The following is a 113348-nucleotide window of genomic DNA, read 5'->3' on the forward strand; positions in this document are numbered from 1 at the left end:
TACCTGTTCGTCCTCGTCTACGGATCGGCCTCGGACTGGGTGCAGAACATCCTGGCCACAGGCACCGCGCAACTCCGCAAAGACGGTCAGGAGGTCGCGCTCACCGCACCACGCGTCGTCGGAAGAGACGAAGCGTTCCAGTCGCTGCCCCCTGAGATTCCCCGCCCGCCGAAACTTCTCCGCATCACCGAGTTCCTCCGGATGGACCTCGCCGACTGACTACGCCCCTGATCATCGGAAATCCCGTGATGGTCTCGGATCAACTGTTAACCCACGTCCCGCCGCAACCAGGTGACTTCGGCGCCGACGCTGTCGGTCCCCTGCCGGTACGCCTCGAGGTCCTCGTCCCATGGCGCGCCCAGGGCTCGGTCGAGTTCGGTGGAGAGGTCGAAGGTTCCGTGGACGTCGAGTTCTTTGGCGGCCTGGAGTAAGGCTCGTAATCGCATTTCGCCCAGCATCACGTCGCCGTTGGCGCCGGTGGATCCGTGCCAGAGCCCCAGGGTGGGGACGAAGCTGTAGCGCTCGCCGTCGACGCCTTCGCTGGGGTCCTCGGTGACTTCGAAACGCAGCACAGGCCAGGTGCGCAATGATTGGGCTATCCGGGCCGCGGTACCGACAGGGCCGACCCAGTCGCTGCTGGCGCGGAGTTGCCCGTCGGCTGGTTGGGTGTTCCAGCGTAATTTCGCGGGGGACGACAGCGCGGTGGACAGCGCCCATTCCACGTGAGGGCACAACGCGGCGGGCGATGAGTGGATGTAAACCACACCCGCCGTCGCGTCAGCGAACTGACTCGATGCGCGCACTTACCAACACCTCCAGCCTCGACAAGGAACGTCTTCCCCAACGGCCCGTCGTGGTCTGGCGTGGCACGAGTGTACTGAAGTGTGCGGTGTTGCGCGTGTTACTTTACTGCGTGTTATGTGTCTCTGCGATAACGGAATCGCTGAATTTCGGCCACGCTGTTCTTGCCCAGTCACCGAAATTCTCGTCGCTCAGCGCGATTGTCGCCACCGCTATTTCCGGGTCGACCCAGAGGAACGTGCCGGTCTGGCCGAAGTGCCCGTAGGTGCGGGCGGAATTGGCCGAACCCGTCCAGTGCGGGGTTTTTCCGTCGCGGATTTCGAATCCCAATCCCCAGTCGTTGGGACGCTGGGAGCCGTATCCGGGCAGGACTCCGTCGCGGTCGGGGAATTGCACCGAGGTCGCGTCGTCCAAGGTTTGCCGAGATATCAATTGAGGTGTCAGCAACTCGGTGGCGAATAGCGTGAGGTCGGCGAGGGAGGCGCTGCCCGCGTGGCCGGCGGAACCGTCGAGGACCGCGGTGGCCATGCCGAGTGGCTCGAAAACCGCTTCGTGCAGATATCGCGGAAATTCGATACCGGTCTGCGCGGTGAGGAAATCGGCGAGCAGTTCGAAGCCCGCGCTCGAGTAGATGCGGCGGGCGCCGGGTTCGGCGAGAACTTCGGGAGTGGCGAACGCGACGCCGGAGGTGTGGGCGAGCAGATGCCGCACGGTCGAACCGGGCGGACCCGCCGGTTGGTCGAGTTCGACCGCGCCTTCCTCGAGCGCCACGAGCGTGGCATAGGCGACGAGCGGTTTGGTGACCGAGGCGAGCCGGAACACCCTCTCGGTATCGCCGACGGTCGACACACCGCTGGCGGTGACCACGGCGGCGGCGGCGTTCTTGACCGGCCAGTGCTGAACCTGCTGCAACGATCGCATATCGGCAGCGTACGAGACGCGGCTACGATCGAGGACACCATGAGTCCCGCACCATCGATCCACGGCGACGTGGCGGCCGGTTTCGGCCCCGTCGCCGACGCCTTCCGCCGCAACTTCACCCACCACGGCGAGATCGGCGCCGCCGTCGCCGTCTACTCCGGCGACCAGCCACTGGTCGACCTGTGGGCAGGTCATCGCGATCGCAAACGTGAGGTGGCGTGGGAGCGCGACACGATCGTGCCGGTGTTCTCCTCGTCGAAGGGGATGTCGGCGTTCACCCTGGCGACGGCGGTGTCGCGGGGGCTGCTCGACTACGAGGCGCCGGTGGTGAAGTACTGGCCGGAATTCGGCGCGCACGGCAAGGAACGGGTCACCGTGCGTCAGCTGATCGACCACCAGGCCGGGCTGTCCGGGCTGGACCGAATCGTGAAACTGCGGGAGCTGATCGATCGTGACGCCCTCGGCGAGCTGCTCGCCGCGCAGAAACCGGCGTGGGAGCCCGGCACCCGGCACGGTTATCACGCGCTGACGCTGGGTCTGTATCAGAGCGAATTGCTGCGACGGGTGGATCCGGCGGGCCGTAGTCTCGGCCGGTTCTTCGCCGAGGAGATCGCGGGCCCGGTCGGCGCCGATCTGTTCATCGGCCTGCCCGAGACCGAGCCCATGGAACGGGTGGCCCAGCTGTCGGCGACCAAGGGCTTGGACATCTGGCGCTACGAACGTCGCGATATCCCGCTGCGGATCGGCGGCGAGGTCTACGCCAAGCGTGGATATTCCTATGCGGCACTGACCAATCCGCGCCCCGGCGCCCCGGCGCGTGCCGCCCGGCGGGAGTTCCTCGAGATCGAGTGGCCCGGCATGAACGGTGTCGGCAATGCCCGTGCGCTGGCGCAGGTCTACGGCGCCGCGGCGGGCCGCACCGGCGCGCTGCCCATCGACGACGATGTTCTCGACTTGCTCGCCGCCGCCGACACCGCCGACGATGTGCCCGCCGATGATCTGGTCCTGCATACCAAGAGCCGCTACCACCTCGGTTTCCGCAAGTCGCGCGGCACTTTCCGCTTCGGCTCGGACAAACGCGCCTACGGCACCACCGGTTTGGGCGGCTCCTTCGGATTCGCCGACCCGGCAACCGGAGTGGGCTTCGGTTACAGCATGAACCGCCTCGGCATGGCGATTCTCGACGATGTGCGCAGCCGCAACCTGCGCGAGGTCGTCGTGCGGTGCGCCGACTGACCTGTTCTTCAGGGCACGAACGAAGATCACCAGGCTCCCACCGAAGTGTTTTCGGAGAAGCGTGGTGACCTCGATCGGTGCGCTCAGTGCGCGGTGACGCCGGTGAGTTCGTTCGGCGTGCCTGCCAGAGTGGCGGTGGCGGTGACGTTTCCGGCGGCCAGGTCGACGCGGTGCACCTGCTTGGCGGCCGGGTCGCTCACGTAGGCGATGCCGTCACGGACGAACAGGGCCGGGCGAGCGGCTTGCCAGTCGAGCGGCTCCTGCCAGCTGCCGAGCACGGGAATGGTGCGAACCACCTTGCCCGCCAACGGATCGATCACGTGGATCTTGCCGTCGGTGCCGAGTACCAGCGCCTCACCCTGCGGGCCGCGAGCCAGCGAGCGGAAGGTGTAGCTGGTGCCGAGGTCGACCAGGCGCAGTGTGCCGTCGGTGGTGTTCACCAACGAAACCTGCTGCGGACGTTCGAGTTCGGCGTCCTTGTCCTGCTTGTAGTCACCGAGCACGATCGGCGACGCCTCGCTGCCGGACATGTTGCCGATCCGGCCGTAGGGGGTCGGGCTGGTGACCTTGGTGATCTTGCCGTCGCGGTACACGACGGCGCCGGTCTGGCAGCCGATCACGACCGCTTCGCCCTGGGCAGCGGCCTCGCCGTGCACCCCTGGGCAGTCCTCGTTACGAGTGAGTTCCTTGCGGCCCTTGTCGAGCGCGACGACACCGACGCGCTTGTCCTCGGTGCCGAGAGTGAGCACCAGATTCCCGTTGCTCAACTCGATCGCGACGCCGTGGTGCGGCGCGGCAGCCTTGTAGACTTCTGTCGGCTTTCCGCTGTCGACCTGCGCGGTCTCGAGAATGGTGACCTCACCGGACCCGTCGGCGAACAGCACGGTCTTGCCCGCGTGCCGAACAACGTGGCCCGGTTTGGCGGCGGGGAACTGGGTTCCCGTGAACGCGCCGTCGTAGGCGTCGAAGACGCGGAAGCCGTCCTTGGTCGACACCATCAGATGGTCGTCATCCCCGGCCGGATTGAGCCGGTTGTATCCGTCGATCTTCACGTCGGCCCGCTGGGTCAGTGACGCGCCGTCGAGGACGTAGATCCCGCCGTCGTAGGTCAGGGCGATCGGTTCGGCTCCCGGCGTGTGCTGATGTTCGCGGCCGGAATCCTCTGTGCCACAACCGCTCAGCGCCACCACCGAGGCGAGAACCCCGGACATGGCCACCATCGTGGTGGTCCGTGACCTGTTCATGTAATGCTCCATCTCTTTGTGCGAATTAAGCTGTCGGCCCGGATAGACCACGGGCGATCGCCTCGGTGTTGACGCGGGCCATCTCCAGATAGGTGCCTGCGCCGTCACCGGGTGGGGTGAGCGACTCGGTGTGCAGGGCGATCACCTGTACCTGCAGACCGGTGTGTTCGGCGAGGACGCGCGAAAGCCGATCGGGCTGTGCGGAATCGGCGAAGATCGCCCGCACCCCGGCGGTCCTGATCGCGGTCGCGAGGTCGTCGAGATCGGAGGCGCTGGGTGAGGCGAGGGTGGTGCCGCTGGGGATCACCGCGCCGATCACCCGGAACCCGAATCGCTGTGCGAGATACCCGAAGACGTGATGGTCGGTGACCAACTGCCTGCGCTCTGCTGGGACAGCCGCGAACCGCTCGGTCATCCACCGGTCCAACTCGTCGATTTCGCCGAGGTAGCGCTGCGTATTCGCCTGCACCGCAGCGGTATCGACGCCGTCGACTCGGGCCAGCACCTCGGCGCTGATCGCCTCGACGGCCATGCGCACCCGGCGCGGATCGGTCCAGAAGTGTGGATCAGGTTGCCCCGCCGACTCATCGGAGGTGTACGCGATCGGATCCACCCGCTCCGCCACGGCCAGCGTGGGGACCCCGGCGGCCGCGGCGGCCCCCACATGCCGCGCCACGCCTTCCTCGAGCCCGAGCCCGTTGTGCACCACCAGCGCGGCTCGCTCGATCTCGGCCGCCTGACGAGCGGAAATGGCGAACGAATGCGGATCGGCCCCCGCCTGCATCAACACCGTCACCGGCACCGTGTCACCGACAACGGCCCGGGTCAGATCGCCGAGAATGTTCGTGGTCACCACGATCCCGGACCGCTCGCTCCCGCTGGTACACGCGCTCGCCAAGGGCACGAGAAGTGCTGCGGCAGCCAGCAACTGGATCAACTTGCGAAGCCGATCGGTCCGCGAGGTCCGGCGGTCATCGGGGAACAAGTGCTTCACAGGCCCGTCTCCACCATCAGCGAGGGCGCGATGTCCAGCGAGAACGCGCGCGCGACGCGGAGGTTGTCGTTGTAGGCGATCTCGTGGACGACGCGCGCCCGAGAATCGTTGATATAGGCCCGTTCCGAGTCGACGCAGATCACCGGATCGCCTTCGACGGGTCCTCCGAGCAGCGGAGTACGCGCTGTCTCCGTGCCGGTGACGGGGTCGATCCCGTGCAGCACGCCGTCGCGGGTGAGGACCAACAACGACGATCCCTCGCCCGCGGTGTTCACCGCGACCGGGTCGGCGATCGGAGTCCGCGTCCAGGTCTTCTTCCTGATGTCGAGCGTCCAGACGGCGTCGCGGCCCGCGATCGCGGTCAGGGTGGTGCTGCCGGGGCGATGGGTGAACGCGCTCGCCCGCTCCGACGTCGGCGCCGGATAGGGGATCTTCTCGGCGACGAATGCGTCCTCGCGCTGTGCCACCACGAGTGCTCCGTCGGCACAACCGAAGACGACTCCACGCCTGGTCACAGCCTGACCCTTCGGCTGCGGACACGGGGTGGACTGGACCTGCCCCGCCGCGCCGTCACGCCCGCGCACCTCGACCCGACCCGAGCTGTCGGCGACGACGATCCGCTCGGCATACGGCACCGCGATCCCGTCGACCTGGCGTTGTGCTCGGGCGACACCGCCGTCCAGCTCCGCACGGTCGAACAAGATCGTCGCACCGGAACCGAGCACAACCGACGCGACGGCGGCATCGCTGTACGCACCGACCACCTCGGAACCACCCACTCCGGGCGCCGCACTTCCGGGGCCTGTAGTCGCCGTATCGCCGGCGACCGCACCGACATCCTGGCTCGGCGCACGGTAGTAGTGCCGGTGGTCGCCGTGGTCGACGGTCCATGCCCCGCTGTCCACGACCTGTACCGACGCACCCGCGCTCAGATACGCGAAGCGCCCGTCACCGACCGCGCCGACGGTAGGGACCCGCTGACCACCACCGCTCGGCGACGACGAGGGACTCGCTGATGAACTCGGGTCCGGTTGCGCTCGAACACTTTCCGGGCCGATCGGCGTGACCTTCTCGGTCAGCAGATCGATCACCCGAACAGCTCCGGTCACATCGGCGACTACCACTCGTTTCTGGGCCTCGCTCATCTCCTCCGCACCGGCGACGAACCCGTGCGGCGCCGCCTCCTCGACGACCGGCACCTCCCCTGCCCCGCAGCCGACCAACGGCACGGCGGCGAGCGCGACCACTCCCACCCGACCGACCCGCTCCCGCAGCGCGGAGACGATCCCGGACAGGAAGAACGAGCCGACGGCCACGGCGGCGATGGTGGCCCCCGCCGCGGTTCCCGCATGCCACGAAATGACCAGTCCCCCCACCGTGGACAGCCCGCCGATCAGCGCGGCGACCGCCATGACCACCGGCACCCGGTTCGACCAGAACACTGCGGCGGCGGGCGGCGCGATCAGCAATCCGAAGACCAGCAGCGTCCCCACGACATGAAACGACGCCACGATCGCCACGGCTACCAACCCCACCAGCGCAGCGTGCGCCAGTTTCGGATGCAGTCCGAGGGTGTGCGCCTTGCGCGGATCGAAGGTCAGCGCCACGAACGCACGATGGCCGAGCACCGCCACCACCAGCGAGATGCCAAGGGCCGCAACGAGATACCACAGATCGACGGCTCGCACGGCCAGCACATCGCCGAACAGGAACCCGGTCAGATCCACCGCGAACGACTGTGACCGCGACACGATGATCACCCCGGCCGCGAGCATCCCGACGAACAACAGCCCGATCGCGGTATCCGGCGCGAAGCGCTTGCCACGGCTCAGCACCGACACACCGGCAGCCATGGCGGTGCAGCTGACCGCGGCACCGAGCATCAGGTTTCCCCCGAGCAACGCCGCCACCGCGACGCCGGGCAGCATCCCGTGCGCCATGGCGTCGCCGAGAAATGCCATGCCGCGCACCACCACCCAGGTCCCGGCGAGGGCGCACACGCACGAGACGAGCAACCCACCCCACAGCGCGCGTTGCACGAATGCCACCTCGAACGGGGCGAACAGCCAATCCATAGCGCGAGACGATATACTGAAAATGATTATCGTTTCAATTGAGGTGAGATGAACCACACAGATGACGCAGCGATCCGGATCGAGCACCTGACGGCCGGTTATGCCCGACGACCCGTGCTCCGCGAGGTGACCGCCACGATCCCGCGCGGGCAGGTGACCGCGATCGTGGGACCCAACGGCTCGGGAAAATCGACCCTGCTCGGCATCCTCGCCGGAACCGTGCAGGCGCAAGAAGGAGCGGTGTACCGGAGCACCACCCGGCGTCCCGCCTTCGTGGTGCAGCACACGTCGATTCCGCCGACCCTGCCGATCACCGTGCGGGAAGTGGTCGCGATGGGACGCTGGGCGCACCGCGGACCGTGGCGGCGACTGACTCGGGCAGATCGCGAGATCGCGCGAACCTGCCTGGAAAGGATGGAGCTCACCGACTTGGCGACTCGGCGGCTCGACACCCTGTCGGGTGGACAACGCCAACGCACCCTGCTCGCACAGGCGCTGGCGCAGGAGTCCGATCTACTGCTGCTCGACGAACCGGCGGCAGGCTTGGACGAGACCTCTCAGGCCGAGATCTCCCGCGCTCTGGCTCAGATCAGCGCGGCCGGTGTGACCGTTGTGCAAGCCACCCACGATCTGGACGAGGCTGGCAGGGCCGACCACTGCCTACTACTGCGCGACGGCCAATTGAAGGCCGCGGGTCACCCGAAGAAAGTGCTGGTCAGAGCCTAGAGTCGAGAGCATGACCGAGAAACCTGACTCCGTCGACGCCTATTTGGCGGCCCAGCCGTCGGCCGAACGCGCCGTCCTGCAGCAGATCCGCGACACGATCCATCGCGCGGTGCCGGACACGGGCGAGAAGATCAGCTACGCCATCCCGGCCGCCACCATCGACGGCCGGGTGTTCATCTTCTTCGCGGGCTGGAAGGCCCACGTGAGCGTGTACCCCGTCCCCGACGGGGACGAGGCGCTCGAGAAAGCCATCGAGCCCTACAACTCGGGTCGTGGCACCTTGAAATTCCCACTCGGCGAACCGATCCCGTACGACCTGATCGCTCAGGTGGCGGTTCGTCTCGCCGAGCAGGCGGGCGGGAGCTGACTACCAGTCGGCTTCGGTGTAGCGGATGATCCCGCGAATGTTCTTGCCGTCCAGCATGTCCTGGTAGCCCTGGTTGATCTCTTCGAGCGAGTAACTGCGCGTGACCATGTCGTCGAGATTGAGCTGGCCCGCCTTGTAGAGCGAGAGCAGTTGCGGCGCGTCCTGGCGGGCGTTGCCGCCGCCGAAGATGCAACCCTTCACCGTCTTCTGCAACATCGACAGCAGGAAGGTGTTCATCTTGACGTCGCCCGCGTCCATGCGGCCCATCGAGGTGACGACGAGGGTGCCCGCCTTGCCGGTGAGGATCAGACCCTCTTCGACGTAGTCGCCGTGCATCTCACCCATGGTGAGGATGACCTTCTCGGCCATCCGCCCCTCGGTGGCCTCGATCATCGGCATGATCGCGGCGGCCATGCTCTCGTAGGTGTGGGTGGCGCCGAACTTCTGCGCCTGTTCCAGCTTCCACGGATGCGGGTCGATGGCGATAACCTTCGAGGCACCGGAGAGCACAGCACCCTGCAGCGCACTCATGCCGACACCGCCGATGCCCGCGATCACCACGGTCTCACCCGGCTGCACCTGGGCCACATGGGTCGACGATCCGAACCCGGTCGGCACGCCGCAGCCCACGAGGCACGCGACCTCGAACGGGATGGTGGGATCGATCTTCACCACGGAGGTGTGGTGCACCGTCATGTACGGAGCGAACGTGCCGAGCAGGCACATCGGGATGACGTTCTCGCCACGCGCCTGGATGCGGTAGGTGCCATCCGAAATCGCCTGTCCCATCAGCAGTCCGGCGCCCAGGTCGCACAGCGCCATGTTCCCGGCGACACACGAGGGGCAGCGGCCACACGCGGGGATGAACGACAGGATGACGTGGTCACCCACGGCCAGATCGGCCGGACAGTTCGGGCCGAGCTTGGTGATCACACCCGCACCCTCGTGTCCGCCCATCACGGGGTAGGCCGGCATCGGCGTCGCGCCGGTGACGATGTGATGGTCGGAGTGGCACATGCCCGCCGTTTCCATCCGGATCTGTACTTCACCGGCGACGGGGTCGCCGACCTCGATCTCCTCGACCGACCATTGCTGATCGATGCCCCACAGGATCGCGCCCTTCGTCTTCATGCCGGTAGACCTCTCGCCAAGCTCGTGCCTCATTGTGACTGCACTCACCCTAGCCACAAATCACCGGTTTCTGAAACACGTTCTAGAAAATTTCCGAGAGTTTCTTATCCGCGCACGTCATGGACGTGGTGGACGAGGTCGTGCAAGAAGTACCGACCCAGCGAGGTGACCGTGAACAGCGATCCGTCGCTGCGCGCACCCCGCAGGTCGAGCCGATCCGACGGCACCGAGGCGAACGCGGCGGCCACCCGATCAGCGGCAACAGTCAATTCCCGCGCGACAACCGCGGGGTCCTGCTCGCCGTAACGGTCGGCGACGGCGGTCGCGTCCTGATCCCAGTTCTCGAATCGCGGCGTCTCGACGCCGTCGCCGCCGAGCATCAGCGCGAGCCTGGTGTCGAAGATCCGGCACACGTCGCGCACGTGGGCGCCGTACTCGAGAACGGACCAGGTCAGCTCGTCGGGACGCACCCGAGCGTCGTCGCGTTCGAGCGCCGAGCCGATCCGGGCGGCGCTGTCGAGGACGATCTCGGGAACGGCCGCGTACGCGGTGTGCTCGGCCTCGAATCCACATTCGGAGCACGCACGTTCGAGGACCCAGGTCCAGTTCTTGGTGTCGGGGACGATCATGAAAGTCAGCCTAGGGTGTCCGCTTCTTGCGCTCCATCGATATCGAGCCAACTATCGGTGAGATCCGGGCATCATTCGGCAAGCTGATTCGCTTGCTCGAAGAGTTCCAGCGTCACCGCGTGCAGGAAGTCGCCGACCGGCTTGGGCGCCTTGCCCGCGAACGCCCGCGCATAGGTGCCCTCGAGGACGATGCCCAGCTTGAAGCAGGCCAGCACGGTGTACCAGGGGACCGCGCCGAGGTCGCGGTCGGAGAACTTGCCGTAGTGCTCGACCATCTCCGCCGCGCTCGGCAGGCCGCCGACGGTGCCGAGGGTGCCCATCATGCCCGCGCCGACGGTGCCGGGTTCGGGTCGGGTCGCCAGCTGCCAGCCGAGGTCGAGCAGCGGGTCACCGATGGTCGACATCTCCCAGTCGACCATCGCCGCCACCTCGGGACTGTCGTAGTCGAACATCATGTTCGCCAGGTGGCAGTCGCCGTGCATGATGCCGGGCGTCCAGTCCGTCGGCCGGTGCCGTTCGAGCCAGTCACCGATCTGCTCCAGACCGGGGATCTGCGGGCCGGGGTAGCCCTGATTGGCGCTGTAGGAGTCGAGCTCGCGCAGCCAGCGCGGTACCTGCCGTTCGAGGAAACCCGCGGGGTGGCCGTAGTCCTCGAGACCGAGCGCCTGGTAGTCGAGCGAGCCGAGCCGGGCGATGGCCTCGACCGCGGACAGGCCCATCTGGCGCCGGATCTCGGGATCACCGGCGTGCAGGGCGGGCAGCTCGGTCTGCGGGTTGAAGCCGTGGATGGGTTCCATCAGGTAGAACACCGCGCCGATCACCGACTCGTCGTCGCAGGCGGCGATCACCCGTGGCGAACGCACCTCGGTCTCGGCGATCGCGCCGAGCAGCCGTGATTCCCGGCCGATGACCTCGTTGCTCTTGGCGCGCAGATGCTTGGGCCCGCGCCGCAGCACGTACTCGCGTCCGCCCCGGGTGAAGCGCAGCATCACGTTCTGCGTGCCGCCTCCGAGAGCGGTGACCGCCTCGAATTCCGTCCCGGGCAAGCCCTGTTCGTCCATCCACCGCCCGATCGCCGCGAAATCGGCGATCGCCGGGTCAACATCGACAGGTTGAGAAACAGCCATGGGGCACATTGTGCCCCGACAGCGGTGGGGACTGCGCGGGAATGCCCGCCCGCACGCCCGGCGTAATGTTTCTGCCACGATGCGCACGCTCTTGATCGACAACTACGACTCATTCACCTACAACCTCTATCAGCTGATCAGCGAGGTCAACGGGAGCGAGCCGACCGTCGTGCGCAACAACGAGGCCGAGGGCGCCCTGAACCTGGACCACTTCGACAATGTGGTGATCTCGCCCGGACCCGGCAGGCCGGACCGCGCTCGGGACATGGGCGTGTCGACCTCGCTCATCGCGCAGACCGAACTGCCGCTACTCGGCGTGTGCCTGGGCCATCAGGGGATCGTGCTCGGCGCGGGCGGGACGGTGGAGCGCGCGCCGCAGGCCAGGCACGGTTTTCTCGATCAGGTGACCCATGACGATCGAGATCTGTTCGCCGGTCTGCCGCAGGGCTTCACCGTGGTGCGCTATCACTCGCTCGCGGCGCGGAGCCCGCTGCCCGCGACCCTCGAGGTGACCGCCTCGACCAGCGACGGGGTGATCATGGGGGTGCGTCATCGCGAGCGGCCGCAGTGGGGTGTGCAGTTCCATCCCGAGTCGGTGTCGAGTGAATTCGGCGCCGCGCTGCTGCGCAACTTCGCCGACCTGACCAAAGCGCGCGCGCAGGTTTCCGCACCCGTCGTCGTCCGCGGGCCCTCGGTGGCAGTGCCCACTTCACCCGAACGCTCATTTCACATGCAGCACAAGGTGATCGAACGAGCGATCGACACCGAAGCGATCTTCCTGCGCCGCTGCGCCGAGGCCGTGAGCGCGTTCTGGCTCGACAGCGAACACGTCGAACCGGGACTCGACCGGTTCTCCTTCCTCGGTGACGCGAGCGGACCGCACGCCGAAACCGTCGGCTACCGGGTCGGTGACGGCTCCGTCACCGTGACGGACGTCGCGGGCACGCGCACCGTCGCGGGCACGGTCCTGGACTATCTCGACCGCGAACTCCGGGCTCGGCACTGCGAGACCCCGCCACTGCCGTTCGATTTCGCGGGCGGCTACGTCGGTTATCTCGGCTACGAGGTGAAAGCCGATTGCGGTGGGCACAGTGCGCACCGCTCCCCCACTCCTGATGCCCAGTGGATCTTCGCCGACCGGCTGATCGTCGTCGACCACGAGGCAGGACGAACCCACCTGCTCGCACTGAGCGAACCCGCCACCGAGCACCACGCGCAGCGGTGGCTGCGCGAGACTTCCGACGCCCTCGACGATCTCCCTACCTGGGTCAACCCCGCCGACCTGCGCGTGCCCGCCGATCCCGACGCCGTGCAGGCGCATCTGGTGCGTGGTCGCGACCGCTATCTGGCCGATATCGCGGTGTGTCAGGATCGGCTGCACGCGGGCGAGTCCTACGAGATCTGTCTCACCGACGCGGTCGCCGTCGCCGCGGCGCCCGATGACGGACTCGACTTCTACCGGCGACTACGCCGCTGCAATCCTGCCCCCTACGCCGCCTACCTGCGCTTCGACGGCCTCGATGTGGCCTGTTCCTCGCCGGAGCGGTTTCTCGAGATCGACCGGGACCGGGTTGTCGAGAGCAAGCCGATCAAAGGCACCGCCCCGCGCGGACGGACCGCCGACGAGGACGAGCGCCTGCGTCGCGCGCTGGCCGACGACCCGAAAACGCGCGCCGAGAATCTGATGATCGTCGACCTGCTGCGCAACGACCTCGGCCGCGTCTGTGAAGTCGGTTCGGTGCACGTCCCGAAGCTGATGGACACCGAGACCTATTCCACCCTGCATCAATTGGTGTCGACCGTGCGCGGGACGCTGCGCCCCGACGCCAGCGTGATCGACTGTCTGCGCGCCTGCTTCCCCGGCGGTTCGATGACCGGCGCGCCGAAGCTGCGGACCATGGAGATCCTGGACGAACTGGAAACCGAAGCGCGCGGCATCTATTCGGGGACCATCGGCTTCCTCGGCCTGAGCGGCACCGCCGACCTCAATATCGTCATCCGCACTGCCGTGCGCTACGACGACGAGTGGCGGATCGGCGCGGGCGGCGCGATCGTGCTGGATTCCGATCCCGAGGACGAGTACGCCGAGATGGTGCTCAAGGCGGCAGCGACGTTCCGGGCGTTGCCGCCCGGAACGTGAGTGTCACCGCCGACGGCGGCCGCGCTTGTCCGGCTCCGGTTCCGGTGCGGGTTCCTCGCCCCCACGCCCGGTGATCCGCCCGAGCAGGCCGACACCCGGCAGCTTGGCCACCGCGCCGAACACGTCCTCACCCAGCGAGATCATCGCCTCGAGCCGCGGCAACAACCGGTCGTAGGTGGCGAACACCGGATCGGCCAGCGCCAAGGTCCGATCGAGCCGATCGATGGTGCTGTTGAGCCGATCGACCGCGATCGACAGGTTCTCCACGAGATCCGGCAACTGCGCCGCCAGCTGCGCCGAAGCGGGCGGCAACCGAACCGCCGCGTCGAAGGCATACCCCGCCGTCTGCTGAGCGGCATCGATGGCCTGCCCCGCCGCGGTCTGCGCAGCCCCCACCGCCGCCTGAGCCGCCGACAACAATTCGGCCCCCGGCACCTTCCGCGCCTGCGCCGCCGGAGCAGCCTCCTGCGCGCGCCCCCGTTTCCTCGGGTTCGTCATGACACCACTGTGCCGCAAGGACGCCACAGACGCAGGAAGGCGCGCACCCCCGCACGGCCTCCTGCCACACCCGAGATCCGCCATAACCGCCCACCAGCCACACCGTGCACCTCAGGTCCGCCATGACCGCCCTCCCAACCCCGCACCCGCGACCCTTAGGGAGCGGCGGCCACGAAGTGGCCGGTCCGCGGCCGGGTCGCCGGTTAGACGTCGTTGCGTACGCGACGAAGGAGCAAGCAACGGCGTCTAACCGGCGGCCCCTTGGGGCCGCGGACACGCGCGCGCCTGCGCGCCAATAAACACAGCGTCAAACCGTCTGGGACTACCGAACCCCGAATCTTCGCCCGCCCCGATCCGGCCAGTGACTCGGACACCTCCAGCGCTCGAATAAACTCTGTCGGACCCTCATGACATCATGCGAGCACCATGGAACTACGCAAGGGTGCGCACGCGCCGGTCCCGACATCGCTTCTCGCCGTGGTCGTTTCATGGCGGTCGGTACATGCCGTAGACGCGCACGCCCTGCTGGTCACCGAATCGGGCCTGGTCCGTGGTGACCGGGATTTCGTCTTCTTCAACGCGCCCCGCCACGCCTCCCAGGCGGTCACCCTCGACCAGGAGCCCGCCCCCGGCACCGCGCGGCTGAGCATTTCGCTGCCCCGCACCGAGTCCGATGTGGCACGCATCGTCATCAGCGCGTCCCTCGACGACGCCACCTTCGACCAACTCCCCGACCTCACCTTGACCGTGCACGCCGCCGACGGCCCGATCGCCCAGTTCACCATCGACGGCATCGAGGACGTCCAGGCGATGATGTTCGGCGAGTTCTACCGCCGCGACGGCCAATGGCGCTTCCGTGCGATCGGCCAGGGTTGGGCAGGTGGATTGGCCGGGTTGGCCACCGAATTCGGGGTAACGGTGGACGAACCCACCGCCGGACGGGCCGTCACCGGATCGAGCACCCCCACGCGACCTACCCACGCCGCCATGGGCCAGTTCGAGGGCTCGCCCGACCAACGGCACCGAGCTGTGACGCCCGCTGCCGCCTATCCACTCGACGAAGTCCCGGCGCCGACCCACGCACCCGCCCTCACCCGCCGCGTCATCGACGTCCCGCCGCCACCACCGCCGGACCCGGAGCTCGCCGACTGGCACCCCGATCCGGAAACCCCCGATCAACTCCGCTGGTGGGACGGCGACGAGTGGACCTCCAGCGTCCACCCGCACATCCACGATCACCGCACCCGTTGCACCCGCTGTGGCAATCCTTTGCGGCGCAAGCTGTTCGGCGGTCACGGACCGTGCAAGAACTGTGCCGACGAAATCGAGGACTTCCTCACCCACTGGCGCAACAGAGCCAGGCGCGTGCTCGCGGGCCCCGGCACGATGTCGCAGGAGTGGACCGAGGTGTGGGCCGCCCTGCGCTTCCAGCGCATCGACGAGGAGCGCGGCCGAACACTACTGCGCGAGGCGGGCCTGACCCAGGTCGAGCGCATGGTCGCCTTCGCCTTCGCCGACGGTGAGGTTTTCGCCGACGAGCTGGATGCCTTCGAACACGTCGTCAGCGAGCTGGCGCTGTCGGGCGGCATCGTCGACGATCTGCGCCGCCGAATGCATCGCGGCCGCACCCTGTCCCGCTTGCGCGCCGGCGAGCTGCCCACCATCAACACCCCCGGCCTGCACCTCGACCCCGACGAGCGCGTTCACCTCGACCTGCCCGCCGTCCACATCCGCATGCTCGCCCGCGGTCCACGCAACACCGAGGGCCGACTCATCGGCAGCTCCAAGAAACTGCGCTTCGTCGGTCACGGCACCGGCATCGAATTGCCGTGGAACCGGGTGGTTTCAGTGCATCCCGAGCACGGCACCGTCGTGCTCGCGGCGACTTCCGCGCGGGGCGGCGCGACGTTCGGCGTCACCGACCCCGACTATGTGGCGGCAGCACTGGAGGGTGCGCTGCGCGTGTCGAAACGCCTGGTCCTGACGCCGGGACAGCTCGACAGCCGCAGTATTCCCCAGGATGTGAAAGCCCAGGTGTGGCAGCGCGACGGCGGCGCGTGCGTCGAATGCGGCGACGGCCACTACCTGGAGTTCGACCACATCATCCCGCTCAGTCGCGGTGGTGCGACGAGCGCGACGAATCTGCAGATCCTGTGCCGGGCCTGCAATCGCGCCAAGGGCGCGCGGATCTAGCTGAGGATCGCGTTCATGATGGTGCCGCCACTGGTGGCGACCACACCACCGATCATGGCGCCCGCGATCATCTTCGGCGACTCCATCGCGCTACCGTTCCACTTCTCCCAGGCGAACTTTCCACCGGCGACGGTGATGGCGAGCACGCCCGACAGGATCATGAACCAGGTCAGGTACTGAACCATTTTCATGATCTTGTCCGATAGCGGAGGCGCTTCCGGCGACGGATTGCCGATCTGCGCATACGTGGTGATGGTGTCGGCCATCGACGTCAGAATGATGCTCATAGCCTGCTCCCCTATCGCGTGACGCGAACTGCGTTCCAGCCCTGCCGTATTCGAACGTGGTCCAGGATACGGGCGCGAACCCCTTGCACACCAACAAAACCGATCGGTTCGGTACGGATGGGCGCCGACATCGCCGCACCTGACCGGATACCATCAATGCAGAGTTCATCGTCGTTCCGTTCCTCCGAGATACCGAGTGAGACCCCATGTTTCTGGCCGCCGTCACCGATACCTTGGCGCAGATCGGCAATCCGACACCCGAAGCACCACCATTGGCGAACAAGATCATGCAGATGGTCAGCTATCTGACCTGGTTCATCCTGTTGTCCGGCATCGTCGCCATCACTGTCGCGGGCGGAAAATTCGCCTGGGAGAAGTGGACCGGCGGTGCGATGCAGTCGCCGAAGATGGTCGCTGGCGCGATGATCGGCGGCGTCGTCGCCACCAGCGCGGGCACCATCATGAACGCGATGCTCTAACGTTCCTGCTCCGCTCGGCACGGCCCGGGATCAGCCCGGGCCGCCTCGACCGGTCAGGAACGAGTCGACCCGAGTCCTGTCGAGGATCGACAGAACTCGGGCCTGATGAGCTATCGAGTGTCGGCACACAGCATCTACCTCCTGTCGTCGCGCGGGTCGGTTCGGCTAGGTGTAGAGCCGGTCCACGAAGGCGTTCAGGTTTTCCACCACGCGCTGCGCCTTCTCCTCCGGCGTCAAGTCCTCGCGGTACCGACTGCCCATCGACGGCCGCTTCTTGTTGCGGGCATACAGCGAACAGGCCAGATCGGTGCACATGTAGCTGCCGACCGTGTTCCCCTTGCGCCCCGACTCGCCCGTCTTGCTCGCGGTCATCAGCGAAACGCCGCCACCGGAGTGCGTGGTGAGGCAGATCGTGCACATCTGCGTCTTGCCCGATCCGCCGGTCTCGTGCCGCAGCGCGACACTCACCAGCCCGTCCTCCCTCGGCACCGAGATATAACAGCGCCCCGCGTACGACGGGTCGGTCCAGCCGAGGAAATCGAGATCATCCCAGGGCCGTTCACCGAGGTCACGCGGCACATTCAAGCGCTTGGCGTCACCCTTCGAACAGTTGACGAACGACGACCTGATGTCGCGTTCGGTAATGGGTTCCATGCGTTGATCCTTTCAGTCTGCGAACAGCAAACGGTAGACACGCTAACGATCCCCACCTGCGGAGACAACCGGATTTCCGTCAGCCGGTGACGAGCATCGCAGCACCTACCTCGTTGCCGGTTCGAGTACCGGGTAGTCGGTGTAGCCGGTGGCGTCGCCGCCGTAGAAATGGACATCGTCGAACGGGTTGATCGGGGCGTCGACGCGCAGCCGAGCGACCAGATCCGGGTTGGCCAGGAACGACCGACCCAGTGAGATCAGGTCGGCGCCCGCCGCCAGGAGTTCGTCGGCCGCCGCCTTACCACCGTCGGCGGGTAGCGGAGCGCCCCAGCCGAGGGAGGGGTTGGCGATCAGAGGGCCGGTCCAGTCCTGACGGATGCGCTGGAAGACCGGCGACCGCGGATCGGCGAACACGACATGCAGGTAGGCGAGACCGCGAGCGTTCAGCTCCGCCACCAGCGCGGGATACAGTGCGGCCGTGTCACTTTCGACGATGTCGTTGGCGCCGACACCGGGCGCGATGCGCACACCCACCCGCTCGGCGCCGATCTCGGCGACCACCGCGTCGACCACCTCGAGGGTGAATCGGATGCGATGTGCGATCGGTCCGCCGTAGCCGTCGCCGCGCTGGTTGGTGTTGTCGGACAAGAACTGGTGCAGCAGCATCCCGTTGGCGCTGTGCACTTCGACCCCGTCGAACCCGGCCGCGATCGCGTTGCGGGCGGCGGTGGCGAAGTCGGCCACGGTGGAACCGATGTCCTCGACGGTCATCTCGCGCGGCACGACCGCGTCCCGCGAGCCCGCGGCGGTGTGGATCGTGCTCGACAGGCGAACCGGCGACGGCGCCAGCGGCACCGCGCCGCCGTTGTCCGGATGACCGACCCGGCCCCCGTGCTGCAGTTGCAGGAAGGTGCGGCCCGATGCGGCGTGCACCGCCGCTGCGACCTCGCGCCAGCCGGCGATCTGCGCGTCGGTGTAGATACCGGGGATCCCCGCGAAGGTCGTGCCGACGCGATTCGGGCTGGCGGCCCCGGCGATGATCAGCCCCGCGGTGGCGCGCTGGGCGTAGTAGGTGGCCATGAGTGCGGTCGGGCGGCCGTCCGCGTCGGCGCGGTTGCGCGACATCGGCGCCATCACCAGACGGTTCGGCAACGCGAGGGCGCCGAGGGTGGCCGGATCGAAAATGCTGGGCTGTGCTGCGGTGTTCGTCATGGCAGGTACCGTAAATCCTGACACCCATGTGAGATTCAAGTCCGAGCGGGAAAGACCAGGTGGCGCATGCGAATCGGAGAGCTCGCGAAGCGGACCGGGGTGAGCGAGCGGTCGCTGCACTACTACGAGGAGCAGGGCCTGCTGGTATCCGGTCGCACGCCGGGCGGGCATCGCGACTACCCGGACACGGCCGTCGACCGCGTCATCCACATTCAGGAGTTGTACGCGGCGGGCCTGTCGAGCAAGAAGATCGCGCTGATTCTGCCGTGCATGCGGGACGCGGACGGCCGGGCGAACGAACGCGCCACCCCGGAACTGGTCGAGGAGCTGCGCGTCGAACGCGACCGGATCGATCGCGCGATCGCCGACCTGCTGCGGTCGCGCGGCGTTCTCGACGAGGTGATCGACCGAGCAGCCGACGGGCTACCCGTCAGCTGATGATCCCCGCGGTCCGGGCGGCGCGCAGCCAGTCCGGGAATTCGCCGAGCAGCCGTCGGTAGAGCTCGGCGTCGTCGACCTGGTCGATATCGTCGAGGGCGAAGAAGCCCGCGTTGTCGACGATGCGGCCGTCGAGTTCGTCGAGGGTGCGCAGAACGCCGAAGTTGGCTTTGCCGAGGCCGATGAACTGCCAGAAGGCGGGCAGGTGGGCGGCCTCGCGCATCAGTGCGGCGATCTCGCGTTTCTTCGCGAAGCCGCCGTCGGTGAAGAACAGCACCAGGGTGGGCTCGGTCAGGGTTTCGATGATCGCGCGCATGATCGGAAGTTCGTCGTTGCGACCGCCCATGGCGTCGTAGTCGATGCCCTCGTGCGTGCCGGTGAGGTGGAGGTAGGTCTGTGCCCACCGCTCCCCGTCCGCGACGGTGATATCGGGCAGCTTCGCGTAGGTCAGTGCGTAGAGGTAGGCCTCGAGCGTGCCGTCGTCATCGAGTTGGGTGGCAACCGGAATCATCCGTTCGACGACCCGATGCACGGTGCCGCCGCGATACATCTTCTGCATGCTGCCGGTCTTGTCGATCACCAGCACCACCCGCGCTCTGGCGCCGAAAGCGCTCTTGTCGATCAGCACCTTCGCGACTTCACGCTTGCGCATGTCCAGCGTCTGCCGCTTGTCGAACGACAGCGCCGCCTCCCCCGGCACGGTCCGAACCTCGGGCGCCGCGACGACTTCCGGCTCGTCGTCGACGCTCACCCCGTGATCGGTGACCAGGTCGGCGAACCCGCCCGCATAGCCCTGCCCGACAGCGCGGACCTTCCATTGTTCGCCCCGGCGATACAGCTCGAGCGCGATCACCACCGACTCGCGATCGAGCCCGTCGATCACGTACTCGTGCAATACATTCCCCGCACGATCAGCGACCGATGCCACCGGCGACGCGGCAGTTCCGAACGTATCGCCCTGCGCCGCAACAGTGATCACCGCGCGAATCTGCGCGATCTCGCCCGGCACCGCGCCGAGTGAGATCTCGAGCCCCGCACCGTTGAGCCGAACACCCGGCGCCTGTGGCTGATTGAAGAAGACGAAGTCGGCATCCGAGCGAACTTTTCCCGCCTCGGTCACCAACAGCGCCGAGAGATCGGCCGCGACCCCGCCCCGAACCGACAGCACCACCTCGCCCGGCGCCAGTCCGGCGTTCTGCCCCTTCATCAGCGCAGCAGCCACTGTCGCTCCTCATCTCACACCGTGCTCGGCCGTATGGCCCACACCCTAGCGAAAACGCGCTAGATCCAACCCTTCTCACGAGCTTTGAGTGCTGCTTCGTAGCGATTGGACACGCCGAGCTTGGTCATCGCCGAGGACAGGTAGTTGCGGGTGGTGCCCGGGGAGAGATGCGCGCGTTTGGCGATGTCCTCCACGGACGCGCCGTCGGCGGCGAATTCGAGGACGTCGGCCTCACGGGCGGTGAGGACGGTGTCCCCCGCGCTGATGGCCTCGGCCGCGAGTTCGGGATCGACGTATCGACCACCGTTGTGCACCGACCGGATCACCTCGGCCAGCGTCGCCGCCGAGGTCGTCTTGGGCAGGAACCCGCGCACACCCGCGGAAAGGGCGCGCTTGAGATAGCCGGGCCTGCCGTGGCTGGTGACGATCAAAGTGCCTGCGCCAGGGGTGATCCGCAGCAATTCGACGGCGGTGTCGATGCCATCGATCCCGGGCATCTGCAGATCGATGACGGCGACCGCGGCGGGCTCACCTTCCTCGGCCCTGCGACGCCATGCCGCGACGAGTTCCGCACCGGAGCCGACGTGGGCGACGACCTCGAGATCGGGCTCGAGGCCGAGCATCGTCGCCATCGCGGCGCGGATGAGGGTTTCGTCGTCGGCGAGAAATACGGGAATCACTGATTCTCCCAATGGATTTCGAGGGTGAACTCGTCGCTGGATGTGGCGATGTCGAGGGTCGCGCCGACGGCGGCGAGTCGTTCGCCGAGGCCGCGCAGCCCGGACCGTTCACCGATCGCGCCCTGCGGACGATCGTTGCGCAGCGACATGCCCGACCCGCCGAGCGTGAGCGTCGCGGTCGTCGCCGCCGAGTGTTCGACGATATTGGTCGTGCCTTCACGGACCACCCAGGCCGCGACTTCGTGGAATGCCGCGGGCACCTTGGCCGCATCTCCCTCGACGACGAGTTCGCATCCCGCCGCCGACAGCAGTGACCGCGCCCCGGCCACCTCGCCACGCAGGTCGATATTGCGGTAGCCGCGCACCAGGGTGCGCATCTGTCCCATCGACTCGACCGCCAGCGTTCTGACCTCTTCCATCTCCGCGGTCGCCCGATCGCTGTCGCCCGCTCGCGACAGAGCTACCGCCAGTTCGCTTTTCACCGCGATGGCGGAGAAACCGCGGCCGACGACATCGTGCAGGTCCCGAGAGAAACGTAGCCGTTCCTCGGCGACCTGGAGTTGCGCCTCGACACCTTTGGTTCGCTCCAACTCGTCGATGATTCCCAGGCCCCACACCGTGAGCCGGGTCAACACGATCGCGCATATCCCGGTGATCAGAAGCGTCGCGACCCCCTGAAGGCCTGCGCGCAGCGGCGTTCCGAAGACCAGCAGCGGGGTGGCCACACTGAGACCGATCAGAATCCACCACTTGTGGCGCGTGAACGGGATGACGGAGAAGATCGCCATGACCACCGCGGACACGCCCACCATGCGCGCGCTGACGACAGTCGACTCGTCGCTCGTCACTCGGGCGACCACGCCACTGATCGCCCACAGCGCGGCCAGGACCGCGATGGCCATCGGCAACATCCGTGGTCGCGTCACCACACCGGGGACGGTGGCGAAATCGGGTTGCGCCTCCAGTGCGACAGCGGCCGCGATGCCACCGACGACGATCCCGAGCACCGACGGCACCGACTCGGCCTTGACCGCCAGCACCACGACCAGCACGGCGATCACCGCCTGGAACGAGGCCCGGCTGTAGAGCCGGAACTTGGCCGCCCCCGACAACTCGTGCCACCAGGCGGTCGCGCGCATCACCCGCGATCGTCCCAGCGGAAGCTCTTGCGGGTCAGCGCGAGCGCCAGCACGGTCCATAGCGCCAGTGTCGCAAACGGTCGGCCGGCTTCGGTGACGGTGTCCACGAAGCTCAGCGCGGCGTCGGATTCGGCGACCGCCGACACCTTGCCCGCCGCGCCGAGAGAGATGAGGTCGGAGACGGCGGCGAACGGGGTGAAGTCGGCCAGCTGTGCCAGCCGGTCGGGCAGCACACCACGGATGGAGGACATGCCGAGCATCGCGATGATCATCACCGGCAGCGAGGTGATCTGCGCCGCCTCCGCGTTCTTGGTGTACGCGCTGGTCGCCAGAGCGAGCAGCGAGAACAGCACCGTTCCGCTGACGAGCGCGACCACGATCGCCAGGGGGTTGACCGGCGCGGGTGTGCCGGTTCCGTAGACCACGGCGGTGACAACAGCCGTGCACGCGACCGTCATGATCGCACCGGGTATCGCCGGAGCGAGCTGGATCTGCCAGTCGGTGGCCTCACCGGTGCGCAACCGTTTCAGTACCCCTTCGCTGCGGCGAGTGGTCACCATCGACAGTACCGAGTAGTACTGGACGAACAGCAAGGCGAGCAGCGCGAGCAGTTCGAAGGTCACTGCCGCCATCGCCGCTGTCGGCTCGGCATCTTTGCGGGCGATGAAGAAGGTTGCCACCGGAATGCCGATCGGGAACACCGTCGCCATGTAGACGAGAGTCTTGTTGCGCCGGAACTGCAGCCACTCGGCCTTGGCGAGAGCGGTGAGCGGTCGGCGGCGGAATCCATTGGCGGGCAAGGTGGTAGTCATCGTGCTCCGATCAAGGTGGGAGTGGTGGACTCGGCGATATCGAGGAAGACCGATTCCAGCGACGCGGCCCGCGCTTCGAGCCCGGTCAACCGCACGCCTGCTTCGCGTGCCCAGCCGAGCAGCTCGAACAGGTGGCCCTGTAAATCGTTGGTGCTGATCGTGACTCGCGCGTGCGCGTCCACGCGGGCGCCGCGGAACTGCGGCACGGGCAGTCCCGGGTGGTCGAAGGCGATTCGCGCCGGGTGGTCGTCGACGAGGTCGCGCAGCGTGCCCCTGCGGGCGATCGCGCCCTTGTGCATGATCGCGATCTGATCGGCGAGTGCTTCGGCCTCGTCCAGATAGTGCGTGGTGAGAACCATCGTCACCCCCGACGCTTTGAGGTCGGCGAGCAATTGCCAGGTCCCACGCCGACTTTCCGGATCGAGGCCGGTGGTCGGTTCGTCCAGGAACAGCAAGCGCGGCTGCCCGAGCAGGGCGCACGCCAGATCGACGCGGCGTTGCTCACCACCCGACAGCGAGCCGACCCGCACGCCTGACCGATCGGTCAGGCCGACCTGCGCCAGCACCGCCTCGGCGGTAGTCGGATCGGTGCACGTCCCCCGCCACATCTCCAGCGTCTCGGCGACGGTCAGCTCGGCGGGCAGCCCACCGGACTGCAACATGATGCCGACTCTCGGGCGAACCTGGTCGCGGTGTCGGAGGGGGTCGAGGCCGAAGACTTCGACCTCGCCCGCCGAGGGGGCGACGAGCCCTTCCAGCATGTCCAGCGTCGAGGTCTTGCCCGCACCGTTCGTCCCGAGCAGCGCGAACACCTCCCCCTCGTGCACCTCGAGGTCGACACCCTTGACGGCTTCGAATGCGTCGTCGCCGCGACCGTACGTTCGGCGCAGCCCGCGTGCGGTGATGACGTCTGTGTTTCCCATGCCTTCTACGGTGGTCGACGCGGGGTGTCACCAGTAGTAAGCGCAGTCACCGATGTGCGATGGGATTCGCATGGGTCGGTCATGACATACGTCATCGGTCCCACCAGCGACCACCCCGTGCAGGGCTACTATTGAACGTAGTAGAACGAGATCGGAGGGGCCATGAGCGATCCGAACAATGCTGATCCCAGGCGTGAAACCAAGAGGTCACTGATGGCACGACTGGTGGAGTCGAGCTCTCAGTTCCTGAACAAGCGCGGGATCTTCCTGGGCCGCCGATCGACGAAACTCCATGTGGCCCTGTACCGCCGGACCAACGGCCGAGTGGGCGGCCACCTGCCCGCCTGGCCCGATGCCCGAATCCTGCTCCTCGACCACGTCGGCGCCAAGTCCGGCACCCACCGAACATCACCTTTGATGTACCACGCCGACGGCGACCTCATCGCCATCGCCGCATCCAAAGCCGGTCAGCCAACCCACCCGGCCTGGTTCCACAACCTGAAAGCCAACCCGGACACCACCATCCGAATCGGCGCCCGATCCCACCCCGTCCGAGCCCGCGTGGCAACCGACGAGGAACGAAACCTCTTGTGGCCGAAGTTCATCGAATTCTTCCCGAGCTACGAGTTCTACCAACGCCACGCAGGCAACCGCACGATCCCGATCGTCATCCTCAGGCTCGTTTGACCGACTGGAGTAGCTTCCAGGAGAAGGTCAACCAGTATTCCTCGAGCTCTCCGCCGGAACCGCCGATCTGAAACTTGTACTCCGTGAACGGCGGCCAGGAATCGCCTTCCTCCACCGGTGGCCCGAAGCGCTCGACGACCTCGTCGTAGACACACAGGTCCATGGACGAAGGTCCTCGATGCCGTTCAGCGTCGCGCGCGGAGAATCAGCCGATCGCACGAATCCGCCGTCAAACGCGAGAAGGACGTCTCGCGACGCGAGGTAGATGAAGACATAGTCCGGCCACAGGGGCAGCTCATACCCGAACCGCGTCATCGTGGCGGGCGCCGGGGGTGCGAAGCCTGTCGGCTCAGTGGTGAGAAATGGCGGTGGACCCAACAGTTCAGGAGCCAATTCGAACCACACCGACGGCTTGAATAGATCCCTACCCATTTCGAACGTCGAGGGAGCCCGCGAGCTTCTTGCCTCAGCGGCGGCGCAGGGATGGGCTGAGCAGAGATGGTGGGGTGTCGTGCTTTTCGTGGGGGGCGAGGTCGGTGCCGGGGGCAACTATTGCATCGATGGCGTCGAGGAGGTCGGGGGGCAATACGGTGTCGGCGGCGGCTAGTTGGGAGTGCAAGTGGTCCATGGTGCGTGGGCCGATGATGGCGCTGGTGACGGCCGGATGGGCGGTGACGAAACCTAGGGCGAGTTGGATCAGGGTCAGGCCCGCCTGGTCGGCCACCGTGGCGAGTTGTTCGACGGCGGTCATCTTGGCGCGGTTGGTCGGGGTGGTGGTGTCGTAGCGGTCTGGCATGAATGTCGAACGGCTGGTAGTTATTTCGCGGTCCGCGCGGATCGCGCCCGAGAGCCAACCCGATGCCAGTGGGCTCCAGGCGAGCACGCCGAGGCCGTATTCCTCGGTGACCGGTAGGACGTGAGTTTCGATGCCGCGCTGGAGGATCGAGTAGCTGGGCTGTTCGGCGACGTATCGGCTCAGGTGGCGCTCTGTGGCGGCCCACTGTGCCTGCACGATGCGGTAGGCGGGAAACGTCGAGGATCCGAAGTAGCGGATCTTGCCTGCGCGCTGCAGATCGGTCAGTGCCGCGAGAGTTTCTTCGTCGCTGGTTTCGGGGTCCCAGCGGTGGATTTGATAGAGGTCGACGTGGTCGACATCGAGTCGGCGCAGGCTGTTGTCGAGCGCGGTGGTCAACCAGCGGCGGGAACCGCCGCGATGGTTGCGCTCCTCGCCCATCGGCATGCTCGCCTTCGTGGCCAGCACGATGTCGTCGCGACGGCCTGCGATTGCCTTGCCGACCAGTTCCTCCGATTCGCCCTGGCCGTACATGTCGGCGGTATCGATGAGATTGATGCCGCCGTCGATGGCGACGTCGATCATGGCGGTGACCTCGTCCTGTGTGGACTTTCCCAGCTTGCCGAAGTTCATCGCGCCGAGCACGAGCGTGCTGACCTGAACGCCGGTACGGCCCAGAGTGCGGTATTGCATGGCGGTTCCTCCCAGATGAGCTTGGTTCGGCTCGCCGGTTCTGGCATCCTCGACCAAGCGGAACAATGTTCCGCTAATCAACATACGGAACGCTGTTCCGTTTGCCAAGAGGGAGGCTTCGCGACCGTGGTCGACAACCCGACCGAGGCGCCGCGCAAACGCGCGGACGCCCGGCGCAACCAGCAAGCGCTACTCGGCGCCGCCGCGGCCGCCTTCGTCGCCTCCGGCGTAGACGTCCCCGTTCGCGAGATCGCCTCCCGAGCCGGCGTCGGCGTCGGCACCATCTACCGCCACTTCCCCACCCGCGCCGACCTCATCGTCGCCGTCTACCGCCATCAAGTCGAAGCGTGCGCCGAAGCCGGCCCCGCCCTCCTTGCCGCCCACAGCTCCCCCCACGCCGCACTCGGCGAATGGATAACCCTCTTCGCCGACTTCCTCACCACCAAACACGGCCTGGCAGAAGCACTGCAATCCGACGCGGCCACCTTCGAAACCCTCCACACCTACTTCCTCGATCGCCTGGTCTCCACCTGCGATGCCTTACTCACCGCCGCCACCACCGCAGGTGAAATCCACCCCGACATCGACCCCTACGAGCTACTCCGCGCCGTCGGCAACCTCTGCATCGGCGGCAACACTCCCCGCTACAACCCGCGCCGAATGGTCGCCCTCCTCATCGCGGGACTGGGCGCGAAGTAGGCCCGAGATGCGAACCCCGGCACGGCAGCGCTCCAAAATCTAGCAACGCTAGACAGGCTAGCGAAGCGGGTGCTAACGTTGCTCCAGCTTCTAGCGTTGCTAGATTTTGGAAAGGGAACTCGAAATGCTCATTGTCACCGGCCAGATCATCGCCGTCGTCGCCGTTCTCGCGAATGCCGTTGTCTACGGCACCGATGTCTGTGGGGCCGTAATCATGCGGTCTGTCTACCGCAAGCTCGATGACGCGACCGTGACCGTCAGCGCGGGATGGGGTCACTACTACGGCGACAAGCGCATGCCGATCGTCGGGGCGGGCGGCGTGGTCGCCGCGGTGCTCACCCTGCTGATCGCACTGCTGGCCGGCCAGATCGGCGCCGCTGTCGCGGCAGGCATCACGGTGGCAGCACTGCTCACCTGGCTCGCCTTCTACGTCCGCATCGCCAAGCCGATCAATACCCAGCAGACCGCCGCCGCCCTGAGCGGCATCATTCCGGCCGATGCCCGTGCGCTGCAGGACAAGTGGGACAGCATTCTGAAGTACCGAGTCGCCCTGCAGTTCATCGCCCTTGCCGGCCTGTGCGCCGCGCTGATCCTGTTCTGATCCCAGAAGTCGCAGCGCCGACTAGACCATGTCTACGGCACCATGGGTTGTGGGTGAAAACTTGGTTGGACTGCACGATTGGAAGATCGGTGCCGGTGAGTACGCCCGGCATGAGGCACGGCGCGGACGCAGGCACGCCTACCCGGTTCTCACTGCGGCGCGTACCGCTCTGGTGGTAATCGACATGGTGCCCTTTCATGTCGGAGCCAATCCCTATTGCCGTGGGATCGTGCCCAACATCAACCGGATCGCAGATGCTTTGCGAGCGGTCGGCGGGACGGTTGCCTGGGTTGTGCCCAGCGTCGAGAAACCCACCGATGCCGCGATCGAGTTCTTCGGCCCACAAGTCGCCGAAAGCTATAGCAGCTCAGGAGGTTCCGGACCGCTGCCCGACCGCCTCTGGCCTGATATGACCGTCGGCGCGGGTGACCTGTTCGTCGAGAAATCCGCGTTCAGCGCGTTCTTTCCCGGCCGGTGTTCGTTGCCGGGACTGCTCGAGCAACGCGCGATCGACACGGTCTTGATCGCAGGCACCGTCACCAATGTGTGCAGCGAGTCCTCAGCCCGCGATGCCTCGACCCTCGGCTTCCGAACGATCATGGTCGCCGACGCCAATGCCGCACGGAATGACCACGAGCACAACGCAACCCTCCACACGATCTACCGCTCGTACGGTGACGTACGCCCGACGTCCGACGTACTCGAGATGCTCAACGCCTCTCCCCCGATTACGGAATCTCGCACGACCTCCAAATAGCCGCCGAAAGCCTCGAGGATGGCCGTTGCTGCCGTCGGAGATAGTGCGCCGCTCGGGGGTGGCACATAGCCGACAGATAGGGATAAACCGCAGTTCAGGGGGGAAGTGGGGCGGGTGGGGCTCGAACCCACGACCAGCGGATTATGAGACCAATCACCTTCAGCGCTGTGCTGACCTGGGAAGACACTGCTGGTGGCGGAGCATTTTCCCACAATCTGTTGGTGCTCGATCCCAGCAGGCGGCGTCCCAATAGCCGTTGTTCCGTACCGCGGACAGTCAATCACCGCCGCCGTGTACTTGCCTAGCAGCCAACCCCAGCAGCGCGCCTATAACGCAACGGCCCGGAGCTCGTGACAGATCCGATCGCGTTACCGTGCAAGATGGTGTCTTGTGACGATCTCAGATTCGGCTGGAGCTGGCGACAACTTGCTTGAGCACCTCCAGGAAAGCATGTTCGAGCTGGGTCGGCTGGTCGGTGACGACCTTTTAGCCTTCATGCTCGCGATGAGTCCGTCCGATCTGAGGACAGACCGGATCCTTGACGGGCCCAGAACCGAAGTGCTGGACAAGATCTGGACAAAGGCGGTGGAAAACACCGAGCAGATCGGCCCGGAATGGGGTCCGATCAGGTGGAAGACAGTTTCGGAGTCCGCACTGATCGAAGCTTTCTGCACCTACGACGAGTCCTTGAAGACCTCAGTCGCAACGAACTATCACCTCCACGCGGGAGGCCTCCGACCCGATGTCGGCGATGCAACGTCGCTGAAAAGCTGTCTTCAGACCATCGCAATCGACACATTCCCTGCCCGCCTTGTTGGCAGTGGTCGGACACTGTATTCATGGAGCGGCGCAGACCAGCACCCGTTGACGCAGGCGGTTAGGACACACTTGCGCGATGACACTGAACCGCTCCACCGACTGCTCATAGCAGCGTGGGCGGCGACTGACCCTGCCGATAGGCGAGGGCGTGACACCGTCAGCCACTCCGATCAGATGACAGTTGATTGGTCAACTGGCGGTGGTGGCAGCCTGTACCTGCACGACATCGGGAGCGGCATCATCTCCAGCGTCATCCTTGAGAACGACCTCGATGACCGCGTCCTTATCCAAGTTTCGGACGCCATCAATATCGGACTTGCCCAAGCTCGCCGACTCGCCGCTGGCGAATCCGTCGCGGTAAAGACCGCGATTGGGCTGGGCGGCTTTACGCTCGCCGACGACGTCCCGCCGATCGAAGTCGTTGGAGGCCTCCTCCGCCGACCGACAGTGCTGGACCGCCGATTAAACACCTTCGCAGCCAAGCCCGACATAGTCCTCGAAATTGAACTGCCAGTCCGGTACACCCGTGCCCGGTTGTCCCCGCCTGCCAGAAACAATACCGACATCCTCAGTCGGTTCATCGCGGACAATGAACAACGCAAGCCGTTCCTACCAGAGCTCATCGCTCATGGCGACGAAGTCAAGGAGAGGATCCGACGCATCCGATTCGCGATGATTCTCGCCTCCCCCGACCAGCAGGCCGTGCTCGAGCCTGTGTGGCGGTTCACCCAGCAGTTCAACCCGATCATCGGAAGAGGGTCTGGTACACATCAGCCAGATCCGGAACCTAACGTGGTCCATACGACTCCACCGCCGTGTGTTGACACCGCCACCGCTACGGAGATCGCAGCGTGGGTGGGGAAACTGGATCGTCTGCCAGACTCACTCAAGGTGGGTCGCCGACGATTGCTGCAGGCGGCGACTGAACGCTCGGACCCTTTCGACAAGTTCATCGACGCGGTCATCGTTTGGGAAACCATGTTCGGCGCGGACAGCGAAACATCGTTCCGAGTTACTGGAGCGATGGCGCTGCTACTCGAACCATCCGACATCGAAGCACGAAAGATGTTGCACCGAAAGCTTTCCGAGCTTTACGGCCATCGAAGCAAGCTTGTCCACGGTGCTGTCGGACATGAACTTGAGACCAAGGCGTTCAAGGCTGCAAACGTGCCTGCACACGCCAACGAGGCCATCCGATACGCGATCAACTGCTTCAAGAAGATCCTCGACGAACCGCAGTTGCTACCCCTCGATTCGGCCGCAAGGAGCAAGCGCATCCTGCTCGGATTCTGACGTCGCAGGTCGATGCGCCGACTACGACGGCTCCGAGGAACCACTGCATTGCCGGATACCGGGCGTTCTCGGTGACAGATGTCCTGACCAAGTGACAGATACGGTGGTCAGCCACAACAGGCAACCCATCACGACGCACGCGCGCTGACATGGATAATCGAACGTATGTGCGAATCGATTCGGCCCTACCTGCGCAACGGGTGTTGGACGGAACCGGCTCCCCGGTTCTGCCCGAATGGACATCGCCTCGGGGCAGGTCGATCCCTCGTCAGCGTGATGCCGTGCGTTCGGATGGTGTCTTGCGTGCAACGCGACGATCTACAGCCCGCCGATGCACTCCGACTGCGAGCACGCCGGTTAGCCGGGGCAAGGCGAGAGCAGTACAGGTCAATCCATATGCGTACCAGCATGTTCTGGCAAAGGGAGGTGCGGGAGTTGCGCCGCGAATTAGCAGCCGATTTCGCGATAAATTCGGACTGACCAGCGCCCGCCCGTCAGATAGTCGCTCACTGGTAGCCAAACAGGCGCTGCAATGTTGCGGAAGACGACCCGATGGTCACCGATACATCCAGGACCCTTTTGGGCGGCCTGCCCCCGCGGCGAGCGGAATGTCCTTCCGCGGCTTTGCCGCGATCTCGATCCGTAGCGATGGCTCTGGACTGTGTGATTTCTGTCCCTCTCGGTGTGGCCTGACGGCTGCTCGATCGCCACGGCGGCGGGTGTCAAGGGTGGCCGCAGGCCATCGGCTTGCCGACGCCGCAGGCGCCCTTGACGCTCGCTGTCGTTGCGATAGCCCTCGGATCAAGGCCAACACCGAGAGGGACAGAAACCACGGCCCCCGCGAAGGACCGCGCGACCTGCAGGTCGCGGTACCGGCTCCCGATCGCGGCGCGGCGGGGTGTTGCACGGAATTTGCCAATTTGCTGCTGTCCTGAGCAGCGAGGGCAGGTAGATCTGGCCGACTCTTCAGTTCACTTCTCGCGGGATTCGATGTCACCCGCTACACCTTGTCCGTCGGCTTCGGGGGGAGCTGTCACGTGGGTCGTCTGCGATTGGGCAGCCCACACTCGATTCTCCTGCGCAGTGATCGAGGCGATTCGTGCTGCGAGGATTCTGTGACGGCCTGCCGAGGTATACGGATCCGCCTCTGCCAGGTACAGCAAACCCTCCCGCTTGAGCTCCTCGGCAGTGGTCCGATATGTAAGCCAGTTGACTTGCCATTGGAAGAGTTGCTGCGCCCCCTCACCGAACACGACTGTTGCGGCGAGGATCGCTGTGACGGACGCCGGAGCCTCAAGAGCTGCCAGCACCGGCACCGCCGCGCCAACTGCGATTTGAGCCAGCTTAACCAGGAGATATAAGCGACGCGCGTACCTACTACGCTTCGCGTACCACTGCCTCTGATCCTCCAGTCGTTCCCACACGATGCTCGCAGGATCGGGGGTAGAGCTCGCTTCGATCTGTTCAGGCATGCGCTATGACATAGCACGACCTACCGACGAGCCGCGAGGGTTCGGCCGATTCATCGCAGAGCCCAGTTCCGACGGGCAACGGTCACCCTGGTCACCGGTACGCTCTTCCGGTGACCAAAGAGCAGAGGCTCGAACTCCTTCAGAAGCAAATCGACGCCGCGAGCAGTCATGACGAATTGGACCTGGGCGCGTGGCGCCTACAAGTCGAGGTCGCCATCCGTCTGGCAGTCGGCGATGCACATCCTCAATATCGCGAGCTACAAGAAGTAAAATTTACGCCTCGAGCATTCACAGTTGGAACAGAAGGACAATCAACTGCGGATGCCGCTGCACGTGAGAGCGGAATTCTCAAAGTACTTCACATACTGGAGGCGGTCCGAACCGAGGTGAAGCTGACAGGAGGAGTTCCGGAAAACTCGGGAACCACAAAAGACGTAGGCGGCAAGATATTTATTATTCATGGCCATCACAATGGGTTCAAACAAGAGGTGGCAAGATTCATTCAAAAAATTACGGGCAATGAGCCCGTTATTTTGAATGAGCAGGTCTCCAGCGGGCAGACCATTATTGAGAAATTTGAGAAGCATGCTTCTCAGGCTGCCTATGCAGTCGCTCTTGCCACAGCAGACGATGAAGGGAAAGCGAAAACCGAAACCGGGGATCATAAAACCCGAGCCAGACAAAACGTCATTTTTGAGCTGGGGTTCTTCGTTGGCTCGATTTCACGCAGCCGAGTAGCGCTTCTTTACGAAACTGGGGTGGAGCTTCCCTCCGACATTGCCGGAATAGTTACTATTAGGCTGGATGATTCCGGGGGTTGGCATGTCGCCTTAGCAAAAGAATTGAAGGAAGCTGGCATCGCAATATATCCAGACCGGATCATCTAAGCCTCAGCCATGGATTGACCAGTATAAGACAGATCTGACATGAAGAAAGCAGGGGCAAGTGGAACCACAGGAATCAGCACCAGCACCCACAGTCGTCGTGTACCAAAACTCCGATTTTGTGTCCGGAATGCTCCAAGAGCTCCACAAGACCGGGCTGCTGGAGAGCGCCGAATCCAGCACACACATGGCCAGCTCTGAAAATTCTTCAACCAGCGAAGGAAGAACTTCTCAAAACCAATTTTCGGCGCCGCCCGTCGATGGCGCGCTGCATATGAGAGGCCAATCAACGGCCGACGAAAAATCGCTGGCGGATCGAAAGAAATTCTTCTACTCGCAGAGTTTCTATCTCGACTCTGTGCGAAATGAATTACGGGACAGAGAGGCAATTCGGACACTCACGTCGCTCAGCGATGCTAAGTCATTGCGGGTGGGTGAGATTGTGGAATTCACGGCACCATTTCGAGCGAATGAAGTAAACGCAATTCTCGATATTGCAACCCCGCAGCTCACCTCGGCAGTTGTACGCTATATCGTAAGAAAAAGAGGACTTAAAGAGCTAAACGAACTTGGCGAGTATGCGACTCTAGAAGAACTCGGGCGACGGCGCAAGATCAGCGAGATCGAAGCGCACGACAGTTCCGAGTTCACAGAGGCCGTCACGACCGCCCTCCGCGCAGACTTCCGCGGAGAGCACACCAAGGAATTCTATGGTCTTTTGAAAGAACTCACCGTTGTGACGGTTTGCGAAGCTGAGCATTTCATTACCAAAGACCCCGATCGTATTTTGGACGGCACTTTTACTGTACTAGCAAAGGTGGTTTCAGAAGTAGCCGAAGATGTCCCCATTCTGGAGCGCAATAAGCTCCTCAATAGGATTGATGTCGACTACCTAGATCTCCTGTTCCAACAGCTTGCGGAATCAGGAAATCAGCTTGCCGAATCGAATAAAGGCCTCATCAGAGAAACTTCGGGCGACGCACCGCTGTTCGACACCGCATTTGCCGCAACCGTTGAGGGATCATCCGTCACAGTGCTGCCGATCGCAATTTATATCTAGAGCGCAGAATCAAGGGCCACTCGACCGGGCGTCGCGGCGTTACACCAGCCGATCAGCGCTGGCCTGCGTCCTTTTGGGCGGCCGCGGCGAGCGGATGTCCCTCCGCGGCTCTGCCACGATCTCGATCTGTAGCGACGCCCGGTCTGTGTGGTGTCCGTCCCCTTCAGATGTGCCTGATGGATACTCCATCGCCACGGGCGCGCGTCAGAGTTGCGCAGCCATTGGAGCAGCCGGCGCCGCAGGCGCCTTGACGCCCGTTGTCGTTGTGATGCCATCAAGCAGGCCACGCTGCGAGAGACAAACACCGCGCCCTCGCGAAGGACCCTCGCGGCTCGGCCGCGGTACCTGCTCCTGATCGCACCGCGAACCGGCCATACCAACCCGGCACGTGAACCGCGTCTCCACGCTTCTACCGGCACACGCGCTACGCACCCACACCAACTACAACAGCCGCGGCACTAGACCGCAGCCACACCAATCCGACTAGACCACCGTCACCGACTCCCAGCGCAACCCACTCGCTAACCCTCCGATGCCCACCCAACCCAACCACCTCTTTTCTCTCAACCACCACCTCACCCATCCCTACACACTCTTTTGATTTCTGATTGCTCCCCACCCCCACCCAGTTCGACATCTGATTGGACACGAAGTGGGTGATCAGATGTCGAACTGGGTGGGGGTGGGGAGTGAGCAGAAATCCCGCCCTTAAGCCCAGCTCACAGGATGGGTGAGGTGGTGGTTGACACGCGAAAAACCCGCACCCGTTTGTATGCTTGATTCGCTAGAAAGTCGCGCAGCATTCGCGCCACCGACCTCCACCAAGATCGACTTCCGATCAGCCGAAACCACGAGAAGCTCGCCCTTCCTCGGCATTCCAGCGTGAGTGCCGACGGCGGGCAGTTCAAGGGCGCTCCTTCGTCGCGTCGCCTACGGCGATGGCCTGCGGCCACCCTTGAGCAACCCACCGCCTGCACTCGTTTTGCCTTCGGAGGAAGGGCCAAGGGAACAGTTGGGGATACAGCCGACCGACCGAGCCGCGGCAGATAGATCCTTCGAGGCAAGCGAGCGAAGCTCGTGCGGCAGTACCTCCCAAGCCGACCGAGCTGGAACACGACGAAGCCCCCGACCCGATCACGGGCCAGGGGCTCCTGGTGGTGCTGTGTGCCGATCTATGCGGGCGCGGTGTAGCCGCCCAGGTCGTAGACGCGGCCGTTGCCGCCCTCGGCGGGGCCGACGAACAGCAAGCCGTCGATGCGGCCGCCGATCGCGACGCCGTTGGCGCGGGCTCGGCGCAGACCGGTCCGGATCGCGCGCTGGACGTCGCGGTCCATCGTGACCGCGCGCAAGCCGTCGTCCTGGTCGTCGTCGTGAGCGTCGGTCTCGATGATGAGCTGCGAATCGATCACCGGGTCGCCGGACTGTGCGACCGTCGGCCGACGGTTGACCCAGTACAGCGGCCGGCCCTGGCTGTTGTGGCGGTGGCGCCGGATGACGGCGATGATTTCGCCGCTGACTCCGTCGCCGGGCTTGACCTCGCGGCCGAACGGGTTGCGGGCGCTGCCGGTCATCAGCTCGGCGTTGATCTGGTCCAGGTCGGTCAGTGCGTTCGTCATGATTTCTGTCCTTCGGTTCGTGTGCTGTGCGGGTTGTGAAGCGGGAGGGAACGCGGGGCAGGCTGGTCGCCTGCCCCGCAGCGATCGGTCAGCGAACCAGGCTCAGTACCTCCCCGTTGTCGTCGTCGACCTCGGCGGTGGCGATGATCTGCGCAACGCGGGAATGCGACAGACCGACCGCGGCGCCGATGGTGCGTGTGGATTCACCGGCTGCGCGGCGGCGCAGGATCTCGGTGTCGCGGTCGATCACCGGCTCTGGTGCCAGCTCGGTGTCCGGTGCTGTGGCAACCGGTGTCGCCTTGCTGTCCAGTGCTGTCCGGTCGGTGTCCAGTGCTGTCCACTCCGCGTCTACCGGTGCCGGATCGCTGTCCAGTCGAGGCGGGCCGAAGAATGCGGCGGCCTTCGGGGGTTCTGGTGCGCGCGGGACCTCGATCAGCGCGGTCAGGCCGTGCGTGGCGGCCAGACCGGCCAGCGGAGCGGCACCGGCGACCCCGGCGGCGACGGCAGCGGGCAGCAACCGCCCGCCTGATTCCGCAGCGTGGAGGCCATTTCCGACCACGGAGACCAGCTCGGCGGCGAACAGCTGGGCCCAGAAGAACACCTTGGTCCCTGTCGGGATCGCGATGCCCTGTTGGGCGCGGCGCTGCAGCGAAACCAGCGCTACAGCCGACTGGACAATGGCCCCGTCGACGAAAATCGGGCCGACCCACGCTAGACGGGCGTCGATTCCGGCCATGACGGCCAGATCCGACAGTGCCGCGAAGGACCAGGCGAACGCGCCCAGCGCGATCACGACAGTCATCGCCAGCGCGGTGCCTTCGGCCCAGTCGATCCCGGCGGTAGACGGGCGTTTGACGGCGTGTACAGCAGTAGACGCGTTCATCGTTGGTGTCCTTCCTGATTCATCGACGCGGCCCATGGGCTCCACATCGGGGTGTGTACGAGCCGTTCCTGCTCCGAGTGCAGGGCGTGTCCGGCCAGTTGGTCCAGTGCGTTGTCCAGGTCGCTGGCAAGCTCGCGGTTACGGTCTTCCAGATCGGCGCATCGGTGTTCGGCTGCGCTCAGTAGCGCTTCCAGCTCTGCGACGCTGCGGCCCTGCGTGATCTCGGGCGGCTGCTCTGGACGGCGCGGCAACCGGATCACCTTCGCCAACGTCACCGCTGTGCCCGGTTCGGCGGTCGCGGTGGCGGGCATCGTCTGCTCGACGGCCGCGGCGCTCACCGGTCTGCCCCTGCCCGCTCGTCCTGGCGCTCCACCGCGGCGGCCAGCGCGTTGCCGTGGCTGGTGTAGCCCGCCAGGGCGCTGGTTCGCGCGGCGACACTGGCGCCGAAAGATGGCACCGGGTTGGCCGGTGTGTAGCGGACCTGGTCGTTGGTCAGTGCGACACCGCGCCATTGGCCCTCGAAGATCTGACGGGCCTGGTCATAGCTGCGGGCCTGGATCGGTGTCCGGTCTTCGTTGGCGTCGGCGGCCATGTCGTCGGGGGCCTGGCGCCAATTGCGCAGCGACTCTTTGAGTTCCCACCAGTTCTCGTGGTGCTCCGGATCAGTGGTCCATCGGCGGTCGATCTCGTCGCAGCGGTCCAGCAGTGGCCGCTGCTCGTCGAAATTTGCCAGCACCTGGGCGTCGTGGCGCATCTGCGCTCGCCACCCGAAGTCCGCGCGCATCACGGCCTCGGATTCGCTGGCACCGCGGTCGCGGTAGTGCTTGGGTGTCCACCGCCACCCCTCGATCCGGTCCCGCGTTGTCTGGGGCAGGGTCTCGTCGTCGCGGGCGGCCTCCATCCCGGGAGACAGCGACACCGGCCAACCATCAAGCGGCCAACCATCCCGATCGACGGCCGTCTGGTCGTGCTGCGCATCGGCGAGTGAGCGCTGCTCGGCACGGATCTCATCTGCCCGCTCGTAGTCGTCGATTCGGGTGACGTAGTGCGAGGTGAGCAGACCCGACCGGTCACGGCCGATGCCGTTGACGGCCAGGTCTCGGGCCTGGTCCCAGCTCCGTGCCTGCATGGAGCTGAGGGTGTCGCCCAGCTGGGCTCGTTTCGCGTCGGCGACGGCAGGGTCGTCCCGATAGTTGTAGTAGGCGTCCTGGAGGGTCGTCCACTCGTCGAGCCATCGGTCTTCGCCGTGGTTGACCCAGGTCTGCGACCACTCGGCCTCGTCGAGGCTGTCGGCGGGGTCGTAGTCGTCGGGGTCGCGGTGGTAGCCGACCGCGGCCCACTGGGTGAAGTCGTGGCGCATGAGTTGCTCGGTGTCGGATTCGGTGGTGAACTCGTCGGCCTGGTCGTGGCCGGTAGTGTCAGTCATTGGTTCGTGCCTTTCGGAAACGTCTGTCGAATGGGTGGGTTCGTGGCCGGGCCAGGCGCCGTGGCCGGTCATCTCTCGTGCTTGCATGTGCGATGACCACCGGGTGTCGCTCATGCCGGGCGGCCGCAATCCGCCCGGCATGAACACCTCGTGCGCCCGCTTCATCGCTTCCGGCGCCTGAATCCAGGCGTCGTGAATCTCGGTGAGCTCGCGCCACTGCGGCCCGACCGCCGGATCGGTGATCCACTGGGCCTCGATCGCATGGGCCTGCGGCAGCAAGCTCGCGTCCTCGTCGAAGCCGCGGTCGTAGTGGTCGATCGCGCGGGCGAAGTCGGCCCGCCACAACACCTCCGCCTCGTCGTCGATTCGGTCGGCGTAGCGATTGATGAACGGATCGTCCACGTCGCTGGCGACCTCGACCACCGTGGTGGTGCTCGCTGCTTCCGGCGCCAGCCACGGGCCGTAGCCGGTCATCGCGCGAGCCTGTAAGTGGCTGTGCCACAACTGATCTGACATCGCAGCGGGCTTTCGCCCGTTGGGCATCAAGTACTGGTCGGCCTTGCGCTGCATGTCCTCGGGCTCGTAGATCCAGGCCTCGCGGATCTCGGTCAGCTCGAACCACTGGCGTCGGACAGCCGGGTCGGCCTCCCACCGGTCCTGTAGCGTGCGCGCCTGGTCGCGCAGCTCAGCGGTACGACCGGGCTCGCTCACCTCGTTCGCCAACGAGTACAACGCCCACGCACGGTGAAAGTCGGCCCGCCACAACACCTCTGACTCATCCGGAACGCGCACCGCGTAGAAGCCGATCAGCGACTCTTCGAGGTCCTCGGTGTTCACCGCTGCGCCTCTTCGCGCTCGGCGGTACGCGCGACCGCGGCCATGACGGCGTTGCCCGGGGCGTGGTCGGCCAGTGCGCTGCGTCCGGCCGCATCGGCCTGGCGCTCTGCGCTGCCGTACCGCTCTTTCGCCGGCGTCATCGATGCCACCTTCTGCACTGCCTCGTCGCGCTCGCCACGGAACTTGTCCCGCTCGGCCACGACCTGGTCCCGCTCGGCGGTCAGCGCCGAAAGCTGCCTGGTCAACTCAGCGTTGCGGTCGGTCAGCTCACCGTTGTGCTCGATCGAGAGGCTGTGGCGATGCCGCAAGCTGTCGCGGTCGGCAGCCACCCGTGCCGCAGCCGTGCGGGCTTCCTGGGCCGCCTGGTGCTGCACGCCCACCTGCTCGTAGAGCGCCTGGTTCTGGACGCTCGCGGGTGATCCGCTCATCCGGTACAGGCTGGTGCTGCCGGGGTATTCCCAGTCGACCTCTGCATCGTCGATATCGAGCTCGACCCTCTCGCCAACACGCCACTCGGCACATTCGAACGTGCGGTCCGCGTATTGAAGTGCGCCCAGTTCATCGGTGCGCACGATGACGTTCTCCCTGCGCACTTCGCGGCCGGTGACCGGGTCGGTTCCGGCAATCGAGATCGCGGTGCGATGACCGGCTCGCGCCGTGCCCGACTCCATCGCGTTCTCGTGCTCACCGCGCCACCAGGAGACAGCCTGCGAAGCGAACATGTGGTCACCGTGAACCGACCGGACATTGCCGCCCGGATCTTGGCCGTACCGCGGGGCGACGTGCACGCTCATCGACTCGGTCGTGTCAGGTACCCGTGCCACTGCGGAGTCCGCGTGGACAAGCGCTGCGGTCTCGCTCGGGTGGTAACTCACCGACGACTCCCATCCGGCGTACACGGCGACCTCGTACTTGGAGTTCGCGATGACGTTGTGGCGTTCGTGGGCGACCTGCCGCAGCGGCAGACCAGCTGCTCTGACCTCGCGGGCAGCCGCACGCATCTCGCGGTCGAGACCGGCAGTCTTCACCGGATCGGTGGTGCCGACTCGACGCAACTCCAGTTCCGCACCACGCAGCTGCTGGACCGCGTCCTGCTGTTCGGGGTTCATGTCCTCCCACGTCAACGGGGGGCGGGCATTGAGCCGGGCCTGCTCGCGGTTGCGCTGGGCGGCCAACGCGCGTTCGTTGGCCTCGCGGCGCCCGTGAACCCAGGTTTCGGACCGCACCGCTGCGGCCCTGGCGTTGCGCGCCTGATCGGCGTCCATCGGCTTGAACACCTCACCCAACGGGCGGGAGGGATGTGTCTGAACCTGTGACAGCGCCTGCGAGACCTGCCCACGCTGCTCGATCGACAACGGCGAAGCGTGCGTGGCGGACTCGATCGAGTACCGGATCCGCGCCAACCGCTCATGATCGACCTCAGCCTGGTCAAGGGTGTAGCCGGGCGACAGTCGGCGGTGCTGCTCGGCGAGGACTTCGGCGTGGTAGTCGTTGACGCGCTTGGTGCTCCACGCCTGCGCCATGCGCTGCTCACCGACCTGCGTGCGCAGGGTCTCGACGAGCTCTCGACGCTCCTTACGCGACAGCTTCGGCATCTTCGTCTTGCCCGGACGGCCTCGGCGAGAAGCGATGAAAGCCCGCGCCGCGGCCATGATCTGGCCCATCGCACGGCCGGTGTCGCGGGTGATCTCGTCCTCGGTGGACGGGCCTCCGTTGGCGTGGCCGCTGTTGTTGTCGGATGTCATGAACATGGTCAGTTCTCCTTTTTAGTGGGGTTGGGGTTCGCGCGGCGGGTCTCGTAGCTGGCGCGGCGGTGCGCGAGCTGCTCGATATGCCGGCGGATCCAGCTGCCGGTATCGGCGACGGCGTAGAACGCCATCTGGATCGACTCGGTGACGCCGGGGCGTCCTGCGCAGTGCCACCAGCCGAACGCGGCGATGGCCAGCACGTACAGCGACAGCGGACCGGGCAGCGGCAACACCGCCACCGCGGTGCCAGCAACGGCCGTGGTCGCTACGGCCGGTCCCCAGACACGCAGCCCGTCACGGGTTTTGTTAACTCGGGAGACGTGCGGGGCGATGGTGCGGCCGACGTGTCCGCCGTCCGGAACGACCGGCACGAGCTGAGCGGCGAGCTTGTGGGCGGCGGTACCGTGCATGTCGGCAGCCAGGCTGTCGAGCACGGACTGCTCGTGCGCTTTCGCCGCGGCGCTGCGCCCGCCCAGCTCTTCGCCGTGCTCTTCGGGATCGGGTAGTGGGTTCGGGATTGCCATCATGAATCTCCTTGCAGTGATTGCGGTTTCAGGCCGGGCGGCGCTTGGACATGTCGATCACCGGCGCCAGATCAGCCGGGTCCGAGGCTTCGGTGTCGGTGAACCTGTCAAGCCCGGCCAGCGGGCGCATCCGCTTGAGCTCTCCGTCATCGAGCGGCGACACACGCCCCCACCGGGCACGCCCACCGGAGACCTGGACAACGTCGCCCTTCTGCATGGCGCGCAACCGATTCGGCGGAACCAGGAACTGATCCGAGGACTGCACGTTGCCCTCATCGCCCGCGGCGTTGCCGCCGATCAACTTCCGCGACAGCTCGAACTTCGGGCGGGTGCCGTAGATCTTGGCCAGCGTCTCCGGATCGGTAGAGCGGCCCAGCAACGAACCACCCGACGCCGCCGAAACCAGGGCGGTTCGGTTGTCGTCGTCGTGGCCCAGGCCCTGCCAGGACTGCGCGATCCACCACGACCCGATACCGGCCTTACGCAACCGTTCGACCCACTTCACCGCGCGGGTCTTGCCGTCCGATACCGCGGAGAACTCGTCGACCACGAGCAAGCTGGTGCGGCCGTGCTGCTTGTCGGCCAACTGCTCGAACATCGTTCCCAGCGCACCGAACTGACTGCGCGCCCGGTCCGGGGTCTTCACACCTTCGAGGACGATGTAGATCAGGTCGAAATCGGTCAGTTCCTTGTCACCGTCGAACGCGTTGCCCAGCGACCGGTACAGGTTCGCGAACTCGGCGCGAGCGGAGTTCATCACCGGCTGCTTGCCGTCGATGGTCGACGCGATCTCCATGTCGATGCCCTGCACACCCGACCACGGCGTCACGCCCGCCTGGCCGCCCCACAGGGCCGACAGCTTCTCCACGTCGAACCGCGACAGGAATTCCAGCCACGACCGCGGCGGGTTCTCCCCCACCGGCGTCGGCACGCCGTCGATCAGCTCGACCCGCGCCGGGGCATCCACGATCAGGTGAATCAGGGTCTCGCGGATCTCGTGGAAGTAGCGCTCGGTATCGGTCGTCGGGGTCGAACCGCCCGAGATCATCGCCGACAGAATCGACCGCAGATCCTCCACCGTGGCGTTCCACATGCCCAGCGACACATCGTCGGGGAAGATCCCGATCCGGTCGGCACGAACTCCCAATGCGGAGAACCACTTACGCATCCGTGCTGCGACCTTGCGCGACTCCGGGCCACCGTTGCAGTCGACAACGACCACCAGCGGGCGACCGGGCCGATCGGCACGCCACCACTGCCGGTGACGGGTCCAGGTCGTCACGAACCAGGACACCAGCACACGCAGCATCAGCGTGGTCTTGCCCGAACCACTCGATGCGACCGAGGTCATGTGCTCGGCGACGTTGATCCACGGCAGGATCAACCGAGTCTCGGTGCGCCCGAACAACGTCCGGAGCACGTTCTGCGGCGGCGCCTGGTCGGTCTGGGTCGACAACCGGCCGATGACCAGCTGCGGGCTGACCCACCCCGACGTAAACGGCAGACGCCGGCGCGACAACCTCGCCGCGGCACGCTGCTCGCGCTGCGCCTGGGCCCACAACGCCCGCTCGGTACGCGCCGGGGACTTCAACCCGACCGTTGCCAGCTGCACGCGGCGGTTGGCGTGCGCGACGGTCGCTGTCAGCCACGCCATCGGAACCAACACCACGGCCATGCCGAGCAGACCGGCCGTGTACTGCCCATCCATGAACTGCCGTGAAGCCTCGGTCGCCATGGTGCCCGGCGCCAGCACATCCCACGCCCACAGCGCGGTCGCGCCTGGCATCGCGAGCAGGCTGCCGATCAGCCAGTTCCGCAACCGGGTCGGCTGCCAACCGAACATGGTCGCCGGAACCAAGATCATGATCGTCATCACCAGGATCGCAACCACGCACACCGCCATCAGCAACGCACCGTCGGCGACACCATCGAGCGAGACCTCACTGAGCTCGGGAACCCACCCGATCGGGTCGGACTCCAGCCCGATCGGCGGCATCGTCGGCACGACGTGAATCTCCGGAGAGTTCGTCGGGGTCGCGGTCAGAACCGGCGTCGGCGCGTACGGCGCGCAGTCAGCCGGGGTGATCATCGGGGTGCAGCTCATTGCGACACCGCCTTTCCGTTCTCGGTTCGGTCTGAGACCTGGGGGTTTTTGTGATCAGCGGCTCCGCCCGCGATCACCCGGAGCCCGGGTCGCAGGTCAGGAGAGGACGTCTCGGCCTTCTGCTTGGCCAGGAATTCGTCCAGATCAATCAGCCGCATCTGCGGCCCGTCGGTGGTGTCCAGGCCCGCCGCTGCTGTCCGGATCACCGTCTTGACCGCCTCGCCGCGGCAGTAGTAGGCCAGGCCGACGCATTCAGCCGACTTCGCGACCCGGTGGGCCTGGAACACCGCACTACGCGCCGCGACAATGCTTTTCGCGGTCAGCTCGACTTCGACCGCCCACAGATCGCCAGCAGGGGTGACGTAGCGGCCGTCGTGAATGTGCTGCCGCGACTCCCCCTGCTTGGTCGGGCCGACTTCCCCACGCAGTAGACGTTCGGCGGTCCAGCGATCGAGATCTGTGCCAGTGAGCGCCAGCCGCAGTTGAAGGACGGCCTTCGTGTGCGCGGCCATCTTGGGGGTCGGCACCCAATAGCGCACCTGCCTGCCCAGCAGCGCCTCCGCCGACGACTTCGTCGGGAAGATCCAGGACGGCCCCGGTACCGGGCGCAGGCGCCGGTCGCTGACCATTCCGGCGGCGGTCCACTTCGCCGTGATCCTGTAGGCGCGATTGACGCTCACACCCAGCATCTCGGCGACTAAATCCATTGGTGCGCCGTACATTTCGGCCAGGATCGTGAGACCGGACATGTCCCGCGGTGAGAGTCGAAAACTCATCGGTCCATCCCTTCTCGTTCGGTATTGCGGGCAAGCGCGTCGGCCAGTGCGCTGCCCGATGTCGTGTAGCTGCCCAGCGCGCTCGTCGGCGCATTCCAAGCAGGTCCGGGATCTCCGGTCGGCTCGTCGAACTCGGCACGGGCCACGCCTCGGCGTTCCGCGGCGCGCAGCTGGCGCTCGCGGGTGGCCTTGGCCAGCGCCGCTCGTTGCGCCTCGCTCGGCTGACGTTTCGGCGCGGCCTTCGCCACGTCGAAAAGGTGCGCTACCAGCGGCTCTTTGCGGCTGCCGCGTGAGCGGGTGATCCGGCCCGCGATGTCTTGGCCGTTCGGGCGCAAACCCTCAGCAGCCAACTGGCGACGTGTGCGCAAATGCTCTGGCGCGGTCCGCCATTCGTAGGTCGGAATCCCCTCACTCATCGCGTCACCTGAGTGGGCTGAACCCGCTGCACATGCACGCAATCGGTGCGCTCCACTTCGTGCGCCCGGCAGATATTCGGGGACTCGACGTAGGACTGCTGGTCAATCCAGGCGACCGAGCAGCCGACCATCCCGATCAGGACACAGATGGCCAGCACGATCAGACGCAGAGCAGGCGGCAGGTGGTTCACCGGGGCGTAGACCGCGCCGATCCCGGCGAACTCCGGCCGAGACATCGACCCAAGCGCGCTGCGCCCGACCCGGTTGCGGTCCTCATGAGGGGCCCGGAACATTCCGCCGCTCATCGCTCCGAACCGTCCCGCTCGGCGGCGCGTGCCATCACGTCTGCGATCGCATTGCCCGACTCATTGCCTGTCGTGGCCTGCTCGATGTGCGGTGCAGTACGGACCTGTCCCGCGCATTCCCGCGAGAGGTCGAGCCAGGCCTCGTCCAGTACCGAGTTCCTGATCCAAGCGCCAAGGTTGCGCCCGGCGTACTCGACTTGCACTGCGCTGGCCACGAATCGACGTGTTTCGGGGTCGTACCCGGTGAAGTACTGGTCACCGTTACTTCGCAGACCAACCAGCTTGGCGTGCAGCGCTTTTGCGCGCCGACGCATCGCCGCCTGATCCTGGATCAGACAATCCAGCTCAGCCAACAAATCGGCAGGGTCCTGGAACTGCTCCGCGCTGCGCTCGGTGCTCATCGCCGTACCCCCGCCCGCTTCGACGAGCGCCACAGCCACACAGCACCGACGACCATCAGGACGAATCCCAGGACGTCCGGCGCGATCAGCGCCAGCGAACCAACGGACAACAGCGCAACGGCGATCGTGAACGTCTTGGCGCGCATCACAGCTCACCGCCCCGGCAACGACGTTCGCGACCCCGGCGACGCGACTGCGCCGACTTGAGTGCCAGACGGGTGTAGTGCGCCTTACGTGCCTGATCCGCGCGGTAGGCGCGTTCCTCCGGGCTGAGCAGCCCATCAGGGTCGACCAGACGGTCGAACTTGCTCTGCATCGCCGCGCGGGCCTTTGCGGTCCGCTCGGCACGGTCACCGGTCCGAGACCACGACTCGTGCGCCGCGATCCTCGCCTGCAAGGTGCGTTCGGTCGGCGTGCTCATGCCACACCGCCTGCAGCCAGCTCGGCCGGACGAACCAGCGCAAGCAGTTCGGAGCGCTCGACGCGGAGCAGGCGCCCGTTGATCCGGTACCCAGCGATATCGCCAGCTGCGATCCAGTTTCGGATCGTCTTCGAGTCGACGTCGATCAATGCGGCAGCCGTCTTCAAGCTGATCAGATTTCGCGACTCGGATGCGGATTTATCCACGTTCCATCTCCTTGCAAAGTGGGAAAGTTCCTGTCTTTCACCACTTTTCGGGAATTTGGAGGACTACTTCACCGCATAGGTGGACGAACGCAGACGTCTGACGTAGAGTTAAGACGTCCCTAGACGTCCCTTGGAGGAATCATGGCGAACGAACGACTTCGCGAGGCGCTCCTGCGCAATGGCCTCGACATTTCCGACGTCGCCGATCGTGCTGGCGTGGACTCGAAGACAGTCGAGCGCTGGATCACCAAGGGGCGCGCGCCGTACCCGCGCCATCGGCACGCAGTCGCGGCGCTCGTTCGGGAGTCCGAGAACTACCTGTGGCCGGACGCCGTGTCGTCAGAACGACGAGCGGAGGTCAGCGAGTCCGAGGTGATCACGGTATTTCCCCACCGCAACGACATCCCTTCGGACCTGTGGCGGCGGCTGCTGGCCTCCGCGACAGAGCGGCTGGACATCCTCGTGCTCGCAGGACTGTTCCTCGCCGAGGAGCCCGAGTTCACCAAGGCCGTCCGGAAACGCACCCGCGAAGGATTGAAAGTGCGGATGATCTTCGGTCGGCCGACCGCACCCGAAGCTGATAAGCGCAGCGCGGAGGAACGCCTGGCGACGGGAACCGTGGGGGCACGAATCAACAACGCCCTCGCGCTGGTCCGGCATCTAGGCGATATCGACGGCGTGGAGCTCCGCTATCACGACACCACGCTGTACAACTCGATCTTCCGATTCGACGACGAGATGATCGTCAACATGCACGCCTACGGTCTCCCCGGCGCCCATGCCCCCGCGATGCACATCCGCCAACTGCCCGCCGGCGACCTTTTCGATACGTACATGACTAGTTTTGAGTACGTGTGGGCCACGGCGACGGAGGACGACGGCAATGGGACGAATCGACTACTTCCATGACCCGGCAGCACCGCAGCCGAACGCCATTAAGGTGGCGGTCAGCGCGGTGGTGCTCGACAAATCAGGTCGAATCTTGATGATCCGGCGTACAGATAACGACCTGTACGCCATACCAGGCGGCGGACTCGAAGCAGGCGAGACAGTCAGCGAAGCCGTGGCGCGCGAAGTCCTCGAGGAGACTGGCATTCGCGTGGAGGTCACCGACCTCGTTGGGGTCTTCTCGAACCCGGAGCACGTCATCGCCTACGACGACGGCGAAGTCCGGCAGGAGTTCTCGATCTGCTTCCGTGCACGACCAACCGGAGGATCGCTGCGCACCAGCGAGGAGTCCAAAGAGGTCTTGTGGGTGGCACCTGGCGCGCTCGACTCGCTCGACATCCATCCGTCGATCAACCTGCGGATCAAACGCGCCTTGGAAGCAGCGTCGCCGTATTTCACCTGACCTCGACGCCAGCGAGCTGCGCGGCAGCGACTGTGCGTTCAGCCGCGGCTACCAACTGAGGCGCTGACTCCTCGACAGAAGCAGATACGACGTGGTCGGGCCCGTAGCGGTCGAGAACTTCCGCGATCCGACTCCGAACGTCGGTACGTGCACCTGTCGGCGTTGTGGACATGTCGGCCCACCACAGAGCATCACGCAGCGGCGTCTGTTCGTCCTCCCACAGCAATGGCACACCGCGGCGGCGGGCTTCGACACACGCACACGAATGGTTCGCGACTAGTGCACACAGCCTCTGCGATGCGCCCTGAGCGCGAAGGAACTCGGCACCGTCGACCGGATGGAATCCCGTTGTAGCCAAACCGGCGCTGTACCCGATGTCGTGCAGCCAGGCCGCGGCCACGAGCATCTCCGGATCGTCGACCGCGTCGGCCACCGTTGTTGCCCGTAGTGCCACACCCTCGACATGTCGGAGTCGACGCGGCAAATCCCGGAGCTGCTCACGGGCGACCCGTTCAGCCCACGCCACGAGATCGTCGTTCATGACACTCACGGTATCGCCAGCACACGACTGCGCGCACTACCGAGCCGTCCGTCGGCGTCGGCCTACAGCTGATCGCCTAGCCGCGCCCTTCGGTGCGCATCTTTTGCCCGCTCATCGGCCACCGACTTGCCGTACCGGTCGAGCATCTGACGTGATCGCCAGCCTGCCAACATCATCAGATCCTGCTCCTGGCCGCCGTTGGCTAGCCAGTTGTGCGCGAACCAATGCCGAAGCATGTGGGGGTGGATGTGTTCGATCCCTGCCGATGCTGCGCGCCGTTCCAGCATCTGCCGAATACCGTGGTCGGTCATCGGACCCATTCGGCCCAACCACAGCGCTGGCTGGCCGTTCACCGCCTTCGGGTGCTTGGCGCGAACGCGAAGATACTTGCGGATGGCCGTCCTGGTCTTGTCGCCGAACGGCGTCGACCGGGGGCGGCGGCCCTTGCCGAGTACCAGCACCGTGTTCTCTGCGAAGTCGAGATCATCCAGCCCGAGCCCCGCCACTTCGCCGCAGCGGCAGCCAGTATCGGCGAACAGGCGGATGATCGCGTTGTCCCGGCGGTCATCGAAACTCGGTCCCGAGCACTCGTTCAACAAGGTGCGTAGAGAGTCCGCGTTGGGCACGGGCACGATCTTGTCGGGTGCGTCGGGTAGCGACAGCCGATCGAATGGGTCCGCGGGGATGATCTCCTCGGCGAACAGGTACTTGAAGAACTGCTGCAAGCTGCGGTACTGGCTGCGCGCGTACTGAGGTGAAAGCAGCTCGCCCGTGCGGGAATTTGGCCGAGTCAGCAGGTGCTCGATGTAGCCACCGATGACGTCGCGCGAGATGGCCGGCGCGTCCGTCGGCAGGGACATCTCGACCAGGTAGGCGGCGAAGTAGTCGATGTGAGTCGCGTAGCCGTCGATCGTCCGCTTGCTGCGGTTCTTCCGGCGCAACTCCGTGGTGAAGTCGTCCTTCAGCTCCCGAATATCGTCAAGATCAAGGCCTCCCATGGCCTCCACAGTACGGCAATAATCCATTGGTTCACATGCACTGTGCTGGATCAAAATGTCTGGTGCGAATCAGAGATTCGCAGGTCAGAGGGGGAAAGTGGGGCGGGTGGGGCTCGAACCCACGACCAGCGGATTATGAGTCCGCGGCTCTAACCGACTGAGCTACCGCCCCTCGCCGCGGGGGTCTCCGCGGGCGAGTCGCATGGTACCCGGCGGAGTGCGGGGTTGACCACTTGGCGCGGTGGTCGTGTCGGGCTGAATACAGGAACGGCGATCGGGGCGCGGCTTCCGAGGAAGACGCGGCGACCGATCGCCGTTGTGTGCTACACCCGAGGGTAAGGGTTACGAGCGCTCGGCTCGTTGGCCTCCCCGCACTCGAACTTCGCGGTCGCGACGTTCGATGTTGCCCCCTGGGTTGCTGGCCACCTTGATGACTCCTACTACCAACAACAGAACCGCAGCTATCACTGCGACGATAATCAGTCCCTGCACGAACATAACTTAACGTGTATTCCGTTGCGGCGCACAATAAGTTACAATGACGCGCCGATCGTCAACAAGGTACGGCCAAGGGCGGAGCGGCCTTCGATCGCCGCATGAGCCTGTCGCACGTCCTCGATCGGGAAGGTTTGCCCGATAACGACTTCGAGCGAGCCCGTGGCTACCGCTTCCTGAGCGCGGTCAGTGATGCCGACCCAATCGACGTCGTCGCCGACGATATCGAACAGGCCGAGTACCGTGACGCCACGTGCGACGGCCGCATCGGTGTCACCCTGCGCGAAATCACCTGCGGCGGAACCATATCCGAGGAACAGGCCCTTGTCGGATGCGGCGATCAACGCAGCGCCACCAATGGCACCACCCGCGCCGTCGAACACGACCGACGCTCCCCCGCCGGTGATCTCGCGGACTTGCTCCTCCCAGCCCTCGGCGGAGTAGTCGACTACCGCGGTGGCACCCAATCGTGTTGCCAGCGCGAGCTTTTCCGGACCGCGGGCCGCGGCGACAACCTGCGCGCCCGCTGCGACCGACAGCTGGATGAGCAGGGTGCCGAGTCCTCCTGCGGCGGCGGTGATCAGAACCCACGAATTCTGTTGCACCGCAGCCCTGTCGAAGACAGCAAGGGCGGTGCGACCGTCATGGGCGAGGCCGACGGCTTGCTGGGTGGTGAGCGCGTCGGGGATCTCGGTCAGAGTGGCGGCCTTGGCAAGGGATTTCTCGGCGTAGCCGCCGATGGGCAGGCCCCCGCCGATGCCGCTCGCGGCGGTCTGGGTGACGACGCGCTTGCCGAGCCAGCCGGGGTCGACCTCGGCGCCGACCGCGCTCACCACGCCACCGATCGCACCACCGGGGACGTAGGGCAGACTCAGCGGGAAGAAGTCCTGACCCCATCCGCTGCGCAGCCGGGTGTCGAGGAACATCACGTCGGCGACCTCGACGTCGACGACCACCTCGGCCGAATCCGGTTGTGGCGCCGGGAATTCCAACACTTCCAGGACCTCTGGCCCACCGAATTCCTTGACCTGCACTGCACGCATGGCGACTCCTTCGTGACGTTGACCGAACGAGTCAAGGATGAAACCTCGAGCCGAGTTCAGGTCAAGCGCACTAGGACGTAGGTCACACGATCAGGAACCGCCGCCGCAGCTGCTACTGCTCCCACCCCCGCAGCTGCTGCTACTCCCGCCGGAACAACTGCTGCTACTTCCGCCGTTGCAGCTACTGCTGCTCCCACCGCCGCAGCCACTGTTCGAACCCCCACCGCAGCTACCGGACGGACCGCCCGGATCCCACGGCTGACCCGAGGTCCCGTCGACGTATCCGGCCATCCCGGCCGACCCGGCCACCCATCGCCGGTCCAGCGGGGGCGCACCCTGCGGCTGACTCGACTTCTTGATCAGCCACACGATGGTCGTCACCACCGCGCCGATACACATCGCTATGAAACCGAGCACGAGCATTATCACCATGCCCGCAGGCTAACGCCCGAACCCGCCCCAAGCACCCCCACCTCCAGTGGCCTTACAGTGAATTGTGGCGTTCTCTTTCCTCCGGCCCGGCACACGGCAAGTCGACCTCCCCACCGTCGACCGCACCGTCGCCGCCCTGCATCTGCCCGAAGCGATCTTCAAGACCTCGCCCTGGCAACCTCGCGAACTCGTGGAAACCGGTCTGCGCCAATGGTTACGGTGCTGCGGCGCCGCCATTCGCGACGACCAGGTGATCGGCATGCCCTCGCACGCGGTCGACGAGGCGTGGCACGGCTTCATTCTCTGCACCCAGCTCTACGCGAACTTCTGCGAGCAGGCTTACGGACGTTTCCTGCACCATTTCCCGGAGGGCGTCGGGGAGAGCACGCAGAATCACGGCACCATGGTCGAACAACTGGGCCGCACCGTGGTCGCCTGGTCGCTGGTGGCGCGACCGGACGAAGAGTGCGTGCTGTGGGACCTGGACCGCAAGGTCGGCGTCGAGGACCCATGGGGCGTGGACGCCCGGCACGTTGCCGCCGTGGAGGAGCAACTGCGCCGGGCGTAGCCGACTCAGACCAGCTTCATCCGGCGGGCGGCGAACCGCACCGCGCCGGGTGCGATCCGGTTGATCCGATACTGCACCCACGATTCCGGCGTCACCGGCACGATGTCGCGCCCGGTCCGCACGGCCTTCACGATCTGCGCCGCCACCCGGTCGGGGGTGTAGCCGCGCCGCTCGTAGAGCTTGTCGAACTTCTGCTGCGCGGCCGCCTCTTCCTCGGCGGAGACGCCCGAGATGCGGGTGGTGGCAACGATATTCGTATGCACGATGCCCGGGCACACCGTCGACACCGAGATGCCGCGGTCGGCGAGTTCGGCACGCAGGCAGTCGGAGAACATGAACACCGCCGACTTACTGGTGGCATAGGCCGCCATGTCACGCTGTGGACTGTAGGCAGCCATGCTGGACAGGTTCACGATGTGCCCGCCGAGCCCACGATCGGCCATCGCCGCGCCGAAAGCCCGGCAGCCGTTGACGACACCGCCGAGGTTGATCCGCAGCACGCGGTCGAACTCTTCCGACGGAGTGTCGAGGAACCCGCCTGCCTGGCCGACACCGGCATTGTTGACCAGCACATCGGGCACGCCGTGCGCGGCGATCACCGTGTCGGCGTGCGCGCGCACCGCGTCCTCGTTCGACACATCGAGCGGATAGGAGTGCGCCACACCACCTTCGGACGCGACGAGCTCGGCGGTGGCCTTGGCGGCGATCTCGTTGACATCGGAAACCACCACTTCGGCACCGAGCCGCGCGAACGCCAGCGCGGTCTCCCGGCCGATGCCGCTACCCGCACCGGTGACGACAACCAGCTTGTGCTCGAATTCCCTATGCGCAGTGCCCACTTCGGCCCTGGCCAGTCCGCGCGAGATGCCCGCACCGTCGAGCGCGTCGATCAGCTCGGTGGTCGCGGTCGCGAGGAGCTCCGGATGTGAGAACGGCATCCAGTGCCCGGCGGGAACGTCACGACGCCAGAGCCGGTCGGTCCACTTGCTCGAATCGTCGTAGCCCGCGGGCCGCACGGCGACATCGCGTTCCGCCACGATCAACTGCACCGGCACCTCGGTGTGGCGCTCGCGCGGGGACAGCATCCTGGCCACGATGTTGGCACGATAGATGAGCAGCCCGTCGACCATGTCGCGGCGGAAGGTCGGGCCGAGCTTCACATTGGCGGCGGGGGTGTCGTTCATGAGGGAAACCGCGCGCTGCCACACCTTTTCGGTGCCGATGGCGTTGAACGTGGCGCGCGGCAGCCCGGGAGTCATGAAGAAGAAGGTGTAGGCCGAGGAGGCGAGCTGGGTCATCGGCTGCCACACATTGCGCAGGGTGGGGCGGGAGAGCCGGTCGCGCACCCAGCTGGACAGGTGGTCGAGGTTGGGGCCGGAGACCGAGGTGAACGAGGCGACGCGCGCGGTGGCCTGCGGCTCGCACACCGCTTCCCACACCTGCACCGAACCCCAGTCGTGGGCGAGTACATGCACGGGACGGTCGGGGCTCACCACGTCGATCACGGCGTAGAAGTCGCGCGCGAGTTCGTCGAGACGGAAGTCGTCGGTGCGCTGGGTGCGGGTGGATTCACCGTGGCCACGGGTGTCGTAGGCGACCACGTGGAAACGCTCGGTGAGCAGCGGAATCACCCTGTCCCACAGGTGATGTGTGTCGGGCCAGCCGTGCACGAGCACGATGGTGTCGGCGGCCGGGTCGCCGTATTCGAACACGGCGATGTCGAAATCACCGCTGCGGACGGTGCGCTGGTTCGCAGGCTGCGGGCTGTCGTTCGTCATGATCTGTCGGACTCCCTGTCCACTGAGTTGTCCCCGAAAAAATTCACAGGTCGAGCACCAATCGCTCACCGCGGGAACGGGATACACACGCGAGCATGGCACCCTCGGCACGATCGGCATCGGAGAGCACGGTCTCGCGATGGTCCGGAACACCTGCGCGGACCCGCACCACGCAGGTGCCGCAGAAACCCTGCCTGCACGAATAGGGCTGGTCGGGGCGCGTATCGAGAATGGTGTCGAGCACGGTGCGGTCGGCATCGACGGTGAGCACCTCGCCGCTGGAGGCGAATTCGATCTCGAACGGCGTGCCGTCGACGACCGGCGGCGGCGAGAATCGCTCGAAATGCAGCTCCACTTCGGGCATCTCGCGCACCGCGGTGACGATCGCCGAGGTCATCGGGGTCGGGCCGCACGCGTAGACGGCGGTGCCGGGACCGACGCCGGTCAGCAGATCCGCCGCGGCGGGCAGACCGTGTTCGTCATCGGTGCGCACTACGACATTCGCGCCGAAACTCTCGATCTCGGCCAGGAACGGGATGGTGTCGCGGCTGCGTCCGCTGTAGACCAGCGTCCACGGCACACCGAGCCGGTGCGCGAGCCGGGCCATCGGCAGAATCGGCGTGATGCCGATGCCACCGGCGACGAAATGCAGTCGCCGCGAGGGTGATCCGTGCCCCGGCACCGCGAACGGGAAGGCATTGCGTGGCCCGCGGACCACCAATCGACTGCCCACCGGCAGTGCGTCGTGCACCTCGATCGAGCCGCCGCCACCGCCGGGAATCCGGCGCACCGCGACCCGGTAGGCGCGTTGGTCTGCGGGGTCGCCGCACAGCGAGTACTGCCGTAGCCGGCCCGACGGCAATTCGAGGTCGAGGTGCGCGCCGGGCCGCCAGCGTGGCAGGACGCGGCCGTCGGGTGACTCGAGGCGCAGGCTCACCACATCCTGGTCGTGCGCTTCGATCCGGCGTTCGGTCACCACCACGGGCAGGCGGCGGTCGTCGACGCGCGGTCGCAGATCATGGCGGTTGACCAGCGCGGTCCAGCGCAGCCGGGCGGTCGCAACCGCGTCGATGATCTTGATCGCCGGGTCGTGACGACGCTTGCCGTAGAGGTCGGCCGGGATGTCGCGAGTGGTCACGATGCGGCCGCGCGGGCACCCGGCGAAGCGGCCAGGTAGGCGATGGCCTGCGCCGTGGAGCCGACCGATTGCGGGTTGTACCCGGGCTGGAAGGTCGACAGCGCACTCACCAGCAACGACGGAACGCCGGGCAGCGCACCACGCCACATCGCCGCGAACACCCCGCCGAGCAGCCGCGTGTAGCCCCGATCGGACAACTGCGGGTCCTGCTGCACAAGGAAGCGCGCCCCACGCACCAACACCACGAGGAAGATCGGGAAAACCAGCGTCATCGCCGCGCAGCGGCGCACGTACCCGACCCCGAAGTACTCCGCGACGTCGTGGGCGACATTGCGATGCTCGACCTCTTCGGCACCGTGCCAGCGGAACAGGTCGACCATCCGCGGGTCGGCGCCGAACTTCTCCAAGTCGGCGTTGAGAATCCAGTCGCCGAGCCAGGCGAAGAAATGTTCGAGGCAGGCGATGAAGGCGAGCCGTTCCACCAGCATCTGGCGGCCGACGCGATCCTCGCCGCGCGTTCCGAGCGAGATGCGGAACAGGTATTCCATCTGCCGCAGGTAGGGGTCCGCGTCGACGCCGTGCGCGGTGAAGACGTCCTCGAGCACCTTGCCGTGGGTCTGCGCGTGCATGGACTCCTGGCCGATGAAACCGAGCATGTCCTCGCGCAGCTTCTCGTCCTTGACGTAGGGCAACGCCTCGCGATAAGTCTCGATGAACATGCGCTCGCCCTCGGGCAGCAGCATGTTCAGCGCGCTGATCAGATGACTGGCGATGGGTTCGGCGGACATCCACTGAAGGTCGACGCCGGACCAGTCGAAGGTGACATTGCGCGCGTGCAACGCCACCACGCCCGGATCGATCTCCGGATTTTCTCTTCCCCAAGGAAATAACTTCATCGGTACTCCTCGATCAACCGCGCACGGTTACCCGCACACCAGGTCGCGACGTTGCGTCCTACTCGGTAGCTCCGATGATACAACTATCCATAACTTTACGTAACACCTAAATTTGTCATGCGGCTTCACCGAAGATCGCCAGCGCGACCGGCGCGGCCACCAACAACGCGCACATCACGGCGTTGAGGACCTTGTACCGGACCAGAATCCCGACGTATTCGCGCAAGACGGCGCTGGGTAGGTAATAGCGCGCCGTCGGAGCGCCGACGGCCTGGGCGTCGAGCCCGACCGAGCGGGCGAGCAAGGCGGTCCGCAGGACATGGAAATTGCTGGTGACCAGCAGGATGCGACTCTCGATCCCGTGTCGGGCGAGCAGTTCCCGGCTGAACAGGAGGTTCTCACGGGTAGTCGTCGAGCGATCCTCCCGCAGGATCTCGTCGTCGCGCACACCGTGCTCGACCAGGTAGGCGGCCATCGCGGTACTTTCGGCGACCTTCTCGTCGGAACCCTTGCCACCGCTGGTGACCAGCAGCGGTGCCGGGCCGCGCGCGGCGCGCCAGATACCCAGCGCGCGGTCGAGCCTGCTCGCCAGCAACGGTGGGACCCGGTCACCGAGCAGGCCGGAGCCGTGCACGACGATCGCGACGGCATCGTCGGTGCGGGTCACCCAGCCGTAGACGACCGAATAGAACAGGAAAGCGACCAGCACGAATCCGAGATAGGCGGCGACGAGCACTACCGCCAGCAGCAACACCCCGAACACCGTTCCCTCGGCGATCACCGCCATCAGCAGCAGCACATACGGAACCAGCAGCGCGAGGCCGAGACCGAGGGAGAGCAGGTTCGCCAGGCGCACGCCCTCGCGGCGCAACATCACCACGCCGTTGACCATCAACAGCCCGGCCAGGGTCAGCACCAGCAGCGGCGACATCGCGAGCGCGAAGAAGACCAGAGTTCCGACGGCAGCTCCTTCGGCGCCCGAACCGATCAGCGCGGCGCCCACACACAGAATTCCGAGCAGCAGCACCACTCCATTGCTGAATCGGCGCCGCTCCTGACGGAAGCACAGCGCGAACACACCGAGCAGAACCACACCTATCGCCAGCAAGATCACCAGCCCACCCTAATGAGCACGGGGCTCGCAGCGATCGCCAGTCCCTGACGGATGGCCTGAGCAGAACACGGAAATAGACTTGAACAGCTACTAGCAAGCAATCAGCGCTCGGCGGCGAACCTTCGCTTCAGCAGTACGCCCGGATCCCACCGGCGTCCGCGACGTCGCGTCAGCGGGTAGCAGGCGAACCCGATGGCGGCCGCGCTCGCGTGCCCGATATCGGTGAACGTGCGGTTGAGGAAGATCGGCGGAACCACCACCGCGAGCACCGCGAGCACGTACACCCAGCGCCACGGCGTCACGAACCGGTAGGCGAGCACCGCGGCGACACCGGCCAACCCGTAGCTCACGCCCACATCGAGGATGTACATCGCCCGTTCGGGCGCGTCCTCGCTACGGATCGCCCACAGCACCACGCCCTGGCTGAGATAGGTGGCGCCCACGTGCGCGAGCACCACGACCACGAGCCAGCGCAGGGTGCCGAGCCAGCGTTCGGCATTGGCGTGAAAGAGCGTGAACAGCACCGCGTAGGCGAGCCATCCGCTGCCATCGGTCCAGAACGCGCTGGTGATCAGCACGCGCACGGGGTCTTGGCCGAGGTGGTGCAGGTTCGTCGACCGGTGATCGAGCCACACCCTGGCTTCCTCCGGTGGCAGGAGATCGATGATCACCGTCGTCACGGCGAGAGCGGTCAGCCACAGGTAGGTGCCGGGCGCGCTGCGGATCCACCGCCACCCGCGGTTCGCCATCCTGCTCGGTGCGCCCACCGGATCAGTGTGCCAGGCACGGATTGCCACAGCATTGCTGTGGACTCCTGTTTCCTCGGCCGATCCGCGGGTAGGCGGCCATCAGAGTCGACATCCCGATCGGAGGAGGAGCAGGTTATGCCCCAGCAAGCGTGGAGCGACAAGCGCGAACGGCAGTACAAGGACATCAAGAAATCGGAGCGCGAGCGTGGCCGCAGCGAGAAACGCTCCGAGGAGATCGCCGCGCGGACGGTGAACAAGACTCGCGCCCAGCACGGCGAGACGAAGGGGTCGGGCGGTCAACGGAGCCAGGGCAGCGGCAAGACCCGCGATCAGCTCTACGAGGAAGCCCGCCGCCGCAATATCGACGGCCGCTCCAAGATGAACAAGCAGGAATTGGCCAACGCTCTCGGCCGCAGCTGACCCCACTGCGAAAGGTGCGCCATGCAGCTCGGATTCAAGTTGGCGGCCGAGGCATTCGGCCCGAAAGAGCTTGTTCGACAGGCAGTTCGGGCCGAAGCGGCCGGTTTCGATTTCGTCGAGATGAGCGACCACTTCCACCCGTGGCTCGATAATCAAGGCCACTCACCGTTCGCGTGGACCGTACTGGGAACGATCGCGGCCCGCACCGAGCAGATCGGGCTGGCTACCGGCGTGACCTGCCCGATCATCCGCTATCACCCGGCGATCATCGCTCAGGCCGCCGCCACCACGGCGCTGGTGTCCGACGGGCGGTTCACCCTGGGAATCGGTTCGGGCGAGCGGCTCAACGAACACGTTGTCGGCCATGAGTTTCCAGCGGTGGCGATCCGGCAGCGGATGTTGCGTGAGGCGCTCGAGATCATCCGATTGCTGTGGCGCGGCGGTTACCGCAGCTACTACGGCGAGTTTCTGGAGCTGTCGGACGCGCGGGTGTTCGATCTGCCGGAGACGCTGCCGGTTATCGCGGTGGCCGCGGGTGGGCCCAGCGCGGCGAAGATCGCCGCAGAACTCGGCGACGGACTGTTCGCCACCGAGCCGGATCCCGAACTCGTGCAGACCTTTCAGCAGCACGGAGGCTCGGGGCCGCGCTATGTCGAAGTGGGTGTCGCCTTCGCCGAGACCGATCGCGAGGGCGCCGAAGCCGCGCTGTCGACGAACCGGTGGTCGACCGGGGGCTGGAAGGTGATGAGCGAGCTGCCCAATCCGGCGAACTTCGCTGCCGCCTCGAGCACCGTGCGAGTCGACGACATGCTCGAATCCTTTGTCTGCGGCAATGATCCGAAACGCTACGTCGAGGCGGTACGCAAGGCCGCCGACGCGGGCTTCGATCATGTGGTGCTGATGAACGCGGGACCCGATATGGACGCGTTCCTCGATTTCTACAGCAGCGAACTCGCGCCCCTGTTGCGCTCGGAGATCTGACCCGCGCTCCGGAGGGAGGCAGGCGCGAATGACCATGCACGTCGGGACGTCCGGCTGGCAGTACCGCGACTGGCGCGGCGTGCTCTACCCGCAGGGACTGCCAGTGCGGCGGTGGCTCGAACACTATGCGCAGGAGTTCGCGACGGTGGAGTCGAACAGCGCGTTCTATCGGCTGCCGAGCCTGGAGAACTTCGCCGCGTGGCGGGAGCGCACGCCCGAGGGCTTCGTGATGGCGGTGAAGGCGAGCCGCTACCTGACCCACATCAAGCGATTGCGGGATCCGGCCGAACCGGTGCGGCGCCTGCTCGACAGGGCCGAGGGGCTGGGCGAGCGGCTCGGTCCGATCCTGCTCCAGCTGCCACCGACCCTGCGCGCGGACCCTGATCTGCTCGACAACTGTCTGCGCTGCTTCCCCGACTCGGTACGAGTGGCGGTGGAACCGCGCCACGAATCGTGGTGGACGGACGAGACCCGCGCCGTCCTACAATCCCGTGGCGCCGCGCTGACCTGGGCGGACCGCGATTCCCGGCCGGTCGCACCGCTGTGGCGGACCACCGACTGGGCCTATCTACGTCTGCACGCCGGCCGAGCCACTCCCCTGCCGTCCTACGGCAAGCAGGCATTGAGCGGCTGGGCGCATCGGCTGCTCGACACCTGGTCACCCGACGCCGACAGCTACGTCTATTTCAACAACGACCACGGCGGCGCGGCGGTGCGTGATGCCGCGACCTTCGCCCACCTGGCTGCGGCCGCGGGCGCGGATGCCACTCGCGTGCCCGATGTACATGCGACCGCAGGCTGATCGGCGAGCAACTGCGCGCAGGATAAACGGCGAACCCCGCCTCGAGGCCGCGCGATCGAGGATCCGTCGCGCAGTCGGAGGCGGGGTCAACCGGATGTCACCAGCCGGGATCGGTGTCCAGGGGGACGTTGATCCAGCTCGGGCGGGACGGATCCAGCTCGAGGTGCTGGGTGCGTAGGCCGCTTTCGTTCAGCAACGGGCGCAGCGGGATTCCGCTGGGGAAGTTGCTCGCGAAGACGTCGACGCGCAGGCGGTGGCCGGGGAGCAGGACGCCGTCGGTGGCGCGGACGCCGATGTCGATCGTCGTCGGCTCGCCGGGCACGATCGGCTGACGGGTATCCAGGGTGAGGTACGGATACGGGTCGGTGTAGTCGCCGTTCGGTGAGCGGGTCGCCTTGGGCTCGTCGACCGTGCGCAACGACGCCGTCAGCTGGCCCTGCGACCAGACCGTCGAAGTACCGTCGGGCGCTACATCATTCACCGTCACCGTCCAGTAGCCGTCGGTGGCGTCGAGCACGGTGTTCAGGTGCGCGGCGATCGACCCGGAGATCCTCGTCGGCTGCGAGACCGGCGCCGTGGTGAAGGTGAGCGCGGCCCCTTCACTGATCCGGGCGTCCTTCGAGCAGACGTCGGGGAGCGGAATCAGTCCGGCCGTACCCTGTGCGGCATCACGTGAGCAGATGGTGGTCAGACTCGGATCCACCGAGAGCCGCTGTGCGGCACCGGGAGCGGTGCGCAGGCTGCCGTCGTGGCGAGCGCCCGGCGCGGTGCCGGAGGAGGCCGCGTCGAGGTACAGCCGCCGGTGCTGCATGCCGGGCCGAGGGAAGGCGACGTCGGTGGTCCACTGCTTACTTCCCTGCTGCCACAAGGTGACCGGGTCGTAGCGATCGATGCCGTTGTCGATTCCCTTGAGCCACTTGTCGAACCACGCGCGCTGCAACGATTCCAGCGGCGCGGGCGCACCCGGCTGACCGAGGCCCGAGCTCACCGTCACGTGGTAGACGTCGTCCATGACGAGCTTCTTCTGCTCGGCGGGCACGTTCACCGCGTTGTAGATGCGCGGGGTGGAGTAGGTGAAGATGTCGTGCCAGCCGCCGTAGAGGAAGGTCGGCACCTGCACCTGTTCGGGCGCGCCGACCCATGCGGTCCGCAGCGGGCTCTCGTCGTCGAGGATCGAGGCCATCTCCGGCGGGATCTGGTCGATGTTCGGGGTGGTCAGCGCGGCGATGAGGACGTTGAAGAAGGTGAACGGATCAGTCACCCTGTCGCGCAGCCAGACCCAGTCGAATTTCCCGTTCAGCATCGACATCAGGTCGGGCAGCAGTTTCGCACCGTCGACGGCGAGCAGCCAGGCCGGGATGAACCCGATCCCGAGCGCACCACCGGGGGCCGCGACATCGCGGATCAGGTCGCTGCCCGGCACGACCGGGAAGATCGCCTTGAGCGCCTCGGGATGCCGCTGCGCGGTCTGGAGCTGGTTGATCCCCGAGTAGGAGATGCCGCTCATTCCGATCTTGCCGTCGGACCAGCGCTGTTTCGCCGCCCAGTCGACTACTTCCACACCGTCGATTTGCTCGCGTTCACCGAACACCTGCCAGGTGCCCTGCGAGAAACCGGTGCCGCGCACGTCGACGACCACCTGGGTGTAACCGCCGCGGATCAGGTTCCGGTCGACGCCGAAGGTGCGCGCCGCGCCGCCGGGCAGCGCGTGCATGATGTCGCTGAGGCTGCTGAAACCGAACGGCGAGAAGTCCAGGTTCTGCAACACCGGCATCAGCAGGTCCGACAGGCCGGGCACCGCGAGCGCCGAGTCGGCGAGGTTGGAGACCAGCTTGGTGTAGGGCGTCATGTTGACGATGGTGGGCGTCGGCTCCGCGACGGGCTGACCGTCCGCACCGGCCGGGTGATAGACGTTGGCTTTCAATACGGTGCCGTCACTCATCGTGATCGGCACGTCCCACTCGATGAAGACGTTGGGGTACTGCTGCGGCCCGTTGTGGGTGGCGACGAACTGCGCGTCGAGACCCTCGGCGTTCGGCGATGCTTGCCCGAGCGGCGCGGATGCGACGGCCCCCGCAAAGACGACGACGGATGCGATCAGCGCGGCTAGTCGCCCACGTTGTTTGATCATGCTTCGGTTCAGCCCTCCACCATCGGGAACCACAACGTTCCCGTACCGGGAAGTAACGTAGCGTGGGTCACGTTCGATCGCAAGAACATGTTCTGGGCGATCCACGATCAAGCGCCCGCGCGCACCCCGCCGCGGCCGCCTGAAACAATTGACACTGTGACTGTGTCCGAACACGACGACGGTCGCCGCTACCGCGGCGCCGCACCGGGGCAACGTCAACAGGATCGCCGCGCTCGGCTGATCGAAGCGGCCACCGAGGCCTTCGGCGTCGACGGCTACCGCAACACGACGGTCACCACGATCTGCGCTGCGGCCGGCGTCGGCAAACGGTACTTCTACGAATCTTTCACCGATAGTGAAGATCTGCTGCTCGAGGTGTATCGCGAGACGGCCGCGAGAATGATCGAGGCGATCCATACCGGGCTCAGTGATCCCTACGCCGATGTGGATACTCAGGTGCGCGTCGGCCTGACCGCGTACTTCCAGCTCATCCTCGACGACCCGCGGGTTCCCCGGATCGCGTTCTTCGAGATCCTCGGTGTGAGCCCCGCGGTCGACCGGGCCTACTACGGCGTTCTCGACGCCTTGGTCGACATCTGCATGGCCCTGGTCACCCCGCACGTCGACCTGGCAACCCATCCCGCCGTCAATGTGCGTACGGTGCTGTTCGGACTGGTCGGCGCCATCGTGATCATCGCCCAGAAGTGGGTGCTCGACGAATACCGCCAGCCGCTGGCCGATGTCGTCGAAAGCGGGTGTCTGGTGATCAGCGCGGTACTGACGCGGATCGGACCGGACAGCAAGCCCACCCGCTCCATCGAGCGCGGCGCGAACTGACCGTCAGAATCCCGCGGTGAATTCGGCGAATCGCCGGGCGATCCGCTCGGGGTATTCACCGTTGATCGCGTGCGAGGCGTCCGGCCAGACCTCCACCTGCGCGCCGGGGATCAGGCGGGCCGTGGCGGCGGCCTTCGCCGAGTCGTGGACGATGCTGCGGCCCGCGAACAGGGCGAGGGTCGGCACTGTGATCGCGCGCAACTGGTCCTCGGTCGGGCGCGCCAGCAACGGCTGCGCACCCCGATAGTCCTTCATTCCGGAGGCGATCAGCCGACCTTCCGGCACCGACTCGTCGACCGGGACGCCACCGGAGATCCAGCTCAGCAGCTTGTTGCGCAGACTCGCGGGCATCATCGGGATCGCGCTGCCGAGCGAGACGACGATCATCTTCCAGCTCAACGACGCGAAGGTATTGGCCGGGTCGAGCAGGGTGATCGAGGCCGTGCACTCGGGTCGGTGCAGCGCGGTCTGCACGGCGAGGTTCGCGCCGATGCTCACGCCGAGCAGATGGGCACGCGGAACACCAAGTCCCGCGATCGTTTCCGCTATCCAGGCCGCCTGGTCGGCCCCGTCGGTCAGCTCGCGGCGCTGGGTGCTCGCGCCCGGCTCGCCGATGCTGTCGACCGACCACACCGTGCGCCGCTCCGCCAGACTCGCGAGGTTCGACCTCCACATCGGTGTCGAGGCCTGGCGCCCGGACAGGAGCACGACGGGAATGTCACCGCCGGGTCCGAATCGATACGCGCGGACCGGTCCGAAGGAGGTCGAGATCGCGGCCATCGCATCGGGTTTCGGCAGCAGCGCCATGCCGGCCACGTAGGCGGCGGCGAATCGGTCGAAGCCTCGCCGATCGGCGAAGTATCCGACCTTGCCCGTGGGTCGACCGATCGCGGGATGCAGGAACAACGAGTCCGCGGCCATGGGGCGAGGATAGCTGTCGGAGGTCCACGATGAAGCCGGCCATCGCGCGTATTCTCTGGCGGTGACGCCAGAACTCCGGCACCTGCGCTATCTGGCCGCCGTCGCCGAACACGGGAATTTCACCCGGGCCGCCGAGGAACTGCACGTGTCGCAGCCGACGCTGTCGCATCAGATCAAGCAGCTCGAGCGCGCCGTGGGGGCGGTGTTGCTCGACCGGGCCGGGCGCAGTGTGCGGCTCACCGACGCGGGCGCGGCCTACCTCGCGCATGCCCGCCGAGCCGTCGACGAGGTCGCCGCGGCCCAGCGGTCCGTGCACGACGTCACCGATCTCAGTCGCGGCGTGCTCCGCTTCGCCGCGACCCCCACCTTCACGCCGTATCTGGTCGGCCCGCTCATCGCGCGATTCCGGGCGCGCTATCCGGGGATCACTGTCGAGTTCGGCGAGTCCTCCCAAGACGCCATCGAGTCGGAGCTACTCGACGACCACATCGATCTCGGTATCGCCTTCGATCCGCCGCGTCTGCCCGGCATCGTGGCCGAGGCGCTGTACGAGGAGGCCCTGGCCGCCGTGTTGGGCATCGCCGCGCACCCCGACCTACCGGAGACCATCACACCCGGTGATCTGGTCGGCCACGATCTGGCCTTGCTCAATTCGTCCTTCGCGACCCGCCATCACATCGACAGCTACCTCCACATGCACGGCGTCTCGCCACGAATAATCTTGGAGGTCAACTCGATTCAGGCACTACTCGAGGCGGTATCCGACACGAACCTGGTGACGATCCTGCCCGAGGCGGTCACCGACACCCACTTGCGGCTGGCTCGAATCCCGTTGCAGCCCAGCATGCCTCGGCGAACCGTCACCTTGCTGCGCGCAGCGGAAACCCACCGCAGCGCCGCCGCGACGGCTTTCGCCGAACTGCTGCGCGAGAACGTGCGGTGAGCTGCCCGCGACGGCACGGTGCCCGAGACAGCGGTGCGGTTTCAGCGCAGCAAGGCGACAATCGCGTCTTGATCGAGGCGTTCGGCGTTCTGTAGCGCGGTGCGGCCGTCGGCGTCGCGGATCTGCGGATCGGCACCCGCGGCGAGCAGCGCGGTGACGGTTTCCTGGTAGGGCTGCGAGCCGTCGCCGTAGACGATCGCCTCCTGCAGTGCGGTCCACTGCGGTGTGTTCACATGATTGACGTCGACGCCCGCGGCGATCAACATCCGCACGGTGCTCACATGCGCGTGCTCGCTCGCCGGGATGAGCGCCGTTCCGCCGTAGCGGTTCACATTGCGCAGGTCCGCGCCGTGGCGCAGGGTCGCGGCGAGGATCTCGTCGAGGCCCTCGGCGCCGGCGTACAGGTAGGCGGAGTCCTGGAGGTCGTCCACGGCGTTCACGTCGGCGCCCGCCTCGATCAGCGCCACCGCCGCCGCGCTCGCCTTGTTCTTGGTGGCGGCGACCAGTGGTGTGCGCCCGTTGTCGCCACGCGTCTCCATGTCGGCGCCGCGGGCGATCAGGTCGCGGACCCGCGCGGGGTCATCCGCGACTGCCGCGTCGTAGAGGTCGTCGTCGAGTGCATGGTCGAGCTGCCTGGTCTGCGGTGCGGCGGTGGGCCCGTCCGGCGCCGTCGAGGCCGGTGGTGCGGTAGCGGCGGTTTCCGGGGTCCCCGGATCGGCGGAGCAGGCGCCGATGCCCACCGCGAGGACCGCGAGCGCGAGCACTGCCGCGCGGGGGCCACGAACTGTCGGGCGAGCCGCATTCATCAGGTGTCTCCTCTGGTCAGGTCACCCTCCACCGTGCCCACCCGGTGCCACCGCGTCCAAGACGCGGCGTCGATCACCACCATCGACAGCGTCTATGTCCTGCGCGAGCGGAACAGTGATGACGGTCGGATGAACAGCACCGGACCATCGCCGATGCGTATTGCCCTGTGCGACAACTGTGCCCAGACTGGGTGTCTGTTCGACAGCGTGGTCGAGATCCCTGCCGCCCCACGCGGTTTCCCACGCCCGCCGGGTCGGCGAACAGGACGAGCGTAAGGACGCGCGATGCCGTTTCTGCTGATCTCCGGAGTATTCGTCGCCAAAGGCGCACAGCCCGATGGTGATTCGGTGCGATTCCGACCCGATGACCTCGCCCTGTGGGACCGCGTCGGCGGTCCGCATCGAGTCAAGCGCAACGCCTCGGGGGCCGCGCAGTTGCGCCTGGACGGCATCGATTCGCTCGAAACGCACTACACGCCCCGGCACGGCACCCGTGTGCATCAGCCGCTGCCGCTGGCCCATGCCGCCGCCGAGGAATTGCTGGCGTGGTTGGGGTTCACCGGCGTGGTGCGCAACGCGAACGAGACGGTGACCAGCACAGACCAGGCCGACGTGCCCGGTTTCGTCCTGACCCGCGGCGCCGACCTGCACGGGCGATGCGTCGCGTTCGCCGGGCGAGGGCCCGCACCCGGCGCCTCCGGCAGTGAGACCTTCGTCGACGTCGCGCTGCTGCGACTCACTCTCAACCACCATCAGCTGGCGACCGGCCTCGCCTATCCCACGTTCTACCGCAGCCTGTTTCCCGCCTTGCGCGAGGAGTTCGCCGCCGTCGCGGTCGCCGCCGCCACGGCCGGGCTCGGCGTCTGGCCCGCCGACGCGACAACCTCCGGCGCCGCGCTGACCGCGCCGACTTCGCTGACCGACGACGTCGTCCTGCTCCCGAAACTGTTCCGACGCCTCGCCGACTATCTCGCACTCGGCGACGGCGACCTGTCGCTGGACGGTTTCCCCGCCTTCCTCGCCCAGGCAGCCGACCGATACTTCATCCTCTCCACCGGACACTCCACCACCGGCCTCGACGCGATCACCGTGATCGACAGTGCGACAGTCCGCCTCACCCACCCGCCGACCGATCTGGTTTTCGACGAAAAGTAGATACCTACCCGTTGATCGACCTCGTCTCCGGGTAACCCTGGAATATGACTACTCACGAGAACCGCCAACTCGACGAGGTCATCGAGCGGTTGATCATTCGGTACCCGACCATCGCGCCCGCCGAACTCGAAGACATCGTCCACAACGTGTACGACGCGTTCGGCAAGGTGCACATCCGCGACTATGTTCCGTTGCTCGTCGAGCACCACGTCAAGGAAGAACTCGGCCCGCCGACGGGCGAGATCCCACCCATCCCGAACTGATCGGACGCGCGGCCCCGCTAGCGTTGGCGTCGATACGTCAACCAAGAGGAGGTCCGCATGCCAGACACCGTCCGCGCAGTCATAGCCCGCGCGAAGGATGCGCCCGTCGAAACCGTCGACATCGTGATTCCCGATCCGGGACCCCACGATGTGGTCGTCCGCGTCCAGGCCTGCGGTGTGTGCCACACCGACCTGCACTATCGCGACGGCGGGATCAACGACGAGTTCCCGTTCCTGCTCGGTCACGAAGCTGCCGGTGTGGTCGAGACCGTGGGCGCGGCCGTGACCCACGTGGCCGAGGGTGACTTCGTCGTCCTCAACTGGCGCGCGGTCTGCGGTGAATGCCGAGCGTGTCGGCGCGGACGCCCCTGGTACTGCTTCGACACCCACAACGCCAGCGTCCCGATGACGCTCACCGACGGCACCCCGCTCACCCCCGCCCTCGGGGTGGGCGCGTTCGCCGACAAGACCCTCGTGCACGAAAAGCAGTGCACCAAGGTCGATTCCGAGACCGACCCGGCCGTAGCGGGTCTGCTCGGCTGTGGCGTGATGGCCGGGATCGGCGCCGCCATGAACACCGGCAATGTCTCGCGCGGCGACAGCGTCGCGGTGATCGGCTGTGGTGGTGTGGGTGACGCGGCCATCGCCGGTGCGCGCCTCGCCGGTGCGGGCACGATCATCGCGATCGACCGTGATCAGCGAAAGCTGGACTGGGCTCGAGACTTCGGTGCCACGCACACCATCGACGCGACCAGCGAGGACGTGGTCGAGCGGATCAAGGAACTCACCGACGGTTTCGGCGCCGATGTGGTGATCGACGCGGTCGGCCGACCGGAAACCTGGCAGCAGGCGTTCTACGGGCGCGACCTGGCGGGCACGGTCGTGCTCGTCGGTGTACCGACTCCCGATATGAAGCTGGAGATGCCGCTCATCGACTTGTTCTCGCACGGCGGCGCGCTGAAATCCTCCTGGTACGGCGACTGCCTGCCCGAGCGCGACTTCCCGATGCTCATCGACCTCTACCGCCAGGGCCGACTGCCGCTGGACCGGTTCGTCACCGAACGGATCGACATCGACGGGGTCGAGCAGGCATTCGCCGCGATGGCTCAGGGCCAGGTGCTGCGTTCGGTGGTGGTCTGGTGACCCGCATCGAAAGAGTCGTCACCTCGGGCACTTTCGAGCTCGACGGTGGTACGTGGGATGTCGACAACAATGTCTGGCTCATCGGTGACGACAACGAGGTGCTCGTCATCGACGCCGCCCACGACGCCGACGCCATCGCCGCCGCGGTCGGCAACCGTCAGGTCACCGCCATCCTGTGCACGCACGGCCACAACGACCATGTGACCGTCGCCCCGGAACTGGCCGGGCGCCTCGACGCGCCGGTCCTCCTCCACCCCGGCGACGAACCGCTCTGGCGCATGACCCACCCGAATGCCGACTACCGCTCCTTGGCGGACACCGCGCGAATCACGGTGGCGGGCATCGACATCGACATCCTGCACACCCCCGGCCACTCCCCCGGCTCGGTCTCCCTGCACGTCCCCGATCTCGCTGCCCTGTTCACCGGCGACACCCTGTTCGCGGGCGGCCCCGGCGCCACCGGCCGCTCGTTCTCCGACTTCGACACGATCATCGATTCGATCCGTGACCGGTTGCTCACGCTCCCGGAGGAAACGACGGTCCACACCGGCCATGGCGACACAACCACCATCGGCACGGAGCGGCCAGCGCTCGCGGATTGGATCGCCCGCGGACACTGACCTGACGCCGGCTGATCAGCGGTGGGTGCGGGCACGGGTGCCGAGTGCGATGGCGGACAGACCGAGGAAAATCGCGATCGCCGCGCCGACGATGCCGTTTCCGGTGCCCGGACCGCCGTCCGCGGTCGCGAAGCCGATCGTCCCGACGACGGCCGCGACCGCGCCCGCACCGATCGCGATGAACGATCGGGCGGGATTCCCGGTGCGCACCATTGCCCAACCACCCACGATCACGGCGGCCAGGCCGAGGAACGCGGCCGAAGTCGCGATGAGGCGGTCAGTCGTCAGGCCGTGAGAGTCGGCGAGCGTGGTCGCCGCGGTGACGGCGGCTGCGGTGAGCGGGCGGACGGACATGGGGTTGCTCCTCGTCGTGCGTAGCCGGTCGCTCGATGATGGCGCCGGTTCCGTTAGGGATGGGTTCCATCGTCGGCGAGGAGCGGTCGCTCGGTCATCGTGCGGCTGTGGACAATTCGAGGTGACCCGGGTGCGGTATGGACTACCGCGAATGCGGCAGGAGCTGCGCGGATACCGCGTCCGCAGTAGTCGGTGGATCACCCGTGAGCGGGATTCGCCACGACCGCGAGCGGGCTAGGGTTTCCGCATGGGCCGAACCGTCGACTGGGTGATCGCCGTCGGCGTGGCCGCGGTGCTTCTGGTCACCGGGCTGAGCCGCCAGCACTCACCTACCGATCTCGACTGGCTCGGCTACGCGTTGCTGGTCGCGGGCGGGCTGGCGCTTGTCGCGCAACGCCGGGCGCCGGTGGCGGTGCTGGTCGTGACCGGACTGTGCGCGCTGGGCTACCAGGCACTCGGCGTCGATGTGCCCGCAGTCGCCTTCTTGTTCGCGGTGTATTTCGCGGTCCGCGCGGGCCATCGGACGGTCACCGTGCTGGTCTCGGTGGCAGCGCTCGCCGCCCTTCCACTCGCGGCGCTGGCCGCCCTGCACGACACCACCCAAGCGCTCGCCCGCGCTCGCGACACCCTCGAGATCGCCTGGCTCATCGCGGCGGGCGCCGCCGGTGAAGCGCTACGCCAAGCCGAGCGGCGAGCCGACGAGGCCGAACGCACCAGAGAGGAGACCGCGCGACGGCGGGCCGACGAGGAGCGCCTGCACATCGCGCGCGAGCTGCACGATTCACTCACCCACCAGATCTCGGTGATCAAGGTGCAATCCGAAGCCGCGGTCCACGTGGCGCGCAAGCGGGGCGAAGAGGTCCCGGAGGCACTGTTGGCCATCCGCGAAGCCGGTCGCGAGGCCGCCCGCGAGCTGCGCGTGACCTTGGAAGCGCGACGACGACACCTCGCCGCGCCCCGGCCTCGCCCACGTCCCCGATCTGGTGGAGCGCGTCCGCATCACGGGCTTGGACGCGACGCTCACGGTCGAGGGTACGCGGCAGAACTTGCCCGTCGCGGTCGACCGGACCGTCTACCGGATCGTGCAGGAGTCACTCACCAACGTCGCCCGCCACGCCGCCGCGACGACCGCTACGGTCCGCATCGATTACCGCCCAGACAGTCTCGTCGTCGATATCGAAGACGACGGCAGCGCGAAACACACAGCGGCACCGGTTCCCGGCGTCGGACTGCTCGGTATGCGCGAACGTGTCACCGCGCTCGGCGGCCACCTCCACGCCGCGCCACGAACCCACGGCGGCTTCGCCGTGCATGCCGAATTGCCGGTGGACAGGACATGATTCGCGTTCTGCTGGTCGACGACCAACCCCTCATTCGCAGCGGCTTCCGCGCGCTCCTCGACATCGAGGACGACATCGAGGTGGTCGCCGAAGCCGCCGACGGCCGCGAAGGTGTCGAGCTGGCCCGAACGCATCTGCCCGACATCGCTCTCATCGATATCCAGATGCCGGTGGTGAACGGCATCGAGGCCACCCGCCGCATCGCCGCCGATCCGGCACTGTCCGGCGTTCACGTCGTCATCCTGACCAATTACGGGCTCGATGAATACGTCTTCGACGCGCTGCGAGCCGGCGCCGCGGGCTTTCTCGTCAAGGACATCGAACCGGAGGACTTCCTCCACGCCATCCGCGTAGCCGCCCGTGGCGATGCACTGCTCGCGCCCTCGATCACCCGCCGACTGATCCACCGCTACGTCACCCAGCCCCGCACACCGAGCCCCGGCGCCGCCCTGGACGAACTGACCACCCGCGAACGCGAGGCGGTCGTTCTCGTCGCGCAGGGCATGTCCAACGACGAGATCGCCCTCCACATGGTGATCAGTCCGCACACCGCGAAAACCCACATCAACCGAGCGATGACCAAGCTCCACGCTCGCGACCGAGCCCAATTGGTCGTTCTCGCTTACGAATCCGGACTGGTCGTCCCCGGAACCCCGTGAAGCTCAGTCACGGAGGTCGGCCACGGAATCCTGGTAGGCCACGGCCGCGCGCTCGAAATAATCGAAGAGCACTTCGCGCTGCTGCGGGGTGTAGCTCGCGATGATCTCGCCGATCCGACGCCGAGCGGGGGCCAGCACCTTGTCGAGCTCGGCGGGCTGATCGATCGGTTCGACGATGACCTTGCGCCGGTCGCCCGGGTCGGCGGCACGGCGTACGTACCCGGCCTGCTCGAGGCGGTCGACGAGACGGGTGGTCGGGCCGGTGGTGAGTCCGGTGCGGGTGCCGAGCTCGCCCGGTGTCATCGCGCCGTTGAGTGCGAGGATGTTCAGCGCGTACAGGTCTGTCGCGTGCAGATCGACTGCCTTCGCGCCCGCCTGAGCGTGCAGCACAACCGAACTCAGGTACCGGCGAAAGATCGCGCTCAAGTCGTCGTCGGGTGTCGACATGCTTGCCTCTCACTTCGTCCACGCAGACACTTCGTCGTCAATGATAGATCTTGTCCGCAGCGACCGCGCACGTCAACGCTCTCAGCGGTGCCGCCTGCGCGCGTCCGTTGTGATCGCGCTGCGCGCAACCCGTGAATCCGGCATCCCCCTGCGCGATCGTGGGTGGATGACTTCCACCGCCGCGCCATCGACCACCGATTCCGAGCTGGACGCCATCTTCGCCCCGATCTTCGACCGGATCGCCACCGGCGCGGTCGAGCGGGAGGTCGACCGGCGGCTGCCGTTCGACGAGGTGGGCTGGCTGAAGGAGGCCAAATTCGGGGCGTTGCGGGTGCCGGTCGAGTTCGGTGGGTACGGCGTAAGCGTGCGTCAGCTGTTCCGGCTGCTCATCGACCTGGCCGCAGCCGAGTCGAATCTGCCGCAGGCACTGCGGGTGCACTGGTCGTTCGTCGAGGATCAGATCCTGGCGGAGGCGGGGCCGGAGCGGGAGCGGTGGTTGCGGGCGGTGGCGGCGGGCACGCTCGTCGGCAACGCGATCACCGAGCCGGGGGTCGGCGCGGTCGACCGGTATCGCACCCGGCTGACCCGCGACGGTGACCGGCTGCTGCTCAACGGCGTGAAGTACTACAGCACCGGATCGCTGTTCGCCGATCACATCCTCGTCGCGGCCGACAGCGACGGTGAGCGGCTCGGCGTACTGGTCGACGCGAAGGCCGAGGGGGTTGTGCAACACGACGACTGGGACGGTTTCGGGCAGCGGCTCACCGCGAGCGGCACCACCGAGTTCACCGATGTCGTCGTTGCCGAAGACCGTGTCCTCGGCCCCGGCTACGGTGTCGCGGGCCCCACCTACGGCACCGCCTATCTGCAACTGGTGCAGCTCGCGGTGCTCGCGGGGATCGCCGCGCGCGCCGAACGCGACGCCAGGGAATGGGTGAGCGCGCGCACCCGCACCTACACCCATGGCTCCGCCGATCTGCCGCGCGAAGACCCGCTCGTCCAGCAGGTGATCGGCAAGCTGTCGGCCGCGGCGTTCACCGCGCGCGCGGCGGTTCTCGCGGTGGCGGATGTGCTCGACCGGGTGCTCGACGCCGGGGCGAAGGACGAGCGTGATCTCGTGGCAGCCGAATTGGCCGCCGCGCAGGCACAACTCGGGGTGATCGACATCGTGCTCGCCGCCACCACCCAGTTGTTCGAACTCGGTGGGGCCTCGATCGTGTCCGAACAGCTTCGCCTTGATCGGCATTGGCGCAATGCCCGCACCATCTCGGTGCACAATCCCGCCATCTTCAAAGCCCGTGCGGTCGGCGACTACCTGCTCAACGGCACCGAGTTGCCGTTCGGCTGGAGCGCGGGCGAGCGGAAGACCGGCACAACGGCTTCCGTGAATTCGGAGCCGGCGAATTCGAGCACGGTGCGTCCCGAGGCGGCATCGCGATGAGCAGGCCGATCCGGTTCAACGCCTTCGACATGACCTGCGTCGCCCACCAGTCGCCGGGGCTGTGGCGGCATCCCGAGGACCAGTCGCACCGCTACACCGACATCAGCTACTGGACCGAGCTGGCGAAACTTCTCGAGCGCGGGCGCTTCGACGGGATCTTCATCGCCGACGTCCTCGGCACCTATGACGTGTACGGCGGCAACGACATCGCCGCGCTGCGCCAGGGCGCGCAGACACCGGTCGCCGATCCGCTGCTGCTGGTATCGGCGATGGCGGCGGTGACCGAGCACCTCGGTTTCGGGATCACCACCGGTACCGGTTTCGAGCATCCGTTTCCGTTCGCCCGTCGTCTGTCCACCCTCGATCACCTCACCAACGGCAGGCTCGGCTGGAATGTGGTGACCGGGTACCTACCTTCCGCGGCAAGGAATTTCGGCGCCGACGATCAACTCGACCACGACGAACGCTACAACCAGGCCGACGAATATCTCGAGGTGCTCTACAAGCTCTGGGAGGGTTCGTGGGAGGACGACGCGGTGGTGCGCGATGCCGAACGCGGCATCTACACCGATCCGGCGAAGGTGCACCACATCGGCCATTACGGCAAGCACTACACGGTGCCGGGGATCCACGTTTCCGAACCGTCACCGCAACGGACGCCGGTGATCTATCAGGCGGGCGCCTCACCGCGCGGCGTACGGTTCGCGGCTGAGAACGCCGAGGCGATCTTCATCGCCGGTCCGTCGAAACGAGTGCTGGCGCAGACCGTTTCACGTGTGCGCGACGCGCTAGAGGCGGCAGGACGTGACCGGTACGCGGCCAGGATCTACGCGCTGGCCACCATCATCACCGACGAGACCGACGAGGCGGCGCGGGCCAAACGCGAGGAATACCTGTCCTACGCGAGCATCGAAGGCGGGCTCGTGTTCATGTCCGGCTGGATGGGAATCGATTTGTCGCGGTACGACCTCGACGACCCGATCGGCGACGTGCAGAGCAACGCCATCCAGTCGGCGGTCGCGGCGTTCCAGGAATTCGACGACGACGGCCGCGAGTGGACGGTGCGCGATATCGGACGCTGGGCGGGTATCGGCGGGATGGGCCCGGTGTTCACCGGATCCGGCGAAACGGTCGCCGACCTGCTGCAGGAGTGGGTCGCCGACACCGACCTCGACGGGTTCAACCTCGCCTACGCGATCACGCCGGGGACATTTGAAGACATTGTTCGCCATGTCGTTCCGGTGTTGACCGAACGTGGGGTCTACCGCACCGAATACGAGCCGGGCACCTTGCGCAACGCCCTGTTCGGGGCCGGTGATCGGCTCCCGCCGGAACATCGTGGGACCGGATATCGACTCGGCGGCCCCCGTTCCACCGTGCTGCCGCACTCGGAGTCGCGACCCGAATCCGTGGAGGCACCCGCCAGCTGACCTCCCGTCTCCGCCGATCAGCGCCGGGACCGGCCGTCCCGGCGCGATCGGCGCGTGCCGGTCGATTGTCCAAATACTTTGCGGCACAGAATATTCGGATCGATTCCCGCTGATTGCAACACTCATCATCGAGCGAACGTAAGCGCACCATTTCGGTATGACATCGCAGACTCCCGTTTCCCGCTCCATTCGTTCGGCCGCGGTAATCGGCGCCGGCCAAGCCGGCGTCACTGCGGCGCTAGGACTTCTCGACGCCGGTTTCACCGTCAGCCTCTACAGCGACCGAGATCAACGCTCTCTCCGTAACGACGTACCCGCCACCGGCACCGCCCTGGAATTCGGCGAGACCCAGCAGGCCGAGGCCGCGCTCGGACTCGACAGCTACACCGGTCGCGCACCCCGCCACACCGGGCTCAGCGTGCGCATCGCCGGACCGGAGAACGCCGAACTGATCGCCTTCGACGGCACCTTCGACGGTTACGTCGGCGTCGCCGTCGACACCCGCCTCAAGGCCGACGAACGGCTCACCACCTTCATCGAACGTGGCGGCGATTTCGTCGTCGAACCGGTCACTGTCGAATCCCTCGACGCCATCGCCGCCGCCAACGAGCTCACCCTCGTCGCCACCGGCCGCGGCGGACTGGCCGATCTGTTCCCGATCGACGAAGAGCGCACTGTCTACGACAAGCCGCAGCGCTCGCTGCTCACGGTCACGGTCACGGGCCTCGGCTTCGACTCCGGGGTGTTCGCGCACCGCAGCCCGGCGGGCGGCGCGCACAGCCTGTTCTCCATTCTGGCCGAACAGGGCGAGGCGTGGTGGGGGCCGTACCTGCACAAGGACGCGGGCCCGAGCTGGGCGTTCCTGGGCTGGGCTCGCCCCGGCAGCGATTGGGAAACCCGTTTCGCCGCCGCCGATTCCGCCGAATCGGCGCTGCAGATCGTGAAGGACCTCTACCGCGACTACATCGACTGGGACCTGCCGGAAGTGCAGGCCACCCAGGTGATCCCCGAAGACCCGCACTCGTGGCTCAAGGGCGCGGTCCGACCGGTCGTGCGGGCCGGGGTGGGACGCACGGCGGGCGGCCATCTGGTCGCCGCCCTCGGTGACACCGCGGTCGCCTACGACCCGGTCGCGGGCCAGGGCGCGCAGAGCGGGCTGATCCAAGCGCAGCGCTTGGTCGCGGCCGCCGCTGTGCACGACGGACCGTTCGACGAGCAGTGGATCACCGACCAGTACGCCGCGTTCCTCGCCGCCCGCAGCGACGCCGCCGCCAAGGTGACCAGGCTGTTCCTCAGCGACCCCGAATTCGGCGACATCGGCGGCCAGTTCTTCGCCACCGCCGCCGTCGACCCGAAGTTCGCCTCGGCCCTGGTCGGCCTGCTGCACCGTCCACAGCCGTTCCTGCCCATCGACTCACCCACCGACGCCGCCGCCTACATCACCGAGGTCACCGGGGCGGACGCGGGCGAGTTGCTGGCGAAGTTCGCACCGGCCGGCCGTTTCGAGCGCTCGACATTCGCCCCGGCCGCCGTCGGGTAACGGCCACGATCCGGCTGACCTGGGCGTGCACGCCCAGGTCAGCCGGTTGGTGTCGGGTGAGGCGCGAGTTCGGCTGCCACACCCAAGGGTGGACAAAGGCCACCCCCGGGTTCGCTGGGTGATACCTGCGGGCACTATCCCCATCGCCACAGAGAGCGGATAGTCATAGTCAACCCCTATGACTTTCTCCCCTGTGAAGGAATGGCGACATGCAGCCCAGTTACGTGCACTACGTCAGGCAGCAAGTTCTCGCCTATGGAGAGACCCGCTCCTACACCTACCTCCGTGAGGCGGGCCGCGAGCTCGTCGAGGAGACCGCCACCTACCGCGACCTCGATCGCGACGCCCGGGCTGTCGCCGCGTGGCTGGCCGCCCGCCCGGAATCGTCGGAACCCGTCGTCCTGCTCTACCTCGACGGTATGGCCTTTCTGCGGGCCTTCCTCGGCTGCCTCTACGCGGGCGTCATCGCGGTGCCCGCCCCCCTGCCGCACGACGAGCGCAGCACCCGACGCGTCGCGGGCATCATCGCCGACGCCGACGCCCGCTTGGTTCTCACCACCGCCAACTTCCAGCCGATGGTCGCGGCGGCGACCACCGCCGTCGTCGCGGCGACCGACGAAGAATACGGCGACCCCGACGCGTGGCAGATGCCCGATATCGACACCGGGACCATCGCGTTCCTGCAGTACACCTCCGGCTCGACCGGCACGCCGAAGGGCGTCGTCGTCACCCAGGGCAACCTGCTGCACAACGAAGCCGCGATCTGCTCCTCGATCGGGATCGACGACGCCTCGACCGGCGTCACCTGGATCCCGCAATTTCACGACATGGGCCTGATCGGATCGCTGCTCGCCTCGATCTACGCCGGCGCGAACCTGGTGTTCATGTCGCCCACCACCTTCCTCAAGCGCCCCGTGCGCTGGCTGCAGGCGATCGACAAGTACCGCGCGACCTGCACCGCCGCCCCGAACTTCGCCTACGAACTGATCGCCAAGCGCGTCACCGACGAGCAATTGGCCACCCTCGACCTGTCCACCCTCGAGGTGGCGTTGTGCGGCGCCGAGCCGGTCCGGGAACGAACCATCGCCGCGGTGCGCGAACGATTCGCGTCCGCGGGGTGGCGCCCGACCGCGCTGCTGCCGGCCTACGGTCTGGCCGAGGCGACGCTGCTCGTCACCGCGGGACCGGTCGACGCGCAGGCTGTCGTCACCGATGGGCCCGACAGCTTGCTGGTCGGTTGCGGACAACCGGCGCGCGGTTTCACCGTCCGCATCGTCGACCCGCACACCGGGCAGCAGGTCGTCGACGACACCGTCGGCGAGATCTGGGTCCAGGGCGACAGCGTCGCCGCCGGCTACTGGAACCGGCCCGAGGAGACCCGGCACACCTTCGACGCGCATCTCGGCGAGGAAGGGCCGTTCCTGCGCACCGGCGACCTCGGAATGCTGCGCGATGGCGAACTGTTCGTCACCGGACGGCTCAAGGACCTGATGATCATCAACGGCCGCAACCTCTACCCGCAGGACGTCGAGGAAGCGGTGGAGCAGTTGCACCCCGCGCTGACCACCGGCGTCGCCGTCTCCGTCGAAGCCGGTGGCCGGGAACGACTCGTCGTCGTGCAGGGCATCAAGACAGCGCTGCTGCGCGATACCACCCTCTCCGAGCTGACCTCGACGATCAAGATCGCGGTCGCCCGCGGTTTCGACGTCCCCGCGCCGAGCGTCGTCCTCATCGAAAGCCGCTCCGTGCACCGCACCACCAGCGGCAAGGTCCAACGTGCCTCGATGCGTGAGGCATTCCTCGACAACAGCATCTCGACCGTCCTGCACGAAGATCTCGAACCGGCCCTGAGCCGATCATCGACCGCAACCCGCTGAGGAGCCGAAACATGTTCAGCACCATCGACACCCACTCCACGACCGTCCAGGACTGGCTCATCGACCGCGTCGCCGACTACACCGAACGCGCACCGCACCAGGTGGACCCCACGATCCCGCTCGCCGAACTCGGCATGGACTCGGTGTCGGCAGTGGCCCTGTGCGGTGAGATCGAGGACCGTTGGATGCTCGACATCGACCCGACCCTGGTCTTCGAATACCCCACCATCGCGGCCATCGCCACCTACCTCACCGCCGAAATCGCCGTCGCGGCATGACCGACATCGCTGTCGTCGGCCTCGACTGCCGCTTCCCGCACGCCGCCGACCCGGCGCAGTTGTGGCAGCTGCTGATCGACGGCCGCGACGCGATCTCCGAAGTCCCGTCGAGCCGCTGGAATGCCGACGACTTCCACGACCCGGCAGGCGCACCCGGCACCATCAACACCCGCAGCGGCGGATTCATCGACGACGCCGACGCGTTCGACGCGGAATTCTTCGGCATCACCTCCCACGAAGCCGAGTCGATGGACCCGCAACAACGCCTGCTCCTGCAGGCCACCTGGCGAGCGTTCGAGGACGCCACGCTCGATCCCCGCGCGCAATCCGGCTCGCGGACAGGGGTTTACGTCGGGGTGATGGCCAACGAATGGGCCAACCTGCAGATGAGCGACTACGCCGCGATCACGCCGCAGCACGGATCCGGCAACGGATATTTCATGACCGCGAACCGGCTGTCGTATCAGTTCGACCTCGCGGGGCCGAGTATCGCCGTCGACACGGCATGCTCCTCCTCACTGGTCGCGGTCCATCTCGCGTGCAATGCCCTGACGTCGGGCGATTGCGACCAAGCCGTCGCCGGTGGCGTCAATCTCGTGCTGACCCCGGCGGTCGGCGTGTTCTATACCCAGGCAGGTCTTTCGGCCCCGGACGCACGGTGTAAACCGTTCAGCGGCAACGCCGACGGGATCGTGCGCGGGGAAGGCGTCGCGGTACTCGTCCTGCGACGCCTGGCGGACGCCGAGGCCGAGGGGCTGCCGATCTACGCGGTGATCAAAGGCAGCGCGGTCAATTCCGACGGGCGCAGCAACGGCATCACCGCGCCGAACCGGTGGGCCCAGCAGAAGGTGATCGGCGAGGCCTATCTGCGGGCCGGCGTCCAGCCCGATGACATCGACTTCATCGAGGCGCACGGCACCGGAACAGTTCTCGGCGACATGATCGAGGTCAAGGCGCTCGGCAAGCTGCACGCGAGCAACCGGGTGCGGCCCTGCGGAATCGGATCCATCAAGGGCAATCTCGGCCACACCGAGGGGGCCGCCGGTGTCGCCGGACTTATCAAGGCTGTCCTCAGCCTGCATCACGGCGTGGTCCCGCCGTCGAGGTTCGCCGACCAGGAGAATCCGCGGCTACAGATGACACAGCAGGGCCTGCGTCTGCTCGCCGACCCCATGCCCCTCGACGGACCCGCGCACTGCGGCGTGAGCAGCTTCGGCCTCGGCGGCACGAACGTGCACATGGTGCTGGCGAGTGCCCGCACCACCGAGACACCCGCGACATCCGGCGCGGGGGTGCTCACACTCTCGTCGGACAGCGAAGACGGCTTGCGGCGCAACGCGATTCGATTGTCGGAGGAGTTGAAATCACTGCGGCACAACCACTTCGACCAGCTCTGCTGGACGAGCAATCAGGTGAAGTCGTCGGGCCGCCACCGGCTCGCCGTCGTCGCCCGCGATCGCGACGAGGCGATCGCGCAGCTGAGCACCGGTCCGCTGTCCGGTGTCGCGCGGCCGGCGCGCGTGGGCTGGATGTTCACCGGCCAGGGGGCGCAATTCCCCGGCATGGGGCGCGCGCTGCACGAGGCGAGCCACGGATTCCGGCAGGCGCTCGACCTGGTCGATGACGCTATGGCCCCCTATCTCGGCCGCTCGGTCCGCGAACTGTTGCTCGACGAGCACGCCGACGTCGACCCCACCGCGCTCGCCCAACCGGCGATCTTCGCCATGGAATACGCCATCGCCAAGACACTCGCCGACCTCGGCATCCGACCCGCCTGGCTGATCGGGCACAGCATCGGCGAATTCGCGGCCGCCGCGGTGGCGGGCGTGTTCGATCTCGACGACGCCTGCACACTGGTCACCGCGCGCGGGCGGCTGATGCAACGTCTGCCGGCGGGTGGCGCGATGCTGGCCGTCCGCTCCACCACCGAGCGGATCGCTGATCTGCTCGCCGCCGAACCCGCTGTGGTGCTCGCCGCAGTCAACGGCCCGGAGGATCTCGTCCTCTCCGGCGAGGCCGAGGCGCTGTCCCGGATCAGTTCGGCCCTGCGCGCGCGTTCGGTGATCGCGAAGCCGCTCACCGTGTCACACGCGTTCCACAGTCCGCTGATGGCGCCGATGCTAGCCGAGTTCGAAGCCGTCGCCAGAACCTGCGCCTACCGCGCCGCCGCCCTGCCGATCTACTCGACCGTGCACGGCCGACCTCTCGACCCCGACGAGGTGATGGATGCCGACTACTGGACCGAACACGTCCGCGCCACAGTACGTTTCGGCGACGCCGTGCACGCCGCGCTCGGCACGGACCCCACCCATCTCGTCGAGATCGGACCGCGCCGGGTACTCGCCGCGTCGGTGCGCAGGATCGATCCCGAGCTCGGCGCGCGCTACCTGTCCCCCAGCCCCGGCCCGAGCGCGACCGGCGACGAACTCGCCGCCACCGTGGCCTCGCTCTACTGCGACGGTCTCGACCCCCAATGGAACGAACTCTACGAACCCGGGCAGCGTGTCCGTCGGCGCCTGCCGGTGTACGAGTTCTCTGTCGCGCACCGATTCTGGGTGGAACCACCCGCTGTCAGCGAGGTCGGCGCCTCGGCATTCGATCCGAAATCCATACCGGCACAATCACATACCGAGGCAACCATGATCGATCCACTGATCGCTCTCTTCCGTGAACAGAACGCCGTGCTGGCAAGCCTGCTGGCAGCTCCTGCCGAATCACGTGGACCGGATCTCGACATCGGTACCGCGCGCGGCGCTCTCGCACCGGACGCGGTCGCGGGGATCGTCCGCGCGGAACTGGCCAGGGTGAGCGGGTTTCCCGCCGACCGGCTGCACGACGCCCGAACACTCGGCGACGGACTGGGATTCGACTCGCTGATGCTCACCGACCTGTTCGCCGGTCTGGCCCGCAAACTCCCCGGCACGACCATCGACCCGACCCTCATCACGGGGGAAACGACACTCGGCGACGTCATCGCCCACTTCACCGGTCAACTCACCGATTCGCCCGCCGAGACGAACCCGCTTGTCGCCCCGCTCACCCAATCGCCCGAAACCGTCTCCCCCGCAACCGAAGCCAGGCCGACCACCGTCGAACCCGAATATCTGATATCCGACTTCGCCGAGGTGCGAGCCATCGCCGACCGGCTCGCGGGCGCCGAAGCGCTCGGCCTTTCCAACCCGTACTTCCTGATCAACGACGGCGTCACCAGGGATACCTCGTTCATCGGCGGCACCCAGGTGGTCAATTTCGCCAGCTACAACTACCTGGGAATGTCGGGCCACCCCGCGGTCGTCGCCGCCGTCCAGGACGCCGTGGCTCGCTATGGCAGCTCGGTCTCGGCCAGCCGCCTGCTCTCCGGTGAGAAGCCGATCCATCGCGAACTCGAGGCCGAACTGGCCGCCCTGCTCGGTACCGAGGACGCGATCGCGCTGGTCGGCGGCCACTCGACGAACGTGACGATCATCGGCCATCTCGTCGGGCCCCAGGATCTGGTGATCCACGACAGCTTGGCCCACGACAGCATCTTGCAGGGCTGCCAACTGTCCGGCGCGACCCGCAGACCGTTCCCCCACAACGACCACGCCGCGCTCGACGCGTTGCTGACCGAGATCCGTCACCAATACCGCAGGGTGCTGATCCTCATCGAAGGCGTCTACAGCCAGGACGGCGACATTCCCGATCTGCCCGCGATCATCGAGATCAAGAAGAAGCACCGGGCACTGCTGATGATCGACGAGGCGCACAGCGTCGGGGTGCTCGGCGAGACCGGCGGTGGCATCGGCGAATACTTCGATGTCGACCGCCGCGACGTCGAACTGTGGTCCGGCACGATGTCGAAAGCGCTCGCGGGCTGCGGTGGCTATGTGGCGGGCAGCGCGGACCTGGTCCGGTTCCTGAAGTACACCACCCCCGGCTTCGTCTACAGCGTCGGAATGACACCGATGAACGCCGCCGCCTCCCTGGCCGCGATGCGCCTGTTGCGTGTCGACCGCGAGCCACTCGACCGCCTGCGACGCAACTCCGAACTCTTTCTGCGCCTTGCCCGCGAGGCGGATATCGATACCGGCGACAGTCTCGATACCCCGATCATCCCGTGCATTGTCGGCGACTCGATGCGGACGCTGAAACTGTCCACGGCACTGCTGCGCCGCGGGATCAACGTCAACCCGATCATCTATCCGGCCGTCCCGGAAGACCTGGCCCGACTCCGCTTCTTCGTCACGGCCTGCCATACCGAAGATCAGATCCGCGAGACCGTCACCGCCCTCGCCGAAGAACTCGCCCGGCCCGCGCACGACCTCGTCGACCACTAGGCTTCGTGCCGGTCAGCCGGTCCAGTCGACTCGCTCGGCCACGGCGAGGAGTTTGTCGCGGCGGTGCGGGCTCGTCTCGCCGATCCACGAGATCAACCCGTAGACGTGAGCACGAAAGTCGTTGTGTTCGTTGTGGTTCTGTGCGGAAGCGCCCGTGCGCAGACAGTTGTGCAGCAGAGCGCGGACCGCGTCGTAGCGGTCGCGGGGTGCGGCCGGATGGTCGTTGACGACCAGACCGGCCAGCACCTGTCGCTGGTGGGCGCGACGGATCAGGGTCTTGCCGGTGTGCACGGTGAAGCCCTCGTCGCGGGCGATTCGGGTCACCGTCCAGATCAGCCGGGCGGTGTCGAGGTCGGCGTCGCCCGAAAGGGCGAGGTCGTCGGCGTAGCGGGTGTAGGTCAGGCCGTGGCGGTTCGCGTAGCCGGTCAGGCGGCGGTCGAGGCCACGTGCGACGAGGTTGGCCAGACGGGGCGAGGTCGGGGCACCCTGCGGTAGGTGCCGGGCACCGAGCAAGGTGCGCTGGGAATAGTCGAGTCCTCGCAGTTCGGCCACCGGTGACGCGGTGGTGCACAGCTCGGCGAGGACGCGGGCCACCGCGGCGGAATAGCCGCAAGCCACGAACACCGCGCGCACCCGCGCTACCGCGATCGTCGGAAAGAAGTCGCGGAGATCCTGTCTGATCACCACCGCCGATCCGGCATGCGGAGCGGCGAAAGTCGCGGCGTTGCAGCCCTTCTCGAATCCATGACATGCGGGATCAACGGGAATTCCCGCGAGAACCCGATGCAGGATCCGTCGCTGGATCTCGCGCAATCGCACCTTCGGCGCCTCGACCAATCGCACCCCCGTCGCTTTCGGCAACCGCCGATATCGGTAGTGCGACAACGGTTGCGACGCGCGCCGCAACCAGCCGCCCCGATCGGCGAACCACTCGAGCTCGGTCGGCGTCACATTCAGCAGCAGGGCCAGCGCGGCGAGATCCGGGATCTCGACCGCGCCGAATCGCATCGGCACAACACCGGGATCGAGGGGAACGACGGTCGTCGGCAACTTCGGCAGGTCGACGAGTACCCGGCGCAGCGTGTTCACCGGATCGACCGGCTCGACCGGGATGAGGTCGATCACTCGTCCCGCGATCTCCTGCGCCGGACCTGGCTCGATCACGTCGGCGAATGCCTCGGCCAGTGTCGACAGACCCCAGTCGTCGTCGAGTAGCTCGAACGAGCGCGCCAGCCGCCCAGCCAGCTCGAGCCCGATCGCCCGGCTCACCGGCATGCGACGGTGGCGGGGCGACCAGAATCCTTCGTCCGCGGTGCTGCGAGGCACGCGAAGCGTGCGCCCTTGCTCCGGACGCTGAGCCCAACTGACAAGACGCTCCCAGGGGTTACCCCTGAGGTGGGTCGACCCGACCCGCTCTCGCCCCGCCACCGTCGCACCGGGCCACTGTAGCCACAACAGCGCGTCGGGAGTCATCCGTTTCGGGTGAGTCGATCCCGATGGTCGATGTGTGACCATCGCAGAGTCCGCATTGTCCTTTTGTGCCGACAGGAGCTGAGCCCATGGCTGATACACAATGATCCGCGCAGGTCGTGGCCGAGGCCGCCACCTCCACGGCGACAGCAGGCAGATCCACCGCATCGATGCGGATCACGTCGAGTGCGCGCCAGGGTAATTCGCACCCGCCGCCTGCGGGCCGGTCTGTCCCAACTCGCCTTCATGCTCGTGGGGCTCGGGATGGGACTGGTCGTCCCGAGAATCGACACGGGACCGCGCGCGCCGAGCGCCCAGGTGGCGGGCGCGCTGCTCTCGATCGGGATCGGCCTACTCGGCACGGTTGCCCTCATCTTCTCACTGCTTTTCCTGGTGGTGCAGTGGGTGGCCACCACTTTCACACCCCGGTTGATGCTGTTCCGCGACGACCCGATCGTCTGGCGGACCTTCGGCTTCGCCCTCGGATTGGTCGCCTTCTGTATGACCGCCGCCATCGCCATCGGCAGAGATCCCGAGGTATCGGTATTCGTACCGATCTTGGCGACGCTGCTGTTGCTCGTGCTGATCGAGCAGTTGCGGACACTGCAGGTGAGAGCCTTCTCGGCTATTCAATTGGCGCCCGCGCTCGGCACGATCGCCGACCGCGGGCGCACCGTGCTCGACGCCGTGTACACCGGACACGACCTCGCATCGCCGCCCCTGCCGCCGTCACCGACGACGATCGTGTGGCAGCAGCCCCCCGCGGTGCTGCAACGGGTCGACGTGACCCAGCTGATCGATGCCGCAACGGCCGCGAACGCGGTCGTCGTCCTGCGTGCGATTCCCGGCGCCACACTGCATCACGGCAGTCCCGTGGCGGATGTGCACGGCGGGGAGCTGTCCGCCGCGGCAGTGCTCCGAGTGCTCGTCGTCGGCGACGAACGGACCTTCGACCAAGATCCGCTGCTCGCGTTCCGACTGCTGTCCGATATCGCGCTCCGTGCGTTGTCCTCGGCGGTGAACGACCCGGCGACCGCCGTACAGGCCTTCGACGAATTGGAAGATCTGCTCGGCTGGGTGGCCGCGAGACGTCTGGAACCGATGCGCCTCGCCGGCCGCGACGGCGTCGAAAGACTCGTCGTTCCACTGCCCGGATGGGAGGAATTCCTTCGGACGAGTATCGACGACATCGCGTTCGTCGTCAGGTCGCCGATGGTCGTCACCGGTCTGCGCGACGCGCTACGGCGAGTCCGCGAGCGGGCTCTCCCCGAGCACACCGAACAGCTCGACAGACGGTTGGCTCTGCTCGACTACAAGGTGGCCGAGCTATGACTCGGAGCAGCCGTTCGCCACAGTCGGGCCCAGTCGAATGCCGCGGCGGCGGGACGCACTCCCGGCCTGTTCCTTGGTACGCGCACTCGCAACGCCGCCGGTCGGATGGTGCACCGCACCGGAGTGTCGAGGAGCATGGATTCGCCGTCGATGCCTGCCGGAATCTCGGGGGCGTCGGCGTCGACGGTCAGCTCGATCGCCGTTGCCTGCGCCAGGCCACGAAGGCGGGTTCGGCGCAGTAGACCGACCGCGTCCCTGGTGCTGGTGACCGACAGCGTGACCGCGCCGAGCACACCGCGATCGAGGCGGACACGACGGCTCAGTCCCGCCAGATCGTTGCTGCCGTACGGGTTGTTGCTCACCAGGATCGCCTGCGGTCCCGCCACCGTGATCTCACCGATCCGGGCGACCAGTTTCGGGCCGCTGTGCCCGTTGAGCAGATCGGGCAGCAGCGCCAGCACCGTCGCGGTCTTGTCATCTCGGTAAGCCGGACTGCGCACGATCTCCGCGTACACCCCGAACGAGGCGTTGTTGACGAAGGGACGCCCGTTGACGATGCCGAGGTCGACGCGCAATTCCACACCGTCGCGCAGCGCGTCGAGTGACCGGGTGGGATCGGCGCGATCGAGTCCGAGGTCCATGGCGAAGTGATTGCGGGTTCCGGCGCTGATCACCAGGAACGGCAGATCGTGTTCGACGGCCACTGCCGCGACCAGCGCCTGGGTCCCGTCGCCGCCCGCGACGCCGAGCAGATCGGCCCCCTCCGCGACCGCCCGTTGGGCCAACGCGGTGACGTCGATTTCCTCGGGCCCTTCGAGTAGAGCGACTCGGGCGCCCAGTTCTTCGGCTTTGCGCACGAGGTCGAACTTCGCGACCTTCCCGCCACCGGAGCGCGGATTCATGATCAGGAACGGACGCTGTGCCGGTGCAATGGAGTATTCGGGCATCGTCGTGTCCGCACCGCTACCGCGCAGGGCGCTGCGAGCCGCGACGACGGTCACCAGCGCGAGCGCGCCGGAGACCAGAACGACCCACAGCAGATTCGCCCGCACGAACGAGACCACGACGACGATCGGCGCGAGCAGTGCGACGCCGAGGGAGATCCACCGCAGTATTCCGAACCGGGTGACAAACGAGTAGAGCGCCGCCACCGCGACCACGACGCCGCCGGTGCCGACGATGAGCAACACCATGGCGCCGAGGACGCCTGCGGCGAGCACGGGCACCACTGCCGCCGCGGCGGCGCAGACGAACGCCAGCCGCGCCCACCAGCGTCGGGCGTGGCTACCGGTCGTGTCGGTGGTGTTCATGGAGGCGGATTACTTAGCGGTCGTTTTGCGCGCCCTGGTGCGGCGCGCGGGCTTGGCCGACGCCGACTTCGTTGCCGGCTTCGGCGTCGACTTCGTTGCCGACTTCGGTGCCGACTTCGGTGCCGACTTCGGTGCCGCGGCGGCGCCCGATTCGGCGGAGGGATCGTCACGCCAACTGATCTCGATTTCGATTTCGGTCTCGTCGCCGTCGACTTCGATCTCGAATTCCCAACGAACCCGGTCGGCGACAACGATCTCGATCGAGTCGCCACCTGTCTCGAATTCCACTTCGGAACCGCGGGCGATAGCTTGGCCGATCGTGATCAGCCGCTCGCCTACCTCTTTACGGGAGAGCTCTGATTTCCTCTTGATCTCCAACTTCGGCACGACAACTCCTGACTGGATTCAGCGTGGACGTCTACTCACGGTAGCCGCGGAGCAGAGTCGGACGGATCACCCTTTTCGGATGAGCTGCACCTCGCACCGAACGCTCAGCCTGCCCGGTCGATCCGGGACACGCAGAAGCCGTTCGCGGCATGGTCGAGAGTGAGGTAGACCGCTGACATCACACCGTCGGCGCTGGTCACCGGCGCGCTGACGGTCACGACCGAGCCCGTGGAGCCGCGGATCGTGAGTGCCTTGTCCTCGAAGCGCCGCACCCCGGACAGGGTGTCGCCCGGCTGGGCGCCGTTGCACAGCAGCGGGTAGTCCGGTTCTATGTCGGCCGGGTTCACGGGGTCACCGACGACCCGGCTCAGATAGCGCTCGGCCGTGTAGCGAGCTTGCTCCTCGGTGAGCCGGGTCGCCGATCGGTCGCTGACGATCGGGCAGCCGTAGACGGACCGCAACTCGCTGGGACGCAAGCTGACGTGGAGCGCGTCGTTCTCCCAAAACGGTCCGAATTGACCGAGAACGCCGGGCCGGCGCACAGCATCGACGATCCGCTCGACATCGCCGTACATCCCGGGGATCTCGGCGGGCGACTGGGTCCAGCACTTGCGGATCAGCGCGCTCATGTCCCCGGCGAGAACATCGTCGAGCCAGGGACGCAGAACCGTCGCCGCCTTCGGACTGCCCGGGACCGCACCGATCTGCGCGACCGGCGTGGTCATCGGCGCGTCCGACCCACCCCGATCCTTGGCGGTGAGCACAGCGAACGCGGTCACCCCGGCCACCACCGCCGCGCCGCCGACCCCGATCAGGACTTTCCTCGTCAGCGATGTGCCGGAAGCACGCGGTGGCGGGAGTCGCGTTTCTCGCTGCAGCACAGCGGTATCCCCCACCACCGGCTTGCCGGTGAGGGCAGCGATCGCCGCGTCGGCGAGCTCACCGCAGCTGGCGTACCGGTCGTCCGGGTTCTTCGCCATCGCCCGCGCGATCACCCCGTCCATGGCCTGCGGCAGCGCCGGATTACCGGCCGACGGGCGCGGCGGCGGTTCGATCAGATGCGCGCTGATCAACGCGGCCGGGCTCTCCCGCTGGAACGGAACGAACCCGGTGAGCAGCTCGTAGAGGGTGCCGCCGAGTGCGTACACATCGGTGCGCACATCGAGCGGATGCCCCTCCAGCTGTTCGGGCGCCGCGTAGGCGAGAGTGCCGAGCACCGATCCTGCGGAGGTGAGACTGGTCGTCTCCCCCATACTTCGAGCGATCCCGAAATCGGTGACCAGGACCTCGTCGGTGCCGTCGTCGGCACGCGCGATCAGCAGGTTCGCCGGTTTGATATCGCGATGCAGCAGCCCCTGCCGATGCGCGTAGTCCAGCCCCGCGGCCGCCTCGGCGACGATGCGAACCGCCCGCTCCGGCGTGAGCACCGACAACCCGTGCCGCAGCAGTTGCGCCGCGTCGAGTCCGTCCACGAACTGCATCGCGATCCACAACCGGTCACCGTCGACCCCCCGGTCGAAGATCTGCACAACATTCGGATGCCGAAGCCGCGCAGCCAGATCGGCCTCACGCTCGAACCGCGCCCGAAACGTCGGCTCCACCGCCAGCCGCGCGTCGAGCACCTTCAGCGCGTCCCTGCGCGGCAGCCGCGGATGCTGGGCCAGATACACCGCCCCCATCCCCCCACCGCCGACCCGGCGCTCGATGCGGTACCCCGCGAGGATCGACCCCGGCCCGAACTCCATCACCGCTCCTTCGCGTCACGACCACCCACGTGACTGCGATCAGGCTATCCGCCGTGGCCCACGACTGCCGGAAGTCGGATTCGCCTGCGCCGGTTCAGCGATGGCACAGGCGAATTCACTGCGAGCCAGCGGCCTCCGCGACGATGTCGCCGAGCTTCCAGCTGCGATCGAAGTACGGCTCCGGCGGCCCGTAGAACCGGAAGTAGGAGAACAGTGCTTGCCGGGGATCGTCTGGATCTACACCCGCGAACGGTCGATGCCCGCTTCGACCAGTGCCGACCTCGCCACGTCCTTCGCGCACGCGGTGAGCGCGCCGAACGCGCTGATCCGGCTGAACGTCTGCCCGGTGTGGACGACGTTGTCGTTTTCGTCGTCGCCGTCCACGATCGGCACGGCACCCGCCAGCAGCCATTTGCGAACATCGGCGACCGACGGCATCGTCCCGGCCACCCGCAGATGGAATTGCTGAATCAGCAACACGACGCCGGCGACCACGGGCGTGGCCTGACTGGTGCCGTGCTGGATCGACTCGCCGCTGTCGTTGCGGATCCCCGACGAGGTCGTCGGGGCGCCCGGCGCGAAGATATCGGTCGCGCAGTCGCCGCCCACGCTCGAGTGCAGACGCTGCGAGAACGGCGTGATCCGGTCCGGAGCCGTCGAGAGTGCGGTCGCCCCGGAGCCGTAGCTGAACGATCCTTCGTCGGCGTCGTAGACCGCACCGACACTGATCGTCTGGCGGAAGATCGCCGGATAGCTCATGCCTTGGCCACTGTTGTGGCCGAAGTAGTCGTTACCCGCCGCCACGCAGCAGGCGACTCCGACGTCGGTGAGTTTCTGCATCACATCGCCGATGCCGTCACCCGCGAAATCCGCGTCCGAGGTGTTGTTGTCCGAGGCGCCGAGCGACATACACACCGCGGAGATGCCGAGCGATGTTCGATTGGCCAGCACCCAGAGCAGTGCGTCGCGGATCGCCAGGAAACTACCGCCGCCGGAGTTACCGAGGACCTTGACGGGCACGATCTTCGCGCGCGGCGCCATCCCGGTGTGCACACCGCCGGCGCAGATGATCCCCGCGACGTTGGTTCCGTGCCCCTGCCCGTCGGTCGGATCGGTGGGCGAACCGTTGTTGTCGGACGTGAAGTTCCGGCCCGCCCGAACCCGGCCCGAGAAATCGACGTGGGTGGTGCGGAGTCCGGTATCGAGGACGGCGACCGTCATGCCGGATCCGTCGACGTTGAACTTGGCGCGCGCCTCGGCGGCACGCACCAACAGATCGACCTCGAGCAGTTCGGGCATCACCGTCAGGTCGGTCTGCAACGGCTTCTCGACGGGTACGACGGATTCGAACGCGACGCCGGCTACCGGCGCCGCAGAGATGGTGTCGGACATGATGATTCCTTCCTACAGAGCCGAGTACGCGACGATGAAGTCGTAGACGTCGCGAGTCATCCGCCGCCCGAAGTTGGGCTTGGTGTTGTCGCCGATCGCGCCTGTGGCGCCGCGCAGAACGCCCACAACGTAGGGCCATCCGTCGGTGTCGTACACATAGAGCCCCGAACCGCTGTCGCCGTACCAGGCATCCATGAAGAAGTTGATGTACTGACCGTTGAGGATGCCGTTGCCCTCGTTGCCCCAGATCTGGGGTTGAGCCTTGTCACTCGGATGGCCGTAGAGGTACATCCGGTTGCCGCTCACGACGTTGTCGGGCGCGACCCACAACCCCTTCCACCCCGAAGCGCGGCCAGGGAAGTCGCCGTATCCGGAGAATTCGATGACGGCGTAGTCGAACCGCGCGTCGCCGCCCGCGTTGTTGACCCAGCCGCCGGGGACCGTCACGTTGTACCCGCCATGGCTGCCGAAGGGCATCGGTGTCGGGTCTTGGCGATCGGTGCCGGGTGCGACGGACGCGAACGGCAGCCAGTTCGTGCCGTTGTGCACCACGTGCGCCGCGGTCACGGCGGTCGACGGCCCGACCATCGTCGCTGACCCGGAATATCCCCCGCTCGCAAGCGCGAGATAGGCGACCGTGCTCATCGGATACACCGTGTTGTCGCGGCGCACGACGCGGTTGTCCGAGCCGATGATTCCCGACAACGCGTGCAGCGACGAGGAAACGATCTGTTCGGACCGGGATCGCGACAGCGCGGTGTAGGACGCTGTGCGTCGTTCCCGGTCCTCCCGGAGCAGCTCGACGAACGTGGTGCTCGGTACTTCGGTCGTGTATTCCTTGCCGTCGTTGTAGATCACCGGCCGCAACGCTTCGGCGAGCTCGTAGTCCGACATCTCCAGGACAGGGCCGAGTTCGTCGCCGTACGGCGGCTCGACACGGGGATACACCGAGTTCGGTGAGAACTTCGCGTCGCCGACCAGAGTCAGCGGTTGACCTTTGGGCGAAGTCAGCGTGGTCATTGCGGTAGACATTCGTGCTCCTCGATGCTCGAGCGGCTCCGATGTCACCAACGCCAACGTCAGCCGCAGATTTTCAGGCTGTTTTGAACGTACGAGGATGTGCGGGAGCTGACACGAGTACCCGGCTACCCAATTTCTCGCGCAGGACTACGTGCTTTGAATCCCACATCGCACCCGCCGCGTATCGAGCCACTGACCGATCGTCGGCGAAATATGCTGCTAGGCAGACACTTTCAGTCGAAGCCGGTAACTTTTTGCTGCGCAGGCTTCGAGCCGTCGGCTGTGGAGGTAACCGAAGGGTCTTCGGGTTCCAGCTTCGGAAGCGATGGCGGGCCCGGCGAAGGGCGGGTGGACGCTGATGGCCGGACAGTGCGGCCATACGGGGTGGACGCGGGCGATGTCGTCACCGCGCGGCCACAGCTCATCGATATCGGCGCTGAGCCGATGCCTACCGCAGTGCGCTCCGGGCAGCCGAGGCCCCGGTATGGCTGATCCCCACCGCGCTGTTCGGGTTTTCCTTCGCGCTCGCGGTGAGGCCGAGAACGCGGCGTAGTGGTCCGGTCAGGTGAGGTCTGGGTCTTCGACAGCGGCCAGGAAGGTCGGCAGGTGGTTGCCAGGGACCGTCTCGACGGGCTCCGTACTGACGTCGCTGTGATACTCGGCGCTGAACAATGACACCGGTGCGGTGCCGATAACGTTCAGGTGCGGATCGGTCATGACTATCCCCCGTGTATCGGTTTGTCTGAGCTGTAGTTTCACCGAGCCTAGTGGAGAGACTCCCTCGCAGTTGACACCCACCGACGACACAGCCGCAACCCGCCTACTCGCGGACTACCGCCGAGTGGCCGGGTCCACCGACACGATCGAAGAAATCGGCAACCGCCTGCGGAACTCCCCGGAGATCATTACGGTGCTCGCGCAATGGCTCACCGAGCTCGAAACCCGGTGGCCCTGCCCGGAGACCCAAGGCCGGAACTCGCGCGACCCTGCCTGGGAAATGCGCTGAACCGCAAGGAATCTCGCAAAATCACGGCGATCCCGGCACTGATCAGCCAGTTCGACCATGAGGCAGGCGGAAACAGACAAGGGCTGATCGCTTCGCGCTCTACCGGCTACCAGATCCGATATCTGCCCGAGTGAGCTCAGCGGCGCAGCTGGTTGTGCGGGATCAGCACCGTGGTGCGCTCGTCGATCGGCTCCATCGGTTCCAGCTTCGGCTGGGTGCTCAGCTTGTCCGACAGCTTCTGCCGGCCCACCGACACCAGTTTCCTGGTCACCGGACTACCCGCGACCGCTCGCGAGGCCGCAGTGATCTGTTCGTAGCGCGCCCGACCGGCCTTCGTGCCAAGCACATAACCGGCCGCTACGCCGATGATCAACCGCAGCATCTCCTGGAGCTCCTCCCACGTCTGTGTGCGGGTCCATCCTGCCCCAGCCGCCCCACCCCTGTCGATCCGGCCACCGTTCGACAGCACATCGTTATACGCCGCATGTCCGCAGGTAGCGCCCCGATTTGGGTTCCCGCGACACGATGCGCTAAAGTTTCATCTCGGTCAGCTCGCCAAGGCAGACCGCCTGAGTCTAACCACTCAGGGCAATCCCCTATAGCTCAATTGGCAGAGCAGCCGACTGTTAATCGGCAGGTTTCTGGTTCGAGTCCAGATGGGGGAGCAGTAAAAAGAGGTTCCGACCTGCGGGTATTCACCCAGGTTGGGACCTTATTTTGCGTGGAGATTTTGCGTGGAGCCGAGTACGTTGACAGTCCGACCTGGCCTTCTGGACCCGATTAGTGCACTCAGGGTTTCAGGATCGAGCCCTCTGGTGGCGAATAAAATGCCCCTGAGCTGGGAGGTTCGCGCCGGGTCGGGACTCTTGCGAGAGGCGACACGGGAAGGACACGGTTTCGGCCGCGGACCATCCGTCGTGACGTCCCGCAATGTGCCCTCTCGGATCGGTCATGGCCCGTAGCTGCTTAGCCGGGAATCGGTTGTCCAGCGCGGCGTCGCGCTGTCGGCCTGTGGCTATTCGCTTGCTTCGTTAGGGATGAGCCCCTTGCCAGCAGCAGCACGCGACCCAGCCCACGCGTCGCTGCTCACACGCCAGATCGCATGTATGCCAACCGATTCGAGGAACTCAACGTAGGCATCACCGATCGATTCGCTGAACACCGCGACAAGATCGACCGCAATCCCCCGTTTGTATAAGAAGTGGCGGTACTGGTACAGCTGGCCAAGGACCGCTCGCACCGCCTCCGTCGCGTTGCCGCCGTAGACGATCTTCACCTCCACCAGCCAATGCCGACCACCTCGAGTTAGCGTGAGGTCACGCGGATGAACGTTGGTTGCCGCGATGAAGCCAGATCTCTGAGCGGCCAGACCGTAGTCACGAACCAGGGTCTCGTGGTGGCGATTCTTGACCTGGACTTGCGCCTTGACTGCAGCGACATACGCGTTATCGCTCTTTGGCTTGAACTGAGCCAGGACATCTCCCGAGGAAGCAGCAGAACCGACGTCATCGAGCAACGGCTCATCCGCGGTCGAATCGACGCGTTCGACGTCGCGTCGATGTACCCCCGGTTGTTCACGAATCCCGAGAGCAAGCGCGTTCATCTGCTCCGGCCGTTCGAGGAAGGCAGCGACTACCTCCCTGTCCAGCGCGCTTCCGTTGCTCGTCGTCCGACGTGAGTCAGGATGGCAGTCGGCAAGGTTCGCCATCTTCAAACGAACCGAGCCTGGGCTACGAAAGTTGTCACCGCGATCAGCCGCTGGGTGGATCGGCAATTGCTGTAGCAGTGTGGACAGCTCGACGACACGTCGATCCTTGTCATCGATCTCGTGCCAGTTGTTGCGAGCAGTGAGATCACACGCGAGCACCAGCTCAGTCCAAGCCCACACCGGAGGTCGCTTCTTCCGCTCCGTCTGCTCGGCGTGCACCCGAACCGGCACCGCATTGGCGGTGAGTGCATCCTCAGCCCGCGATACCTCAAATCCTAGCGACCTCAAATGCCGCGCCACGGTCGCTTCGCCACCGCTGAAGTCCTTCGGTCGCAACGCATCACGATCTGGCAGGAAACCATGAGCCGCGCCGAGGACGGCCTTCGAGTCGTACCGGCGGCCCTCCAAGAGGATGAAGTACGAGCGCGCACGACCGAACCCGTACTTGTCCAGGAACTCAGCCTGGCCCACGTCATCGAACTCGCGGATCGCCGCGATTACCGCTGCTCTTGTTACATTCGTGAGAGCCATAGTCCGGAACATAACGCAAACGACCGACACACTTGCTGGACGACCGCTCGAATTGGCTTGACCCCGTGGATAAGACCACCTGAGCCGAACCCCGAACAGGGTGATTCGAGCTCAGGCCGGGCGACAGAATCTACTGGCTGAGCCGCCATGGGAACGAACGGGGCCGGAACGTGTCGGCTATCTGGGATTCCGAGGACAAACCTGGAACCGTGTGCGTTCTGTTCGATCGGAAGGCTCCGCCAAGCCGCGGTGATGGCCGCAGCCGGCAGACTGTCTCAACTTGGAGCGCGGATCCCACCCCCATGGGTGTCATTCACTGCGGCAGTAGGCGTCGTCCGGTGATTGTCAGCAGAATGTCCTTGGCGGGCAAGGCAATCGGGGCTCCCTCGCCGATGGTGTAGTCGGCGTCGGTGGCCTGCAGTCGGATTCCGGTGAGGTCGACGCCGAAGAAGGACAGGCCCTTGGGCTCGACGTGGGCCAACACGGTGGCGATTCGGTCGGTCGGGGCGGCGGGCAGGCCGAGAGGTTCGGTGATGTCGAGGCCGTGGATGACGTAGTGGGACAGGGCGCCCGCGGTGCCGCCGCCCGGGGGTCGCCAGGGGTGGGTGATGTTGTCGCGCAGGCTGTCGAGTAGTTCGGCGTCGCTGAGGCGGGCGGTGTCGGCGCGGGCGGCGATGTCGCAATAGCGGTTGATGTTGAAGCGGGCGCGGGCCAGGCCGAGCATCATCCGGGGCCCGCTGGTGCGGTACGGGACGGTGATGTGGGCGACGACTTCACGGATCGCCCACCCCTCACACAGTGACGGTGTCCCCCACTGGTCCGCGGACAGGTCGGCGAGCAGGTCGGCGAGGCGGGCACGTTCGGCGACGGAATGGTCGAGGATGCTGGTGTCGGGCATGAGTTGTCCTTGATCGATCGGCAGTGTCACTGGTGGTACGTGCGCGGCCGCCGGAATTCATCGGTCAGGTCAGAACGGTCGGCAGTCCGAATTCGGGGAATCTCGGGCCGCTGCCGAAGAAGGTGATCAGCCGGGCGATCCGACCGTCGAGTGTTTCGAATGCGACCAGTGCGAAGGGGCGCGCCACGCCATCCTCGTCGAGCCGGTACTGCGCCGCGCCCGCTGCCCCGTTGAAGGTGACCGGCAGGACGCGGTCGCCGCGACAGTCGTCGGAGGTGGTCATGGCGGCCGCGATGGACGCGCCGCCGTCCAGACGCCAACCGAAAGGCGGCATCGACACACGCGCGTCCTCGTGTAGGACGGCGGTGAGTGCGGTGATGTCGTGGGCTTCGAACGCGGCGATGTAGCGCTGGAGCAGGTCACGGTCGTGGGGTGCGTCGGGGTTTAGCGCGGTCGGAGTGTCGCGGGTGGTTCGCAGGGTGGCGCGGGCGCGTTGCAGGGCACTGTTGATCGCAGCGGGGGTGGTGTCGAGGATGTCGGCGGTCTCGGCGGCGGTGAAGGCGAGCACCTCGCGCAGGACCAGGGCCGCGCGCTGTGTGGGTGGCAGGTGTTGCAGGGCCGCGAGGAAGGCCAGGCGGACGGTGTCGCGGCGGGTGACGATGTCGGCCGGGTCGGCGCCGAGGGTGTGGCTGTCCGGGGCGGGGCTGATCCAGTGCTGGTCGGGGAGGACGGCGTCGGGGTCGAACGCGGTGGCGGGGCCCTCCCAGTGCAGCATGCGACGTTGGGCGGCGCGCAGCATGTCCAGGCAGATGTTGGTGGCGATGGCGTGCACCCAGGTGGACAACCGGGCGCGGGTGGGGTCGAAGGTGTCGAGACGGGTGTAGGCGCGCAGCAGCGTTTCCTGGGTGGCGTCCTCGGCGTCGGCGGAGCTGCCGAGCATGCGGTAGCAGTAGCCGGTGAGCGGGACGCGCAGGGCCGCGAGGTCGGTGGTGCCGGCGCCGGAGGTCACTCCCCCATCGTGGCACGGCGGCAACCGCACTCCGGCCTTCCGACCGGCAGTACCGTTCACCAGGGAAGGCTGGGCGCCAGGGTCCGGTCCCTCCTGCTGTCGACCGGGAAGGCGAGATCAGGTGGTCCTGAGAACTATCACCCGCTTCGGGTGAGGACAGGACCGAGTCGGGCTGACAAGCTGACTTCGCTCCTCATCGTGGGGATTCGGTCATGGAGGTGTGATGGCGGATACGCATGCCCCGGACGTCGATCCGGTTGCGGTCATGCGCTCCAAGCCGTACCTCGTGGCTCTACTGCTGGCGGCGGCTCTGGGCATACCGATCTCTTTGTTCGCGTATGGCTTCCTGGCCGCGGTAACGAAGATCCAGCAGTTCATATTCAGCGACCTCCCGGGCGACGTCTTCTCCGGTGGCACGCCATCATGGTGGCCGCTGCCCTGGTTGGTGCTCTGCGGCGTGTTGACCGGTGCGACCATCCGCTACCTGCCAGGCAACGCCGGTCACTCTCCGGCATTCGGGTTCCACGCCGGAGGCACGCCGGTCGACAAGGAATTGCCGGGCATAATCCTGGCGGCACTGGCCACGCTCAGCCTGGGTGCCGTCCTCGGTCCGGAGGCCCCGCTGATCGCGATCGGCGGCGGACTCGCGGTGCTCACGGTGCACCTGCTGAAGAAAGATGCGCCTCCGATGGCGCTGGTGATCATGGCGTCGGCGGGCAGCTTCACCGCCATCAGCACCCTGTTCGGCTCCCCGATCCTGGCAGCGTTCCTGATCATGGAAGCCGCCGGAATCGGTGGCGCGACACTGAGTCTCGTCGCGGTACCGGGACTGCTCGCCTCCGGTATCGGTGCCGTCGTCTTCGTCGGACTGGACAGTCTCACCGGACTCGGCACCTTCTCTCTCGCGCTGACATCCGTTCCGGCGGCTGTGAACCCAACTGTGGCCACGATGTGCTGGGCTGTCGTCGTCGGTGCGATCGCGGCACTCCTCGGCTGGGCGATCCGCTGGGCCGGGCTGGCACTTCGACCGCTCGTTCACACCAATCGCATCCTGGTGACGGCAATGCTCGGGTTGCTCATCGGTCTTGCCGCCACCGCCTACCAACTGATTTCCGGGAACAGCTTCAGCCAGGTGTTGTTCTCCGGGCAGGACGCCCTACCCGAACTCGTCGCCCACGCCGCCGACTATTCGGTGGGTGTCCTCCTTCTGCTCGGTCTCTGCAAAACGGTGGCATATTCGATTTCGTTGAGTGCGTTTCGTGGTGGACCGGTCTTCCCGTCGATGTTCATCGGTGCCGTTCTGGGCATCGCGATGAGCGGACTGCCGGGCATGAGCATGGGTCCGGCGATCGCGATGGGCATCGGCGCGATGTGCACGGTGATGCTGCGACTCCCGTTGACCTCAGCGCTCCTGGGTGTTCTGTTGCTCGGTACCGACGGCATATCGGTGACCCCCCAGGTGGTCGTCGCTGTGGCCGTGGCCTTTGTCCTGATCAATGTCCTCCCGACCACCCCAGCCAAAGCAACCGGCGAATGACGTCGGCCTACCTGTGATCGCGGGGGTCCTTACTCGTGTTTGCGGAAAGAGCAGTTCTACGAAACCGGACAGGTACGGATAGCGTCGGGAGCCGTGTCACCAGAAAATGTTGCGCAGTCCAGCCGTATCACCGCCGCCATACGGGTTTTGGCAGGTCTGCTCGTGCTCGCGTCGATCGTCGAGGTGGTGCGGCGCGTATCGAACCCCTATCCGCTGGTGGCGCCGCTGTTGTCCAACGATATCTACGAGGTGCATGTCGACTTCGACACCTTCTGGAACTCGGCAGTGGCCCTCACCCACGGCACAGACATCTACGAGACCCCGGCGAAGCTGAGCAATCTCAACCCGCCGCTGGTCTCGATGCTGCTCACGCCGTTCGCCGCGCTGGATGTGGTCACGGCCTACCGCATCTTCGCGGTGCTGACACTGCTCATGATGCTGGGCTCGGTGTTGGCGGTGTGCTCGGAACTGCGGCTGCGCCCGGCTGTCACCGCGCTGGCCACGCTGGCTGTGCTCGCGTCCTCGCCGCTGTACGGAACGCTGATGCTCGGCCAGATCTACCCGCTGCTGTTGGTCGGGCTCGTCGCCGGGTGGATCGCGCAGCGGCGGGGGCGGCCGGTGCTCGCGTCCGTTCTGTTCGGCATCGTGGTGGCGCTCAAGCCGTCGCTGGCACCGATATTGCTGCTCGCGGCCGCGCAGCGGCAGTGGTTGCCGTTCAAGGCCGGAATCGCCGGCGCGGCTGTCACCTCGCTGATCGGGGTGCTCGTCGCCGGGCCGTCGAGCGCGGGGGGCTGGCTGCGCATCGCCTTCTCCGCGCCGGTGCCGGGCTGGGTGGACAACGCATCGCTGCCGGGGCTCGCGGTGCGCTTCGGACTGCCCTCCGAGATCGGGACGGTACTCGGGCTGGCGGTGCTGGCAGGCACGCTGTGGTGGTGTGGGCGCCACCGCGACCGCATCGACCCGGGCGGCACCGCTCTGTGGGCGGTACTCGCCGCAGCCCTGCTGTTCTCGCCCATCGCGTGGCACAACTACCTGATGCTGCTGTGGCCGGGCGTGCTCGTGCTGATCGTGCTGGGTCGCGGCGAGATCACCGCCATCGCGCTGGCGGTGCCGGTCTTCCCGGTGTCCTTCACCGTGGAGTTGCCGCCTCACAGCAGCGTCACCGCCGCCGTGGCACGGTCGTTCTACTGCGCTGTCCTCGTGGGCTACTGGGTGGTTCTGGTGCGTGGAGCGACACTGTCCGAGCCGGGCTCCTCGCGGTCGTCCGGCACGGCCACGAGCAAGCCACCGGCGGCCGCGGCGTACCCCATGCCCAAGGCGCCCTCCGCAGTGACACGCGTTGCCGCCTCCGAGCCGTGACCGTTCACGCCGCCGCCACTCTCCGACCGCCGCCCCAACCCAGAACAGGACCTTCCTCGGCTGGCCCGCGACCTGTGGTTTCGTGCTGAAAGTTGGGATCGGTAGGGGACGAGTGTGGCATCTACTTACCCCATGACATCTTCTCCCTCGAACCAAACACAGCCTTCTGGCCTGGACAAAAAGACCAGCGCCATCCTGTCTTACGCGCTGGGCTGGCTCACCGGAATCATCTTCCTCTTCGTGGGAAAGAACGATCCCGATGTGAAATTCCATGCCGCACAATCGATCATCTTCTTCGGGGCGGTCTCGGTGCTCAATGTTGTTCTGAGCATCGTCGGCTCGCTGCTCGGAGCACTGGGGATCATCTTCAGCCTCGCCGGGCTCGTGCTCGCGGTCTTCGCGGTCGTCGTCTGGGTCATGGCCATGGTCCGGGCGAACAACAGCGGTGGCGTCCGTGCGGAGCTTCCCATTGTCGGGAAATTCATTGCCCCGTATGCCGATCAGTTGGCCAGTTCGGTCAAGTAGCGGCGTACTCGAAATCCCGCGGCCACACCCAACACTCCGAAGATCAATGGCCCGAGGCTATCTCGGGCCATTGGCGTCCGCGCATCTACCAGGGCAAACGTCATCATTTGACCCCGGTAATTGCATTCGTGGTCTGGGGCCTTCGCTGGCATAGTGATTCCACATGGGACGGACGTTCGAGGATCTGGTCGATGAAGCAGCGTCGGCGCCGGTGGAGGGGTGGGACTTCTCCTGGCTCGATGGGCGGGCCAGCGAAGCGCGGCCTTCGTGGGGTTATCAGCGGCTGATGAGTAGTCGGCTGAAGACCGCCTCGGCTGCTCTGGACATTCAGACCGGTGGTGGCGAGGTTCTGGGTGAGGCGGAGTTGTTTCCGCGGACCATGGTTGCCACCGAGTCATGGCCGCCGAATATCGCCAAGGCGACGGCGTTGCTGCACCCGCGCGGCGTGGTTGTCGTGGCTGCGCCCGACGAGCCACCGTTGCCGTTTGCTGATAACGCGTTCGACCTGGTCACCAGTAGGCATCCGGCTACCGTCTGGTGGGAAGAGATCGCGCGCGTACTGCAAACGGGCGGAACGTATTTCGCACAACACGTCGGACCGGCCAGTGTGTTCGAACTGGTCGAGTATTTTCTCGGTCCGCAACCGGAAGCCCGGCGAGGGCGCCATCCCGACGATGAAGCCGCTGCCGCGCGCGCCGCCGGCCTCGAGATCACCAGCCAGCGGACCGAGCGCCTTCGGACAGAGTTCGATGACATCGGTGCCGTCGTGTACTTCCTGCGCAAGGTGATCTGGATGGTGCCCGGGTTCACCGTCGAGGCCTACCTCGACCAGTTGCGTCGGCTTCATGATCGGATCCAGCAGGAGGGACCGTTCGTCGCGTACTCCAGCCGCACACTCACCGAGGCCACCAAACCATGACCCGCAGGTAATGCCGCGCCGTCAGGCTCCGGCCGCGTAGCCCTCGTTGCCCATCGCCTGGGCCGCGAGGCTCTTGCGGTACTGCTCCAGCGCCACCAGGTCACCGAACAAGGTCATGTAGGTGTCGGGCTCCTCGCTGGCGGACAACCGCTGGAGCTTCGATTTGAGCTCGGCGATCTGGCGGCCCACCCAGGCTTCCTGGGTGCGGGCGAGGATGCCGGTGATGAAGCGCGGGGTGTCGTTCTGGGTGCGCACCGGGAGCTGCTCGTTGGCCAGTTCGGAGACCAGGGCGCGGATCATCAGGTCGTCGGTGTGGTCGGCGACGGCGGCGACCCATTCCGCGCCGCTGAGCCCGGCCGCCGTGCCGCCCGCTTGGGCGATCATGATGCGCACAGCCACATAGGCGGGGTGGGTGAAGGCGGCGACGTCGATGGCGTCGAAAGCGACGCCCGCGATGCCCGGGTATTGCAGTGCGGCGCTGAGGGATTGGCGCTGCGCGAACAGCACCGGATCGTTGGGGGCAGGTCGCACCGAGGAACTCTCCTCGACGCGGGGCGCGGGAAGCGCCGCGGCACCCGACTTCAGGGCAGGCGTGGCATTGCCGCCCGTCCGGTTCTTCTTCGCCTCTTCACCGACCCGGCGCACGACCAGCTGGATGTCGTCCCAGCCGACCCAACCGGCCAGCTTGGTGGCATAGCCCTTACGGGTGGCGTTGTCCTTGATCTGGGCCACCACGGGCACCGTACGGCGCAACGCTTCGACGCGGCCCTCGACATCGTCGAGATTGTGTTCGGCGAGCAGACCACGAATCACGAACTCGTACAGCGGGGTTCGCCGCGCTACCAGATCACGCACAGCGCTGTCACCGGAGTGCTGACGCAACTCGCACGGATCCTGCCCGTCGGGCGCGATCGCGATGTAGGTCTGTCCGGCCAGCCGCTGGTCACCGCTGAACGCCTTCAACGCCGCAGCCTGGCCTGCCGCGTCACCGTCGAAGGTGTAGATGATCTCGCCGCGCCAGAAGTTGTCGTCCATCAGCAGCCTGCGCAGTACTTGCATGTGTTCTTCACCGAAAGCGGTGCCGCAGGACGCAACCGCGGTCTTCACACCGGCCAGGTGCATGGCCATGACGTCGGTGTAGCCCTCGACAACCACGGCCTGATGACCCTTGGAGATGTCGCGCTTGGCATGGTCGAGGCCGAACAGCACCTGAGACTTCTTGTACAGCAACGTCTCCGGCGTGTTCACGTACTTGCCGGGCATGGTGTCGTCGTCGAAGAGCTTGCGCGCGCCGAACCCGATAACCTCACCGCCGAGGTTGCGGATCGGCCACAGCAAACGGCGATGGAACCGGTCGATCGGACCGCGCTTGCCCTGCTTGGACAGTCCGGCCGCCTCGAGCTCCTTGAACTCGAAACCCAAGCGCTGCAAGTGCTTGGTCAACCCGTCCCAGCCCGCGGGGGCGTACCCGCAACCGAACTGCTGCCAGGACGCCTTGTCGAAGTTGCGGTCGGTCAGATACTTGCGTGCGGTCTCGGCCTCGGGTTCGTGCAGCAGAGCCGCGTAGAACTCCTGCGCGGCGGCATTGGCGGCGACCAGCCGCGAGCGGGTGCCACGGTCGCGCTGCACCGAGGTGCCGCCACCCTCGTAGTTGATCTGGTAGCCGATGCGGTCGGCCACCTGCTCGACGGCCTCGACGAAACCGATGTGCTCCATCTGCTGCAGGAACTTGTAGACGTCGCCGCCCTCACCACAGCCGAAGCAGTGGAACAGCCCGTGGTTGGGACGCACATGGAACGACGGCGACTTCTCGTCGTGGAACGGGCACAGACCTTTGATCGAGTCGGCGCCCGCGCGCTTGAGCGCCACGTACTCACCGACTACATCTTCGATCCGGACACGTTCACGGATCGCCGCGATATCGCGATCTGGGATTCGTCCGGCCACGGTGAGCGAGTCTAGTCGGGTCCGCTCAGCGGCAGTCCAGCGAGGCGGCGACGCGTTCGAACCGGCTCTCGGTGTAGGAGGCGATCTGGTCGATCACCACGCGCACGCGTGCGGCCTCGGTGGTGGCGGCGTTGAACCAGGGCAGCATCTGATCGTCGAGGTGGGCGGGCGCGGTGGTGAGCAGGCGGTCGGCGACGGCCTGTACGTGGTCGCGCTGAGTCTGCTGGCGGGCGAGGTGGCCGGGGTCGGAGCGCACGTAACGCAACGCCACGGTCTTGAGGACGGCGACCTCGGCGGCCACGATAGGCGGCACGATCAGATCGGCCTCGTAGCGGATGAGCGGGCCTTGGCCGTAGCGCTCGTGGGTGGCCGAGATCGCGGCGGTGGCGAAGCGGCCGACCAGTTCGCTGGTGAGCCGCTTCAACGCCACCGAGGCGGCGAAGCTGCCGTCGTAGTTCGCGGCGTCGGCCACGATGTCGAGTTCGGAGAGCCGTTGGGCGGCGGCGCCGAGCGCTTCGATCGACTGGTCGGGGTGCTGGCCGTGGCCCTGTTCGGCGAGCGCGGCCTGCTCGGCCGGGTCGGCGAGGGCGCGCAGGTCGATACGGCCGACGATCACGCCGTCCTCCACGTCGTGCACCGAGTAGGCGACGTCGTCGGACCAGTCCATGATCTGGCATTCCAGGCTCTGCTTGCGGTCGGGCGCGTCTTTGCGGACCCAGGCCAGGCGCTCGAGATCGTCGTCGTAGGCGCCGAACTTGGTACCGGAACCGCTTCTGCCCCACGGGTATTTGAGGGTCGCGTCCAGGGCTGCCCGAGTCAGGTTGAGCCCGAAGCTTTCGCCGTCGGCGTCGAGGATCTTGGGTTCGAGGCGGGTCAGGATGCGCAGGTTCTGCGCGTTGCCTTCGAAACCGCCGTATTCGTCGGCGAATTCGTCGAGCGCGCGTTCACCGTTATGACCGTAGGGCGGGTGGCCGATGTCATGGGCAAGGCCCGCCAGGTCGACGAGGTCGGGGTCGGCACCGACACCGTCGGCGATGCTGCGCCCGATCTGGGCCACTTCGAGGGAGTGGGTCAGGCGGGTGCGCGGGGTATCGCCCTCGCGCGGACCCATGACCTGGGTCTTGTCTGCGAGGCGACGCAACGCGGCGGAATGCAGCACACGGGCACGATCGCGGGAGAATTCACTGCGATGACCCTTGTCCGCGGCACCCGGCCACGCGGTCTTGCCCGGCTCGTGGACCATGCGTTCCCGGTCGTGCGGGGTATAGGTCTGTGTCATCTCACTGTCCCGCCTCATAAGAGAAATCTGCCGAGAAATGAGTGAGCTGGTACCAGAGCAGCGCGCCGGTTTCGCGGGCGATGCCGTGGAATTGCGACTCCCTCGTGTAGACGGCCGGTCCGGTGCGGGTGGGTGCGGTCCACGCCTCCAAGCCTGCGTCGCCAGCCATCGTCCTGGTTCGCAGTGAATGCCACGGATCGCTCACGAGTACGGCCGATGACATGTCGCGCTCCCCCATCGCTGTCGCGACGGCTTCGATGCTGCGCAGGGTGTCGGAACCTGTTTCCACGGCGAGGATGTTCTCGCTGGGCACGCCCTTGTCTTCCAAATACCTTTTGCCCGAAGCGGCTTCGGTGTACAGGTCGCCTTCCTGCTTACCGCCGACGGTGATCACGGTTGGCGCCACACCGGCTTCGTAGAGTCGCCACGCCTGATACAACCGCGCTTCGAACACCGACGACGGGGTCCCCGAATACTGCGCCGCGCCGAGCACCACGATCGCGTTCGCGGGGGTGTAGTCGTCGATCCGCGCGACCTGCCAGACCCGGACCGCTGTCCCGGCCACCAGTACCAGCCCCATCAGCACCGCCCCGGCGATCAACCGGACGAACCACACCGAGACCGTCGACACCAGCCCGCGCGGATGCCTGACATCCGGGGCGGGCGCTGACGTTCGCGAGAATCCCGATTTCACCCTCGTCAGTCTGCCAGGTCGGTCCGACGCGTCGTGTGGTCAGCGGTCACCAGCGGATTCCGTTCCGGTGAACTACCGATCGGTGTCCACGAGATCGTCCTGCGGTATACGCATCGGGTGCGGTCATGCTGGTCGCGGGAACGAGCGTGGTACTCGGGGTGTGGGGCAATGCCGGAATTCCCGGAGCGGCCCGGACGTCACCAGCCCCTTGCACGCCATTCGGGCAGATTCGCGCGATCGGCGCCGAGAGTGGTGTCGTCGCCGTGGCCCGGGTAGACGACGGTCTCGTCGGGGTAGCGGTCGAAGAGTTTGGTGGTGACGTCGGTGAGGAGGGTGTCGAAGTCGGCGGGACTGTGGGTTTTTCCTATTCCACCTGGGAAAAGTGAATCGCCTGTGAAGAGGTGGGTGTGGCCTGCGTTGTCGGTGAGGGCGAGGGCGATCGAGCCGGGGGTGTGGCCGCGCAGGTGGATGACGTGGAGGACGAGGTCGCCGATTTCGATGGTGTCGCCGTCCTCGAGCAGGCGCTCGGGGCGGACCGGGATGTGGTCGGCGTCGAGGGTGTGGGCGGCGGTGGGGACGTCGAGGGACTTGGTGACCTCGGTCAGTGCCTGCCAGTGATCGGGGTGGCGGTGGGTGGTGACGAGCTGTTCGACCTGGCCAGGGGTCTCGAGTGTGGTGAGTTCGATGATGCGCTCGGCGTCGTTGGCGGCGTCGATCAGCACGGCAGCGCCGGTGGCGGTGCTCTGGATCAGATAGGTGTTGTTGTCCATCGGACCGACGGACATCTTCACGATGCGGGCGCCGGGGACGTCGCGCTGCTGGGCGTCCTCACCCGCGGTGACGTGACCTGTGTACTGGCGAGCGACTGTGACCATGCGTTCGATCGTAGAAGCCACACGCTGCGATGTCGTGCTCGTGTCGGTCGCGACGGTTAGATTCGACACATGCCGCTGTCGAGTTCGGCCCCACGTTCGGTTTCCGTGCTCTGCGCGGTGTTCGCCGTGCTGAGTCTGCTGTGCGCGCCGAGTGCCGTCGCCGAACCGCCCGCGCGGATGGGTCCGCAGGTGGTCGACACCGCGAACGTGCTCAGCGCCGGCGACGAGGGGCGCGTGCTCGACGCGGTCGACACCCTCTACCGCGATCACCAGGTCAAGCTGTGGGTGATCTACGTGCGCACCTTCGGGTCGATGGCGGCGAGGGATTGGGCCGCCCGCACGTCCGACCTGTCCGGCTTCAGCGATCGCGACCTGCTGTTGGCGGTGGCCGTCGACGATCGCGGCTACTGGCTCGACGGCACCCTGCCCGACGGTGTGACCGACAGTGAATTGGACTCGATACTCGCCGGTTCGGTGGAACCCGCTCTGCGAGAACAGAAGTGGGCGCAAGCCGGCGTCGACACCGCCGAAGGTATCGGTTCCGCGATGAAGGGCACGAGCGTGCCGTGGGGCGTTCTGATCCTCATCGGCCTGGGTGTGGTCGTGGTGGCAGGCGGTCTGATGTTGTTCGCGCGCAAGCGCCGTGGCGACCGGGATCGGGCCGAACTGACCAACGCGCGTGAGATCGACCCGACCGACTCGGCGGCCCTGGCGAAATTGTCGCTGCCGACTTTGCACGTGCTCTCGCGCGAGCGGTTGGTCGAGATCGACGATGCCGTCCGGACCAGCGACGAGGAATTGACCTTGGCGACCAGCGAATTCGGCGAGACAGCGGTGACCCCGTTCCGCTCCGCGCTCGATGCCGCCCGCGCCGCCACCGCGAAGGCGTTCACGATTCGTCAGCAACTCGACGACGCTGTCCCGGAGACGCCGGATCAGCAGCGCGCCATGCTCATCGAGCTGATCGCGACCGCGGGCAAGGCCGATCGCGAACTCGACGCGCAGGTCACCGATTTCGACGCTATGCGCGATCTGCTCATCGACGCGCCCGCCCGACTGGACGCGCTCACCCGCGACATCGTCGAGCTGACCGCGCGCATGCCGGGCTCCGAAGCCGAACTCGCCCGCCTGGGTTCGACCTATCCGCCCTCGGTCATCGCGCCGATCCACGACAACGTGCGGATGGCGCAGGAGCGGATCACTTTCGCCGAGAACAACATCGATTCCGCTCGTACAGCGCTCACCCAGCCTGTCGGGCAGCAGGGCGGTGCGGTCGCGGCGATCCGTGCGGCGGAGGGTGCGATCGGGCAGGCCAGGACTCTGCTCGATGCGGTCGACCAGGCCGCGACGAATATCCAGCAAGCGCGCGATGGTCTCCCAGCCGCCCTCGAGGAACTGCGCACCGACTTGGGCTCGGCCAAGAGCCTCACCGAATTCGGCGGCGCTGACCTCGCCGCCGCGGTCGCGTCCGCCACCGCAGCCCTCGATGCCCCGAACGCTGACAGCGATCCCCTCGGCACCTTCCACACTGCGGTCACTGCTGATGCCGAACTGGACCGTGCGATCGCGGCGGCCTCGGATCGCAAACTGGCCGTGGAGGATCTGCGACGCCGACTCGATCGCACCCTCACCGACGCGTCCGCACGCATCGATGCGGCGTCGTCGTTCATCACCACCCGGCGCGGCGGCGTCGACGCGGAGGCGCGCACCCGGCTCTCGGAGGCGCAACGCCACCTCGCCGAGGCACGCGGACTCGCAGGCAGTGACCCTGAACGGGCACTCGTCAGCGCACAGACCGCCGCCGACCTCGGCGGCCGGGCCATGCAGCAGGCGCAGGCCAGCGTGCAGGCATGGGAGACGCGCCAGCCGATGTCGGGCGGCGGCTCCCAGACCGGTGCGGTGCTGGGCGGAATCCTCCTGAACGAACTACTTCGCGGCGCGATGAGCGGCGGTTCGCACCGTGGCGGCTACGGCGGAGGCGGCGGTGGCTACCGCCCGGGCTCATTCGGCGGCTCGTCGGGATCGCGACGGGTCAGTCGGGGCGGCAGATTCTGAGCGCTTGACTCTCTCACTGTGTGAGGCCGTACACCGGAAGGCGTCATGTTCAGTATCGGAGATTTCGCCAGGCACGGTCAGGTGTCGGTACGCATGCTGCGCCACTACGACGCGGTGGGTTTGTTGCCGCCCGCCAGGGTCGACGCGGCCACCGGGTACCGGTTCTACGCAGCGGCGCAACTGGCTCGCCTCAACCGGCTCATCGCGCTCAAAGAGCTCGGGTTCACCCTGGAACAGGTGGGCAGAATGCTCGAGCCGGGGCCCGACGCGGCAGAACTGCGCGGCATGCTCACCTTGCGCCGAGCCGAGTTGGAACAGCGGATCGCGGCCGACCGTTCGCGGTTGACCGAAGTCGAAGCGAGACTCCGAATCATCGAAAAGGAGGGCGTCATGCCCGATCAGGATGTGGTGATCAAGTCGGTGCCCGCGGTCAGGGTGGCCGAATCGTCCAGCTGGGCTTCGGGATTCGAACCCCAGGCGATCAGCCCGGTGATCGGTCCGCTGTTCAGCGAACTGTCCGACCGGCTGGCGAAGGCCGGGATCACGATCGCTGGTCCCGCGATCGCCTACTACGACGCGCGGGACGACGGAACGGTGGGCGTGCACGCCTGTGTGCCGGTGAACGTGGAACCCGCTGCGGCACCGGACTTCTCGATCGTCGATCTGCCCGCGCTCGAACACGTGGCGACCACCGTCCATCACGGGAATGTGAGCGGAATCGGCTCGGCGTGGCAGGCGCTCGGCCGTTGGGTGGAGGACAACGGATATCGCACCGGCGCACCGGTCCGCGAGGTCACCCTGCAATGGACGCCCGATCCCGATGGCTGGGTCACCGAACTGCAGGAGCCCCTCGCTCCGCGGTGATGCGGACCAGCGACCGCTGAACTCAAGCAGTCGCGGCTTCCTGACCTGCAGACGACCAGGACAACTCTGACGCCACGGCATCCAGCAATTCGGAGGCGAGCGCGCCGCCGCCCAAACGGCCGATGGTCAGCTTGCCGAGATAGGTATAGACGAGGAAGGTGACGGCCGCGGACGCCCCCGTCGACGGGCGGGGGTGTGCGGAGAGGTAGACGATCTCGTAGTCGTCGAGGATCACTCCGGCGGGGGCGCGGAACGTGGGCACCGTTCCGGTGTTGGTGAGGGCGATGTGGCCTGCGGTGGAGTGGATCCGGTGGGGTCCGAAGAAGTCGGGGAAGTGCAGGACGGACTGTTCGATCACGCCCTCGGCCAGGTCGTCGTGCAGGCTCGTGCCGATCCGGCGAGCGAGGACGACGAGGTCCTCGGTGTCGGCGGCATCAGCACGGAACGCGGCCAGGCCGGACAGGTTGGTGCCCGCTACCGCCTCGACCGGCGGGTCGAGGCGCTTGCGCAGATCGACCGGATACATGCACGAGACGCTGTCCGCACCGGAGAGATCGGCATAGGCCCGCAACACCGCCGCGGTGACCAACCCGTTGACGCTCACCGCGTGCGCACGAGCCAGGTCGAGCAGCCGCGCGGTCGCGACGGTGTCCAACTGAATCCGCGCCGGCCGAGCCAGCGAAGCCGGAGCCGCTTCCGACCGCTCGACCCCGCTCACCGAGTCAGCGGCGACGAGCGGACGCGTCACCGGCTCGAGCCCCGACCGTCGCGCACGCCGGATATCCCGCTGTGCCAGCAACGCCTCGAGCGACGCCGGGTACTCCCCGGTCACACCCGCCGACTCCGTGACGGCCTTTGCCGAGTCCGCCTGAACCGCGATCTTCCCGGTCTCCACATAGTCGGTGTAGTAGTCCCACAACCGCGCGAACAGTTCGACACAGTGCCCCGCGTCGGCCACGCTGTGGTGCACGAACAACGTGACCCGAGCCCGATCCTCTTCGGCGAGAACCACATCCAGATAGGCCAGCTGAGCTCCGGGGTCCATGGACTCGGCCGGAACACGAACCTCGTCGGGATCACCGAAACTCACCCACGCCCCGACGGCCTCGATGTCCCCGGGACGCAACAGGATTCCGTTCTCGTCGGCATCCTCGACGATCCGGCACGCCAGAATCGGGAACCTCCGCTGCAACGCCGCGAAGGCCGCGCCGAGCCCGGCCGCGTCCAGTTCCCCGAGCACCGTGACCGACCGCCCGGTGAAGGTGGCGTGCCGCACGAATCGTTGTTCCGACGGGTCGAGCACCCGCACCACGTCTTCCGGTTCCCACAGCACAACGAAGATCGTGAGGCAAGCGCGCACCCAACGCAAACCGTCAGCTACGCGGTGTGATCAACCGCCCAACCGCGGACGCGAAAGAGCCCGCACCGAGTCGCCGGTGCGGGCTCGTTCGACCTGAAGAATCAGGCGCCGATCAGACGTGCCGCCAGGTAGGACTCGACCTTGTCCAGGGCGATGCGCTCCTGGGCCATCGAGTCGCGCTCGCGGATCGTCACCGCCTGGTCGTCGATGGTGTCGAAGTCGACGGTGATGCAGAACGGCGTACCGATCTCGTCCTGACGACGGTAGCGGCGGCCGATGGCGCCCGCGTCGTCGAAGTCGACGTTCCAGTTGCGACGCAGCTGGGCGGCGAGATCCTTGGCCTTCGGGGTCAGGTCGGCGTTGCGCGAGAGCGGCAGCACCGCGGCCTTGACCGGCGCGAGGCGCGGGTCCAGACGCAGGCTGATCCGCTCTTCGGTGGTGCCCTTCGCGGTGGGCACCTGATCGACGGTGTAGGCGTCGACCAGGAAGGCCATCAGCGAACGAGTCAGACCGGCCGCGGGCTCGATGACGTAGGGCGTGTAGCGGTCACCGCTGGCCTGGTCGCGGTAGCTCAGGTCGACGTTGGAGTGCTCCGAGTGCGTCTTGAGGTCGTAGTCGGTGCGGTTGGCGATGCCCTCGAGCTCGCCCCATTCGCTGCCCTGGAAGCGGAAGCGATACTCGATGTCGGTGGTGCCCGCCGAGTAGTGCGACAGCTTTTCCTTCGGGTGCTCGAACAGGCGCAGGTTCTCCGGATCGATGCCGAGGTCGGTGTACCAGGCCAGGCGGGTCTCGATCCAGTACTTGTGCCACTCGACGTCCTCGCCGGGCTTGACGAAGAACTCCATCTCCATCTGCTCGAACTCACGCGTGCGGAAGATGAAGTTGCCCGGCGTGATCTCGTTGCGGAAGCTCTTGCCGATCTGGGCGATGCCGAACGGCGGCTTCTTGCGCGCGGTCTCCTGGACGTTCTTGAAGTTGACGAAGATGCCCTGTGCCGTCTCCGGACGCAGGTAGTGCATGCCCTCTTCGTCGTCGACCGGGCCGAGGAAGGTCTTGAGCAGACCGGAGAAGTTACGCGGCTCGGTCCACTTGCCGGGCTGGCCGGTGTCGGGATCGTTGATGTCGGCCAGGCCGTTGGCCGGCGGGTGGCCGTGCTTGGCCTCGTAGGCCTCGATGAGATGGTCGGCGCGGTAACGCTTGTGCGTGTGCAGCGACTCGACCAGCGGATCGGAGAAGGTGGCCACGTGGCCCGAGGCCTCCCAGACCTGGCGCGGCAGGATCACCGAGGAGTCGAGGCCGACGACGTCGTCGCGGCTGGTGACCATGGTGCGCCACCACTGCCGCTTGATGTTGTCCTTCAGTTCGACGCCGAGCGGACCGTAGTCCCACGCCGACTTGGTGCCTCCGTAGATCTCACCGCACGGGTAGACCAGACCCCGGCGCTTGGCGAGGTTGGCAACGGTGTCCACCTTCGACTTGGGAGCCACGCGAGATTTCTCCATCCACTGCGAGTCGGAATTGTTCGGCATGCCGTACCGGTGTTCGATGCGGCCTACCGTACGTAAGTGGGTCCAGCGTATCGGGACCCGTCCAGTGGGTTTGCAGCAGCCGAGGTGTCCGCGCGGCGCGTCATTTGACATGCGCAATTATGCATATCAAAATGGAATCTGTTTCCAATAAGGAGTTGGTTCATGACCACCGAGGCTGCGCCCGCGCACCCGCACAACCCGTACCACTCCCCCGCGCCTGCCGCCGTGCCGTCGCGCACGGTGCTCGAGGACGCGGGCGAGCTACTGCGGGCACTGGCCGCACCGGTACGCATCGCCATCGTGCTGCAGTTGCGCGAGTCGCCACGCTGCGTGCACGAGCTGGTCGACACACTCGGCGTCACCCAGCCGCTGGTCAGCCAGCATCTGCGCATTCTCAAATCGGCGGGCGTCGTGCACGGCGAACGCTCGGGCCGCGAGGTGCTCTACGAACTCGTCGACGATCATCTGGCCCATATCGTGGTCGATGCCGTCGCCCATGCCGAGGAAGGGTAAACCGTTGGCAGACAACACCTCCGCGAAGCAGGTCGGGGTTCGCAGCACCCGTCAGCGCAGTGCCATCTCGGCCCTGCTCAGCGATACCGACGAGTTCCGTTCGGCGCAGGAATTGCACGACGAGCTCCGTAAACGCGGCGAGAACATCGGCCTGACCACGGTGTATCGCACTCTGCAGTCCCTGGCCGACGCGAGCATGGTCGACGTACTGCGCACCGACTCCGGCGAATCCGTTTACCGCCAGTGCTCGAGCGGCCATCACCACCACCTGGTCTGCCGCCATTGCGGGCGCACCGTCGAGGTCGAGGGTCCGACGGTCGAGGCGTGGGCCGAGAAGATCGCGAGCGACCACGGATTCACCGAGGTGAGCCACACACTCGAGATCTTCGGCACCTGCCGCGAGTGCGTGCACAGCCGGGCCGACGCGGACGAGGACGCACCCGCCTCAGTGTGACTCACCTCACATGACGGAACCTTCGCTTCGCGTGCCCCGTCCAACCTTCACGAAGGGACCGGCCCGCACGGGCGCGTAGTCCTTCGGCATCGAAGGAGGCGGCATCGTGAGTCCGACTTTGGGCGTGGAGCCCGATCAGTTGAAGACCATGGCGACGACCTGGCGTCGGGAGGCGGGCGAAGTCGACGCGCTGAGCTGGTCGGCTGCGAGCGAGGCGACCGGCGACGGCAGTGACGTACTCGCAGCGGTGCGGGGGCTGTCCGACCCGGCTTCGCAGGCGATGGACTCGATCGCGACCCGGTACACGACGTTGGCCGACCTCGTCGACAAGTTCTCGGCCGATATCCAGGCCGAGGACGTCGAGACAGCGGGCGAGATCGGGAAGCTCGGTACCCGCTGATGCGGCCCACCATCCCCCAACTCGACACCTGGAATCTCGAGGGCCTGCATCGCGCCGCCGAAGCCGCCCGCGCCAATGCCGACGTCCTCTCGTCCTCGGTCGACGACTGCTCACGCGCGGTCTCGGCGGCGGGTAGCTGGCACGGCCATACCAAGGACGCGGCCTCGCGACGCATCGATGAGGAAGTCGATCACGGGTACGAGGTGCGCACCGTGCTGCTGCGGGTCGCCGACGATGCCGAAGATGCCTATCTGGGCCTGAAACACTCCAAAACCTATGTGCTGGAACAGAAGAACCTCGCGGTCGCGCAAGGTTTCGCGGTCGGCGCCGACGGGCGGGTGACTCATTCCGATCCGGGCAAGGAAGGCGACGCAGGGGTTTTCCAGCTCAACCTGTTGAGTGGGTTGGACGAAATCGAACGCCTCGACAATCTGTTCGGTGCGCGTCTGCGCGAATCCGTGGGCGACCTCGGCGCGATGCGTGACGGTCAACCCGACATCACTCTTGCCGACGGGTCGGTCCAGGATCCGGATGCCGTGGCGATCCAGTTGGCAGCGATGTCGCCGGATGAACGGGCGACTTTCCTGGCCGGATTGAGTATCGAAGCGCAACGCCAACTGGTGATCGCGGCGCCGGAGAAGCTGGGCAACTTGAACGGGGTGCCGTTCGTGATGCGGATCGAGGCCAACGAGATCAACGTCCGCAACGCGCTGACGTCGGAGAAGGCGAAGCCGAACCGCGACGAATCCCGGATCAAGCAGTTGGAGGCGATGCTGGCGCCGGTCCCGAATCCCGAAGGCGCGGGCACTCTCGACACCACCGCTGCGTCGACCGGAGACAAGGCGACACCGCAACTGGGCATGGTCGACCGCAAGTTCGTCATGTTCAGCACCGAGGGCAACGGTCGAATGATCGAGATGATCGGTGAGATGAAGGCGGGTGCGCCCGGGGTCGGGGTGTATGTGCCCGGCACCAGCACGAATCTCAACGGTTCGGGGTCGAATCACGTCGCCGCATGGAATCTCGCCGATCAGACGGGTGGACCCATCTTCCTGTACATGGAGGGCGACTTCCCGCAGAGTCTGACCAGCCTTTCCGATGGTGCGCCGAGCCCGGCATTCGCCGCTGACATGGCACCTCGCCTCGTCGACTTCGGCCGCGAAATCGACCGAGAAGTAGGGGCGACCGCACCTGGAACGCCGGTCTCCTACGTAGGACATTCCTACGGCGGCTCGATCGTCGGGTCGGCCGAGCAGTTGGGCCTTCGGGCCGACCGCGTACTGCATGCCTCGTCGGCGGGAACCGGCGTGTTCGACGGTGGTTGGAACAATCCGAACCCGAATGTCGAGCGCTATTCCATGACCGCGCCCGGCGATCTGATCGGCGTCGTGCAGTCCTACCCGGAGGGCGGGCTGACCATTCCCGGCGGGATTCATCTGCCCGGCAATCCTCACGCCTCGGACGTTCTCGGTGGCGATCCCGATGAAGTACCCGGCGTGACCCGCCTGGACACCGGCTATTACAGCGACGAATCTACCGACCACCGGAACGAGGTCGTCTTCGGAAGCGACGGGCACGGCAACTACTGGGACGACCCAGGCTCGACAGCGTTCGAGAACATCGTCGGCGTCATCAATGGATCGGACGCGACAGCCTACGTCGAGCGTGGGATCGAAACACGATATGTCGACATCGGTTTGGGCGACAACGGCGACGGTGGCAAGGAAGGATTCGATGCCTCGAAGGCCGCCGCTGCCGCGGCCCTCGCGGACGCCTTCGGTAACCCGAACCTCGACCCGTACGCGAACCCTCGCGTCACCGACAACCCCCAACTCGGCGAGAAGATCGACATCACATGAGGATGATGACCGCACTCGCGGTGCTTGCCACCGCGACTCTGACCGGGTGCAGCGCCTTCATCAACGAAGGTCCGACCAACCAGGAGATCAAGGACACAACGGGGCTGACCGTCGCCGAAGCGGGTCCGATTGTCGAGCACAATCTCGAACTCGTCTGGCCGCAACAGGTGCGGATCCAACGCGCCCCTCTGCCCTATTCTGGCGTCGGCTGTCGA

Annotated in this window: 112 protein-coding genes, 2 tRNA genes and 1 pseudogene (2 of these 115 only partly in view); 50 read left to right on the plus strand and 65 right to left on the minus strand. The window is 66.4% G+C overall.

Annotation, left to right across the window (positions count from 1 at the left end; genetic code table 11):
* Window positions 1-219, plus strand: the 3' portion of a protein-coding gene (locus tag IBJ82_RS25665; RefSeq protein WP_194828555.1) for a nitroreductase family deazaflavin-dependent oxidoreductase. The gene continues 153 nt to the left of window position 1, outside the view; 219 of the gene's 372 nt are visible here — the last part of the coding sequence; the start codon falls outside the window, past its left edge; its stop codon occupies window positions 217-219.
* 47 nt (window positions 220-266) lie between these two features.
* Here the strand turns inward: IBJ82_RS25665 and IBJ82_RS25670 are convergent, their stop codons facing one another.
* Entirely contained in the window at window positions 267-803 is a 537-nt protein-coding gene (locus IBJ82_RS25670; RefSeq protein WP_056821216.1) for a DUF3145 domain-containing protein, read from the minus strand.
* 103 nt (window positions 804-906) lie between these two features.
* Window positions 907-1722, minus strand: coding sequence for a serine hydrolase (locus IBJ82_RS25675; RefSeq protein ID WP_194828556.1), 816 nt, complete (start codon window positions 1720-1722; stop codon window positions 907-909).
* A gap of 39 nt (window positions 1723-1761) precedes the next feature.
* Between IBJ82_RS25675 and IBJ82_RS25680 the strand changes: the two genes are divergently transcribed.
* Window positions 1762-2958: a serine hydrolase domain-containing protein gene (locus IBJ82_RS25680; protein WP_194828557.1), complete on the plus strand. Its 1197-nt coding sequence runs from the start codon at window positions 1762-1764 to the stop codon at window positions 2956-2958.
* A gap of 83 nt (window positions 2959-3041) precedes the next feature.
* Here the strand turns inward: IBJ82_RS25680 and aztD are convergent, their stop codons facing one another.
* The 3 genes from aztD to aztB all read right to left on the minus strand — a co-directional run bounded on the left by aztD (window position 3042) and on the right by aztB (window position 7271).
* A complete protein-coding gene (aztD, locus tag IBJ82_RS25685) occupies window positions 3042-4202 on the minus strand; it encodes a zinc metallochaperone AztD (RefSeq protein WP_228537677.1) in 1161 nt (386 codons plus the stop codon).
* A gap of 25 nt (window positions 4203-4227) precedes the next feature.
* The gene (gene aztC / locus IBJ82_RS25690; RefSeq protein ID WP_194828769.1) at window positions 4228-5127 is read right to left on the minus strand and encodes a zinc ABC transporter substrate-binding protein AztC; all 900 of its coding nucleotides are present in this window, start codon (window positions 5125-5127) and stop codon (window positions 4228-4230) included.
* A gap of 65 nt (window positions 5128-5192) precedes the next feature.
* Window positions 5193-7271: a zinc ABC transporter permease AztB gene (gene aztB, locus IBJ82_RS25695; RefSeq protein WP_194828559.1), complete on the minus strand. Its 2079-nt coding sequence runs from the start codon at window positions 7269-7271 to the stop codon at window positions 5193-5195.
* A 48-nt stretch (window positions 7272-7319) separates the two neighbouring features.
* Here aztB and aztA point away from each other — a divergent pair, with 48 nt between their 5' ends.
* Together aztA and IBJ82_RS25705 are read left to right on the plus strand one after the other, a co-directional pair.
* Window positions 7320-7997 carry a zinc ABC transporter ATP-binding protein AztA gene (aztA, locus tag IBJ82_RS25700; protein WP_194828560.1) on the plus strand — a complete coding sequence of 226 codons (678 nt, stop codon included), beginning with the start codon at window positions 7320-7322 and terminating at the stop codon, window positions 7995-7997.
* Between the two features lie 10 nt (window positions 7998-8007).
* Window positions 8008-8364: an iron chaperone gene (locus IBJ82_RS25705; protein ID WP_194828561.1), complete on the plus strand. Its 357-nt coding sequence runs from the start codon at window positions 8008-8010 to the stop codon at window positions 8362-8364.
* Here the strand turns inward: IBJ82_RS25705 and IBJ82_RS25710 are convergent, their stop codons facing one another.
* From IBJ82_RS25710 to IBJ82_RS25720, 3 genes are all read right to left on the minus strand, one after another.
* Window positions 8365-9495, minus strand: a complete 1131-nt coding sequence (locus IBJ82_RS25710; RefSeq protein WP_194828562.1) for an NDMA-dependent alcohol dehydrogenase — start codon at window positions 9493-9495, stop codon at window positions 8365-8367.
* Between the two features lie 104 nt (window positions 9496-9599).
* On the minus strand, window positions 9600-10124 hold the full coding sequence (locus IBJ82_RS25715) for a DinB family protein (RefSeq protein ID WP_194828563.1): 525 nt from the start codon (window positions 10122-10124) through the stop codon (window positions 9600-9602).
* 71 nt (window positions 10125-10195) lie between these two features.
* On the minus strand, window positions 10196-11260 hold the full coding sequence (locus IBJ82_RS25720; protein ID WP_194828564.1) for a phosphotransferase family protein: 1065 nt from the start codon (window positions 11258-11260) through the stop codon (window positions 10196-10198).
* A 70-nt stretch (window positions 11261-11330) separates the two neighbouring features.
* Between IBJ82_RS25720 and pabB the strand changes: the two genes are divergently transcribed.
* Window positions 11331-13391, plus strand: a complete 2061-nt coding sequence (pabB, locus tag IBJ82_RS25725) for an aminodeoxychorismate synthase component I (RefSeq protein ID WP_194828565.1) — start codon at window positions 11331-11333, stop codon at window positions 13389-13391.
* A 3-nt stretch (window positions 13392-13394) separates the two neighbouring features.
* Here the strand turns inward: pabB and IBJ82_RS25730 are convergent, their stop codons facing one another.
* Window positions 13395-13889: a hypothetical protein gene (locus IBJ82_RS25730; RefSeq protein ID WP_194828566.1), complete on the minus strand. Its 495-nt coding sequence runs from the start codon at window positions 13887-13889 to the stop codon at window positions 13395-13397.
* A 426-nt stretch (window positions 13890-14315) separates the two neighbouring features.
* Here IBJ82_RS25730 and IBJ82_RS25735 point away from each other — a divergent pair, with 426 nt between their 5' ends.
* Entirely contained in the window at window positions 14316-16082 is a 1767-nt protein-coding gene (locus tag IBJ82_RS25735; protein ID WP_194828567.1) for a TerD family protein, read from the plus strand.
* On the opposite strand, the gene IBJ82_RS25740 is transcribed toward IBJ82_RS25735, so the two are convergent.
* Entirely contained in the window at window positions 16079-16369 is a 291-nt protein-coding gene (locus IBJ82_RS25740; protein WP_194828568.1) for a hypothetical protein, read from the minus strand. The two genes, IBJ82_RS25735 and IBJ82_RS25740, sit on opposite strands and share 4 nt — an antisense overlap.
* A 206-nt stretch (window positions 16370-16575) precedes the next feature.
* Between IBJ82_RS25740 and IBJ82_RS25745 the strand changes: the two genes are divergently transcribed.
* Complete coding sequence (locus IBJ82_RS25745) at window positions 16576-16848, plus strand: hypothetical protein (protein ID WP_194828569.1); 273 nt, start codon at window positions 16576-16578, stop codon at window positions 16846-16848.
* Between the two features lie 165 nt (window positions 16849-17013).
* Here IBJ82_RS25745 and IBJ82_RS25750 read toward each other — a convergent pair whose 3' ends face one another.
* Window positions 17014-17502: an FBP domain-containing protein gene (locus IBJ82_RS25750; RefSeq protein ID WP_194828570.1), complete on the minus strand. Its 489-nt coding sequence runs from the start codon at window positions 17500-17502 to the stop codon at window positions 17014-17016.
* A 105-nt stretch (window positions 17503-17607) separates the two neighbouring features.
* Complete coding sequence (locus tag IBJ82_RS25755) at window positions 17608-18714, minus strand: alkene reductase (RefSeq protein WP_194828571.1); 1107 nt, start codon at window positions 18712-18714, stop codon at window positions 17608-17610.
* A gap of 66 nt (window positions 18715-18780) precedes the next feature.
* Between IBJ82_RS25755 and IBJ82_RS25760 the strand changes: the two genes are divergently transcribed.
* Entirely contained in the window at window positions 18781-19152 is a 372-nt protein-coding gene (locus IBJ82_RS25760) for a MerR family transcriptional regulator (protein ID WP_194828572.1), read from the plus strand.
* Here IBJ82_RS25760 and IBJ82_RS25765 read toward each other — a convergent pair.
* Genes IBJ82_RS25765 through IBJ82_RS25785 form a run of 5 tightly spaced genes read right to left on the minus strand, consistent with a single transcriptional unit; the run spans window position 19145 to window position 23928 of the window.
* Window positions 19145-20374 (minus strand): VWA domain-containing protein, encoded by a 1230-nt coding sequence (locus IBJ82_RS25765; RefSeq protein ID WP_370585480.1) that lies wholly within the window; start codon window positions 20372-20374, stop codon window positions 19145-19147. The genes IBJ82_RS25760 and IBJ82_RS25765 overlap by 8 nt on opposite strands.
* Window positions 20375-20433: 59 nt before the next feature.
* A complete protein-coding gene (locus tag IBJ82_RS25770) occupies window positions 20434-21054 on the minus strand; it encodes a response regulator transcription factor (RefSeq protein ID WP_082844040.1) in 621 nt (206 codons plus the stop codon).
* Complete coding sequence (locus IBJ82_RS25775; RefSeq protein ID WP_228537679.1) at window positions 21051-22193, minus strand: sensor histidine kinase; 1143 nt, start codon at window positions 22191-22193, stop codon at window positions 21051-21053. Before IBJ82_RS25775 ends, IBJ82_RS25770 begins: the two co-directional genes overlap by 4 nt.
* Window positions 22193-23005, minus strand: coding sequence for an ABC transporter permease (locus tag IBJ82_RS25780; protein WP_194828574.1), 813 nt, complete (start codon window positions 23003-23005; stop codon window positions 22193-22195). The genes IBJ82_RS25775 and IBJ82_RS25780 overlap by 1 nt, the downstream gene beginning before the upstream one ends.
* Complete coding sequence (locus tag IBJ82_RS25785) at window positions 23002-23928, minus strand: ABC transporter ATP-binding protein (protein ID WP_194828575.1); 927 nt, start codon at window positions 23926-23928, stop codon at window positions 23002-23004. Before IBJ82_RS25785 ends, IBJ82_RS25780 begins: the two co-directional genes overlap by 4 nt.
* Before the next feature lie 213 nt (window positions 23929-24141).
* Here IBJ82_RS25785 and IBJ82_RS25790 point away from each other — a divergent pair, with 213 nt between their 5' ends.
* The gene (locus IBJ82_RS25790; RefSeq protein ID WP_228537680.1) at window positions 24142-24615 is read left to right on the plus strand and encodes a nitroreductase family deazaflavin-dependent oxidoreductase; all 474 of its coding nucleotides are present in this window, start codon (window positions 24142-24144) and stop codon (window positions 24613-24615) included.
* Here the strand turns inward: IBJ82_RS25790 and IBJ82_RS25795 are convergent.
* Complete coding sequence (locus IBJ82_RS25795; protein ID WP_194828576.1) at window positions 24602-24778, minus strand: hypothetical protein; 177 nt, start codon at window positions 24776-24778, stop codon at window positions 24602-24604. The two genes, IBJ82_RS25790 and IBJ82_RS25795, sit on opposite strands and share 14 nt — an antisense overlap.
* A gap of 303 nt (window positions 24779-25081) precedes the next feature.
* Window positions 25082-26101, minus strand: a complete 1020-nt coding sequence (locus tag IBJ82_RS25800) for an aldo/keto reductase (protein WP_194828577.1) — start codon at window positions 26099-26101, stop codon at window positions 25082-25084.
* 126 nt (window positions 26102-26227) lie between these two features.
* On the opposite strand from IBJ82_RS25800, the gene IBJ82_RS35210 reads away from it, so the two are divergent.
* From IBJ82_RS35210 to IBJ82_RS35480, 4 genes are all read left to right on the plus strand, one after another.
* Window positions 26228-26800 carry a TetR/AcrR family transcriptional regulator gene (locus IBJ82_RS35210; protein ID WP_370585481.1) on the plus strand — a complete coding sequence of 191 codons (573 nt, stop codon included), beginning with the start codon at window positions 26228-26230 and terminating at the stop codon, window positions 26798-26800.
* A gap of 124 nt (window positions 26801-26924) precedes the next feature.
* The gene (locus tag IBJ82_RS25810; protein ID WP_056821242.1) at window positions 26925-27401 is read left to right on the plus strand and encodes a hypothetical protein; all 477 of its coding nucleotides are present in this window, start codon (window positions 26925-26927) and stop codon (window positions 27399-27401) included.
* Between the two features lie 61 nt (window positions 27402-27462).
* On the plus strand, window positions 27463-28158 hold the full coding sequence (locus IBJ82_RS25815) for an isochorismatase family cysteine hydrolase (protein ID WP_228537681.1): 696 nt from the start codon (window positions 27463-27465) through the stop codon (window positions 28156-28158).
* A 390-nt stretch (window positions 28159-28548) separates the two neighbouring features.
* Complete coding sequence (locus IBJ82_RS35480; protein ID WP_194828580.1) at window positions 28549-30270, plus strand: HEPN domain-containing protein; 1722 nt, start codon at window positions 28549-28551, stop codon at window positions 30268-30270.
* A gap of 971 nt (window positions 30271-31241) precedes the next feature.
* On the opposite strand, the gene IBJ82_RS25825 is transcribed toward IBJ82_RS35480, so the two are convergent.
* The gene (locus IBJ82_RS25825; protein WP_194828581.1) at window positions 31242-31742 is read right to left on the minus strand and encodes a DUF4231 domain-containing protein; all 501 of its coding nucleotides are present in this window, start codon (window positions 31740-31742) and stop codon (window positions 31242-31244) included.
* A gap of 110 nt (window positions 31743-31852) precedes the next feature.
* On the opposite strand from IBJ82_RS25825, the gene IBJ82_RS25830 reads away from it, so the two are divergent.
* Both IBJ82_RS25830 and IBJ82_RS25835 read left to right on the plus strand, forming a co-directional pair.
* Complete coding sequence (locus IBJ82_RS25830; protein ID WP_194828582.1) at window positions 31853-32629, plus strand: nucleotide-binding protein; 777 nt, start codon at window positions 31853-31855, stop codon at window positions 32627-32629.
* 58 nt (window positions 32630-32687) lie between these two features.
* Complete coding sequence (locus tag IBJ82_RS25835) at window positions 32688-33686, plus strand: hypothetical protein (RefSeq protein ID WP_194828583.1); 999 nt, start codon at window positions 32688-32690, stop codon at window positions 33684-33686.
* Between the two features lie 1172 nt (window positions 33687-34858).
* Here the strand turns inward: IBJ82_RS25835 and IBJ82_RS25840 are convergent.
* The 14 genes from IBJ82_RS25840 to IBJ82_RS25905 all read right to left on the minus strand — a co-directional run bounded on the left by IBJ82_RS25840 (window position 34859) and on the right by IBJ82_RS25905 (window position 45349).
* Window positions 34859-35302, minus strand: a complete 444-nt coding sequence (locus IBJ82_RS25840) for a hypothetical protein (RefSeq protein ID WP_194828584.1) — start codon at window positions 35300-35302, stop codon at window positions 34859-34861.
* 88 nt (window positions 35303-35390) lie between these two features.
* The gene (locus tag IBJ82_RS25845; protein WP_194828585.1) at window positions 35391-36185 is read right to left on the minus strand and encodes a DUF2637 domain-containing protein; all 795 of its coding nucleotides are present in this window, start codon (window positions 36183-36185) and stop codon (window positions 35391-35393) included.
* A complete protein-coding gene (locus tag IBJ82_RS25850; protein ID WP_194828586.1) occupies window positions 36182-36523 on the minus strand; it encodes a hypothetical protein in 342 nt (113 codons plus the stop codon). The genes IBJ82_RS25845 and IBJ82_RS25850 overlap by 4 nt, the downstream gene beginning before the upstream one ends.
* Window positions 36520-38448, minus strand: a complete 1929-nt coding sequence (locus IBJ82_RS25855) for a hypothetical protein (RefSeq protein WP_194828587.1) — start codon at window positions 38446-38448, stop codon at window positions 36520-36522. The genes IBJ82_RS25850 and IBJ82_RS25855 overlap by 4 nt, the downstream gene beginning before the upstream one ends.
* Complete coding sequence (locus tag IBJ82_RS25860; RefSeq protein WP_194828588.1) at window positions 38445-40199, minus strand: hypothetical protein; 1755 nt, start codon at window positions 40197-40199, stop codon at window positions 38445-38447. The genes IBJ82_RS25855 and IBJ82_RS25860 overlap by 4 nt, the downstream gene beginning before the upstream one ends.
* A gap of 2 nt (window positions 40200-40201) precedes the next feature.
* Window positions 40202-40720 (minus strand): hypothetical protein, encoded by a 519-nt coding sequence (locus tag IBJ82_RS25865; protein WP_194828589.1) that lies wholly within the window; start codon window positions 40718-40720, stop codon window positions 40202-40204.
* Window positions 40721-40748: 28 nt separating this feature from the next.
* On the minus strand, window positions 40749-42824 hold the full coding sequence (locus IBJ82_RS25870; protein WP_194828590.1) for an AAA family ATPase: 2076 nt from the start codon (window positions 42822-42824) through the stop codon (window positions 40749-40751).
* Window positions 42821-43600 (minus strand): hypothetical protein, encoded by a 780-nt coding sequence (locus tag IBJ82_RS25875; RefSeq protein WP_194828591.1) that lies wholly within the window; start codon window positions 43598-43600, stop codon window positions 42821-42823. Before IBJ82_RS25875 ends, IBJ82_RS25870 begins: the two co-directional genes overlap by 4 nt.
* A complete protein-coding gene (locus IBJ82_RS25880) occupies window positions 43597-44016 on the minus strand; it encodes an RRQRL motif-containing zinc-binding protein (RefSeq protein WP_194828592.1) in 420 nt (139 codons plus the stop codon). The genes IBJ82_RS25875 and IBJ82_RS25880 overlap by 4 nt, the downstream gene beginning before the upstream one ends.
* Window positions 44013-44321, minus strand: a complete 309-nt coding sequence (locus IBJ82_RS25885) for a hypothetical protein (RefSeq protein WP_194828593.1) — start codon at window positions 44319-44321, stop codon at window positions 44013-44015. Before IBJ82_RS25885 ends, IBJ82_RS25880 begins: the two co-directional genes overlap by 4 nt.
* Window positions 44318-44722: a hypothetical protein gene (locus tag IBJ82_RS25890; protein ID WP_194828594.1), complete on the minus strand. Its 405-nt coding sequence runs from the start codon at window positions 44720-44722 to the stop codon at window positions 44318-44320. Before IBJ82_RS25890 ends, IBJ82_RS25885 begins: the two co-directional genes overlap by 4 nt.
* Window positions 44719-44868 carry a hypothetical protein gene (locus IBJ82_RS25895; RefSeq protein WP_194828595.1) on the minus strand — a complete coding sequence of 50 codons (150 nt, stop codon included), beginning with the start codon at window positions 44866-44868 and terminating at the stop codon, window positions 44719-44721. The genes IBJ82_RS25890 and IBJ82_RS25895 overlap by 4 nt, the downstream gene beginning before the upstream one ends.
* The gene (locus IBJ82_RS25900) at window positions 44868-45143 is read right to left on the minus strand and encodes a hypothetical protein (RefSeq protein ID WP_194828596.1); all 276 of its coding nucleotides are present in this window, start codon (window positions 45141-45143) and stop codon (window positions 44868-44870) included. The genes IBJ82_RS25895 and IBJ82_RS25900 overlap by 1 nt, the downstream gene beginning before the upstream one ends.
* On the minus strand, window positions 45140-45349 hold the full coding sequence (locus tag IBJ82_RS25905) for a helix-turn-helix domain-containing protein (protein ID WP_370585482.1): 210 nt from the start codon (window positions 45347-45349) through the stop codon (window positions 45140-45142). Before IBJ82_RS25905 ends, IBJ82_RS25900 begins: the two co-directional genes overlap by 4 nt.
* A 141-nt stretch (window positions 45350-45490) precedes the next feature.
* On the opposite strand from IBJ82_RS25905, the gene IBJ82_RS25910 reads away from it, so the two are divergent.
* Both IBJ82_RS25910 and IBJ82_RS25915 read left to right on the plus strand, forming a co-directional pair.
* Window positions 45491-46258, plus strand: a complete 768-nt coding sequence (locus IBJ82_RS25910; protein WP_194828597.1) for a helix-turn-helix transcriptional regulator — start codon at window positions 45491-45493, stop codon at window positions 46256-46258.
* On the plus strand, window positions 46233-46700 hold the full coding sequence (locus tag IBJ82_RS25915) for an NUDIX hydrolase (RefSeq protein ID WP_194828598.1): 468 nt from the start codon (window positions 46233-46235) through the stop codon (window positions 46698-46700). Before IBJ82_RS25910 ends, IBJ82_RS25915 begins: the two co-directional genes overlap by 26 nt.
* On the opposite strand, the gene IBJ82_RS25920 is transcribed toward IBJ82_RS25915, so the two are convergent.
* The 4 genes from IBJ82_RS25920 to IBJ82_RS25935 form a co-directional block, all read right to left on the minus strand.
* A complete protein-coding gene (locus IBJ82_RS25920) occupies window positions 46693-47241 on the minus strand; it encodes an HD domain-containing protein (RefSeq protein WP_194828599.1) in 549 nt (182 codons plus the stop codon). The genes IBJ82_RS25915 and IBJ82_RS25920 overlap by 8 nt on opposite strands.
* Window positions 47242-47303: 62 nt before the next feature.
* A complete protein-coding gene (locus tag IBJ82_RS25925; protein ID WP_194828600.1) occupies window positions 47304-48239 on the minus strand; it encodes a tyrosine-type recombinase/integrase in 936 nt (311 codons plus the stop codon).
* A 98-nt stretch (window positions 48240-48337) separates the two neighbouring features.
* A tRNA-Ile gene (locus tag IBJ82_RS25930) sits at window positions 48338-48411 on the minus strand.
* Window positions 48412-48772: 361 nt separating this feature from the next.
* Complete coding sequence (locus IBJ82_RS25935) at window positions 48773-49777, minus strand: zinc-binding dehydrogenase (protein ID WP_194828601.1); 1005 nt, start codon at window positions 49775-49777, stop codon at window positions 48773-48775.
* Between the two features lie 496 nt (window positions 49778-50273).
* On the opposite strand from IBJ82_RS25935, the gene IBJ82_RS25940 reads away from it, so the two are divergent.
* Window positions 50274-50777, plus strand: coding sequence for a hypothetical protein (locus tag IBJ82_RS25940; RefSeq protein ID WP_194828602.1), 504 nt, complete (start codon window positions 50274-50276; stop codon window positions 50775-50777).
* 5 nt (window positions 50778-50782) lie between these two features.
* Here the strand turns inward: IBJ82_RS25940 and IBJ82_RS25945 are convergent, their stop codons facing one another.
* The 5 genes from IBJ82_RS25945 to IBJ82_RS25965 form a co-directional block, all read right to left on the minus strand.
* Window positions 50783-52555, minus strand: a complete 1773-nt coding sequence (locus IBJ82_RS25945; RefSeq protein WP_194828603.1) for an SDR family oxidoreductase — start codon at window positions 52553-52555, stop codon at window positions 50783-50785.
* Window positions 52556-52598: 43 nt separating this feature from the next.
* Complete coding sequence (locus IBJ82_RS25950) at window positions 52599-53693, minus strand: PDR/VanB family oxidoreductase (protein ID WP_194828604.1); 1095 nt, start codon at window positions 53691-53693, stop codon at window positions 52599-52601.
* Window positions 53690-54589, minus strand: a complete 900-nt coding sequence (locus IBJ82_RS25955; RefSeq protein WP_194828605.1) for a metal-dependent hydrolase — start codon at window positions 54587-54589, stop codon at window positions 53690-53692. The genes IBJ82_RS25950 and IBJ82_RS25955 overlap by 4 nt, the downstream gene beginning before the upstream one ends.
* Before the next feature lie 115 nt (window positions 54590-54704).
* Entirely contained in the window at window positions 54705-55703 is a 999-nt protein-coding gene (locus IBJ82_RS25960) for a YdcF family protein (protein ID WP_194828606.1), read from the minus strand.
* 101 nt (window positions 55704-55804) lie between these two features.
* Window positions 55805-56500, minus strand: coding sequence for a rhomboid-like protein (locus IBJ82_RS25965; RefSeq protein WP_370585483.1), 696 nt, complete (start codon window positions 56498-56500; stop codon window positions 55805-55807).
* A gap of 87 nt (window positions 56501-56587) precedes the next feature.
* On the opposite strand from IBJ82_RS25965, the gene IBJ82_RS25970 reads away from it, so the two are divergent.
* From IBJ82_RS25970 to IBJ82_RS25980, 3 genes are read left to right on the plus strand one after another with little or no spacing between them, the layout of a single operon-like run.
* Window positions 56588-56872 carry a plasmid stabilization protein gene (locus tag IBJ82_RS25970; RefSeq protein WP_194828607.1) on the plus strand — a complete coding sequence of 95 codons (285 nt, stop codon included), beginning with the start codon at window positions 56588-56590 and terminating at the stop codon, window positions 56870-56872.
* A gap of 21 nt (window positions 56873-56893) precedes the next feature.
* Window positions 56894-57853, plus strand: coding sequence for a TIGR03557 family F420-dependent LLM class oxidoreductase (locus IBJ82_RS25975; protein WP_194828608.1), 960 nt, complete (start codon window positions 56894-56896; stop codon window positions 57851-57853).
* A gap of 28 nt (window positions 57854-57881) precedes the next feature.
* Window positions 57882-58655: a DUF72 domain-containing protein gene (locus IBJ82_RS25980; RefSeq protein WP_194828609.1), complete on the plus strand. Its 774-nt coding sequence runs from the start codon at window positions 57882-57884 to the stop codon at window positions 58653-58655.
* 97 nt (window positions 58656-58752) lie between these two features.
* Here IBJ82_RS25980 and IBJ82_RS25985 read toward each other — a convergent pair whose 3' ends face one another.
* On the minus strand, window positions 58753-60786 hold the full coding sequence (locus tag IBJ82_RS25985) for a CocE/NonD family hydrolase (RefSeq protein ID WP_194828610.1): 2034 nt from the start codon (window positions 60784-60786) through the stop codon (window positions 58753-58755).
* Window positions 60787-60942: 156 nt separating this feature from the next.
* On the opposite strand from IBJ82_RS25985, the gene IBJ82_RS25990 reads away from it, so the two are divergent.
* Window positions 60943-61623, plus strand: a complete 681-nt coding sequence (locus tag IBJ82_RS25990) for a TetR/AcrR family transcriptional regulator (RefSeq protein ID WP_194828611.1) — start codon at window positions 60943-60945, stop codon at window positions 61621-61623.
* A gap of 3 nt (window positions 61624-61626) precedes the next feature.
* Here IBJ82_RS25990 and IBJ82_RS25995 read toward each other — a convergent pair whose 3' ends face one another.
* Window positions 61627-62544 carry an alpha/beta fold hydrolase gene (locus IBJ82_RS25995; RefSeq protein WP_194828612.1) on the minus strand — a complete coding sequence of 306 codons (918 nt, stop codon included), beginning with the start codon at window positions 62542-62544 and terminating at the stop codon, window positions 61627-61629.
* A 61-nt stretch (window positions 62545-62605) separates the two neighbouring features.
* Between IBJ82_RS25995 and cynR the strand changes: the two genes are divergently transcribed.
* The gene (gene cynR / locus IBJ82_RS26000) at window positions 62606-63487 is read left to right on the plus strand and encodes a transcriptional regulator CynR (protein WP_194828613.1); all 882 of its coding nucleotides are present in this window, start codon (window positions 62606-62608) and stop codon (window positions 63485-63487) included.
* A gap of 41 nt (window positions 63488-63528) precedes the next feature.
* Here cynR and IBJ82_RS26005 read toward each other — a convergent pair whose 3' ends face one another.
* Window positions 63529-64293, minus strand: a complete 765-nt coding sequence (locus tag IBJ82_RS26005; protein ID WP_194828614.1) for an ankyrin repeat domain-containing protein — start codon at window positions 64291-64293, stop codon at window positions 63529-63531.
* 285 nt (window positions 64294-64578) lie between these two features.
* Here IBJ82_RS26005 and IBJ82_RS26010 point away from each other — a divergent pair, with 285 nt between their 5' ends.
* Genes IBJ82_RS26010 through IBJ82_RS26025 form a run of 4 tightly spaced genes read left to right on the plus strand, consistent with a single transcriptional unit; the run spans window position 64579 to window position 67474 of the window.
* Window positions 64579-65448 (plus strand): nuclease, encoded by an 870-nt coding sequence (locus tag IBJ82_RS26010; protein ID WP_194828615.1) that lies wholly within the window; start codon window positions 64579-64581, stop codon window positions 65446-65448.
* A gap of 44 nt (window positions 65449-65492) precedes the next feature.
* A complete protein-coding gene (locus IBJ82_RS26015; RefSeq protein ID WP_194828616.1) occupies window positions 65493-65711 on the plus strand; it encodes a three-helix bundle dimerization domain-containing protein in 219 nt (72 codons plus the stop codon).
* 57 nt (window positions 65712-65768) lie between these two features.
* Window positions 65769-66854, plus strand: a complete 1086-nt coding sequence (locus tag IBJ82_RS26020; RefSeq protein WP_194828617.1) for an S-(hydroxymethyl)mycothiol dehydrogenase — start codon at window positions 65769-65771, stop codon at window positions 66852-66854.
* A complete protein-coding gene (locus IBJ82_RS26025; protein WP_194828774.1) occupies window positions 66848-67474 on the plus strand; it encodes an MBL fold metallo-hydrolase in 627 nt (208 codons plus the stop codon). The genes IBJ82_RS26020 and IBJ82_RS26025 overlap by 7 nt, the downstream gene beginning before the upstream one ends.
* Before the next feature lie 15 nt (window positions 67475-67489).
* On the opposite strand, the gene IBJ82_RS26030 is transcribed toward IBJ82_RS26025, so the two are convergent.
* Complete coding sequence (locus tag IBJ82_RS26030; protein WP_194828618.1) at window positions 67490-67828, minus strand: DUF6223 family protein; 339 nt, start codon at window positions 67826-67828, stop codon at window positions 67490-67492.
* A gap of 247 nt (window positions 67829-68075) precedes the next feature.
* On the opposite strand from IBJ82_RS26030, the pseudogene IBJ82_RS34835 reads away from it, so the two are divergent.
* The 3 genes and pseudogenes from IBJ82_RS34835 to IBJ82_RS26040 all read left to right on the plus strand — a co-directional run.
* Window positions 68076-68708 (plus strand): annotated as a pseudogene (locus tag IBJ82_RS34835) (histidine kinase dimerization/phosphoacceptor domain-containing protein); the annotation flags it as partial.
* Window positions 68709-68910: 202 nt separating this feature from the next.
* Window positions 68911-69168, plus strand: coding sequence for an ATP-binding protein (locus IBJ82_RS35485; RefSeq protein ID WP_370585494.1), 258 nt, complete (start codon window positions 68911-68913; stop codon window positions 69166-69168).
* Window positions 69165-69827, plus strand: a complete 663-nt coding sequence (locus IBJ82_RS26040; RefSeq protein ID WP_194828619.1) for a response regulator transcription factor — start codon at window positions 69165-69167, stop codon at window positions 69825-69827. The genes IBJ82_RS35485 and IBJ82_RS26040 overlap by 4 nt, the downstream gene beginning before the upstream one ends.
* 3 nt (window positions 69828-69830) lie before the next feature.
* Here the strand turns inward: IBJ82_RS26040 and IBJ82_RS26045 are convergent, their stop codons facing one another.
* The gene (locus tag IBJ82_RS26045) at window positions 69831-70274 is read right to left on the minus strand and encodes a MarR family winged helix-turn-helix transcriptional regulator (RefSeq protein ID WP_194828620.1); all 444 of its coding nucleotides are present in this window, start codon (window positions 70272-70274) and stop codon (window positions 69831-69833) included.
* 166 nt (window positions 70275-70440) lie between these two features.
* Between IBJ82_RS26045 and IBJ82_RS26050 the strand changes: the two genes are divergently transcribed.
* The 6 genes from IBJ82_RS26050 (at window position 70441) to IBJ82_RS26075 (ending at window position 81156) form a co-directional block, all read left to right on the plus strand.
* The gene (locus IBJ82_RS26050) at window positions 70441-71715 is read left to right on the plus strand and encodes an acyl-CoA dehydrogenase family protein (protein WP_194828621.1); all 1275 of its coding nucleotides are present in this window, start codon (window positions 70441-70443) and stop codon (window positions 71713-71715) included.
* Window positions 71712-73145, plus strand: a complete 1434-nt coding sequence (locus tag IBJ82_RS26055) for an LLM class flavin-dependent oxidoreductase (RefSeq protein WP_194828622.1) — start codon at window positions 71712-71714, stop codon at window positions 73143-73145. Before IBJ82_RS26050 ends, IBJ82_RS26055 begins: the two co-directional genes overlap by 4 nt.
* Before the next feature lie 157 nt (window positions 73146-73302).
* Window positions 73303-74685 (plus strand): styrene monooxygenase/indole monooxygenase family protein, encoded by a 1383-nt coding sequence (locus IBJ82_RS26060; protein WP_194828623.1) that lies wholly within the window; start codon window positions 73303-73305, stop codon window positions 74683-74685.
* A gap of 209 nt (window positions 74686-74894) precedes the next feature.
* Window positions 74895-76562, plus strand: coding sequence for a fatty acyl-AMP ligase (locus IBJ82_RS26065; protein ID WP_194828624.1), 1668 nt, complete (start codon window positions 74895-74897; stop codon window positions 76560-76562).
* 11 nt (window positions 76563-76573) lie between these two features.
* Window positions 76574-76840 (plus strand): acyl carrier protein, encoded by a 267-nt coding sequence (locus IBJ82_RS26070; RefSeq protein ID WP_056821273.1) that lies wholly within the window; start codon window positions 76574-76576, stop codon window positions 76838-76840.
* Complete coding sequence (locus IBJ82_RS26075) at window positions 76837-81156, plus strand: type I polyketide synthase (protein ID WP_194828625.1); 4320 nt, start codon at window positions 76837-76839, stop codon at window positions 81154-81156. Before IBJ82_RS26070 ends, IBJ82_RS26075 begins: the two co-directional genes overlap by 4 nt.
* A 12-nt stretch (window positions 81157-81168) precedes the next feature.
* Here IBJ82_RS26075 and IBJ82_RS26080 read toward each other — a convergent pair whose 3' ends face one another.
* Window positions 81169-82482 (minus strand): reverse transcriptase family protein, encoded by a 1314-nt coding sequence (locus IBJ82_RS26080; RefSeq protein WP_370585484.1) that lies wholly within the window; start codon window positions 82480-82482, stop codon window positions 81169-81171.
* A gap of 330 nt (window positions 82483-82812) precedes the next feature.
* On the opposite strand from IBJ82_RS26080, the gene IBJ82_RS26085 reads away from it, so the two are divergent.
* Entirely contained in the window at window positions 82813-83958 is a 1146-nt protein-coding gene (locus tag IBJ82_RS26085) for a DUF2254 family protein (RefSeq protein ID WP_194828626.1), read from the plus strand.
* On the opposite strand, the gene IBJ82_RS26090 is transcribed toward IBJ82_RS26085, so the two are convergent.
* From IBJ82_RS26090 to IBJ82_RS26115, 6 genes are all read right to left on the minus strand, one after another.
* On the minus strand, window positions 83937-85268 hold the full coding sequence (locus IBJ82_RS26090) for a diacylglycerol kinase family protein (RefSeq protein WP_194828627.1): 1332 nt from the start codon (window positions 85266-85268) through the stop codon (window positions 83937-83939). The two genes, IBJ82_RS26085 and IBJ82_RS26090, sit on opposite strands and share 22 nt — an antisense overlap.
* Before the next feature lie 9 nt (window positions 85269-85277).
* Window positions 85278-85655: an amphi-Trp domain-containing protein gene (locus tag IBJ82_RS26095; protein ID WP_194828628.1), complete on the minus strand. Its 378-nt coding sequence runs from the start codon at window positions 85653-85655 to the stop codon at window positions 85278-85280.
* Between the two features lie 104 nt (window positions 85656-85759).
* Complete coding sequence (locus tag IBJ82_RS26100; RefSeq protein ID WP_194828629.1) at window positions 85760-87400, minus strand: serine/threonine-protein kinase; 1641 nt, start codon at window positions 87398-87400, stop codon at window positions 85760-85762.
* Between the two features lie 237 nt (window positions 87401-87637).
* Window positions 87638-88792, minus strand: coding sequence for a S8 family serine peptidase (locus IBJ82_RS26105; protein WP_194828630.1), 1155 nt, complete (start codon window positions 88790-88792; stop codon window positions 87638-87640).
* 12 nt (window positions 88793-88804) lie between these two features.
* Window positions 88805-89824 (minus strand): serine protease, encoded by a 1020-nt coding sequence (locus IBJ82_RS26110; protein WP_194828631.1) that lies wholly within the window; start codon window positions 89822-89824, stop codon window positions 88805-88807.
* A gap of 549 nt (window positions 89825-90373) precedes the next feature.
* On the minus strand, window positions 90374-90529 hold the full coding sequence (locus IBJ82_RS26115) for a hypothetical protein (protein ID WP_194828632.1): 156 nt from the start codon (window positions 90527-90529) through the stop codon (window positions 90374-90376).
* A 70-nt stretch (window positions 90530-90599) separates the two neighbouring features.
* On the opposite strand from IBJ82_RS26115, the gene IBJ82_RS26120 reads away from it, so the two are divergent.
* Complete coding sequence (locus IBJ82_RS26120) at window positions 90600-90818, plus strand: hypothetical protein (protein WP_194828633.1); 219 nt, start codon at window positions 90600-90602, stop codon at window positions 90816-90818.
* A gap of 136 nt (window positions 90819-90954) precedes the next feature.
* Here IBJ82_RS26120 and IBJ82_RS26125 read toward each other — a convergent pair whose 3' ends face one another.
* Window positions 90955-91200, minus strand: a complete 246-nt coding sequence (locus IBJ82_RS26125) for a hypothetical protein (RefSeq protein ID WP_194828634.1) — start codon at window positions 91198-91200, stop codon at window positions 90955-90957.
* Window positions 91201-91410: 210 nt separating this feature from the next.
* Here IBJ82_RS26125 and IBJ82_RS26130 point away from each other — a divergent pair.
* A tRNA-Asn gene (locus tag IBJ82_RS26130) sits at window positions 91411-91483 on the plus strand.
* A gap of 350 nt (window positions 91484-91833) precedes the next feature.
* On the opposite strand, the gene IBJ82_RS26135 is transcribed toward IBJ82_RS26130, so the two are convergent.
* From IBJ82_RS26135 to IBJ82_RS26145, 3 genes are all read right to left on the minus strand, one after another.
* Window positions 91834-93057 carry a hypothetical protein gene (locus IBJ82_RS26135; protein ID WP_194828635.1) on the minus strand — a complete coding sequence of 408 codons (1224 nt, stop codon included), beginning with the start codon at window positions 93055-93057 and terminating at the stop codon, window positions 91834-91836.
* Window positions 93058-93370: 313 nt separating this feature from the next.
* Entirely contained in the window at window positions 93371-93955 is a 585-nt protein-coding gene (locus IBJ82_RS26140) for a maleylpyruvate isomerase family mycothiol-dependent enzyme (protein WP_194828636.1), read from the minus strand.
* 64 nt (window positions 93956-94019) lie between these two features.
* The gene (locus tag IBJ82_RS26145; protein ID WP_194828637.1) at window positions 94020-94964 is read right to left on the minus strand and encodes an RNA polymerase subunit sigma-70; all 945 of its coding nucleotides are present in this window, start codon (window positions 94962-94964) and stop codon (window positions 94020-94022) included.
* 223 nt (window positions 94965-95187) lie between these two features.
* Here IBJ82_RS26145 and IBJ82_RS26150 point away from each other — a divergent pair, with 223 nt between their 5' ends.
* The 4 genes from IBJ82_RS26150 (at window position 95188) to IBJ82_RS26165 (ending at window position 99304) form a co-directional block, all read left to right on the plus strand.
* Window positions 95188-96501: a chloride channel protein gene (locus IBJ82_RS26150; protein ID WP_194828638.1), complete on the plus strand. Its 1314-nt coding sequence runs from the start codon at window positions 95188-95190 to the stop codon at window positions 96499-96501.
* A 93-nt stretch (window positions 96502-96594) separates the two neighbouring features.
* Window positions 96595-97860 carry a glycosyltransferase family 87 protein gene (locus IBJ82_RS26155; protein WP_194828639.1) on the plus strand — a complete coding sequence of 422 codons (1266 nt, stop codon included), beginning with the start codon at window positions 96595-96597 and terminating at the stop codon, window positions 97858-97860.
* 132 nt (window positions 97861-97992) lie between these two features.
* Window positions 97993-98385, plus strand: coding sequence for a DUF4870 domain-containing protein (locus IBJ82_RS26160; protein WP_194828640.1), 393 nt, complete (start codon window positions 97993-97995; stop codon window positions 98383-98385).
* A 163-nt stretch (window positions 98386-98548) separates the two neighbouring features.
* Window positions 98549-99304 (plus strand): class I SAM-dependent methyltransferase, encoded by a 756-nt coding sequence (locus IBJ82_RS26165; protein ID WP_194828641.1) that lies wholly within the window; start codon window positions 98549-98551, stop codon window positions 99302-99304.
* 21 nt (window positions 99305-99325) lie between these two features.
* Here IBJ82_RS26165 and dnaG read toward each other — a convergent pair whose 3' ends face one another.
* The 4 genes from dnaG to IBJ82_RS26185 all read right to left on the minus strand — a co-directional run bounded on the left by dnaG (window position 99326) and on the right by IBJ82_RS26185 (window position 104099).
* The gene (gene dnaG / locus IBJ82_RS26170) at window positions 99326-101251 is read right to left on the minus strand and encodes a DNA primase (RefSeq protein WP_194828642.1); all 1926 of its coding nucleotides are present in this window, start codon (window positions 101249-101251) and stop codon (window positions 99326-99328) included.
* Between the two features lie 25 nt (window positions 101252-101276).
* On the minus strand, window positions 101277-102530 hold the full coding sequence (locus IBJ82_RS26175; RefSeq protein ID WP_194828643.1) for a deoxyguanosinetriphosphate triphosphohydrolase: 1254 nt from the start codon (window positions 102528-102530) through the stop codon (window positions 101277-101279).
* Between the two features lies 1 nt (window position 102531).
* The gene (locus IBJ82_RS26180; RefSeq protein WP_228537722.1) at window positions 102532-103110 is read right to left on the minus strand and encodes a YdcF family protein; all 579 of its coding nucleotides are present in this window, start codon (window positions 103108-103110) and stop codon (window positions 102532-102534) included.
* Window positions 103111-103421: 311 nt separating this feature from the next.
* Window positions 103422-104099 (minus strand): MBL fold metallo-hydrolase, encoded by a 678-nt coding sequence (locus tag IBJ82_RS26185; protein WP_194828645.1) that lies wholly within the window; start codon window positions 104097-104099, stop codon window positions 103422-103424.
* Between the two features lie 69 nt (window positions 104100-104168).
* Between IBJ82_RS26185 and IBJ82_RS26190 the strand changes: the two genes are divergently transcribed.
* Both IBJ82_RS26190 and IBJ82_RS26195 read left to right on the plus strand, forming a co-directional pair.
* Window positions 104169-106154 (plus strand): TPM domain-containing protein, encoded by a 1986-nt coding sequence (locus IBJ82_RS26190; protein ID WP_194828646.1) that lies wholly within the window; start codon window positions 104169-104171, stop codon window positions 106152-106154.
* Between the two features lie 45 nt (window positions 106155-106199).
* A complete protein-coding gene (locus IBJ82_RS26195) occupies window positions 106200-107018 on the plus strand; it encodes a MerR family transcriptional regulator (protein ID WP_194828647.1) in 819 nt (272 codons plus the stop codon).
* A gap of 22 nt (window positions 107019-107040) precedes the next feature.
* Here IBJ82_RS26195 and IBJ82_RS26200 read toward each other — a convergent pair whose 3' ends face one another.
* Both IBJ82_RS26200 and IBJ82_RS26205 read right to left on the minus strand, forming a co-directional pair.
* Window positions 107041-108351 (minus strand): acyltransferase, encoded by a 1311-nt coding sequence (locus IBJ82_RS26200; RefSeq protein ID WP_194828648.1) that lies wholly within the window; start codon window positions 108349-108351, stop codon window positions 107041-107043.
* A gap of 128 nt (window positions 108352-108479) precedes the next feature.
* The gene (locus IBJ82_RS26205) at window positions 108480-109880 is read right to left on the minus strand and encodes a glycine--tRNA ligase (RefSeq protein ID WP_174551939.1); all 1401 of its coding nucleotides are present in this window, start codon (window positions 109878-109880) and stop codon (window positions 108480-108482) included.
* 189 nt (window positions 109881-110069) lie between these two features.
* Between IBJ82_RS26205 and IBJ82_RS26210 the strand changes: the two genes are divergently transcribed.
* The 5 genes from IBJ82_RS26210 to IBJ82_RS26230 all read left to right on the plus strand — a co-directional run.
* Complete coding sequence (locus tag IBJ82_RS26210) at window positions 110070-110420, plus strand: helix-turn-helix transcriptional regulator (protein ID WP_056821345.1); 351 nt, start codon at window positions 110070-110072, stop codon at window positions 110418-110420.
* Window positions 110404-110874: a Fur family transcriptional regulator gene (locus IBJ82_RS26215; protein ID WP_194828649.1), complete on the plus strand. Its 471-nt coding sequence runs from the start codon at window positions 110404-110406 to the stop codon at window positions 110872-110874. The genes IBJ82_RS26210 and IBJ82_RS26215 overlap by 17 nt, the downstream gene beginning before the upstream one ends.
* 106 nt (window positions 110875-110980) lie before the next feature.
* Window positions 110981-111274, plus strand: a complete 294-nt coding sequence (locus tag IBJ82_RS26220; RefSeq protein ID WP_370585486.1) for a type VII secretion target — start codon at window positions 110981-110983, stop codon at window positions 111272-111274.
* Window positions 111274-113133, plus strand: coding sequence for a hypothetical protein (locus IBJ82_RS26225; protein WP_194828650.1), 1860 nt, complete (start codon window positions 111274-111276; stop codon window positions 113131-113133). The genes IBJ82_RS26220 and IBJ82_RS26225 overlap by 1 nt, the downstream gene beginning before the upstream one ends.
* A 5-nt stretch (window positions 113134-113138) precedes the next feature.
* On the plus strand, window positions 113139-113348 hold the beginning of the coding sequence (locus tag IBJ82_RS26230) for a hypothetical protein (protein ID WP_194828651.1). It continues 288 nt past the right edge of the window; the window shows 210 of its 498 coding nt (coding positions 1-210); it begins with the start codon at window positions 113139-113141; its stop codon lies beyond the right edge, outside the window.

It is taken from the genome of Nocardia sp. XZ_19_231 (assembly GCF_015355705.1).
Classification (GTDB): domain Bacteria; phylum Actinomycetota; class Actinomycetes; order Mycobacteriales; family Mycobacteriaceae; genus Nocardia; species Nocardia salmonicida.

Coding starts and splice junctions, on each gene's coding strand:
- IBJ82_RS25675 (WP_194828556.1), bottom strand. CDS start 1,722: ATGCGATCGTTGCAGCAGGTTCAGCACTGGCCGGTCAAGAACGCCGCC.
- IBJ82_RS25680 (WP_194828557.1), top strand. CDS start 1,762: ATGAGTCCCGCACCATCGATCCACGGCGACGTGGCGGCCGGTTTCGGC.
- aztD (WP_228537677.1), bottom strand. CDS start 4,202: ATGAACAGGTCACGGACCACCACGATGGTGGCCATGTCCGGGGTTCTC.
- aztB (WP_194828559.1), bottom strand. CDS start 7,271: ATGGATTGGCTGTTCGCCCCGTTCGAGGTGGCATTCGTGCAACGCGCG.
- aztA (WP_194828560.1), top strand. CDS start 7,320: ATGAACCACACAGATGACGCAGCGATCCGGATCGAGCACCTGACGGCC.
- IBJ82_RS25705 (WP_194828561.1), top strand. CDS start 8,008: ATGACCGAGAAACCTGACTCCGTCGACGCCTATTTGGCGGCCCAGCCG.
- IBJ82_RS25710 (WP_194828562.1), bottom strand. CDS start 9,495: ATGAAGACGAAGGGCGCGATCCTGTGGGGCATCGATCAGCAATGGTCG.
- IBJ82_RS25715 (WP_194828563.1), bottom strand. CDS start 10,124: ATGATCGTCCCCGACACCAAGAACTGGACCTGGGTCCTCGAACGTGCG.
- IBJ82_RS25720 (WP_194828564.1), bottom strand. CDS start 11,260: ATGTGCCCCATGGCTGTTTCTCAACCTGTCGATGTTGACCCGGCGATC.
- pabB (WP_194828565.1), top strand. CDS start 11,331: ATGCGCACGCTCTTGATCGACAACTACGACTCATTCACCTACAACCTC.
- IBJ82_RS25730 (WP_194828566.1), bottom strand. CDS start 13,889: ATGACGAACCCGAGGAAACGGGGGCGCGCGCAGGAGGCTGCTCCGGCG.
- IBJ82_RS25735 (WP_194828567.1), top strand. CDS start 14,316: ATGGAACTACGCAAGGGTGCGCACGCGCCGGTCCCGACATCGCTTCTC.
- IBJ82_RS25740 (WP_194828568.1), bottom strand. CDS start 16,369: ATGAGCATCATTCTGACGTCGATGGCCGACACCATCACCACGTATGCG.
- IBJ82_RS25745 (WP_194828569.1), top strand. CDS start 16,576: ATGTTTCTGGCCGCCGTCACCGATACCTTGGCGCAGATCGGCAATCCG.
- IBJ82_RS25750 (WP_194828570.1), bottom strand. CDS start 17,502: ATGGAACCCATTACCGAACGCGACATCAGGTCGTCGTTCGTCAACTGT.
- IBJ82_RS25755 (WP_194828571.1), bottom strand. CDS start 18,714: ATGACGAACACCGCAGCACAGCCCAGCATTTTCGATCCGGCCACCCTC.
- IBJ82_RS25760 (WP_194828572.1), top strand. CDS start 18,781: ATGCGAATCGGAGAGCTCGCGAAGCGGACCGGGGTGAGCGAGCGGTCG.
- IBJ82_RS25775 (WP_228537679.1), bottom strand. CDS start 22,193: ATGCGCGCGACCGCCTGGTGGCACGAGTTGTCGGGGGCGGCCAAGTTC.
- IBJ82_RS25780 (WP_194828574.1), bottom strand. CDS start 23,005: ATGACTACCACCTTGCCCGCCAATGGATTCCGCCGCCGACCGCTCACC.
- IBJ82_RS25785 (WP_194828575.1), bottom strand. CDS start 23,928: ATGGGAAACACAGACGTCATCACCGCACGCGGGCTGCGCCGAACGTAC.
- IBJ82_RS25790 (WP_228537680.1), top strand. CDS start 24,142: ATGGCACGACTGGTGGAGTCGAGCTCTCAGTTCCTGAACAAGCGCGGG.
- IBJ82_RS25795 (WP_194828576.1), bottom strand. CDS start 24,778: ATGGACCTGTGTGTCTACGACGAGGTCGTCGAGCGCTTCGGGCCACCG.
- IBJ82_RS25800 (WP_194828577.1), bottom strand. CDS start 26,101: ATGCAATACCGCACTCTGGGCCGTACCGGCGTTCAGGTCAGCACGCTC.
- IBJ82_RS25810 (WP_056821242.1), top strand. CDS start 26,925: ATGCTCATTGTCACCGGCCAGATCATCGCCGTCGTCGCCGTTCTCGCG.
- IBJ82_RS25825 (WP_194828581.1), bottom strand. CDS start 31,742: ATGCCTGAACAGATCGAAGCGAGCTCTACCCCCGATCCTGCGAGCATC.
- IBJ82_RS25840 (WP_194828584.1), bottom strand. CDS start 35,302: ATGACGAACGCACTGACCGACCTGGACCAGATCAACGCCGAGCTGATG.
- IBJ82_RS25845 (WP_194828585.1), bottom strand. CDS start 36,185: ATGAACGCGTCTACTGCTGTACACGCCGTCAAACGCCCGTCTACCGCC.
- IBJ82_RS25860 (WP_194828588.1), bottom strand. CDS start 40,199: ATGTTCATGACATCCGACAACAACAGCGGCCACGCCAACGGAGGCCCG.
- IBJ82_RS25865 (WP_194828589.1), bottom strand. CDS start 40,720: ATGGCAATCCCGAACCCACTACCCGATCCCGAAGAGCACGGCGAAGAG.
- IBJ82_RS25870 (WP_194828590.1), bottom strand. CDS start 42,824: ATGAGCTGCACCCCGATGATCACCCCGGCTGACTGCGCGCCGTACGCG.
- IBJ82_RS25875 (WP_194828591.1), bottom strand. CDS start 43,600: ATGAGTTTTCGACTCTCACCGCGGGACATGTCCGGTCTCACGATCCTG.
- IBJ82_RS25880 (WP_194828592.1), bottom strand. CDS start 44,016: ATGAGTGAGGGGATTCCGACCTACGAATGGCGGACCGCGCCAGAGCAT.
- IBJ82_RS25885 (WP_194828593.1), bottom strand. CDS start 44,321: ATGAGCGGCGGAATGTTCCGGGCCCCTCATGAGGACCGCAACCGGGTC.
- IBJ82_RS25890 (WP_194828594.1), bottom strand. CDS start 44,722: ATGAGCACCGAGCGCAGCGCGGAGCAGTTCCAGGACCCTGCCGATTTG.
- IBJ82_RS25895 (WP_194828595.1), bottom strand. CDS start 44,868: ATGCGCGCCAAGACGTTCACGATCGCCGTTGCGCTGTTGTCCGTTGGT.
- IBJ82_RS25900 (WP_194828596.1), bottom strand. CDS start 45,143: ATGAGCACGCCGACCGAACGCACCTTGCAGGCGAGGATCGCGGCGCAC.
- IBJ82_RS25910 (WP_194828597.1), top strand. CDS start 45,491: ATGGCGAACGAACGACTTCGCGAGGCGCTCCTGCGCAATGGCCTCGAC.
- IBJ82_RS25915 (WP_194828598.1), top strand. CDS start 46,233: ATGGGACGAATCGACTACTTCCATGACCCGGCAGCACCGCAGCCGAAC.
- IBJ82_RS25920 (WP_194828599.1), bottom strand. CDS start 47,241: ATGAACGACGATCTCGTGGCGTGGGCTGAACGGGTCGCCCGTGAGCAG.
- IBJ82_RS25925 (WP_194828600.1), bottom strand. CDS start 48,239: ATGGGAGGCCTTGATCTTGACGATATTCGGGAGCTGAAGGACGACTTC.
- IBJ82_RS25935 (WP_194828601.1), bottom strand. CDS start 49,777: ATGCGTGCAGTGCAGGTCAAGGAATTCGGTGGGCCAGAGGTCCTGGAA.
- IBJ82_RS25945 (WP_194828603.1), bottom strand. CDS start 52,555: ATGACGAACGACAGCCCGCAGCCTGCGAACCAGCGCACCGTCCGCAGC.
- IBJ82_RS25955 (WP_194828605.1), bottom strand. CDS start 54,589: ATGAAGTTATTTCCTTGGGGAAGAGAAAATCCGGAGATCGATCCGGGC.
- IBJ82_RS25970 (WP_194828607.1), top strand. CDS start 56,588: ATGCCCCAGCAAGCGTGGAGCGACAAGCGCGAACGGCAGTACAAGGAC.
- IBJ82_RS25975 (WP_194828608.1), top strand. CDS start 56,894: ATGCAGCTCGGATTCAAGTTGGCGGCCGAGGCATTCGGCCCGAAAGAG.
- IBJ82_RS25980 (WP_194828609.1), top strand. CDS start 57,882: ATGACCATGCACGTCGGGACGTCCGGCTGGCAGTACCGCGACTGGCGC.
- IBJ82_RS25985 (WP_194828610.1), bottom strand. CDS start 60,786: ATGATCAAACAACGTGGGCGACTAGCCGCGCTGATCGCATCCGTCGTC.
- IBJ82_RS25995 (WP_194828612.1), bottom strand. CDS start 62,544: ATGGCCGCGGACTCGTTGTTCCTGCATCCCGCGATCGGTCGACCCACG.
- IBJ82_RS26005 (WP_194828614.1), bottom strand. CDS start 64,293: ATGAATGCGGCTCGCCCGACAGTTCGTGGCCCCCGCGCGGCAGTGCTC.
- IBJ82_RS26010 (WP_194828615.1), top strand. CDS start 64,579: ATGCCGTTTCTGCTGATCTCCGGAGTATTCGTCGCCAAAGGCGCACAG.
- IBJ82_RS26015 (WP_194828616.1), top strand. CDS start 65,493: ATGACTACTCACGAGAACCGCCAACTCGACGAGGTCATCGAGCGGTTG.
- IBJ82_RS26020 (WP_194828617.1), top strand. CDS start 65,769: ATGCCAGACACCGTCCGCGCAGTCATAGCCCGCGCGAAGGATGCGCCC.
- IBJ82_RS26030 (WP_194828618.1), bottom strand. CDS start 67,828: ATGTCCGTCCGCCCGCTCACCGCAGCCGCCGTCACCGCGGCGACCACG.
- IBJ82_RS26040 (WP_194828619.1), top strand. CDS start 69,165: ATGATTCGCGTTCTGCTGGTCGACGACCAACCCCTCATTCGCAGCGGC.
- IBJ82_RS26045 (WP_194828620.1), bottom strand. CDS start 70,274: ATGTCGACACCCGACGACGACTTGAGCGCGATCTTTCGCCGGTACCTG.
- IBJ82_RS26050 (WP_194828621.1), top strand. CDS start 70,441: ATGACTTCCACCGCCGCGCCATCGACCACCGATTCCGAGCTGGACGCC.
- IBJ82_RS26055 (WP_194828622.1), top strand. CDS start 71,712: ATGAGCAGGCCGATCCGGTTCAACGCCTTCGACATGACCTGCGTCGCC.
- IBJ82_RS26060 (WP_194828623.1), top strand. CDS start 73,303: ATGACATCGCAGACTCCCGTTTCCCGCTCCATTCGTTCGGCCGCGGTA.
- IBJ82_RS26065 (WP_194828624.1), top strand. CDS start 74,895: ATGCAGCCCAGTTACGTGCACTACGTCAGGCAGCAAGTTCTCGCCTAT.
- IBJ82_RS26070 (WP_056821273.1), top strand. CDS start 76,574: ATGTTCAGCACCATCGACACCCACTCCACGACCGTCCAGGACTGGCTC.
- IBJ82_RS26075 (WP_194828625.1), top strand. CDS start 76,837: ATGACCGACATCGCTGTCGTCGGCCTCGACTGCCGCTTCCCGCACGCC.
- IBJ82_RS26090 (WP_194828627.1), bottom strand. CDS start 85,268: ATGAACACCACCGACACGACCGGTAGCCACGCCCGACGCTGGTGGGCG.
- IBJ82_RS26100 (WP_194828629.1), bottom strand. CDS start 87,400: ATGGAGTTCGGGCCGGGGTCGATCCTCGCGGGGTACCGCATCGAGCGC.
- IBJ82_RS26105 (WP_194828630.1), bottom strand. CDS start 88,792: ATGTCCGACACCATCTCTGCGGCGCCGGTAGCCGGCGTCGCGTTCGAA.
- IBJ82_RS26110 (WP_194828631.1), bottom strand. CDS start 89,824: ATGTCTACCGCAATGACCACGCTGACTTCGCCCAAAGGTCAACCGCTG.
- IBJ82_RS26115 (WP_194828632.1), bottom strand. CDS start 90,529: ATGACCGATCCGCACCTGAACGTTATCGGCACCGCACCGGTGTCATTG.
- IBJ82_RS26125 (WP_194828634.1), bottom strand. CDS start 91,200: ATGCTGCGGTTGATCATCGGCGTAGCGGCCGGTTATGTGCTTGGCACG.
- IBJ82_RS26135 (WP_194828635.1), bottom strand. CDS start 93,057: ATGGCTCTCACGAATGTAACAAGAGCAGCGGTAATCGCGGCGATCCGC.
- IBJ82_RS26140 (WP_194828636.1), bottom strand. CDS start 93,955: ATGCCCGACACCAGCATCCTCGACCATTCCGTCGCCGAACGTGCCCGC.
- IBJ82_RS26150 (WP_194828638.1), top strand. CDS start 95,188: ATGGCGGATACGCATGCCCCGGACGTCGATCCGGTTGCGGTCATGCGC.
- IBJ82_RS26160 (WP_194828640.1), top strand. CDS start 97,993: ATGACATCTTCTCCCTCGAACCAAACACAGCCTTCTGGCCTGGACAAA.
- IBJ82_RS26165 (WP_194828641.1), top strand. CDS start 98,549: ATGGGACGGACGTTCGAGGATCTGGTCGATGAAGCAGCGTCGGCGCCG.
- IBJ82_RS26175 (WP_194828643.1), bottom strand. CDS start 102,530: ATGACACAGACCTATACCCCGCACGACCGGGAACGCATGGTCCACGAG.
- IBJ82_RS26180 (WP_228537722.1), bottom strand. CDS start 103,110: ATGGGGCTGGTACTGGTGGCCGGGACAGCGGTCCGGGTCTGGCAGGTC.
- IBJ82_RS26185 (WP_194828645.1), bottom strand. CDS start 104,099: ATGGTCACAGTCGCTCGCCAGTACACAGGTCACGTCACCGCGGGTGAG.
- IBJ82_RS26190 (WP_194828646.1), top strand. CDS start 104,169: ATGCCGCTGTCGAGTTCGGCCCCACGTTCGGTTTCCGTGCTCTGCGCG.
- IBJ82_RS26195 (WP_194828647.1), top strand. CDS start 106,200: ATGTTCAGTATCGGAGATTTCGCCAGGCACGGTCAGGTGTCGGTACGC.
- IBJ82_RS26205 (WP_174551939.1), bottom strand. CDS start 109,880: ATGGAGAAATCTCGCGTGGCTCCCAAGTCGAAGGTGGACACCGTTGCC.
- IBJ82_RS26210 (WP_056821345.1), top strand. CDS start 110,070: ATGACCACCGAGGCTGCGCCCGCGCACCCGCACAACCCGTACCACTCC.
- IBJ82_RS26215 (WP_194828649.1), top strand. CDS start 110,404: ATGCCGAGGAAGGGTAAACCGTTGGCAGACAACACCTCCGCGAAGCAG.
- IBJ82_RS26225 (WP_194828650.1), top strand. CDS start 111,274: ATGCGGCCCACCATCCCCCAACTCGACACCTGGAATCTCGAGGGCCTG.